Source organism: Arthrobacter sp. AL05, from assembly GCF_029960715.1.
GTDB lineage: Bacteria > Actinomycetota > Actinomycetes > Actinomycetales > Micrococcaceae > Arthrobacter.
Map to the genome: position 1 here is coordinate 113438 of NZ_JASBRC010000005.1, position 109805 is coordinate 223242.

At 65.7% G+C, this 109805-nt stretch carries 101 protein-coding genes and 1 tRNA gene (1 of these 102 cut by a window edge); 30 read left to right on the plus strand and 72 right to left on the minus strand.

Annotation, left to right across the window (positions count from 1 at the left end; all coding sequences use genetic code 11):
* From lipA to QK287_RS08695, 3 genes are all read left to right on the plus strand, one after another.
* Positions 1–825 carry the 3' portion of a lipoyl synthase gene (lipA, locus tag QK287_RS08685; protein WP_226773305.1) on the plus strand. It extends 183 nt beyond the left edge of the window, so 825 of the gene's 1008 nt are visible here — the last part of the coding sequence; its start codon lies beyond the left edge, outside the window; the stop codon is at positions 823–825.
* Between the two features lie 90 nt (positions 826–915).
* On the plus strand, positions 916–1677 hold the full coding sequence (locus QK287_RS08690; RefSeq protein WP_226773306.1) for a DUF4191 domain-containing protein: 762 nt from the start codon (positions 916–918) through the stop codon (positions 1675–1677).
* Between the two features lie 131 nt (positions 1678–1808).
* Complete coding sequence (locus QK287_RS08695; RefSeq protein ID WP_282359856.1) at positions 1809–2171, plus strand: DUF3817 domain-containing protein; 363 nt, start codon at positions 1809–1811, stop codon at positions 2169–2171.
* A gap of 190 nt (positions 2172–2361) precedes the next feature.
* On the opposite strand, the gene QK287_RS08700 is transcribed toward QK287_RS08695, so the two are convergent.
* Positions 2362–2799, minus strand: a complete 438-nt coding sequence (locus QK287_RS08700; RefSeq protein WP_282359857.1) for an RDD family protein — start codon at positions 2797–2799, stop codon at positions 2362–2364.
* Between the two features lie 297 nt (positions 2800–3096).
* Between QK287_RS08700 and glnA (QK287_RS08705) the strand changes: the two genes are divergently transcribed.
* On the plus strand, positions 3097–4521 hold the full coding sequence (gene glnA / locus QK287_RS08705; protein WP_253033132.1) for a type I glutamate--ammonia ligase: 1425 nt from the start codon (positions 3097–3099) through the stop codon (positions 4519–4521).
* 120 nt (positions 4522–4641) lie between these two features.
* On the opposite strand, the gene QK287_RS08710 is transcribed toward glnA (QK287_RS08705), so the two are convergent.
* Both QK287_RS08710 and QK287_RS08715 read right to left on the minus strand, forming a co-directional pair.
* On the minus strand, positions 4642–5712 hold the full coding sequence (locus QK287_RS08710; RefSeq protein WP_282359858.1) for a site-specific integrase: 1071 nt from the start codon (positions 5710–5712) through the stop codon (positions 4642–4644).
* A 2-nt stretch (positions 5713–5714) separates the two neighbouring features.
* Positions 5715–6206 (minus strand): helix-turn-helix transcriptional regulator, encoded by a 492-nt coding sequence (locus tag QK287_RS08715; RefSeq protein ID WP_282359859.1) that lies wholly within the window; start codon positions 6204–6206, stop codon positions 5715–5717.
* A 119-nt stretch (positions 6207–6325) separates the two neighbouring features.
* Here QK287_RS08715 and QK287_RS08720 point away from each other — a divergent pair, with 119 nt between their 5' ends.
* From QK287_RS08720 to QK287_RS08740, 5 genes are all read left to right on the plus strand, one after another.
* Complete coding sequence (locus QK287_RS08720; protein ID WP_282359860.1) at positions 6326–6550, plus strand: helix-turn-helix domain-containing protein; 225 nt, start codon at positions 6326–6328, stop codon at positions 6548–6550.
* Between the two features lie 130 nt (positions 6551–6680).
* Positions 6681–7382: a hypothetical protein gene (locus QK287_RS08725; RefSeq protein WP_282359861.1), complete on the plus strand. Its 702-nt coding sequence runs from the start codon at positions 6681–6683 to the stop codon at positions 7380–7382.
* Between the two features lie 343 nt (positions 7383–7725).
* Positions 7726–8445 carry a hypothetical protein gene (locus QK287_RS08730; protein ID WP_282359862.1) on the plus strand — a complete coding sequence of 240 codons (720 nt, stop codon included), beginning with the start codon at positions 7726–7728 and terminating at the stop codon, positions 8443–8445.
* A complete protein-coding gene (locus tag QK287_RS08735; protein WP_282359863.1) occupies positions 8442–8678 on the plus strand; it encodes a hypothetical protein in 237 nt (78 codons plus the stop codon). The genes QK287_RS08730 and QK287_RS08735 overlap by 4 nt, the downstream gene beginning before the upstream one ends.
* A gap of 354 nt (positions 8679–9032) precedes the next feature.
* Positions 9033–10208, plus strand: coding sequence for a phage major capsid protein (locus QK287_RS08740; protein ID WP_282359864.1), 1176 nt, complete (start codon positions 9033–9035; stop codon positions 10206–10208).
* Between the two features lie 184 nt (positions 10209–10392).
* Here the strand turns inward: QK287_RS08740 and QK287_RS08745 are convergent, their stop codons facing one another.
* Positions 10393–11103, minus strand: coding sequence for an HIRAN domain-containing protein (locus QK287_RS08745; protein ID WP_282359865.1), 711 nt, complete (start codon positions 11101–11103; stop codon positions 10393–10395).
* A gap of 210 nt (positions 11104–11313) precedes the next feature.
* A complete protein-coding gene (locus QK287_RS08750; RefSeq protein ID WP_282359866.1) occupies positions 11314–11556 on the minus strand; it encodes a helix-turn-helix transcriptional regulator in 243 nt (80 codons plus the stop codon).
* Positions 11557–11728: 172 nt separating this feature from the next.
* Between QK287_RS08750 and QK287_RS08755 the strand changes: the two genes are divergently transcribed.
* The gene (locus QK287_RS08755; RefSeq protein ID WP_282359867.1) at positions 11729–12616 is read left to right on the plus strand and encodes a hypothetical protein; all 888 of its coding nucleotides are present in this window, start codon (positions 11729–11731) and stop codon (positions 12614–12616) included.
* A 26-nt stretch (positions 12617–12642) separates the two neighbouring features.
* Here QK287_RS08755 and QK287_RS08760 read toward each other — a convergent pair whose 3' ends face one another.
* From QK287_RS08760 to glnA (QK287_RS08795), 8 genes are all read right to left on the minus strand, one after another.
* Positions 12643–13434 carry a hypothetical protein gene (locus tag QK287_RS08760; RefSeq protein WP_282359868.1) on the minus strand — a complete coding sequence of 264 codons (792 nt, stop codon included), beginning with the start codon at positions 13432–13434 and terminating at the stop codon, positions 12643–12645.
* A gap of 297 nt (positions 13435–13731) precedes the next feature.
* Complete coding sequence (locus QK287_RS08765) at positions 13732–13932, minus strand: AsnC family protein (protein WP_226773310.1); 201 nt, start codon at positions 13930–13932, stop codon at positions 13732–13734.
* 74 nt (positions 13933–14006) lie between these two features.
* Entirely contained in the window at positions 14007–14522 is a 516-nt protein-coding gene (locus QK287_RS08770) for a GNAT family N-acetyltransferase (protein ID WP_226773311.1), read from the minus strand.
* A gap of 51 nt (positions 14523–14573) precedes the next feature.
* Complete coding sequence (locus QK287_RS08775; protein WP_226773312.1) at positions 14574–14990, minus strand: VOC family protein; 417 nt, start codon at positions 14988–14990, stop codon at positions 14574–14576.
* 64 nt (positions 14991–15054) lie between these two features.
* A complete protein-coding gene (locus QK287_RS08780) occupies positions 15055–15804 on the minus strand; it encodes an amino acid ABC transporter ATP-binding protein (protein ID WP_226773313.1) in 750 nt (249 codons plus the stop codon).
* The gene (locus tag QK287_RS08785; protein ID WP_226773331.1) at positions 15801–17231 is read right to left on the minus strand and encodes an amino acid ABC transporter substrate-binding protein/permease; all 1431 of its coding nucleotides are present in this window, start codon (positions 17229–17231) and stop codon (positions 15801–15803) included. The genes QK287_RS08780 and QK287_RS08785 overlap by 4 nt, the downstream gene beginning before the upstream one ends.
* A 202-nt stretch (positions 17232–17433) precedes the next feature.
* Complete coding sequence (locus QK287_RS08790) at positions 17434–20445, minus strand: bifunctional [glutamine synthetase] adenylyltransferase/[glutamine synthetase]-adenylyl-L-tyrosine phosphorylase (protein WP_282359869.1); 3012 nt, start codon at positions 20443–20445, stop codon at positions 17434–17436.
* A gap of 9 nt (positions 20446–20454) precedes the next feature.
* Positions 20455–21795: a type I glutamate--ammonia ligase gene (glnA, locus tag QK287_RS08795; RefSeq protein ID WP_282359870.1), complete on the minus strand. Its 1341-nt coding sequence runs from the start codon at positions 21793–21795 to the stop codon at positions 20455–20457.
* A gap of 253 nt (positions 21796–22048) precedes the next feature.
* On the opposite strand from glnA (QK287_RS08795), the gene panB reads away from it, so the two are divergent.
* Positions 22049–22954: a 3-methyl-2-oxobutanoate hydroxymethyltransferase gene (gene panB, locus QK287_RS08800; RefSeq protein WP_226773316.1), complete on the plus strand. Its 906-nt coding sequence runs from the start codon at positions 22049–22051 to the stop codon at positions 22952–22954.
* A gap of 164 nt (positions 22955–23118) precedes the next feature.
* On the opposite strand, the gene QK287_RS08805 is transcribed toward panB, so the two are convergent.
* Positions 23119–23283 (minus strand): SPOR domain-containing protein, encoded by a 165-nt coding sequence (locus tag QK287_RS08805; RefSeq protein WP_226773317.1) that lies wholly within the window; start codon positions 23281–23283, stop codon positions 23119–23121.
* 74 nt (positions 23284–23357) lie between these two features.
* Here QK287_RS08805 and map point away from each other — a divergent pair, with 74 nt between their 5' ends.
* Together map and ppgK are read left to right on the plus strand one after the other, a co-directional pair.
* The gene (gene map, locus QK287_RS08810) at positions 23358–24236 is read left to right on the plus strand and encodes a type I methionyl aminopeptidase (protein WP_226773318.1); all 879 of its coding nucleotides are present in this window, start codon (positions 23358–23360) and stop codon (positions 24234–24236) included.
* 84 nt (positions 24237–24320) lie between these two features.
* On the plus strand, positions 24321–25124 hold the full coding sequence (gene ppgK / locus QK287_RS08815; protein ID WP_226773319.1) for a polyphosphate--glucose phosphotransferase: 804 nt from the start codon (positions 24321–24323) through the stop codon (positions 25122–25124).
* A 145-nt stretch (positions 25125–25269) separates the two neighbouring features.
* Here the strand turns inward: ppgK and nrdR are convergent, their stop codons facing one another.
* The 3 genes from nrdR to QK287_RS08830 all read right to left on the minus strand — a co-directional run bounded on the left by nrdR (position 25270) and on the right by QK287_RS08830 (position 27993).
* The gene (nrdR, locus tag QK287_RS08820; RefSeq protein WP_226773320.1) at positions 25270–25761 is read right to left on the minus strand and encodes a transcriptional regulator NrdR; all 492 of its coding nucleotides are present in this window, start codon (positions 25759–25761) and stop codon (positions 25270–25272) included.
* A 137-nt stretch (positions 25762–25898) separates the two neighbouring features.
* Positions 25899–27290, minus strand: coding sequence for a histidinol dehydrogenase (gene hisD, locus QK287_RS08825; RefSeq protein WP_226773321.1), 1392 nt, complete (start codon positions 27288–27290; stop codon positions 25899–25901).
* A 64-nt stretch (positions 27291–27354) separates the two neighbouring features.
* A complete protein-coding gene (locus tag QK287_RS08830) occupies positions 27355–27993 on the minus strand; it encodes a hypothetical protein (RefSeq protein ID WP_226773322.1) in 639 nt (212 codons plus the stop codon).
* A 209-nt stretch (positions 27994–28202) separates the two neighbouring features.
* Between QK287_RS08830 and QK287_RS08835 the strand changes: the two genes are divergently transcribed.
* The gene (locus QK287_RS08835; RefSeq protein ID WP_226773332.1) at positions 28203–28661 is read left to right on the plus strand and encodes a flavin reductase family protein; all 459 of its coding nucleotides are present in this window, start codon (positions 28203–28205) and stop codon (positions 28659–28661) included.
* A gap of 27 nt (positions 28662–28688) precedes the next feature.
* Here the strand turns inward: QK287_RS08835 and dnaE are convergent, their stop codons facing one another.
* The 23 genes from dnaE to dinB form a co-directional block, all read right to left on the minus strand.
* A complete protein-coding gene (gene dnaE, locus QK287_RS08840) occupies positions 28689–32246 on the minus strand; it encodes a DNA polymerase III subunit alpha (protein ID WP_226773323.1) in 3558 nt (1185 codons plus the stop codon).
* Between the two features lie 80 nt (positions 32247–32326).
* Complete coding sequence (locus tag QK287_RS08845; protein WP_282359871.1) at positions 32327–33415, minus strand: RluA family pseudouridine synthase; 1089 nt, start codon at positions 33413–33415, stop codon at positions 32327–32329.
* Complete coding sequence (lspA, locus tag QK287_RS08850) at positions 33405–33989, minus strand: signal peptidase II (protein WP_226773325.1); 585 nt, start codon at positions 33987–33989, stop codon at positions 33405–33407. Before lspA ends, QK287_RS08845 begins: the two co-directional genes overlap by 11 nt.
* Positions 33990–34129: 140 nt before the next feature.
* Positions 34130–34825, minus strand: a complete 696-nt coding sequence (locus QK287_RS08855) for a DivIVA domain-containing protein (RefSeq protein WP_226773326.1) — start codon at positions 34823–34825, stop codon at positions 34130–34132.
* Positions 34826–34962: 137 nt separating this feature from the next.
* Positions 34963–35271 (minus strand): YggT family protein, encoded by a 309-nt coding sequence (locus QK287_RS08860; protein WP_226773327.1) that lies wholly within the window; start codon positions 35269–35271, stop codon positions 34963–34965.
* Between the two features lie 138 nt (positions 35272–35409).
* Positions 35410–35940, minus strand: a complete 531-nt coding sequence (gene sepF, locus QK287_RS08865) for a cell division protein SepF (protein ID WP_226773328.1) — start codon at positions 35938–35940, stop codon at positions 35410–35412.
* Between the two features lie 87 nt (positions 35941–36027).
* Positions 36028–36810: a YggS family pyridoxal phosphate-dependent enzyme gene (locus tag QK287_RS08870; RefSeq protein ID WP_226773329.1), complete on the minus strand. Its 783-nt coding sequence runs from the start codon at positions 36808–36810 to the stop codon at positions 36028–36030.
* Positions 36803–37543, minus strand: a complete 741-nt coding sequence (locus QK287_RS08875; protein WP_226773333.1) for a polyphenol oxidase family protein — start codon at positions 37541–37543, stop codon at positions 36803–36805. Before QK287_RS08875 ends, QK287_RS08870 begins: the two co-directional genes overlap by 8 nt.
* Before the next feature lie 92 nt (positions 37544–37635).
* A complete protein-coding gene (gene ftsZ, locus QK287_RS08880; RefSeq protein ID WP_226773330.1) occupies positions 37636–38856 on the minus strand; it encodes a cell division protein FtsZ in 1221 nt (406 codons plus the stop codon).
* A gap of 195 nt (positions 38857–39051) precedes the next feature.
* On the minus strand, positions 39052–39768 hold the full coding sequence (locus QK287_RS08885) for an FtsQ-type POTRA domain-containing protein (RefSeq protein WP_309485665.1): 717 nt from the start codon (positions 39766–39768) through the stop codon (positions 39052–39054).
* A gap of 139 nt (positions 39769–39907) precedes the next feature.
* Complete coding sequence (murC, locus tag QK287_RS08890; protein ID WP_282359872.1) at positions 39908–41383, minus strand: UDP-N-acetylmuramate--L-alanine ligase; 1476 nt, start codon at positions 41381–41383, stop codon at positions 39908–39910.
* Between the two features lie 59 nt (positions 41384–41442).
* Positions 41443–42546, minus strand: a complete 1104-nt coding sequence (gene murG / locus QK287_RS08895) for an undecaprenyldiphospho-muramoylpentapeptide beta-N-acetylglucosaminyltransferase (RefSeq protein ID WP_226774310.1) — start codon at positions 42544–42546, stop codon at positions 41443–41445.
* Between the two features lie 6 nt (positions 42547–42552).
* Positions 42553–44100: a putative lipid II flippase FtsW gene (gene ftsW, locus QK287_RS08900; RefSeq protein ID WP_226774311.1), complete on the minus strand. Its 1548-nt coding sequence runs from the start codon at positions 44098–44100 to the stop codon at positions 42553–42555.
* Positions 44101–44102: 2 nt separating this feature from the next.
* On the minus strand, positions 44103–45689 hold the full coding sequence (gene murD / locus QK287_RS08905) for a UDP-N-acetylmuramoyl-L-alanine--D-glutamate ligase (protein WP_226774312.1): 1587 nt from the start codon (positions 45687–45689) through the stop codon (positions 44103–44105).
* Positions 45686–46795, minus strand: coding sequence for a phospho-N-acetylmuramoyl-pentapeptide-transferase (mraY, locus tag QK287_RS08910; protein ID WP_226774313.1), 1110 nt, complete (start codon positions 46793–46795; stop codon positions 45686–45688). Before mraY ends, murD begins: the two co-directional genes overlap by 4 nt.
* On the minus strand, positions 46792–48357 hold the full coding sequence (gene murF / locus QK287_RS08915) for a UDP-N-acetylmuramoyl-tripeptide--D-alanyl-D-alanine ligase (RefSeq protein ID WP_226774314.1): 1566 nt from the start codon (positions 48355–48357) through the stop codon (positions 46792–46794). The genes mraY and murF overlap by 4 nt, the downstream gene beginning before the upstream one ends.
* 6 nt (positions 48358–48363) lie before the next feature.
* Positions 48364–50022 carry a UDP-N-acetylmuramoyl-L-alanyl-D-glutamate--2,6-diaminopimelate ligase gene (locus tag QK287_RS08920; RefSeq protein ID WP_226774315.1) on the minus strand — a complete coding sequence of 553 codons (1659 nt, stop codon included), beginning with the start codon at positions 50020–50022 and terminating at the stop codon, positions 48364–48366.
* Between the two features lie 104 nt (positions 50023–50126).
* On the minus strand, positions 50127–51929 hold the full coding sequence (locus QK287_RS08925; protein ID WP_226774316.1) for a penicillin-binding protein 2: 1803 nt from the start codon (positions 51927–51929) through the stop codon (positions 50127–50129).
* Between the two features lie 41 nt (positions 51930–51970).
* On the minus strand, positions 51971–52642 hold the full coding sequence (locus QK287_RS08930; RefSeq protein WP_282359873.1) for a hypothetical protein: 672 nt from the start codon (positions 52640–52642) through the stop codon (positions 51971–51973).
* The gene (rsmH, locus tag QK287_RS08935) at positions 52639–53637 is read right to left on the minus strand and encodes a 16S rRNA (cytosine(1402)-N(4))-methyltransferase RsmH (protein WP_226774318.1); all 999 of its coding nucleotides are present in this window, start codon (positions 53635–53637) and stop codon (positions 52639–52641) included. Before rsmH ends, QK287_RS08930 begins: the two co-directional genes overlap by 4 nt.
* A 196-nt stretch (positions 53638–53833) precedes the next feature.
* Positions 53834–54262: a division/cell wall cluster transcriptional repressor MraZ gene (gene mraZ / locus QK287_RS08940; RefSeq protein WP_226774319.1), complete on the minus strand. Its 429-nt coding sequence runs from the start codon at positions 54260–54262 to the stop codon at positions 53834–53836.
* A 435-nt stretch (positions 54263–54697) separates the two neighbouring features.
* Positions 54698–55072: a DUF3040 domain-containing protein gene (locus QK287_RS08945; protein WP_226774320.1), complete on the minus strand. Its 375-nt coding sequence runs from the start codon at positions 55070–55072 to the stop codon at positions 54698–54700.
* Between the two features lie 277 nt (positions 55073–55349).
* Positions 55350–56510: a DNA polymerase IV gene (gene dinB / locus QK287_RS08950; protein ID WP_282359902.1), complete on the minus strand. Its 1161-nt coding sequence runs from the start codon at positions 56508–56510 to the stop codon at positions 55350–55352.
* Between the two features lie 176 nt (positions 56511–56686).
* Between dinB and QK287_RS08955 the strand changes: the two genes are divergently transcribed.
* Positions 56687–57220 carry a hypothetical protein gene (locus QK287_RS08955; protein WP_282359874.1) on the plus strand — a complete coding sequence of 178 codons (534 nt, stop codon included), beginning with the start codon at positions 56687–56689 and terminating at the stop codon, positions 57218–57220.
* Positions 57217–58311, plus strand: a complete 1095-nt coding sequence (locus QK287_RS08960; protein ID WP_226774322.1) for a polyprenyl synthetase family protein — start codon at positions 57217–57219, stop codon at positions 58309–58311. Before QK287_RS08955 ends, QK287_RS08960 begins: the two co-directional genes overlap by 4 nt.
* Before the next feature lie 116 nt (positions 58312–58427).
* On the opposite strand, the gene QK287_RS08965 is transcribed toward QK287_RS08960, so the two are convergent.
* The gene (locus tag QK287_RS08965) at positions 58428–58781 is read right to left on the minus strand and encodes an Rv2175c family DNA-binding protein (RefSeq protein ID WP_226774323.1); all 354 of its coding nucleotides are present in this window, start codon (positions 58779–58781) and stop codon (positions 58428–58430) included.
* A gap of 277 nt (positions 58782–59058) precedes the next feature.
* Here QK287_RS08965 and QK287_RS08970 point away from each other — a divergent pair, with 277 nt between their 5' ends.
* Together QK287_RS08970 and QK287_RS08975 are read left to right on the plus strand one after the other, a co-directional pair.
* Entirely contained in the window at positions 59059–60459 is a 1401-nt protein-coding gene (locus QK287_RS08970) for a lytic transglycosylase domain-containing protein (protein ID WP_282359875.1), read from the plus strand.
* Between the two features lie 119 nt (positions 60460–60578).
* A complete protein-coding gene (locus tag QK287_RS08975) occupies positions 60579–62690 on the plus strand; it encodes a PASTA domain-containing protein (protein WP_226776013.1) in 2112 nt (703 codons plus the stop codon).
* A gap of 129 nt (positions 62691–62819) precedes the next feature.
* On the opposite strand, the gene QK287_RS08980 is transcribed toward QK287_RS08975, so the two are convergent.
* Positions 62820–64193, minus strand: coding sequence for a 3-deoxy-7-phosphoheptulonate synthase class II (locus tag QK287_RS08980; protein ID WP_226776017.1), 1374 nt, complete (start codon positions 64191–64193; stop codon positions 62820–62822).
* 139 nt (positions 64194–64332) lie between these two features.
* Positions 64333–65076: a lysophospholipid acyltransferase family protein gene (locus QK287_RS08985; protein WP_226776012.1), complete on the minus strand. Its 744-nt coding sequence runs from the start codon at positions 65074–65076 to the stop codon at positions 64333–64335.
* A gap of 110 nt (positions 65077–65186) precedes the next feature.
* On the opposite strand from QK287_RS08985, the gene QK287_RS08990 reads away from it, so the two are divergent.
* The 3 genes from QK287_RS08990 to QK287_RS09000 are packed head-to-tail and all read left to right on the plus strand — an operon-like array spanning position 65187 to position 67403.
* Positions 65187–66011 carry an alpha/beta fold hydrolase gene (locus QK287_RS08990; protein ID WP_226776011.1) on the plus strand — a complete coding sequence of 275 codons (825 nt, stop codon included), beginning with the start codon at positions 65187–65189 and terminating at the stop codon, positions 66009–66011.
* Positions 66008–66811, plus strand: coding sequence for an alpha/beta fold hydrolase (locus tag QK287_RS08995; protein ID WP_282359876.1), 804 nt, complete (start codon positions 66008–66010; stop codon positions 66809–66811). The genes QK287_RS08990 and QK287_RS08995 overlap by 4 nt, the downstream gene beginning before the upstream one ends.
* Positions 66804–67403, plus strand: coding sequence for a hypothetical protein (locus tag QK287_RS09000; protein WP_282359878.1), 600 nt, complete (start codon positions 66804–66806; stop codon positions 67401–67403). Before QK287_RS08995 ends, QK287_RS09000 begins: the two co-directional genes overlap by 8 nt.
* Here the strand turns inward: QK287_RS09000 and QK287_RS09005 are convergent.
* Entirely contained in the window at positions 67400–68491 is a 1092-nt protein-coding gene (locus QK287_RS09005; RefSeq protein ID WP_226776008.1) for an ROK family glucokinase, read from the minus strand. The two genes, QK287_RS09000 and QK287_RS09005, sit on opposite strands and share 4 nt — an antisense overlap.
* 173 nt (positions 68492–68664) lie before the next feature.
* Here QK287_RS09005 and QK287_RS09010 point away from each other — a divergent pair, with 173 nt between their 5' ends.
* Positions 68665–70485, plus strand: coding sequence for a long-chain fatty acid--CoA ligase (locus tag QK287_RS09010; RefSeq protein ID WP_282359880.1), 1821 nt, complete (start codon positions 68665–68667; stop codon positions 70483–70485).
* A 74-nt stretch (positions 70486–70559) separates the two neighbouring features.
* Here the strand turns inward: QK287_RS09010 and QK287_RS09015 are convergent, their stop codons facing one another.
* Positions 70560–73955 carry a pyruvate carboxylase gene (locus QK287_RS09015; protein ID WP_282359881.1) on the minus strand — a complete coding sequence of 1132 codons (3396 nt, stop codon included), beginning with the start codon at positions 73953–73955 and terminating at the stop codon, positions 70560–70562.
* 336 nt (positions 73956–74291) lie between these two features.
* Here QK287_RS09015 and QK287_RS09020 point away from each other — a divergent pair, with 336 nt between their 5' ends.
* Positions 74292–75140, plus strand: a complete 849-nt coding sequence (locus QK287_RS09020) for a ParA family protein (protein ID WP_226776005.1) — start codon at positions 74292–74294, stop codon at positions 75138–75140.
* Between the two features lie 101 nt (positions 75141–75241).
* Here QK287_RS09020 and QK287_RS09025 read toward each other — a convergent pair whose 3' ends face one another.
* The 5 genes from QK287_RS09025 to gcvH all read right to left on the minus strand — a co-directional run bounded on the left by QK287_RS09025 (position 75242) and on the right by gcvH (position 78357).
* Positions 75242–75838 (minus strand): MerR family transcriptional regulator, encoded by a 597-nt coding sequence (locus QK287_RS09025; RefSeq protein WP_253033165.1) that lies wholly within the window; start codon positions 75836–75838, stop codon positions 75242–75244.
* A 261-nt stretch (positions 75839–76099) separates the two neighbouring features.
* Entirely contained in the window at positions 76100–76603 is a 504-nt protein-coding gene (locus QK287_RS09030; protein ID WP_226776003.1) for a bifunctional nuclease family protein, read from the minus strand.
* Entirely contained in the window at positions 76603–77319 is a 717-nt protein-coding gene (locus QK287_RS09035) for a MerR family transcriptional regulator (RefSeq protein WP_253033166.1), read from the minus strand. The genes QK287_RS09030 and QK287_RS09035 overlap by 1 nt, the downstream gene beginning before the upstream one ends.
* Before the next feature lie 23 nt (positions 77320–77342).
* Complete coding sequence (locus QK287_RS09040) at positions 77343–77819, minus strand: FHA domain-containing protein (protein ID WP_282359882.1); 477 nt, start codon at positions 77817–77819, stop codon at positions 77343–77345.
* A gap of 151 nt (positions 77820–77970) precedes the next feature.
* On the minus strand, positions 77971–78357 hold the full coding sequence (gcvH, locus tag QK287_RS09045; protein ID WP_253033168.1) for a glycine cleavage system protein GcvH: 387 nt from the start codon (positions 78355–78357) through the stop codon (positions 77971–77973).
* A gap of 145 nt (positions 78358–78502) precedes the next feature.
* Between gcvH and QK287_RS09050 the strand changes: the two genes are divergently transcribed.
* On the plus strand, positions 78503–79372 hold the full coding sequence (locus QK287_RS09050) for a DNA-formamidopyrimidine glycosylase family protein (protein ID WP_282359883.1): 870 nt from the start codon (positions 78503–78505) through the stop codon (positions 79370–79372).
* Positions 79373–79477: 105 nt separating this feature from the next.
* On the opposite strand, the gene QK287_RS09055 is transcribed toward QK287_RS09050, so the two are convergent.
* The 10 genes from QK287_RS09055 to QK287_RS09100 all read right to left on the minus strand — a co-directional run bounded on the left by QK287_RS09055 (position 79478) and on the right by QK287_RS09100 (position 89244).
* Positions 79478–79554 (minus strand) — tRNA-Pro (locus QK287_RS09055).
* Positions 79555–79694: 140 nt separating this feature from the next.
* Positions 79695–81245, minus strand: a complete 1551-nt coding sequence (gene der / locus QK287_RS09060) for a ribosome biogenesis GTPase Der (protein ID WP_282359884.1) — start codon at positions 81243–81245, stop codon at positions 79695–79697.
* Positions 81242–81922, minus strand: coding sequence for a lysophospholipid acyltransferase family protein (locus QK287_RS09065; protein WP_282359885.1), 681 nt, complete (start codon positions 81920–81922; stop codon positions 81242–81244). The genes der and QK287_RS09065 overlap by 4 nt, the downstream gene beginning before the upstream one ends.
* 73 nt (positions 81923–81995) lie before the next feature.
* The gene (gene cmk, locus QK287_RS09070) at positions 81996–82724 is read right to left on the minus strand and encodes a (d)CMP kinase (protein WP_282359886.1); all 729 of its coding nucleotides are present in this window, start codon (positions 82722–82724) and stop codon (positions 81996–81998) included.
* Entirely contained in the window at positions 82724–83833 is a 1110-nt protein-coding gene (locus tag QK287_RS09075) for a prephenate dehydrogenase (RefSeq protein ID WP_282359887.1), read from the minus strand. The genes cmk and QK287_RS09075 overlap by 1 nt, the downstream gene beginning before the upstream one ends.
* Position 83834: 1 nt before the next feature.
* Entirely contained in the window at positions 83835–85055 is a 1221-nt protein-coding gene (locus QK287_RS09080; RefSeq protein WP_282359888.1) for a pseudouridine synthase, read from the minus strand.
* 111 nt (positions 85056–85166) lie between these two features.
* Positions 85167–85775, minus strand: a complete 609-nt coding sequence (locus tag QK287_RS09085) for an SMC-Scp complex subunit ScpB (protein WP_226776015.1) — start codon at positions 85773–85775, stop codon at positions 85167–85169.
* A 104-nt stretch (positions 85776–85879) separates the two neighbouring features.
* Positions 85880–86728 (minus strand): ScpA family protein, encoded by an 849-nt coding sequence (locus QK287_RS09090; RefSeq protein WP_226775994.1) that lies wholly within the window; start codon positions 86726–86728, stop codon positions 85880–85882.
* Between the two features lie 8 nt (positions 86729–86736).
* On the minus strand, positions 86737–87636 hold the full coding sequence (locus QK287_RS09095) for an AAA family ATPase (protein ID WP_226775993.1): 900 nt from the start codon (positions 87634–87636) through the stop codon (positions 86737–86739).
* 252 nt (positions 87637–87888) lie between these two features.
* A complete protein-coding gene (locus QK287_RS09100) occupies positions 87889–89244 on the minus strand; it encodes a cation:dicarboxylase symporter family transporter (protein ID WP_282359889.1) in 1356 nt (451 codons plus the stop codon).
* A gap of 138 nt (positions 89245–89382) precedes the next feature.
* On the opposite strand from QK287_RS09100, the gene QK287_RS09105 reads away from it, so the two are divergent.
* Together QK287_RS09105 and QK287_RS09110 are read left to right on the plus strand one after the other, a co-directional pair.
* Positions 89383–91071: an ATP-binding protein gene (locus tag QK287_RS09105; protein WP_282359890.1), complete on the plus strand. Its 1689-nt coding sequence runs from the start codon at positions 89383–89385 to the stop codon at positions 91069–91071.
* Positions 91068–91787 carry a response regulator gene (locus QK287_RS09110; RefSeq protein ID WP_282359891.1) on the plus strand — a complete coding sequence of 240 codons (720 nt, stop codon included), beginning with the start codon at positions 91068–91070 and terminating at the stop codon, positions 91785–91787. The genes QK287_RS09105 and QK287_RS09110 overlap by 4 nt, the downstream gene beginning before the upstream one ends.
* 91 nt (positions 91788–91878) lie before the next feature.
* Here the strand turns inward: QK287_RS09110 and QK287_RS09115 are convergent, their stop codons facing one another.
* Positions 91879–93813, minus strand: a complete 1935-nt coding sequence (locus QK287_RS09115; RefSeq protein WP_282359903.1) for a propionyl-CoA synthetase — start codon at positions 93811–93813, stop codon at positions 91879–91881.
* 144 nt (positions 93814–93957) lie between these two features.
* Here QK287_RS09115 and QK287_RS09120 point away from each other — a divergent pair, with 144 nt between their 5' ends.
* From QK287_RS09120 to QK287_RS09135, 4 genes are all read left to right on the plus strand, one after another.
* Positions 93958–94599 carry a GntR family transcriptional regulator gene (locus QK287_RS09120; RefSeq protein ID WP_253033175.1) on the plus strand — a complete coding sequence of 214 codons (642 nt, stop codon included), beginning with the start codon at positions 93958–93960 and terminating at the stop codon, positions 94597–94599.
* A 12-nt stretch (positions 94600–94611) separates the two neighbouring features.
* Positions 94612–96132 carry an MmgE/PrpD family protein gene (locus tag QK287_RS09125; protein WP_253033176.1) on the plus strand — a complete coding sequence of 507 codons (1521 nt, stop codon included), beginning with the start codon at positions 94612–94614 and terminating at the stop codon, positions 96130–96132.
* On the plus strand, positions 96132–97034 hold the full coding sequence (gene prpB / locus QK287_RS09130; protein WP_253033177.1) for a methylisocitrate lyase: 903 nt from the start codon (positions 96132–96134) through the stop codon (positions 97032–97034). Before QK287_RS09125 ends, prpB begins: the two co-directional genes overlap by 1 nt.
* A 62-nt stretch (positions 97035–97096) precedes the next feature.
* Entirely contained in the window at positions 97097–98236 is a 1140-nt protein-coding gene (locus QK287_RS09135; RefSeq protein WP_282359892.1) for a bifunctional 2-methylcitrate synthase/citrate synthase, read from the plus strand.
* A gap of 65 nt (positions 98237–98301) precedes the next feature.
* On the opposite strand, the gene QK287_RS09140 is transcribed toward QK287_RS09135, so the two are convergent.
* From QK287_RS09140 to QK287_RS09190, 11 genes are all read right to left on the minus strand, one after another.
* Positions 98302–99174 carry a hypothetical protein gene (locus QK287_RS09140; protein ID WP_226775984.1) on the minus strand — a complete coding sequence of 291 codons (873 nt, stop codon included), beginning with the start codon at positions 99172–99174 and terminating at the stop codon, positions 98302–98304.
* 41 nt (positions 99175–99215) lie between these two features.
* A complete protein-coding gene (locus tag QK287_RS09145; RefSeq protein WP_226775983.1) occupies positions 99216–99734 on the minus strand; it encodes an 8-oxo-dGTP diphosphatase in 519 nt (172 codons plus the stop codon).
* A 193-nt stretch (positions 99735–99927) separates the two neighbouring features.
* Positions 99928–100860 carry a site-specific tyrosine recombinase XerD gene (xerD, locus tag QK287_RS09150; protein ID WP_282359904.1) on the minus strand — a complete coding sequence of 311 codons (933 nt, stop codon included), beginning with the start codon at positions 100858–100860 and terminating at the stop codon, positions 99928–99930.
* 131 nt (positions 100861–100991) lie between these two features.
* Complete coding sequence (locus tag QK287_RS09155; protein WP_253033183.1) at positions 100992–101654, minus strand: NUDIX hydrolase; 663 nt, start codon at positions 101652–101654, stop codon at positions 100992–100994.
* A 27-nt stretch (positions 101655–101681) separates the two neighbouring features.
* Positions 101682–103460, minus strand: coding sequence for a CTP synthase (locus tag QK287_RS09160; protein ID WP_226775976.1), 1779 nt, complete (start codon positions 103458–103460; stop codon positions 101682–101684).
* Positions 103461–103538: 78 nt separating this feature from the next.
* On the minus strand, positions 103539–105278 hold the full coding sequence (recN, locus tag QK287_RS09165) for a DNA repair protein RecN (RefSeq protein WP_282359893.1): 1740 nt from the start codon (positions 105276–105278) through the stop codon (positions 103539–103541).
* A gap of 3 nt (positions 105279–105281) precedes the next feature.
* Positions 105282–106334: an NAD kinase gene (locus QK287_RS09170; RefSeq protein ID WP_282359894.1), complete on the minus strand. Its 1053-nt coding sequence runs from the start codon at positions 106332–106334 to the stop codon at positions 105282–105284.
* Between the two features lie 22 nt (positions 106335–106356).
* Positions 106357–107169, minus strand: coding sequence for a TlyA family RNA methyltransferase (locus QK287_RS09175; protein WP_282359895.1), 813 nt, complete (start codon positions 107167–107169; stop codon positions 106357–106359).
* On the minus strand, positions 107166–107435 hold the full coding sequence (locus QK287_RS09180) for a hypothetical protein (RefSeq protein ID WP_282359896.1): 270 nt from the start codon (positions 107433–107435) through the stop codon (positions 107166–107168). Before QK287_RS09180 ends, QK287_RS09175 begins: the two co-directional genes overlap by 4 nt.
* Positions 107436–107445: 10 nt before the next feature.
* A complete protein-coding gene (locus QK287_RS09185; protein WP_282359897.1) occupies positions 107446–108435 on the minus strand; it encodes an HAD-IIA family hydrolase in 990 nt (329 codons plus the stop codon).
* A 6-nt stretch (positions 108436–108441) separates the two neighbouring features.
* Positions 108442–109805: hypothetical protein (locus QK287_RS09190; RefSeq protein WP_282359898.1), on the minus strand; the 1364-nt coding region annotated here is incomplete at its 5' end.

Sequence of the window (109805 nt, forward strand, 5' to 3'; positions counted from 1 at the left end):
AACATCTTCGAGTGCTGGGAAGACAAGGAAGCAACTTTCCTGATCGGTGGCTCCGAGTGCACCAGGCGCTGCGACTTCTGCCAGATCGACACCGGCAAGCCCTCCCCTGTGGATGTTTTCGAACCAACCAAGGTGGCCCGCTCGGTCCTGGCGATGCAGCTCCGCTACGCCACCGTCACGGGGGTGGCCCGCGATGACCTCGCCGATGAGGGCGTCTGGCTCTACGCCGAAACGGTCCGCAAGATCCACGAGCTCAACCCGGGCACCGGCGTCGAACTCCTGATCCCGGATTTCTCCGGCAAGCCCGAGCACATTGCTGCGATCTGTGACTCCAAGCCCGAGGTGTTTGCCCACAACGTCGAGACCGTCCCGCGGATTTTCAAGCGCATCCGTCCGGCTTTCCGCTACGAACGCTCGCTGGATGTCATCACGCAGGGCCGCAAGCTCGGCATGGTGACGAAGTCCAACCTGATCCTGGGCATGGGCGAGACCCGCGAGGAGATCTCCGAGGCGCTGCGTGACCTGCACGATGCCGGCTGCGACCTGATCACCATCACCCAGTACCTGCGCCCGTCAGAACGGCACCTCCCGGTGGACCGGTGGGTCAAGCCGCAGGAGTTCGTGGACCTGCAGCAGGAAGCCGACGAGATCGGTTTCCTCGGTGTGATGAGTGGACCGCTGGTGCGTTCCTCATACCGGGCCGGCCGGCTCTGGGCCACCGCGATGCGCAAAAAGGGCTGGGAAATCCCGGCCGCGCTCGCCCACATCGAGAGCTCCGGCAGCACCCGCCAGGAAGCCAGCTCGCTGCTCGCGGCGCATTCCTGAAGCCGGCGCCGACGAAGGCCGTTCAGGGCCGGCACCGGGGAAATCCGGCGTCCGGCCCTCCGGCGCAGATCACGTAGAATGTAAGGCACTATGGCGAATTCCCCTGATCCCAGCAACTCCACTCCGGCTTCCGACACCCCGAAGCGCGGCCTTTTTTCGCGTAAGCCCAAAGTGGCCAAGGTCAAGAAGCCGAGCCGCCTGAAGCAAATCGGCGAGGTCTTCCAGATGACCCGCCAGCACGATCCGATGGTCCAGTGGCTGATGCTCCTGGCGTTCCTCGGCGTCATCGCTGTCAGCTTTTTTGTCGGGTTCCTGCTGGACAACTGGATTACCGGGCTGATCATCGGCATCCCGCTGGGCGTCCTCGCGGCCACCCTCATCCTCTCGCGCCGCGCCGAACGTGCCGCGTTCGCGCGGATCGAAAACCAGCCAGGTGCCTCGGGCGCGGCCATGGGCACGCTCAAGCGCGGCTGGATCGTCGAAGAGCAGCCTGTTGCGGTTAACCCCCGCACTCAGGACGCCGTCTTCCGCGCCATCGGCCGTCCCGGTGTTGTACTCGTCAGCGAGGGCCCCAGCGCCCGCGTCAAGCCCCTGCTCGACGCCGAACGCAAGCGCCTGGGCCGCATCCTGCCCAACGTCACTATCCACGTTATTGAAAGCGGCCGCGGCGAAGGCCAGGTTCCGATCAGCCAGGTCGCCAAGAAGATGACCAAGATGAAGAGCGAACTGACGAAGCTCGAGGTCAGCACGGTCTCCAAGCGCATCTCGTCGCTGGGCAGCCGCCTGCCGATCCCCAAGGGCATTGATCCCTACAAGGCCCGCCCGGACCGCAAGGCTTCCCGCGGACGCTAAGCCACACGCCAAAGACCAGGGACGCCCCGGTAACCGCCGTTAAGGCCGGCCGCCGGGGCTTTTCCGTTTTACCAGACTTCCCTGACCAGACTTTCCCCTGTCCCGCCGGGACCGAACCTGGAGATTCCGCCGTGAAACTGCCCTCCACTCCTGCCGTGATCCGCCTCTTCCGGGCACTGGCCATCGCCGAAGCTTTTAGCTGGGCCGCACTGTTGATAGGCATGTTCCTCAAGTGGGTCACCCGGACCACTGAGCTCGGTGTGGAAATCGCGGGTCCGATCCACGGCGCCTTCTTCATCGGCTACGGAATCTCAGCGCTGACGCTATGGAAGATGCAGCGGTGGCCGTTCCGGGCGGCTCTGTTCGCCGGGTTTTCCGCGGTGTTCCCTTTCGCCACGATCGGCTTTGAGCGCTGGGCCGGACGCCAGGGTTACCTGGACGTGCCCGCCGGAAAAGGCACGCCGACGCCGGCACGCCAGACGGCCGGGACGTAGCCTTACTTCCCCGTCCGCTCCGTCCGTCGCGGGTTCGGGGCCCCGTCCGCTCCGTCCGCTCCGTCCGCTCCGTCCGCTCCGTCCGCTCGCGGGTTCGGGGCGTCGTCGCGGGTTCGGGGCGTCGTCGCGGGTTCGGGGCGTCGAGTCCGCACTGAAGCCGCGAGCCGTCAGCCGCGGCGTCCCGCAGAGGCTACATCCGGACCAGGACTGTGTTCATGGCCTTGTCGTGGAGTCCGCGGTGGTCAGGGTCAAAGATGACAGCCGGGATCACCAGGCACAGCAGGACGCTTCGGACCAGGGCGGCCAAGGGGCCTGCGGGGCCGCCGCCGAGCCGGATCACATGGATCCCCACGATGCGGTGGCCGATGCTGTAACCAAGGGTGCCCACCAGCAGCGCCTGCTCGATCGCGAAGACGGCAAGCGTGGCCCAGGAATCCCCGGCGAACGCGAAGTTGCTGATCAGCAACGCGATTCCCCAGTCAAGGCAGATGGCCAGGATGCGTCGGCCGGCGCGGGCAATCGACCCCGGTCCGGACTCGGGCAGGCCAAGTCGCTCCCCCGGGTACTTCGAAATGCCGGAGGTGTCCGGCCCGCTGAGCCATGAGCCTATGTCTTTACGATCAACCACCCTCCAAGCCTATCGGCATTGGGCGGTCGCGCCGCTCTGTTCAGAGTGTGGACGTTCCGAGGCCACACTCTGGTCACGGATAGGCCACGTTGTGGACAGCGACTACCGTTTACCTGTCAGGGCATTCTGTAACGTGCCGGAAACAAAGCGGACACCATGGGGAAATCCCGTGTCCTTAGGGTGGTAACAGTTGCCAGCGGCACAGGAGCGGGGCAGACCATTGTGTTTTCCCCGCTGTCGGACTGCGCTGGACCACGCGGCCTATGGCCGGATCTTTCACATGCATAAGGAGCATAGATGTTCAAGACTGCGGACGAAGTCCTCAAGTTCATCAAAGACGAAGACGTAAAGTTCGTCGATATTCGCTTCACCGACCTCCCCGGCGTTCAGCAGCACTTTAATGTGCCGGCCAAGAGTGTCGACGCGGACTTCTTCGTCAACGGCCAACTCTTCGACGGTTCGTCGATCCGTGGCTTCCAGGGCATCGCCGAGTCGGACATGCAGCTTATCCCGGACGTTACGACGGCGTTCCTCGACACGTTCCGCATGGAGAAGACGCTTGCGTTGAACTTCTCGATCGTCAACCCGCGCACGGGTGACCCGTACCACCGCGATCCCCGCGGCGTGGCTGAGAAAGCCGAGGCCTACCTGGCTTCCACCGGCATCGCCGACACCGCCTTCTTTGCGCCGGAGGCTGAGTTCTTCGTCTTCGACAACGTCCAGTACCAGTCCTCTCCGCAGGGCAGCTTCTACAAGATCGACTCCGAGGAAGCTCACTGGAACACCGGCCGCGAGGAAGAGGGCGGAAACCTCGGGTACAAGACCCCGATCAAGGGCGGCTACTTCCCGGTATCCCCCACCGACAAGCAGGCCGACCTCCGCGATGCCATGTGCATCGCCCTGGACGAAGCCGGCCTTGAGGTTGAGCGCAGCCACCACGAGGTCGGTTCCGCCGGCCAGGCTGAGATCAACTACAAGTTCACCACCCTGACCCACGCAGCTGATGACCTGCAGAAGTTCAAGTACGTCATCAAAAACACTGCCGATGCCTGGGGCAAGTCGGTCACCTTTATGCCGAAGCCGGTTTTTGGTGACAACGGTTCGGGCATGCACTGCCACCAGTCGCTGTGGACCGGTGGCGAGCCGCTGTTCTACGACGAAAAGGGTTACGCGGGACTCTCGGATATGGCGCGCTGGTACATCGGCGGCCTGCTGAAGCACTCCTCTGCCGTGCTCGCGTTCACGAACCCGACGGTGAACTCCTACCGCCGCCTGGTCAAGGGCTTCGAAGCCCCGGTCAACATGGTTTACTCGCAGGGCAACCGCTCCGCCGGTATCCGGATCCCGATCACGGGCTCCAACCCTAAGGCCAAGCGCATCGAGTTCCGCGCACCGGACCCCTCCTCCAACCCGTACCTGGCCTTCGCGGCCCAGCTGATGGCCGGCATCGACGGCATCCGCAACCGCATCGAGCCGCCGGCTCCGATCGACAAGGACCTTTACGAGCTCCCCGCCGAGGAAGCCAAGGACATCCCCAAGGCGCCCGGCACGCTCGAAGAGGCCTTGGATGCCCTGGCCGAGGACAACGAGTTCCTCCAGGCCGGCGGCGTCTTCACCCAGGACCTGATCGACACCTGGATCGAATACAAGTACGAGAACGAGATCCGTCCGCTCTCGCTGCGACCGAACCCCTACGAGTTCGAGCTGTACTACGGCGTCTAGCCAGATCACGCGGCAGAAGCGGGCATAGTCCGCGGAGAGTCCGCAAGAATTCGGAAACAGCAAAGGCCGGTCCCAGGTTGCACCACCCCGGGACCGGCCTTTTGTTGTGCCGGGCTCCGCTTAGCCGTGGTGCTCAGTCCGCGAGCTCAGCCGCTCCCCCAGAACTTGGGCGACTGCCGCCCTCGCTGATTCCTCCTTGTCTGGCCACATGTGCCCGTACGTGTCCAGCGTCGTCTTCGCTGATGAGTGCCTGAGGCTCTTCTGCACCACCTTCACGTCAAGGCCCTGGGCAATGAGCAGCGAGGCGAAGTAGTGCCTGAGGTCATGGAACCTGAACCCCTCCGGCAGGCCCTTGACCGTTGCCCGCGCCTCACGGAAATAGTGCTCCAGCCGGTGTGGCGAGATCCCACGCCCCCACTCGTTGGTGACGAGCGTTTCACTGCCCCACTTTGTGTGGTTCATCGACAGCTCGAGGCACATATTCTGAGGGATCGGGATCGGCGTCTTGGATTCTGCAGTCTTGAGTTCCACCCCCGGATACTGGATGGCCGGCGCGATAATGCCGCGCATGAAATCCACGTCCGAAACACGCAGCGCCACAGCTTCCGCGATCCTCAGACCAGCGAACGCCGCCAGAAGAATGGCCGGTCGCAGGCCATCAGGCATGGCGTCATGTAAGCTCCAAACCTGTTCTGTGGTGCCGACGTATGGCCTTTGCTTGCCCGCCTTCGGGGCTGTTCTACGACTTACTGGCGACTTCGCCAGCAAGCCATCATGTACGGCGTCGCTGTAGAGCTGCCCCAGTCGAGAATGAAGTGCGTAGACGGTTGAGTCCGCCAAGCCGTCAGCCCTCAGCTTGGCTGTCCATGCCTTTACCTCGGAAGGCCGCACGCCATTGAGCGCACGGCGACCGAATGCACCGTTGATTCGTTTGATATGAGTCCTCGCCTGCCGGACTGTTGAGGGGCGATTGTTCTCGTAACCGCGGAGCCACACTACAGACCATTGCTCCATGGTCATAAGCGCCGTCTTCGGATCCACATAGGTCCCACTAAGGACGGACGCGGTGACTTCATCAAGCCACTTCTGAGCATCGATCTTCCGCGGGAAGTGCCGGGCATGTTCCTTGCCCGCCCCATCGCGGTACCGTGCCCGCCAGGATCCGTTGTCACGCTTTTGGATGTTTGCCATGGCTAGTCCGTTTCGTCAAAGAAAATTTCGGGGAGTCCCAAGCCGGATTTGGCCCTCGTGACTGCAAGATCGAACGTGGATCTCTCTAGCGTGTCTTTTGCGAGCTTCGTGATCGGCGCGAGGCGATCATCATCCTTCAGGCTGGAGTCCGACGCGCGGTCCTGGAGTAGCTGATGTGAGCTGCGCAATTTCTGAAGTTGCGTCACGGCGGCGTCATGGTCACGCTTCACGTTCAGGACCAGTTCTTTGATTTCCTTCTCAATGCTGAGGATTGCCGGTTCCTGGAACAGATCCATCAGTTCAATGCCGAGAACTTCGGCCAGCTCCTTTGCCTCCCTCACCTTTAGCGGCCGGTCTCCTCGCTCGATGCTCCACATGGTCGCCTGGGACCATTTCCAGCCGCGGAGTCGCATCTCATCGGCAACGGACTTCTGGCTGCGCTCTCCCCGGAGTTGCGCGACTCGCATGCCCATGAGGCCATCTTCATCAACCATAACCAAGACCATACTAGAAAACCCGGTGATCCGTCCACTAGAAACTTGACACCTCACCAAAACCCATGCACATTGAGGAACGTAGTCATCATCCAACTAGAAAATATAGGAAGGAAACTATGCAACCAATAACTGCCGTTCAATGGCCAGATGGCCGGGCGGTGAACCTGCTCACTCTCGATGAATCAGCCGAAATCCTCAGGAAGTCCCCCGCACAGCTTCGCTGGATGATCCACAGCGGCACCGCTCCGCAGTCTGCGCGCATCGGGGGACGCCGAATGTTCCGGAGGTCTGACATCGAGGAATTCATAAGCAAGGCCTTTGACGACCAAAAATCCGCCTGATGCTTCCAATTATGGAGAGGAGGGGCGACATAAGGGCAGAAAAATGGGACCGCTCCGCTGGTAACGGCTCGGGCCCTAAGGTGAAGCATCCTGCCCTGACTCTACGCGACGGCGTGCCGGCCGTGACGGCATGACTGACGTACGGCTCCCGGAACGGTGGCTCAACGACCGTCGGATTCGGAAGCTTTCCGCTGACGAGCTCCGGACGTTCGTTTTCGGGCTGCTCTGGGTAGTAGGCAACAGGACAGATGGCGACATAGATGCCGCGGACCTGGAACTGATCCCGGACGCCGGGCCCGGCCACGCCGTTCGGCTCGTGGACCTGGAGCTCTGGTCCAAAACCAAAACCGGCTGGCGCATCGTGGATTTCGAGCTGACGCAAACGAGCCGCGGCCAACTCGAAGGGCTGGAGCTCCGGAAGCGCCAGGACGCTGACCGGCAGCGTGCCAAACGGGACCGGGACAGGGACGACGAGGACGCGGTTCCTCCTGGGCCGGACGCGGTGGGGGCGCGGGACGGTCACGCTCCGGAATCACGTGACGTCACGCCGGATCCGTCACGTGACGGATCACGTGACGAATCACGTGACGACATAGGCAAGGAAAGGACAGGCAAGGACAGGACAGGAAAGGAATCTCTAGAAGAAGAAGCTTTAAAAGCTTTGTCCGTTTCGTCTAACTTTCGTGATCCGTCGTCTATGGAGCTTTGTCACGGTTGCGGTGTGGAGCTGGACAACTGGTCCACCGGCTCGCTTGCCGGGCACTGCCAGGACTGCTCCGGTGACTGTTCCAACTGCATGGATGTTCCGGACTCCGCGGCGGTGCTGGCATGAGTGAGGACGCGGCCCGGCGGCAGGATCTCGGGCTCCCCGTTCTTCCGGCGTCTGACCAGGTGCCGGTGGCGCATATCTGCCGGGACGGGTGGCTGCAGGATAAAAACGGGCTCCCGGTGCCGTGTCTGCGGTGTAAGCCTCATTTGTCGCGGGGCCGGTCGCCGGATGGTCAGGCCACTTGGAAGGCGAAGCGGTGACGCGGGCCCGGCCCCCGCCGTGGCACCTTGTGGGGGCGTCGGGGACGGTTTGGGGGAACCGGCGGGAGACGGGCCCGGGAGGACGGCAGGACGGCGCATAGGGCGCTGACGGAAGACAAACGCAAAACACAACGAAGGGCAGATCCATGATCCAGGAATCGGAACAGACAGCACTTCAGAACGCGATCAGGGACGCAGTGGACGGGATAGACGACGCCCAAGGGCTCCTGGACCAGTCCTACCCGATCGGCTCAGCTGATGGTGAGACAAAGACCCTCCGGAACTGGACGGGGGATGACTTCCAAACATCCGTCCGGATGGCATACCGGAGATCTGCTGAGGCTGTAACGGCTGCGCGGGAACATGAGGAATGGGTGCAGGAAGCCGTCCAGTCAATGCGGTTCCGTGGTGTTGATCGGTTCGGGGGGAACCGGCGGGGGCCGGGAGGACAGCAGGACGGCGCACAGTGCGCTGACCATGGCGGAAACGCCGACGAAAACCAACGAAGGACGAACAAAATGGACAACGACAACAGGACGGCACTTGAGAACGCGATCCGGGCCGAAGTGGAACGGATAGACGAGGCCCAGGGGCGGAGCGTGAACACGGTTCTCGCCCGGACGATCCGGGGGGAAGCCGCCGATATGGACACCGTCTGCACGATCGGCGACGACCGGCGGAAGTCCTGGCGGCACATGACAGCCGATGACCTGAGCGAAATGTACGACCTCCGGGCCGAGAGCATGAACCGCGAGGACGAGGCGCTGGAACAGTTCCAGGCGGATTATCTGGCGTTCCTTCCGGTCCTCAGGGAATTCGGGACGGTCCAGGAAGCGGTCACGGCGGGCGCGGTGCCGATCAAATGATCCAGCCAGCCAGCACGAAGCAGACAGCGCGTCTCGAAGCGATCGCCGTTACTGAGCTCATCGACGGGGGCGACCTGGACGGGGCCGAGGTCATCCTCAACGGATCAGAGGATCCCCTGCAGCTCGCGGCCGCGGCGTGTGCCCTGGCCGCGTCCATGCTGATCTCGTTGCATCCGGATCGTCGGGGCCAGGTCCTGGATCACTGCCGGCGCACGGCGCTGAACGGGTTCTGACGTTCCCGGGCGCAGCGGCGGGGACGGGATCCTCGCCGCTGCGCCCGAGGGCACGCGAGGTACTCTGAAACCAACGCAGCGGGCCCGTCGCAAACGGGCCCGGCGCAGGGATCATCGGCCAGCGGTCATACCGGATTTCTTTCCGGCTCAATCCGTCCGTCGAACAACGATCCCGCCAGGACAGTGTGCCCGCCAGCCGCGGCACCGGGACCGGGTCAAGACCGAGGACGCCCTTTTGCGGGGCGTCAAGGTCGAGGGCCCAGGACCCGGGCCCGGACCGTGGAGCCCGCCCGGTGTACTCCCTCACTCACTCGTGCCGGGATCCGGCGCACACCTGCCCTGGAGGGCTGACTCATGACGACCACACGAATTGATAATCTGCGGATTTCCGCTGCCACTGAAGCGAAATCCGCCCGGGCCATTGCCGAAAAGGCCATGGCCGCGGGACGGGACCTTTCCGCCGCTGAACAGTCCACGTTCGACGGGCACATGGCGAAAGCCTACGACCACCTGGACTCCTTGAAATCGGCGAAGTCTGACCGGGATATCCTCGCTCAGGCCCGGGCCCTCGCGGACGAAATCGACGGCGGCGGATCCGGACGCCGGAAAACGGGCCGGAGCCCCTGGGCGAAGTCCACGGCTGACCTCATGGACAAGGCCCTGACCGGCGGAATCGACGGGGAAAAGTCCCTGGTCAGTGGTTCAATCGGCGTGGCCGTTCCCCTGGTCACTGACATTGTCGCGCTCTCGGAAGCGCCGCGGACCCTCCTGGACCTGATCCCGGTCAAGCCCCTGGCCGGCGGCTTCGGGACGGGCAACAGCTTTTCCTATCTGAAGCAGACCGTACGGACGAACAACGCGGCCCCCGTCGCGGACAACGCCGTGAAACCAACGTCGGTGTACACGATCGCGGAAGTCGAGGACCGCTGCCGCGTGATCGCACACCTGACCGAACCGACGCCGATCCGGTACTTCGCGGACCACGAGAACCTCGAGCGCTTCCTGGAAACGGAACTCGAGGCCGGGCTGTATCAGGCACTCGAAACGCAGATCGTCTCCGGTGACGGGCTCGGGGAGAACTTCGAGGGCATCCTGGCGACGTCCGGAATCATCACCCAGGCATTCGCCGTCGACGCGCTCACATCGATCCGCAAGGCGATCACGAGCCTGGAAGTCATCGGCGTGATCCCGACGGCGCTGGTCCTGAATCCCACGGACGCCGAGGCGCTGGACCTGCTCCGGGACTCCGGGGCAACGGGCCGGTATCTCCTCGCGGATCCGGCAGGAGACGGCGGACAGAATCTCTGGTCCATCCCGCGGGTCCGGTCGAACGCGGTGGCCGCCGGCACGGCGATCCTCGCTGACTGGACACAGTCCGAGCTGGTCGTCCGTGAGGGCGCGACTCTGGCCGTGGACCGTTCCGGCGTGCTGTTCACCAAGAACCAGGCAATCCTCCGGCTCGAAGGCAGGTTCGGGTTCGCGGCGCACCGGCCCGGGGCACTCGCCGAAATCCACCTGGCCGCAGCCTAGCCAGGGACGGCGTCAACCTCACTCCCGGGGATCAGTCCATGATCCTGGAGAAGGATGGAGAAGCGGGGCCCCCTGGCATGGAGGGCCGTGACGCTCTCCAGCGCCAACCTGATGACGGGCCGGAATGCCTCCTCAAGAAGATCCCGGCCCGTCATCCATCACCTGCGTCCTTCGCTGACAGTATCTAGGGCCGGCGGAGGTGGGCGAGAATTTCCGGCGTGGTCAGCAGAACCCGGGGTGACGCAGCTTTCGATTGAAGGACGATCCCCTCCAGTTTTTGTCCGCTGTCCAGCAGCTGTGCCACCCATTTGGCGCGCTGCTTGTTCACGTAACCGACCTTGGTGGCGGAACGGCCAATCGTGATTGCGACGGCGTTTGCATCGTGCTCGTTGTCCGCTTCACGGCACATCCCGACGCTTTGGCCGTTCCGGAACTTGAACGGTTTGTCCAGATCCTCGTAGTAGGCCATGCCGACGACGCGGAACGCGAAGATCTGGTAGTGGCGCAGCGCAAGATTCTTATAGTCCATGAGCTGTCCGTCGGGAAACGCCAGGTCCAAACCATTATTCGACGACACAAGCCTGAGGGGCGGCAGGCCGTCAGGCCCGGCCTCCAGCTGCGCTTTCGCCTCGGCGTCCGGCATGTACCCGGCGCGGTATCCCTTGACGGTCTGGCCGGCGGCCTTTGCCCGGACCCTCTCAGCGGCATAGAACCTAGCCGTTGCCTCGGACTGCCTGAAGGATTCGGCGGACGGCGCTGGCTCCGCTTCCTGCTGTCTGGCCGGTTCCGGAACCGGCTCCGCGTCGCGGCGAATGGACGGGTCCAGGACCGGCTCCCGCGACTCGGTGGACTTCGTGCTCACTAGTGCCGATTTGAACCGCTCCCATATCCCCATGGCCTGACTATAACCGGAGCACCATCTCCCGACGGGTAAGGGCGCAGGAGGGGCCACCGCTCACGATTTGCGGCCCCCTCCGCCGATAGCAGGCCATATCCCCCCGAAAGGGTAGCCGGGGTCGGGCGCGCGTGCCGGACCCTGCCTAAGTCGTCTAGTCACTATGTACGGCGCGTGACGGGCGCGAGGTGCGCCGGACGCCGTCGTTCCCTAGCCGGCTAGGCGGGCATCTGCCCGTTGCAACAGAACATGCGGAGCAACATCCAGGGATTCAGCGACCTTGAAGAAGGTCGGCAACGGAATGCTGCGGTGGCCCTTCAGATATCGGCTCAGTGTGGCGGCTTCGATGCCGACGGCGTCGGCCAGGTCTTTCTGTTCCATGCCGCGCTCGGTGAGCTCCACTCTGATCTGTCTCGAAAGTGAGGCCTCGAGGCGTTCGGCGTACGTGTTCATATGACCAAGAACAATACCGCTTTCCCGCACGAGCACCGGCTCTTGCGGGTCTGCGAGATCGCGCCGACCCTCCACTCACAATCCGCCAACGTGGGCCCGGCCAGTTGTCATGATTGGCCGGGCCTTCCCCTTAGGTCTGTCTAACACTGATGCGGCGGCTAGGATCCAAGGCATGGGGATACTCGATCGATTTAAGAAAAGTTCCAATCCGCTGGCGGAAACCGCAACCGCCATATTGGGTTGGGGTAACCAGAAACTCGTTGCTTCTACTACCGGAGGCCCACCTGTTCGCGCCACGGGAAGTAGGACTGAGGCCGTGGAGCTTCCTTACGCGCGCCCAGGAATATCATGCGCGGGGACGGCCTACTTCTTAGACACGGTGGCGAAAATGCCGCTGGGAGAAACGGAAATCACCTTCGAAGTGAGGACGAACTCGAAAGACTTTCATCCTCCGCTGACGAGCGCCCACATCTTCTGGAAGGGCAAGCCCATTGGCTACATGGGTTCGGTCGAAGACGACGCCCTGTCGAAGGTCCTCCAGTCCGCCGGCCCAGTCGGACAGGCTTTCACAGCCAAAGCCTTCGTGGGCACGAGAAAAGTCATGGAACTCAGCGCTGCCAACAGCGAGATTGAAGACCGCAAAACAGTTAGGGCCATGATCCCCGCCCCGGATCTACTACGTGAGTGGTTCAAATCCACGCCACAGCAGCGCGCGCAAATGGAACTCGACAGCCTGCAAGAAAACGTCTCGCTCAAGGAACAGCAGAAGTATCAGGCCCAATTGTCGGCGCTGTCCCGGAAGTACAGGGAAGGGACTTTTACTGCGGTGATAGATATTGAGCTCGAGCCTTCAGGTAAGTACAAGGGCCAAGAATGCCTGGTGTTCAGCGCCGAAGGTCTCCCATTTGGAAAGATTGGGGCGCGGTACACGGACCAACACGCAAACTTGTTCGACTCCGTCCTACGGCATGGCACCAAGACCTGCTTGGCGCGGGTACTGACAAGCAACTATGAACCCAACGATCTCTATGCCACGGCTTCCATCAAGGTCTTCTCCTGAGGTAGCGCTCGCCGCGTCCCCTGGAACTAAGAGGCCGCGGGGCCCGTAGCTCCTGCGCCCTGGCGTTGCGCCAGCCATGAGCCGTCTGTTGGGATCTGGAGTCGCTCAAGGAACTCGTTTGCCAGTGGGCCCTTGGTGTACACCGGCCTGTACTTGGAGCCTCCACTGACGCCCCATCGGGCCCGATCGTGTGGGGTGAGCTCTTCGTAAGGTATTTCCCGAAGCAATCCGACGGATATCAGCGTGTTCAGAAGGATATTCACTGTTGCGGATAATCCCAGGCGCCCTCGGAGCTCACTCCGGTTCCACAACCGGGCATACCCCTGTCCTGGATATTCGGGATCCATCTCAAAGAGAGCCAGTACCAAGCGGACGTGCGGCGCTTCAATTTGGGAGAACAGATCTATCCAAATGGCAGATTCGTCCACGAGCGCGTCGTCCCTGGCCAAGTCACCAACTGCCCGGCCAAGCGCCTTGATCTTTTCGTCTAGTGCTGTCCTCCGCGCCGCGTCGCATGCGGCCACAAAGCTAAGCAGGCGTTCGGGATCGTTCTCGACGGTTGCAGTGAAGTCTTCGAACTCCATACCTGAAGAAAGGCGAGCCTGACCCATCATCGTGTCGAGGTTTATTTGCTGATGGGCGTAGAGCCGCGGCCCCATAGCCTTGATGAAAGTTGCCCCGCCAGCCACCCAGGGGGCGAGGGGCGGCGCTGCTCCACCGATCGCAGCCGCTACGGTATCGATGGCAGTGTCGACGACTATTTTCGAGATGCCCGTGGTTCCTACCTGGCCGCCCGCACCGGGGTCATGTTCAGTCACCTGCCAAGGATAGCCATCCTTGGAAGACTCCATCGGGAAGCGCGACGAGCTCTGGCTTTGAGTCCGCAGAAAGTCCGCAGGAAGTCCGCAAGAGCCCAGTCTGCACCCATCGCCGACAACCACTAATTCCCCGGAATCTAGCGGATTCCAACGCTTCTCAAGCATGGCCAATAACCGTTGTTTAGTTCGAGCTGTACTACGGCGTCTAGGGCTTCCCGGCTTTCCGCAGTCCAGACGACGGCCCCCACCTTCCGGTGGGGGCCGTCGTTGTTTAATCAATTGCCGCCCGTTTGTCGGTCAGCGCTTGCCGTACTTCCTGTGCACTGCCTGCTTGCTCACGCCAAGGCAGGTTGCTATGGCTTCCCACGAGAGTCCCGCCCGGCGGGCGCGCAATACCGTTTCCGTCTCGGTGCGTGCCACCTCCTTGCGAAGTTCGGCCACAGCGTACAGCGCCTCCGCCGGACCCTTGCCGTCCATTGAACCGATCAGTGTTTCCATCAGACACCTCCTGGCGTCGAAGTTAGTTGACGAAGGCCCAAAAGTCAATGAAAGTTGACAAGAGGCTGCGACCATCAGAACGATCGGTAGAAGGTCCGCTGCGGTCCCGCGTCGCCGCCCAGATACTGGCCGTGGTCCGTGAAACCCGCGTTGCGGTAGGCGGCCCGGCCTGCGGGGTTAGCGTTGTTGACGGACAGCACCACGCCGGCCTGCGCGCCGCCGAGGGTGGCGGTGAGATGAGCTGCCGCCCGGACGGCCGCCGCAGCCGCCGCGGTGCCCAGGCCGCGGCCCTGCCGGTAGCGGTCGATCAGGAAACCGCGCAGCAGCCAAACGGAGTCGTCGTCGGCCCAGCCAGCCAGGGTCGCGGCCCCGCTCTGCAGCGTCAGGACCCCGACGGCGGCTCCGTTCCAGTCAATCGCGTACGGGTGCCGGGAGTCCTCTTCGAGCGCGATCAGCACCATCCGCAGCGGGTCACCAACGAACCTCTGCTGCTCTTCGGTGACGTTCAGTTCGGCGATTTCGCCCAATTTGATGGCGCGCGCGTCGTCGTCGAGGTTCTTCAGTGGCAGCAGCCACACAAGTTCAGGCATACCAAAAGCGTACCCACCCTGGCCGGATAGCAGCCGGGAGCCCGGATCGCCTCAGAGCGCCGCATCCTTGGGCGGCCCGGCCGGGTCCATCCAGAAGACCTCCCAGAGGTGGCCATCCGGGTCCTGGAAGCTGTGGGTGTACATAAAGCCGTAGTCCTGGGCTTCTTCGGACGGGGTTCCGCCGGCAGTCAGGGCGGTCCTGACCAGCTCGTCCACGGCCTCGCGGCTGGCCAGGGAAAAGGACATAATGGCCTCGGTGGCGCTGCGGGCATCAGCGACGGGCTTGGCGGTAAAGGTCTTGAAGTATGCCTCGACGAGCAGCATCACAAAGGCATCGTCGTTGACAATCATGCACGTGGCGTTTTCGTCGGTGAAGTCAGGGTTGAAGGAAAAACCCAGTGCGCTGAAGAATGCGACCGACTTTTCCAGGTCCCTGACGGGGAGGTTGAGGAACATTTGCTTGGCCATGGCCCAAAATTAGCACCGTCACCCGGCGCCTGCCAGCCCCAACGCTCCCCCTCAGGAGCGTGGGTCAGAGCACCTTGGAGAGGAAATCCCGGGTCCGCTGCTGCTGGGGGTTACCGAAGAGCTCCTCCGGGGCCCCCTCTTCACAAATGACACCGTCCGCCATAAAGAGGACCCGGTCCGCTACTTCGCGGGCGAAGCCCATCTCGTGGGTGACAAGCACCATTGTCATGCCCTCGGCCGCCAGGTCCTTGATGACCTGGAGCACTTCGCCGACCATCTCAGGGTCCAAGGCCGAGGTCGCCTCATCGAAGAGCATAATGTCCGGATTCATCGCCAAGGCACGGGCGATTGCCACCCGCTGCTTCTGGCCACCGGAAAGTGACACCGGCCGGGCATCCGCTTTCTCGGCCAGCCCCACACGCTTGAGCAGCTTGACTGCGTTGGCCAGGGCCTCGCCCTTGCCCTGCTTTTTGGATTCCACCGGCGCTAGCATGATGTTCTCAAGCACGGACATGTGCGGGAACAAGTTGAAATGCTGGAAGACCATACCAACGTGCCTGCGGACTTCGTTGATGTCCACCTTGGGGTCCGTGACGTCGAAGCCGTCCACCGTGACCTGGCCGGCGGTGACGTCTTCAAGCTTGTTGAGGCAGCGCAGGAAGGTTGACTTGCCCGAACCCGAGGGTCCGATGACGCAAACGACCTCGCCTTCGCCAACTTCGGCGGTGATGCCTTTGAGGACCTCGTTTGATCCGAAGGACTTCTTCAGCCCGCGGACGGAGATTTTACTGGGTGCAGTGACTGCCGTGCTCATTTGTTGAACCTCTTATCCGCGACGTTGGCCAGCTTGGTCAGCAGCATAATTACCACGAAGTACAGGACCGCCACGATCAGCAGCGTTTCGGTGATCCGGAAATTTCCTGCGTAGATCTGCTGGCCCTGATAGAGAAGTTCGGCGAAGCCGATGGCCAGCAGCAGGGAACTGTCCTTGAGCATGATGATCAGCTGGTTGATCAGTGACGGTGTCATAATCTTGAAGGCCTGCGGGACCACCACCTTTTGCATCGACTTGGCGTAGCCCAGGCCGAGGCTGCGGCTGGCTTCGAGCTGGCCAGGGTCCACGGACTGGATGGATCCCCTGACGATCTCGGTAATGTACGCGCCGGAGTTCAGGCTGAGGGTCAGCACACCGGCGACCCAGATGTCGATCGGCGCACCGGTAAGCTGCGGGATGCCGAAGTAGAAGAAGAAGGCCCAGACCAGCAGCGGCGTGCCGCGAAAAATGCTGACGTAGGTGGTGGCGATACCACGCAACACGAGGCTGGTCGAGATCTTCAGGAAGGCCATCAGCAGGCCGACGACCATGGCGACGGCGAACGAAATTCCGGTGACCAGGACTGTGTTTCCCAACCCCTTCAGCAGTGCCGGGAAGCTGTTGATCAGGAGGTCCCAGAAGCTGGACTCGACGGCCTGGGCCGGGTCCTTGAGGTACTTGTCGAGGATTTCCTGGTACTTGCCGCTCGATTTCAGGTCCGCGAGGCCGGTGTTGAAGGCCTGCAGCAGTTCAGGGTTCTGGCCCTTATTAACGGCGAATCCGTAGGAGCCGCCCTTTTCCTTCTCGGACACCGCCTTAAGGCCGTTGTTCTGGCTGATGCCATAGGCCAGGACCGGGTAGTCATCAAAGACCGCGACGGCGTTGCCGGATTTGACCAGCTCGTACATCGTGGCGGACTGGTCCAGCGACTTGACCGTAAAGCCGTACTGCCCTGCGATGGACTTGGCGAACGTCTCCCCTTCGCTGCCGGTCTTGGCCGTGACGGTCTTGTCCTTAAGGTCTCCGTAGCCCTTAATGTCCGTGTTGGCTTTCGCGACAGCCATCTGGACGCCCGACTCGAAATAGGGTTCGGAAAAGTCGTAGATCTGCTTGCGCTGATCCGTGATGGACATTCCGGCGATGACACCGTCCACCTGGTTGGAGGACAGTGCCTGCAGTGCGGCGTTAAAGCCAAGCGACTTGATCTCGACGGCAAAACCCTGGTTCCTGGCGATCTCCCGGATGATGTCCATGTCGATGCCGGTCAGCTCGCCGCCGGTGTCGCGGAATTCAAACGGGGCGAAGGTGGTGTCCGTGCCGATGACGAATGTCTTTCCGGACAGGCTCGACGGCGTCGCGCCGGCCTGTGCCGCGGCTGGTGCTGCGGAGTCCGGTGCCGCGGCTGCGCCGGCGGCACCGAAGAACATTGCTGCAACTGCGAGCAAGGCTCCGATTACAGCGGTGGTCCGCCCTCTGGCGGCCCCGTTCTGCTGTGTTCTGGGCAAGAGTAACAACCCCTTGTTGATGAGCGGATGGAGTGCACGGCCAGACACGCAAAGCCCGGCCAGACATCCCTAGAGATTACCCGCATTCACCGGTCCGGACAGCGGCTGATCCAGAACGGCGGCGTTACTGGCCGTAGAAGACCCGTTCGAAGACCCCACGCGCCCGGCGGCTCAGCCGCAGGTAGTCCTCCTCGAGGGCTGCGGCGTTCCCCTGCCCGTAGCCGCACCAGCGGGCCACGGCTTCCAAATCCCGGCGCGAGGACGGCAGCACGTCCGAGGCCCTGCCGGTCCAGACCACATTGGCCGACCGGATCCTGCTGGCCAGCCGCCAGGCCCGGAGCAGGATCACCACATCGCCCGCTTCGAGCAGTCCGACGGCGGCAGCTTCCTCGAGTGCCTCGACGGTGGAGGTCGTCCGCAAACCGGGATGTTTCCCGGCGTGCTGCAACTGCAGCAGCTGGGCCAGCCACTCGACGTCGCTGAGGCCGCCGCGGCCCAGTTTCAGGTGCCTGGCGGGGTCCGCGCCGCGGGGCAGCCGCTCAGCTTCCACCCGGGCCTTGACCCGGCGGACCTCCCGTGCATCCTGCTCGGAAAGCAGCTCCGGGTAGCGGACCGGGTCGATGAGCGCTACGAAGTCAGCGGCAAGCACGTCGTTGCCGGCCATCGGGCGGGCGCGGAGCAGCGCCTGCGCCTCCCACACCAGTGACCACCGGCGGTAATACTCCGCGTAGGACTCCAGCGACCGCACCATGGGACCGCTTTTGCCTTCGGGCCGCAAATCGGCGTCCACCAGCAGCACGCGTTCGGCGAGGATGGCAGGCTTCAGCGGCTGGGTCAGCAGGCTGGAGAGCCTGCTGACGATCTGCAGCGCCTGGTCCTGGGCCTCTGCCTCGGGGACACCCGGCAGCCCCCGGTGCACATACATCACATCCGCGTCCGAGCCGTAGCCGATCTCCCGGCCGCCCTGCCGGCCCATGGCGACCACCAGCACGTCCGTCTTGAGCGGCGCCCCGGCAGCCACCACGGACTCCGCGACGCGCAGGGCACCCAGGACCGCGGCCCGGTCGGTGTCCGCCAGCGCCGCGCCGACCTGGTCCTGGTCCAGCAGCCCGGCGCTGTCCGCGATCGCAATCCGCAGGATCTCCCGCCGCCGGATCAGCCGGATCAGCCGCATGGCGCTTTCCGGCTCCGCGTGCCGGGACATCTTCGACGCGATCTCAAGCCACTGTGCCGCGAAAGTCAGCGGGACCAGTTCCTTGTCCGAGCCAAGCCACGCCACAGATTCCGGCGACACTTCCAGCAGGTCGGCAATCAGCCGGGAGTTGGAGAGCACGTGGCAGAGCCGCTCGGCGGCCGCCGTTGAATCCCGCAGCATACCGAGGTACCAGTGGGTGGTTCCGAGCGCCTCGCTGACCCTGCGGAAGGCCAGCAGGCCGGCGTCGGGGTCCACGCCCTCCGCGAGCCAGCCGAGCAGGATCGGCAGCAGCTGCCGCTGGAGCGCAGCCCGGCGGCTCACACCGCCGGTGAGTGCCTCGATATGCCGCATGGCGCCCCTCGGATCGAGGTACCCCAAGGCGGCGAGGCGCCCCTGCGCGGCTTCCGGGCTGAGCCGGGCTTCCTCGCTGCTCAGCGCTGCGGCCGTGTTGAGCAGCGGACGGTAGAAGATGCGTTCGTGCAACTCCCGCACGGAGCGTTTGGTCTTGCGCCAGACCGCGACCAGGGCGTCTGGTTTGGGCCGTTCGCTGGAGAAAGGCCCCAGCATAGCTTTGGCGAGGGCCCGCAGCGAGGCTTCCTTGACAGGCATCAGGTGGGTACGGCGCAGCTGGAAGAGCTGGATCCGGTGTTCAAGCAGCCGGAGGTAGCGGTAGGCGCGATCAAACTCGGCGGCATCGGAGCGCCCGATGTAGCCGCCGGCTGACAAAGCGGCGATAGCCGAAGTGGTGTCCCGGCACCGGAGGGACTCATCGGATTTGCCATGCACCAGCTGCAGCAGCTGGACAGTGAATTCCACGTCCCGCAGCCCTCCCCGGCCCAGCTTGATCTGCCGCTGCTCCTCCTCGGCGGGAATGTTTTCGGTGACCCGTCGGCGCATGGAGCGGACGGACTCTACGAAACCTTCACGGCCGGCGGATGACCAGACCAGCGGGGCAATGGCTGCCTCGTACCGTGCGCCGAGCCCGGTGTCCCCGGCAATGGTCCGGGCTTTGAGCAGGGCCTGGAATTCCCAGCTCTCGGCCCAGCGTGCGTAGTAGCTCTCGTGCGAGGCAAGGGTTCTGACCAGCGGTCCGGATTTGCCCTCCGGACGCAGGTTCGCGTCCACCTCCCACAGCCCGGGTTCCCGGCCCGTGGACATAATGGCCCGGGATATACCGGCCGCCAGGGCCGTGCCGATCGTGTTGGCCCGCGAATCGTCAAGCGAGCCGGACTCGATGACGTAGATGACGTCGACGTCGGAAATGTAGTTCAGTTCCCGGGCGCCGCACTTGCCCATACCGATCACGGCCAGCCCGACGTCGGCCACTTCGGCCGCGCTGAACTGCTCGCCAGCTTCGGCCCGGGAGACCGCCAACGCTGCCTCGATTGCCGCGCCGGCGAGATCGGCGAGTTCGGCGCCGGCGGCCGGCATAAAGTCCAACGGGTCCGCGGCACGGATGTCTTTGACGGCGAGCTCCACCAGGCCGCGCCGGTACTCCGTGCGCAATGCCTCGTAGCCCTCCTGCCCGGTCACCAACGCGACTGGGCGGCTGGATTTCGGATCGGCCCGCACGGAACGCAGCAGCCGATCGCGCAGCACCGCCGTCTCTGCCTCCCGCGGTTCGGGGCCGGCCTTCACGTCGAAGGCGTTCAGGTGCTCCGGATGGCGGATGAGGAACTCGCCGAGCGCCTCGGACGCACCCAAAACCCGGTACATGGGCTCGCTGCGGTCCAGGTCCGCGACTGCCAGCCGGCGCAGATCGTGGTGTTTTTCGATCAGCCTGACCAGTGACTGCAGGGCCGTGTCAGGGTTCGCGGCAAGCTGCAGGCCGGCGAAAAGGATGTCCTGGTCCAGGCCGTCCAGCTCCGGGGCGGCCAGGAACCTTTCGCTCTTCTCCAGATCGCTGAAACCCGCGGCTATCAGGCGTCGTGCCAGACTCACCCGGGGCGCCTAGAGGATGCCGAGGTTGCGCTGCAGTTCGTAGGGCGTGACCTGAAGACGGTAGTCCTGCCACTCGGCCCGCTTGTTGCGCAGGAAGTGCTCGAATACCTGCTCGCCGAGGATCTGGGGCATCAGTTCGGAGTCCTCCATCGACCGGATGGCGTCGTGCAGGCTGGCCGGGAGCGGGTCGTGGCCCATCGCCCGGCGCTCCGCCGAACTCAGCGACCAGATGTCGTCCTCGGCCGCGGGCGGGAGCTGGTAGCCCTCCTCAATGCCCTTCAGCCCGGCACCGAGCAGCACGGCGTAGGCCAGGTAGGGGTTGGCCGCCGAGTCGATGCCGCGGTACTCAATCCGGGCGGACTGGCCCTTGCCTGGTTTGTACAGCGGAACCCGGACCAGCGCGGAGCGGTTGTTGTGTCCCCAGCTGAGGTAGCTGGGGGCTTCTCCGCCGCCCCAGAGCCGCTTGTAGGAGTTCACAAACTGGTTGGTGACAGCGGTGAACTCCGGGGCGTGCTTGAGGATGCCGGCGATGAACTGCCGGGCCGTTTCGGAGAGCTGGAATTCCGCCCCCGCCTCGTAGAACGCGTTGGTGTCGCCTTCGAAGAGCGAAAAGTGCGTGTGCATGCCCGAACCCGGGTGGGCAGTGAAGGGTTTGGGCATAAAGGTGGCGTAGGTGCTCTGCTGCAGCGCTACCTCTTTGATCACCGTGCGGAAGGTCATGATGTTGTCCGCGGTCTGCAGCGCATCCGCATAGCGCAGGTCGATTTCGTTCTGGCCCGGGCCGGCCTCGTGGTGGCTGAACTCAACCGAGATGCCGACGGATTCGAGCATGGTCACGGCGGTGCGGCGGAAGTCCTGCGCCACCCCGCCCGGAACGTGGTCGAAGTAGCCGCCCTCGTCCACGGGGACGGGGGAACCGTCCGGGCCCGGCTGCTGGGACTTGAGCAGGTAGAACTCGATCTCGGGGTGGGTGTAGCAGGTGAAGCCCATGTCCGCGGCCTTGGCCAGGTTGCGCTTGAGGACATTGCGGGGATCAGCAGCCGACGGTTCGCCGTCGGGCGTCAGGATGTCGCAGAACATCCGGGACGTTGCCTCGGTCTCGCCGCGCCACGGCAGGATCTGGAACGTGGCAGGGTCCGGCTGGGCCAGCATGTCGGATTCGAAAACCCGGGCGAGGCCCTCGATCGAGGAGCCGTCAAAGCCAAGGCCTTCCTCAAACGCGCCCTCGACTTCAGCCGGGGCCAGCGCCACCGATTTCAGCGAACCGACGACGTCGGTGAACCACAACCGCACGAACCGCACGTCACGCTCTTCGATCGTCCGCAGGACAAACTCTTGCTGGCGGTCCATAGTGGCCTCTTTCCGGTTCTTTCGTCCGTGCCCCAGGCCCGTCATGCATGGATCCCGCAGCTGCTCAGGCTTCACTTTACTAATCATTGCCACCGAATGCTGGCACGGCTGCTGCGCGTAACACAGCGTTAACACCCGGACCCCGAAATTCGCCGCCGCAAGCCGCTGCGGCGAACGCGGTGTGACGTGATTCACCCGGGCGCGGGCCGGAAGCCGGTAGCTAGGACACGCGCTATCGCACTACGCTCGTGCCATGGCCACAAGCAACAACACCGATTCCAGCATGCCCGCAGAACTAGCCGCACCCTACGGCAGCGGCCCGGCGGCGCCTGCCGCGGGCCAGGAGCCGGTCACCCGGAAGCCGGTGGCCCGGGTCCGCACCCACCACCTGCGCCAGGCGAAACTCAACGGTGAACGCTTTGCCATGCTGACCGCCTACGACCAGTACACGGCGGAAATCTTTGACCAGGCCGGCATCGAAGTCCTGCTGGTGGGCGACTCGGCGTCCAACAATGTCTTTGGCAATGAGACGTCCCTGCCCGTCACGGTCGATGAGCTGCTCCCGTTGTGCCGGGCGGTGGCCCGTTCGGCCAAGCGCGCCCTGGTGGTGGCGGATCTTCCCTTTGGCAGCTACGAGGTCTCTGCCCAGCAGGGGGTGGCCACCGGAGTCAGGTTCCTCAAGGAAGGCCTCGCCCACGCGGTCAAGATCGAGGGCGGACAGTTCTATGCCGAAACCGTCCGGGCCATGGTCCAGGCCGGCATTCCGGTGATGGCGCACATCGGTTTTACCCCGCAAAGCGAGCATGCCCTCGGTGGCTACCGGGTGCAGGGCCGCGGCGATGACGCCCAGCGCCTGATCGACGATGCCGTCGCCCTGGCCGACGCCGGGGCGTTCTGCGTGTTGATGGAAATGGTGCCCGCCGCGACAGCGGCAGCCGTGGACGCCGCCGTCGAGGTCCCCACCATCGGCATCGGCGCCGGCAACGCCACCACCGGCCAGGTACTCGTGTGGCAGGATATGGCGGGACTGCGCGGCGGCAAAATGGCCAGGTTCGTCAAGCAGTACGCTGACCTGCGGACTTCACTCAGCGACGCCGCGAAGGCCTACGGCGAGGACGTACGCACCGGCCAGTTCCCCGGCCCCGAGCACTCGTTCTAGCGGACACCCGTTCCGGCGCGCCTTTTCCGGCGCGGCCGTTCCGACGGGCGCCCGTTCCAGCGGGCGCCCGGCCAGCGGGCGCCCGGCCAGGGAGCAGGTGTCCCCGGCGGCGTGCCGGACCCCGGATGCCGGCGCGCAGGACCAGCCTGCTCAGTGTGGGCCGCCTAGTCGTCGTCGCCCTTTTCCCACGATTCGTTGCGGGCTTTGACTTTCTCGAGCGCGTGTTCTGCTTCGTCGCGCGTTGCGTACGGGCCGATCAGCTGGCTCCAGTCGGACATGGCGTCCTCTTCAACCTCGTGGGTGGTGACGTTGTACCAGTACTCGGGCATGGATTCTCCTCAGCTGGTGTGGCTTTGTTCGGATTTGTTTCTGCGCCTCCGGCCGCGCCTTATATGATCAATGTATGCCTTCCCTAGCCTCGACTGCACCCATCGGCACGCTGGTCCCGGGAGCTGTCAGTCCTCAGCTTCCCGTTCCGGCCTCGATCCCGCGCCCCGAATACGTGGGCAAACCCGCGCCGGCCAAGTTCACCGGCTCTGAGGTCAAGCAGGCGGAGACGATCGAGAAGATCCGCACCGCCTCCCGGATTGCCGCGCAGGCCATCGTGGAGGTCGGCAGGCACATCGTGCCCGGCGTCACGACCGACCAGCTGGACCGGGTGGGCCACGAATTCCTGCTGGACCACAACGCGTATCCATCGACTTTGGGCTACCGCGGCTTTCCCAAGTCGCTGTGCTCGTCCTTGAACGAAGTCATCTGCCATGGCATCCCGGACAGCACTGTGGTCAGGGACGGTGACATCGTCAACATCGACATCACCGCCTTTATCGGCGGCGTGCACGGCGACACCAACTACACCTTCCTGGCCGGCGACGTGGATGAGGAATCCCGCCTGCTGGTTGAGCGCACGCAGGAATCCCTGAACCGCGCGATTCGTGCGGTGGCCCCGGGCCGCGAAATCAATGTCATCGGCCGCACTATTGAGTCCTACGCCAAGCGCTTCGGCTACGGCGTTGTCCGCGACTTCACCGGCCACGGTGTGGGCGAGGCCTTCCACACCGGCCTGATCATCCCGCACTACGACGCTGCCCCGGCCTACAACACGGTGATTGAGGCCGGCATGGTCTTCACGATTGAACCGATGTTGACGCTGGGCACCGTGGACTGGGACATGTGGGCCGACGACTGGACCGTCGTCACCCGTGACCGCAAACGCACTGCGCAGTTCGAGCACACCCTGCTTGTGACGGAGACCGGTGCCGAAGTGCTGACCCTCCCCTGATTGCCCCACAGAAGATCCCGGTCTTCGCATCTCGGCCCTGCGCCGATCCCTGCTAGCTCCGCCCCTGCCACGAACGGAACCACATTGGCCAAGAAGGACGAGAAGTCGACCAAAAACACCACGCTGATCGGCATCGACATCGGTGGTACCGGGATCAAGGGCGGAATCGTCGACCTGAAAAAGGGCAAGCTGCTCGGGGAGCGCCTGCGTATCCCCACCCCGCAGCCCTCCACCCCCGAATCCGTTGCCGATGTCGTGGCCCAGGTCGTTGCCGATTTGACGGCCCGGCCGGACGCGCCGGCACCGGACTCGCCGGTCGGTGTGACCTTCCCCGGCATCATCCAGCACGGCGTGGTCCACTCCGCCGCCAACGTGGATAAGTCCTGGCTGGAAATGGACATCGATGCCCTGCTGACCGCCCGCCTCGGGCGGCCGGTTGAGGTCATTAACGACGCCGATGCCGCCGGGCTGGCGGAGGCACGCTTCGGCGCCGGCGAGTCCGTCAAAGGAACCGTGCTGGTCATCACGCTCGGCACCGGGATCGGTTCAGCCTTTATCTTCGATGGCAAGCTTGTGCCGAATGCCGAACTCGGCCACCTCGAAATTGACGGATTCGATGCCGAAAGCAAGGCCTCAGCCGTTGCCCGGGAACGGGACGGACTGAGCTGGGAGGAGTACAGCGTTCTGCTGCAGCGCTACTTCTCCCACGTGGAATTCCTCTTCTCCCCCGAATTGTTCATCGTCGGAGGCGGCATCTCGAAGCGCGCCGACGAATACCTGCCGCGGCTGCAGCTGCGCACACCGATTGTGCCGGCCAAGCTGAAGAATGACGCCGGAATCGTCGGGGCGGCCCTCGAAATCGCGCTGCAGCACCAACTGGCCAAGTAGCCGGATGGGCTCTCACTCCGGGTTGTCCTGCGCGCTGGCGACGACCCGGAGTGGTGGTTCTTTTCTTGATTGGTGCCGGTGGTGGCCGCGGCTTCCCCTCCGCTGCCACCACCGGAGTCTGTGAGCCGGCGCTCCTGATACGCCCCTAGAGCGGGCTCTTCTGCTGGCTCTGGCCTTCGCGGGCCTTGCTTTCGGCTTCGTGGCGGAGCAGCGAAATGGCAGCCTCGAAGTCCTCGAGGGACTCGAAGGCCTGGTAGACACTTGCGAAGCGCAGGTAGGCCACCTCATCGAGCCGCTGGAGCGGGTTGAGGATTGCGAGACCCACTTCATGGGCGTCGATTTCGGCGGCGCCGGCTGCCCGGATCGTCTCCTCGACTTCCTGGGCCAGCATGGCGAGGTCGTCCTCGGTGACGGGACGGCCCTGGCAGGCCTTGCGGACACCGTTGATGATTTTGCTGCGGCTGAACGGCTCGCCGACTCCGGAGCGCTTGATCACGCTCAGGCTGGTGGTCTCGACGGTGGTAAAACGCCGGCCGCACTCGGGGCACTGCCGGCGGCGGCGGATGGCAGAGCCATCGTCGGCTATCCGGCTGTCGACCACCCGCGAATCAGGGTTCCGGCAAAACGGGCAATACATCTCGTTCCGTCCCCTGTCGCAGGCCGATGACCAAACGCGGGCGAACACCCGTAGTTCGGCGGAGCATTTTTGTCTCCATTATCAGTTTACGACTAGATGTAGGCGAATAACAATCCTGTAATTACTACATGTAGTGGTCAGGCACCGCCGGCAAAGCGGGCGGTGACGGCTTCGCCGTGCGCCGGCAGATCCTCGGCTCCAGCCAGGCTCACGATGTGTCCGCTGACCTCTTCCAAGGCCGCGCGGGTGTAGTTAACCACCTGGATGGCCCGCAGGAAGGTGGTCACGTTCAACCCCGAGGAGAAGGCCGCGGTGCCGCTGGTCGGCAGCACATGGTTTGACCCGGCACAGTAGTCGCCCAGGCTGACCGGGCTGTAGTCGCCCACAAAGATCGCCCCGGCGCTGCGGATCCGGCCCGCGACACTGGCAGCGTCCGCCGTCATAATTTCCAGGTGTTCGGCCGCGTAGGCGTTGCACGCCGCAATGCCCTGGTCGAGGTTGTCCACCAGGACAACGCCGGACTGCGGACCGGAGAGCGCCTCGCGGACCCTGTCCCGGTGTTTGGTCAGGGCCGCCTGACGGTCCAGTTCCACCCGAACCGCGGCGGCGAGCAGCTCGGAATCCGTGACCAGAACTGACGCAGCTTTGGGGTCGTGCTCGGCCTGGCTGATCAGGTCCGCCGCGACGAGGTCCGGCCGGGCCGAGTCGTCGGCCAGGATCGCAATTTCCGTTGTGCCGGCCTCGGAATCGATGCCCACAACACCTTTGACGAGGCGTTTGGCAGTGGCGACGAAGACGTTGCCGGGGCCGGTGACAACGTCGACCGGGTCCAGTCCGGCGTTCCCCTCCGAGGCGGGGATGCCATAGGCGAACGCGGCGATCGCCTGGGCGCCGCCGATCGCGTAGACCTCGTTAATGCCCAGCAGGCATGCCGCGGCGAGGATCGTGGGGTGCGGGAGTCCGTTGAAGTCCTTTTGCGGCGGCGAAGCCAGGGCGATGGATTCGACGCCGGCCGCGAGGGCAGGAACAACGTTCATAATGACGGAGGACGGGTAGACCGCCAGCCCGCCGGGCACATAGAGTCCCACACGCGCTACCGGGACCCATTTTTGGCTGACCACCGCCCCGTCGCCGAGTTCGACATCGGTGTCGGCCGGCCGCTGGGCATCGGCAAAGCGCCGGGCACGTGAGATGGATTCTTCCAGTGCTGCCCGGACGTCGGGGTCGAGCCCGGCCAAGGCGTCCGTCAGTGCCCCGGCGGGAACCCGGGGGTGTGCTTGCTCGACGCCGTCGAACGTTCGGGCCAGTTCACTCAGCGCTTCGAAGCCCCCGGCGCGGACGGTGGCGATAATGCCCAGGACGGTCTGCTCCGCATCCGCCATGGCGCCGGCTTTTGCGCGGGGTACCGCGGCGCGGAGGCCGGCAAGTGTCAGCCGCTGGCCGCGCAGGTCAACGGTACGGAAGGTGAGTCCGGCGGGGGCCGGGGGCGCAGTAGCGGCGGGCACGGAACTGTCAGCTGAAAGGGTCACCCGTTTATTTTACGGGTCCCGCGGGCACGTGCCGCGCCGCTCGCCCCCGGGTGGTTCCGGCTGGCTACTCCAGGGCTTCGGGGTCCGCACCGTGAGCCCCGGGCCCGCTTTCCGGAGCCGGTTTACTCCCGAGGGTGCTCAAGAAGATCGCAAGGGCAGTAGCGGCCGGCCACATTGTCAGGACCGCCACGGACCGCAGCGAAAAGGCGATACTGGCGTTCGCCGACGTGTCCTCGGGCGTTCCCCACCACAGGCCGCACAGCACGCCGGTCCCCCACGCGGCGAGTGCGCCGAGTGCGCCGGCACCCACTGCCACCAGGACCTCCCGGCTGGACGGCCCGTTATGCTTGCTGCCGGAAGCGACGGCACCGGAAATGCAGCCGGCCAGCAGCATCAGGGCCGCCAGGACCAGGTCCCGGGGCAGCCACCCTTCGGTGTTTGCCCCGCTGCGCAACTGCGGATCACCCGAGAGCAGGTTAAGGCCGGACGGGGCCAGGAGCCACCACAGCAGCCCCGCCGGCACACCGGCAGCAGCGATAACGGCAGCTTTACGCCACGTCACAACGCGCACGAGCGGCGGCGGTTCCGGCGCTGCGGCGGGAATACCCTGCCGGGATTCGGGACCCGGCATCCCGGCCGGTCCCTGCAGCGGGTCCTGCCGGGCGTGCTGCGGGAGCTGGCCATTGAGTGCGGGCTGTGTCATGGAACAAACTTTAACAAGCTTTTGGCCGGGCGGGCACACCACGCCGCGCTGGGCCCGATGACCGTCCACATGACGCGTCGGGGGCAACAAGTACCGCGGCCGGGCGCTGAGAGAATACGCTGGCGGGGTAGGAATGACACAAATGTGCACCAGGGAGTGGGATTGCAGTGGCCGCAGAGGACCAAGCCTTCGAAAGTACTTTCAAGGAGATGTTCCGCCGGCACGCCGCCGGCGTGGCCATCATCACCGCCAACTTCAACGGCGTCCCCTTCGGCTTTACTGCAACATCTGTGGCCTCGCTCTCCGCGAAACCTCCCCGGTTCACCTTTAATATGGCCCGCACTTCCAGTTCCTGGCCGGCCGTCGCCAATGCGAAGTACATCGGCGTGCACATGCTGGGACTGGAGAACCAGGCGTTGGCCGACCGTTTTGCCAGGACCCGCGACCGCTTCGAGGGGGACCACTGGGTGCCAGGGCCCCATGAGGTGCCGGTCCTCAAGGACGTTGCCGGCTGGTTGATCGGCAAGGTCCAGATGCGGCTCTCCTTCGAGAACAACGCCGTTGTGGTGGTCGAGGTTGTGGGCGGCGAAGTCGGTGCCGACGGCGCCCCGCTGCTCTACCACTCCGGCTCCTACGGCCAGCCCGTGCCGCTCGACTACGAAATCTAGCCCGCCGGAGGCCCTCGCGGGCTGGCCTTAGCCGTCCAGGCAGGTCGGGCCCAGCAGCACCTTCAGATCTCCAAACAGCGACGGGCTGGGGTTTACCCGCAAGTGCACGGGCAGGCCCATAACCTCCACCCGGGCGTCACCTTGCAGGTGCAGCCTGACTTCGGATTTGCCGCGGTGGGTCCGCAGCACGTCGCCGAGCTCGGTCACAACTGCTTCGGTTGCCTTATGCGTCGGCATGGTGATCACCAGCGGGCCGTTGAGGCCCTCGCTGAGGTCCGGGACGGAGAGTTCCATGCAGTTCAATGCCACGGCGCCGTCATCGCGGCGCTGCAGCCGGCCCTTCACAACAACGATCAGGTCCTCTGCCAGCACGGAGGCGATCGGGCCATAGACCTGCCCGAAGAACATAACCTCGACGGAACCGCCGAGGTCCTCGATCTCGGCCCGGGCGTAGGCATTGCCGCTGGCCTTCGCGATCCGCCGGCTCAGCGAGGTGATCATGCCGGCAATGGTAACGATGGCGCCGTCGTGCGGGCCGTCTTCGGCGATGAGCGAGGTGATGGACTGGTCGGCATGCTGGCTGAGGACCCCTTCAAGGCCCTGCAGCGGGTGGTCCGAGACGTAGAGGCCGAGCATGTCCCGTTCGAAGGAGAGTTTGTCCTTCTTCTCCCATTCGGGGAGGTCCGGAATTTCGATGCTCAACGAGGCCTCGGACTCGGCTTCGTCGATTCCGGCGAACAGGTCGAACTGGCCGATTGCCTCGTTCCGCTTCAGGGTGATGACCGAATCGATGGCTTCTTCATGAATCATGGCCAGGGCGCGCCGGTGGTGGTTCAGCGAATCGAAGGCGCCGGCCTTGATCAGGGACTCGATGGTGCGCTTGTTGCACACCACAGCCGGTACCTTCATCAGGTAGTCCTTGAAGGAGGTGTAGGCCCCTTCTTTTTCGCGGGCCGCCACCATGGCTTCGACGGCGTTGACTCCGACGTTGCGGATGGCTCCCATGCCGAAGCGGATGTCCGTGCCCACCGGGGTGAAGTTCAGCGCCGACTCGTTGACGTCCGGCGGCAGCACCGTGATCCCCATACGGCGGCATTCGTTGAGGTAGATGGCCGACTTGTCCTTGTCATCGCCCACCGAGGTGAGCAGGGCTGCCATGTACTCCGGCGCATAGTGGGCCTTGAGGTAGGCGGTCCAGTAGGAGATCACGCCGTATGCAGCCGAGTGGGCCTTGTTGAAGGCGTAGTCGGAGAATGGCAGGAGGATGTCCCAGAGGGTCTTGACCGCGGCCATCGAGTAGCCGTTGTCCTGCATGCCCTGGGAGAAGCCGGCGAACTGCTTGTCGAGCTCGGATTTCTTCTTTTTGCCCATGGCGCGGCGCAGGATGTCGGCCTGGCCCAGGGTGTACCCGGCAAGCTTCTGCGCCACGGCCATCACCTGCTCCTGGTAGACGATCAGGCCGTAGGTGCCGCCGAGGATCTCGGCGAGCGGTTCCTCGAGCTCGGGGTGGATCGGGATGACGTCCTGGATCTTGTTCTTGCGCAGCGCGTAGTCTGTGTGCGCGTTGGCGCCCATGGGTCCGGGCCGGTAGAGGGCCAGGACGGCGGAGATGTCCTCGAAGTTGTCGGGCTTCATCAGCTTGAGCAGGGAGCGCATGGGCCCGCCGTCGAGCTGGAACACACCAAGGGTGTCGCCGCGGGCGAGCAGCTCGTAGGACGCCACGTCGTCCAGGGCCAGGGACTCCAGATCCAGCTCAATTCCGCGGTTCATCGTGATGTTTTCCAGGGCGTCGGAGATGATCGTGAGGTTCCGCAGGCCCAGGAAGTCCATCTTGATCAGGCCCAGGCCCTCGGAGGTCGGGTAGTCGAACTGGGTGATGACCTGGCCGTCCTGGAAGCGGCGCATCACCGGGATCACGTCGATGATCGGGTCCGAGGACATAATGACGCCGGCCGCGTGGACACCCCACTGACGTTTCAGGCCCTCGATGCCGAGCGCCGTTTCGAACACCTTCGCGGCTTCGGGGTCGGTGGCGATCAGCTGCCGGAAGTCGCCGGCCTCGCTATAGCGTTTGGAGTCCTTGTTCTGGATATCTGCAAGCGGAATGTCCTTGGCCATCACCGCCGGCGGCAGCGCCTTGGTCAGCTGTTCACCCATGCTGAAGGGGTAACCCAGCACCCGGGAAGAGTCCTTGAGGGCCTGCTTGGTCTTAATGGTGCCGTAGGTGACGATCATCGCGACACGTTCGTCGCCGTATTTTCGCGTGACGTAGTCGATCACTTCGGAGCGCCGCCGGTCATCGAAGTCGACGTCGAAGTCAGGCATGGAGACCCGGTCCGGGTTGAGGAAGCGCTCGAAAATCAGGCCGTGGTGCAGCGGATCAAGGTCAGTGATGCGCATGGCATAGGCCACCATGGACCCGGCGCCCGAGCCGCGTCCGGGACCCACCCGGATGCCGTTGTTCTTGGCCCAGTTGATGAAGTCCGCCACCACCAGGAAGTAGCCCGGGAAGCCCATCGAGGTGATAACACCCAGCTCGTAGTCGGCCTGGGTGCGCACCTTGTCCGGAATGCCCTGCGGATAGCGGTACTGGAGTCCCTTGTCGACTTCCTTGACCAGCCAGGACGTTTCGTCCTCCCCGTCCGGGCACGGGAACCGGGGCATGTAGTTGGCGCCGGTGTTGAAGGACACTTCGCAGCGCTCGGCGATCAGGAGCGTGTTATCGCATGCCTCGGGATGGTCGCGGAACAGCTCCCGCATTTCCTGCGGCGACTTCAGGTAGTAGCCGCTGCCGGAGAAAGCGAAGCGCGAGCCGCCGTTGTCGTACGTCGGCTCCAGAAGGGTGGAACCCGACTGGATGGCCAACAGTGCCTCGTGTGCCTTCGCGTCGTGCTCGTGTGTGTAGTGCAGGTCGTTGGTGGCCACCAGCGGAAGGTTCAGTTCCTTGGCCAGGCGCAGCAGGTCGCCGGTGACGCGGCGCTCGATGTCCAGGCCGTGGTCCATGAGTTCGCAGAAGTAGTTCTCGGCGCCGAAAATGTCGCGGAACTCGGCCGCGGCCTCGACGGCTTCCCGGTACTGGCCAAGCCGGAGCCGCGTCTGGACCTCGCCGGAGGGGCAGCCGGTGGTAGCGATCAGCCCTTCCGAGTAGGTGTTGAGCAGTTCACGGTCCAGCCGCGGCCATTTGCCGAAGACCGAGTCCAGTGAGGCGATCGAGGAGGCCCGGAAAAGGTTGCGCATGCCCACGTTGTTGTAGCTGAGCAGCGTCATGTGGGTATAGGCACCACCGCCGGAGATGTCATCCTTGCGCTGGTTCTCTTCGCCCCAGCGGACGCGGGTCTTGTCGGTGCGCGCGGTCCCGGGCGTCACGTACGCCTCGACGCCGATGATCGGCTTGATGCCCTGGTCCGTGGCCCGCTTCCAGAAGTCGAATGCCCCGAAGAGATAGCCGTGGTCGGTGGTGGCCAGGGCCGGCATGCCCAGCCGCTCGGTTTCGTCGAACAGCTCCCCCAACCGGGCCGCACCGTCCAACATGGAGTATTCGGTGTGGTTGTGGAGGTGCACGAACGAGTTGTTGCTGGAAGTCACCGGTTCATTCTAGTGCCGCGCACCGAGCTTTCGGCACGGAGCTCAGGCCGCACCGGCGGGCAGGCCAGGTGCTGCGCGGCTCAGGCCTGTCCCGACTCCAGGACTTCCAGCGCGTAGCGCAGGTCCTGCGGGTACTCACTGGTAACCGTAACCCGCTCCCCGGTCCGGGGATGATCGAAGGACAGCTGCCGGGCGTGCAGCCACTGCCGGGTCAGCCCCAGGGTGGCAGCCAGGCGCGGGTCCGCGCCGTACGTCAGGTCGCCGGCGCAGGGGTGGCGCAGGGCAGAGAAATGGACGCGGATCTGGTGCGTCCGGCCGGTCTCGAGGTGGACCTCCACAAGCGAGGCCTTTCCAAAGGCTTCAAGAACTTCGTAATGCGTGATGGAGTCCCGGCCGTCCTCGATGACCGCAAAACGCCAGTCGTGGCCTGGGTGACGGCCGATCGGCGCATCGATGGTGCCCGCCAGCGGCTCCGGAAGTCCCTGGACCACCGCGTGGTACACCTTGTCCACGGTGCGCTCCATAAAGGCCCGCTTGAGCGCCGTGTACGCACGCTCCGTCTTGGCGACCACCATCACGCCCGAGGTCCCGACGTCGAGCCGGTGCACAATGCCCTTGCGTTCCGGCGAGCCTGAGGTGGAAATCCGGTAGCCGAGACCGGCGAGGCCGCCGACCACAGTGGGTCCCACCCAGCCGGGAGAGGGATGGGCGGCTACGCCGACCGGTTTGTCGATGACGACAAATTCGTCATCGTCCAGCAGGATGTCCAGGCCGTCCACTACTTCCTCCACAATTTCCAGGGGGTCCCGGCGTTCCGGGACAACAACGTCGAGCACGGCACCGGCGGCAAGCCTGAGCGACTTCCCCACCGCTTTGCCGTTGCTGCGGACGTGGCCTTCGGCGATTAACGTGGCTGCCTGCGAGCGGGAAATAGCCATCAGGCCCGCAAGTCCGGCATCTATTCGGGCGCCGGCGACGTCCGCCGGGACCACAAAGCGAAGCGCGGACGAGGCGGCCGGCGCGTCCTGCCCGCCGGGTGCGTCGGACCGGTCGGCGTCGTCGAGGTCTTCCGGGAGGATCACTTCCGGGACATGGCCGGCCGGGGCCGGCCACTCCGGAGTCACGGTATCTGGCGTGCCGTCGCCGGGCACGGTGTGATTAGGAGTCATGTTTTACCGTGTCCTTGGTCGGGTGTGAGCCGTCCAGGGCAATCCCGCGCAGCGTCAGCAGGCAGATAATTACCACGGCCGACACAACGGCGGAGTCCGCGATGTTGAAGATCGCAAAGTTGGGGAGCTGGATAAAGTCCACGACGTGGCCCATAGCGAAGGAGGGTTCGCGGAACAGCCGGTCCGTGAGGTTGCCCAGGGCGCCGCCCAGGAGCAGCCCAAGCGCCAGCGCCCACCAGAGCGAGCCCAGCTTGCGCAACTGCAGCAGGATGGCGATCGAGACGGCCGTCATAATGAGGGTAAACACCCAGGTGACGTTCTCACCGATCGAAAAGGCAGCACCGGAGTTCCGGATGTAGTACCAGTGCAGCAGCGGCGGGAGGACGGGGATCCTTTCGCCTTCGATCATGGTGGCCGTAACCCAAAGTTTGGTCAGCTGATCGAAGACATAGGCGAACGCCGCAAGGCCGAAGAATACGGATAGCAGCAGGGCGCGCCGCGGCCGGTGGCCGGTGCGGCCTGCGTGGGCGGACGCAGCGTGCTGCGTTGCGTCAGGTGGGGGTGCGTCAGTCATAAGGCTTTCGTTCGCGAGCCAGTGCGGGCACTGGAATCCGGGTGCTTGGTCACGGCCGCGGCCGGAGCCGGCGGTTAATGCCAAAAGCCGGCGGCCGAGGAATCCTCAGCCACCGGCTTTCAGAATACTTGCTAACTGTCCTAGCTGTTGGCTTCCACCTCAGGGGCAGCCACGGAGCCGCGGGCATCGAGGTCACGCAGCTGGCCCTCAATGTAGGCCTTCAGGCGTGAACGGTAATCGCGTTCGAAGCCCCGAAGCTGCTCGACCTTGCGCTCCAGGACCGAACGCTGCTGCTCAAGGGCGCCGAGGATCTTGCGGGACTTTTCCTGCGCGTCGTTGACGAGGCTGCTGGCCTCAATCTGCGCTTCAGCGATGATTTTGTCGCGCTGCTGCTCGCCGTCGGCGACGTGCTTGTCGTGCATCTGCTGCGCCATGGCCAGCAGGCCGGCGGCGGACTCCGCAGCGGGGGTTGAGACGGTGCGGGCCGGGGCAACTGCCTGCTCGGTTTCCTTCTTCTTGGCAACTTCGGCAGCTTCGGCAGCCTTGACGGCTTCGGCGGCCTTGGCCTCGGCTTCCGCCTTCGCGCCGTCTTCTTTCTCGACCTTGACCGGTGCCGGAACCTTTTCCACGACAGGCGCCGCGGCGGAAGAACTGGCAGGCGTGCCGGCGCCCAGTTCGGCGAGCTTCTTGCGCAGCTCGTCGTTCTCCTGGTTCAGGCGTCGCAGTTCGACGACGATTTCGTCCAGGAAGTCATCAACTTCATCCTGGTCGTAGCCTTCGCGGAACTTGGTCGGCTGAAAGCGCTTGTTGACAACGTCTTCTGGCGTCAAAGCCATCTGGTCACCTCGTTGGTCTAGTTAGTCAGTAGGCCTTTCGGCCGTAAAAACTACGGTACCTAAATATGGTCTGGTTCCTCTAATTCAACACCGCAGTGTCAAACCGGAGTTTCTATCTGTTTCGGGCCACGAACGGGCTAGGCTGCGATCGGCTGGGAGAACACCAGGTACTTGGCAAACGCCATGGCAATGCTGACAGCCACGAAGATCAGCAGGAAACCGAGGTCCAGCGAGATTCCGCCCAGCCGCAACGGCGGGATGAGACGCCGCAGCAGTTTCAACGGACGGTCTGTGACCGAATACACAGCGTGAGCTGCCACAAGCGCCGCGCCGCGGGGCCGCCAGCCCCGTGCGAACATCTGCACCCAGTCGAACACCAGGCGGATGATGAGCGCCACCAGGAACAACAGCAAGGCGATATAGACAAGTCCGAAAACAATTCCCATGAGTTAGCTCATATCTCCATGTTCATTCCGGATACCGCAGTGTCCGCCTGATAGTTCCGCCTCTATTTCAACACGGATCGTGCAGCAAGGATGCCAGACGAGGTGTCCCCGCCTGGCATCCTTCAAAAGAATCCGGAACTAGCTCTGGTTGAAGAAGCTTGCCTGGGTCTCGCTGACCTTTTTGTCGTCGCCAATCACTTCGACGTACGACGGCGAGAGCAGGAAGACTTTGTTCGTCACGCGCTCGATGCTGCCGCGCAGGCCGAACACCAGTCCGGCGGAGAAGTCGACCAGGCGCTTGGCGTCCGCTTCGCCCATGTCGGTGACGTTCATGATGACGGGGATGCCATCACGGAAGCTTTCACCGATGAGTTTGGCGTCGTTGTAGGACCGCGGATGGATCGTAGTGATCTGGCGGAGTCCGGTGTGCTCTTCGCGGCTCGACGCCGCTCGCTTGATGGGTGTCACAGGTGCGCGGTATTCCTCTTCAGCGGCGTAGGGCTCGTCCCTGGGTGCCTCGCGGACGGGCGCCGGTGCACGGCGTTCCTCGCGGTCGTGCTCCATGGAATCGTCCTCATCCTTGTGCGATGTTTGGTGCTCGGACTCGTAGTGTTCGTCGCCATCAGCGAGCCCAAGATAGATCATTGTCTTGCGCAGAGCGCCGGCCATGGTCGACTCCTAATCGTGTCCGTCAGCGGGCCGATCAATGACTTAGCAGCCTTGGAATTCCCGCCGTTACCTTCCAATACGTTGAACTTACCGCAACGCCGGACGCGGACCGAGAATATCGGAGCCAACGCGAAGGTGTGTCGCCCCGAACCGGATGGCCGCCTCAAGGTCCTGGCTCATGCCTGCGGAAATACCCGTGGCCCCGGGGTGGACGGCGGTCAGCCGGGCGGAGAGCTCCGCGAGCTTTTCAAATGCCGGGACCGGATCCTCGCCGAAGGGGGCCACTGCCATTACGCCGGCCAGGTGGAGTCCCGCTGCCCCCGCCAGCTGCGCGGCCAACGCCGGGATCTCGGCCGGCAGGGCGCCACCCCGGCGTCCGCCGGCGTCGCCGTCGAGACTGACCTGGATGAAGCACTCCAGCGGCGGGCGCCCCGTCAGTTCCTTCTGTGCGGACATGGCCTTGGCCAGGGCTCCGGCCAGCTGCGGGCGGTCCACTGAGTGCACCGCGTGGGCGTACTTCACGACCGACTTGGCCTTGTTACTCTGCAGCTGGCCGATAAAGTGCCAGCGCAAGTCCAGCCCGGGCAGCGCACCGGACTTCTCCGCTGCTTCCTGGTCCCGGTTCTCCCCGACGTCGGTGATGCCGAGTGTGGCGAGCCGCCGGACATCCTCGGCGGGATGGAACTTGGTGACCACGATCAGCTGGGGCGGGCGCTCCTGCCGTCCGGCGGCCGCAACGGCAGTGTCGATGCGCTGCCGGACGGCGGTGAGCCGCTCCCTGAGCTGTTCCAGCCGGGCATCGGGCAGGCCGCCGTCGGGGTCCTGTTCCGCCAGCGGTTCATCGGCGCCGCCGCGCAGCTGATTATTCATCCGGGACCGCCGCGGCGTGGGTCCACACGAGCCCGGCGAAACGTCCGGTGTCCTGGTCACGGCGGTAGGAGAAAAGCTTTGTGTCCTCCAGGGTGCAGGCGCCGGAGTATTCAACTGTGACTCCGGCATCGCGCAACTGGCTGTGCACGGCAGCCGGCAGGTCCAGTCCAGGGGTGCCGCGGGAAGTGGTGCAACGGGCCGCGGGCACCAGGGAGGCAACGTCGTCGCGCATCCGCGCGGGCACCTCGTAGCACCGCCCGCAGACGGACGGACCGATCCAGGCCCGGAGTGCCGACGCACCCAACTCCCGCATACGTGCGACGGCCACGGGGACAATTCCGGAGGCGACGCCCGGACGGCCCGCGTGGACGACTGCCAGAACGGGGTCCGGGCCACCGGCCCGTTCCCCGACCAGGACGACCGGCACACAATCGGCCACCAGCACGGCGAGCGGGTCCCCGAGGGACACCAGGGCATCGGCCGTCGGGCCACCGGCAGCCGGAGCTCCGCCCGGGCCGCCCGCGGCCGCGCCAACGACGGCGACGTCATTGCCGTGGACCTGGTTCATGTACTGGAAACGCCGGCCGCCGAGTTCCAGCGCCGACTCGAGGGCCCGCCGACGACGGGCCACTTCGGTCGCATCATCACCGACATGGAGCGCCAGGTTGCCGGCAGCGGCGTCGGTGAAGGCCACCCAAACGCCGGGCCGGACTTCCGCCCGCCAGGAGAACACCCAGACCACCGCCCAAACTTGTTTGCAGAACTACGATCCTAAGAGAAAGCACCGTGGCACTGCCATCAGGCAGTGCCACGGTGCTTCAGGACTTACTTGAGGAAGTCAGGGACATCCAGATCATCGGAGTGACGGCCGGACATGTCCGGCTCCACAACTGAAGGAAGGTCGGCGTCGAAGCCGGAGTCGGCCGGGACCGCAGACGGACGCTGCTGCCCCCAGCCGCCGTAACCGGAAGCGCCAACCGTGGCGTGCAGCGGCTGCACGTGGGCCGAGGACGGTGCCTGGACCGGGGCCGCTGCCGGGGCCGCCGGCCGCTGCGGGGCCGACTGCGGAAGCGACTGGTCCATGGACGGTGAGGTGGCCTTGACATCGTCGAAACCGGCGGCGATGACGGTGACACGGGCCTCGTCGCCGAGCGCATCGTCGATGACCGCGCCGAAGATGATGTTCGCTTCCGGGTGGGCAACTTCCTGGACCAGGCGGGCAGCTTCGTTGATTTCGAAGAGGCCAAGATCCGAGCCGCCCTGAATGGACAGCAGGACCCCGTGCGCGCCGTCGATCGATGCTTCAAGCAGCGGCGAGGCGATGGCGAGCTCTGCAGCCTTGACCGCACGGTCTTCGCCGCGCGCCGAACCGATGCCCATCAGCGCGGATCCTGCGCCCTGCATAACGGACTTAACGTCGGCGAAGTCGAGGTTGATCAGGCCCGGGGTGGTGATCAGGTCGGTGATGCCCTGGACACCGGAAAGCAGCACCTGGTCAGCGGAGCGGAACGCGTCAAGGACGGAGACGTTGCGGTCGCTGATGGAGAGCAGGCGGTCGTTCGGGATGACGATCAGCGTGTCCACTTCGTCGCGGAGGGCGTCGATCCCGGCTTCGGCGGAGCCGGCACGGCGGCGGCCTTCGAAGGTGAAGGGCCGGGTGACAACGCCGATGGTCAGCGCGCCGAGCGAGCGGGCGATCCGGGCGACCACGGGCGCACCGCCGGTCCCGGTGCCGCCACCTTCGCCGGCGGTGACGAAGACCATGTCCGCGCCGCGGATGACCTCTTCGATCTCCTCGGCGTGGTCCTCGGCGGCCTGTCGGCCGACATCCGGGTTAGCACCGGCACCCAGGCCTCGGGTCAACTCACGCCCGATGTCGAGCTTGACGTCGGCATCGCTCATCAACAATGCCTGCGCATCGGTGTTGACCGCGATGAATTCGACGCCGCGAAGACCGACTTCGATCATGCGGTTGACTGCGTTCACGCCACCGCCGCCGATGCCGACGACCTTGATGACGGCCAAGTAGTTCTGCGGAGCTGCCACGTTACGTGTCCCTTGTTCGTGTTCTATTGCGAAAACTGGTGGAGTCGGACTTGAAGCTTATAACCTTAACCTTCGAGTTGAAGGTTATAGTTATGTCAAGTAACTCATGCTGTGACGCTATTTCCTATGTAGATGACATTCAATAACCGGCCCCGCGTGTCGCGGTATTAGCGGCGAAATAGCCTCTTTTCCCAGCTACCGGGTGACCGGGTGCCGGGGCGCACTGACGTCGTAGACCCGGACCGGGTTCTTCGGGTCGGCGGGGGCCTTCAGCAGGGCTTCGAGGACCCGCGCCTTTAGCTCCTTCTCCCCCGCATTGCCCCAGACAATCGTCTGTCCGTCCACAAGCTTAAGTTCGACGGCGTCCACGGACTTCGCCGAGGCACTGGAGAGCCGTCCGAGCACGTCGGCCGGCAGCGCCCCGAGGACACCGGTGATGGCCTGGAACAGGTCCTTGGGCAGCGTGCCGTTGCCGCCGTCGATGACAGGAAGCGGGATTGCGGCCGGGTCGGCGGTGTCGCTGAGCTTCACGCCGTCCTCGTCCACGAGCTGGTGGACCTCACCCTGCTTAACGAGGGCAACCGGTACGCGTTCGGTTACCCTGACCTGAAGCGTCGACGGCGGGCGGGCCTGGGTGCTGACGCTCTTAACCTGCACGAGGGGCTGCAGCAGGGCTGTGACGTCGCCGTCGCTGATCTGCGGCAGCGGCTTGCCTTCCAGCGGAGCGAGCGCCGTTCGGATCTGGTCCGCCGTCAGCAGTTTGGTGCCCTCGACGGTGACCGTCCGAACCGCCAGCACCGGAGAGTAGACAGCAATGGCAAGGATCCCGGCGGTCAGAACGGCCAGGATCCCAATGGTAGCCAGCAGGATGCGCAGCCGGCGTTTGGCCTTGGGTTCGGGAAAGGACAGCACGTTATCCGGAGCCGGCCGGGGGGTCGCGGCACGGATTGCTGTCCCGTCCTTAGTAGCCGAGATAGCGTCCTCCGGCGCTGAATCCCCGCGGGTCCCCGGGGCCCGTGGTCCAGCCGCCCGGTAGCCGGGCCTGCGGCTGCTAGGCACCTTGGCCACCGCCGCCCGGCAGTCCCTCGTGCGGGGTGCCCTTGTTCAGGGTGGGGTCGTGCGGGGTGGGGTCGTTCAGGGCTGCGACAATCATCGGCCCGTAGGCGGTAACGTCGCCTGCGCCGACCGTAAGCACAATGTCCCCCGGCGCCGCGGCGGCCAGCACTGACCGCACGGCCTCATCGCCCGGTCCGATGAGCCGGCCGCCGGCACCAAGGTGCGCGGCGATCAGCTGGCTGCTGACGCCCGGGATCGGATCTTCCCGGGCGGGGTAGATATCAAGTACCAGTGCGGTGTCGGCGGCGTTGAGCGCTGCCGCGAACTCTCCGGCGAATTCCCGGGTCCGGGAAAACAGGTGCGGCTGGAAGAGGACGTGGAGTTTGTGGCCGCCCGCCACGGAGCGCGCTGCGGACAGGGCTGCCCGCACTTCGGTGGGGTGGTGGGCATAGTCGTCGTAGACCCTTACACCGCGGCCCGCGCCCTTGAATTCGAAACGCCGGGACGCCCCGGTGAAGTGGGTCAGGGCGGCGGCGGCGCGACCTGGCTCCACGCCGAGTTCCAGCGCAACGGCGAACGCGGCCGCCGCGTTGAGGGCGTTGTGCCGCCCGGGAACGTGCAGATCGAGCGGAAAGCGTCCGGCGTCGGTGGTGATCGACACATCGCCCGGACCGCCGTCGTGGAGCATGATCCCGGCGTCGACGCTGGTGCCGTAAAGCACAACGCGGGTGTTGCCGCGCTCGAGGTTTCGCCGGGCCAGCGCCCGGGCGCCGGCGTCGTCAGCGCAGGCGATCAGCACCCCGTCTGCCGGGAGCAGTGCGGTGAAGCGGTCGAAGGAGGCGTAGACGGCCTCGGCGGTGCCGTAGTAGTCCAGATGGTCCGGTTCAACGTTGGTCACGACTGCGATCTGCGGACGGTAATTCAGGAAGGAACCGTCGGATTCGTCGGCTTCGGCGACGAAGATCGGTGTGCTGCCGCTGGCGGCGTTAACTCCCAGCGCCGGAACGTTCGCACCGATGGCGAAGGACGGGTCCAGGCCTGCGCCCTGCAGGAGAACGGCGATCATCGACGTCGTGGTGGACTTTCCGTGTGTCCCGGCGACGGTCACGGCGGTGTCCTGCGCCATGGCCGCGGCCAGTGCCTCGGAGCGGTGCAGCACAGGCAATCCGGCAGCCCGGGCGGCGGTCAGCTCCGGGTTATCCGGGCGGATCGCCGAGCCGGCGACGACGCTTTGAGCGTCGCCGAGGTTAGCGGCGTGATAGCCGACGCAGATCCTGGCCCCGGCCGCGGCCAGGTCCGCCATCACCGGCAGGTCTTTCGCGTCGGAGCCGCTGACCGGCAGTCCGCGGGCCACCATAATTCGGGCCACAGCCGACATTCCGACGCCGCCGATGCCGATGAAGTGGATGCGGCCAAGGGACTCCCCTGTGCTGGCGGGCCCGGGTACGTGCTGACGTTCTGGCTGGGTCATTCCTCTATCGCTTCCTGCTTTGCTGCTTCGGGATGGCATGGCGCTCCGTGGCATGTCGTTCACGCTGCGGCCGATCCCAGGACGAGATCGGCCATCCGCCGGTCAGCATCCCGAATGCCGAGCTTTTCAGCGCTGGCTGCCATCCGGGCCAGCCGGTCCCGGTCCTGGAGCAGCGGGACGATGTGATCGCGGACCCAGTCAGGGGAGAATGTGCTGTCCGCCACGAGCAGGGCGCCACCGGCGTCCACGAGCCCGGCGGCGTTAAGCGCCTGTTCCCCGTTGCCGATCGGCAGCGGAACAAAAACGGCGGGAAGCCCGACGGCGGCAGCCTCGCTCACCGTCGCGGCACCGGAGCGCGCCAGGAGTAGGTCTGCTGCCGCGTAAACCGTTTCCATGCCGTCCACGTATTCGCGCTGGTGGTACCCGGGGGCAACGAGCGGCCGGCCGTCGGCGTCGTGGACGGCCTTGCCGCGACCGGTGATGTGCAGGGTCTGAATGCCGGCCCCGGCCAGGAGCCCGAGCGAGGCGGCAATGGTGCGGTTGATACTTTGGGCCCCCGAGGAGCCGCCGGTGACAACCAGTGCCGGAAGGTCCGGCTCAAGGCCGAGGGCTACCCGGGCAGCGGTCCTGGCTGCTGACCGGTCCAGCCCGGAAATTTCCTCGCGCATCGGCATGCCAACGTGCTGCGAGGCACCCAGTTTGGTGCCGGCAAACGCCACGGCAACGTGTCCGCCCAGCCGGGCACCCACCCGGTTTGCCAGACCGGGCCGGGTGTTCGCCTCGTGGATCACGATGGGGATCTTCCGGCGCCAGGCGGCGATGTACATCGGGGTGCAGACGTAGCCCCCAACACCGACCAGGACATCGGCACCGGCCGCATCGAGGATGGCGCCGGCCTGCTTCACGGCACCCGCCAGCCGGGCGGGCAGCCGCAACAGCTCCAGTGAGGGCCTGCGCGGGAAAGGAACCCTGCTGATGGTGGCAAGGTCCAGTCCCGCGGCCGGGACCAGCGTGGCTTCCATTCCGCCGGGGGTTCCGACCGCCAGGAGCCGGACTCCGGGGCGGGCCTGCCGCAGTGCGTTGGCGATGGCCAGCAGCGGACTGATGTGCCCTGCTGTTCCGCCGCCGGCGAGGACAACGGACAATAACGACTCGGTGCTCATGGCGGCTTATTTACGCTTTCGTGCGGGATTGCTGGGTGAGGGGATCCTGGTACCGGCTTTTCCGGCGGCAGGTATTGCGGCAGGAGTCTTTCCGGCGGCAGGTATTGCGGCAGGAGTCTTTCCGGCGGCAGGTCTTGCGGCGGGAGGCTTTCCGGTCCGGGAACGATCCGGGACCGGAGTCCGGGCGGCGGGCCGGAGGGTGCGTGCGGCGCCGCCTCGCGCGGCGACCCGCTTCCGCAGGGAGGCCGCCAGCGTGGCGGGGCCGAACCGGAACAGCCGCTCCGGCTGCAGCCCGGGCGCCATCTGCGCGCGGGCCAGGGACAACACAACGCCGATCGCGCACAGTGACATCAGAAGCGCCGAACCGCCGTAGGAAATAAAGGGAAGCGGGATGCCAACGACCGGCGCCAGGCCGGTGACCACAGCCATGTTGACGGTGGCCTGGCCCAGCAGCCAAACCATGATGGTACCGGCCAGGACGCGGTGGAACATGGCCGTCTGGGCGGCAACGACGCGGTAGATGGCGGTGCCGAGAATGGCGAAGAGCACCAGCACCACCAGGGTTCCGACCAGCCCAAGCTCCTCGCCGATGATGGCGAAGATGAAGTCGTTGTGGGCCTCCGGAATCCAGCTGTACTTCTGCCGGCTTTGGCCCAGGCCCACCCCGAACCAGCCTCCGGAGGCAAGCCCGTACAGGCCGTTGGTGGACTGGTAGTTCACATTGGATCCGTCCGCGCACGTCTGCCCGGTCCAGGACAGGATGCGGCAGACACGGTTGGGGCTGGTGATCGCCAGGACAGCGGTGCCGGCGGCGAGGACAACACCGGCGATGCCGAACAGGTAGAGCCGCACTCCGGCGAAGAACAAGGCGGCAGCCGTGATCATCATCACGATCATGGCGGTGCCCAGGTCGTTACCCATCAAAATGAGCCCGATCACTCCGGCGGCGCCGGGAAGCACCACGGGGACGAGGGCGTGCCTGGCCCGGGACAGCAGCTTGGCTTTGCGGTCCAGCACCGTTGCCATCCACAGCGCCAGCGCCAGTTTGGCCGCCTCGGAGGGCTGAAAGGTGAAGGGCCCGACGTCGATCCAGTTCTGGTTACCGAGGGCGCTGCGTCCCACGAGAAGCACCAGCACCAGCAGCACGAGGGCCACAATGATGGCCATCCAGGCTCCGCGTTTGAGCCACACCACGTTTACCCGCGACAGCAGGAACATGGCGAACAGCCCAATTCCGGCGAACAGCCCCTGTTTGAGGGCCGCAGTGTAGGGCGATTCCCCGGCAGCGATCGCCTCGACGCTGGAGGCGGAGAGCACCATCAGGATGCCGATTGCCGTGAGCGCCAGGGTGGAACCGAGGATCAGGTAATACGTGGAGCCGTTGCGCGACTTCCCGGTTCCTTCCAGCGCGGACCAAAACCCCCGGTACCAGCTTCGGACCCTGCGGAGGCCTGATGGCAAGCCTGATTTCCCAGGCTTGTTCGGTGCCTTGGCGGCGGGTTGTTGTCGAGCGGCCGTTGCGGCCGCCGGGTGACGTGTGGGCGTGCTGACCATTGTTACTCCTCGCTGGTCTGAGCCTGCCCTTCCACGAGCTCGCGGACAGCTTCGAGGAAGGCGTCGCCACGGTGAGCGTAGGAAGAGAACTGATCCATGGATGCAGCTGCCGGAGCCAGGAGCACAGTGTCCCCGGAGGTGGCCAGCTGCGCCGCCGATGCTACGGCCTGTGCCATCACAGTCTCGCCGAAAATCGGTGAAGGTCCTGCTGCGGCGTCGGCCGGTCCGGCAGTCTGCACGTCTTCAGTTTCACCCTTCCCGGCGCTGATCACCGGGACATCGGGTGCGTGTCGCCGGAGCGCGGAGCGCAGATCGCTGGAGTCTGCCCCGATCAGAACCACTGCCTTGAGCCGCCTGGCGTGGGCCTGGATCAGCGGTTCATAGTTCACGCCTTTGGAAAGGCCGCCCGCTATCCAGACCACGTTATCGAACGCTGAGAGCGACGCGGCCGCGGCATGCGGGTTGGTGGCCTTAGAGTCATTGACCCAGAGAACTCCGTGGTCCCGGGCGACGAGTTGGATGCGGTGGTCCCCCGGGAGGAAGTTGCGCAGGCCTTCGCGGACGGCCGCAGGCTCGACGCCATAAGCCCGGACCAGCGCTGCCGCGGCCAGGGCATTGGCCACCATGTGCCGCGGAGCCACGGGTCCGAGGTCCGATACGGACGCCAGTTCGGCCGCGCTGTCCTTGCGCTCTGCGATGAAGGCGCGGTCCACGAGGAGTCCTTCGACCACACCGAGCATACTGACCGCCGGCGTGACGGTGGTGAAGGCCACCGCACGGCACCCTTCGACGACGTCGGCGTCCTCGACCATTCGCTCGGTTTCGATCTGCTCGGCATTGTAGATGCAGGCTTTTTGGGTGTTTTCGTAGACTTTGGCCTTGTCCGCCAGGTAGGACGCATAGGAGCCGTGCCAGTCGACGTGGTCCTCGGCGACGTTGAGGCAGACGCTTGCCAGCGGGGAGACGGAGTGGCTCCAGTGCAGCTGGAAGCTGGAAAGTTCAACGGCGAAAACGTCGTAATCGACAGGATCGCGCAGCGCATCCAGGATCGGTGTGCCGACGTTGCCGACGGCGATGGCCTTCAGCCCCGCCGCCTGGAGCATCGACTCGGTCAGCCCTACGGTGGTGGTCTTGCCGTTGGTCCCGGTGATGGTGAGCCAGTCGGCCGTCTTGCGTCCATTGCGCACGCGCAGCCGCCAGGCCAGTTCGACGTCGCCCCAGACCGGGATGTGGGCCCGCGCCGCGGCGGCGAGCAAGGCCTGGTCCGGCCGCCAGCCCGGGGAGGTGACAATCAGGTCCGGAGTGGCTCCGTCAATGCGGGGGACGGACTCAACGGCGTCCTCGCCCAGCAGGACATCGGCCGCACCAACGATCCGCAGGGTGTCCGCCTTGGCCCGTGCCGTGGGCCCGGTGGCGGCGTCGACCACCACCACACGGGCGCCGAGTTCTATCAGCGTGTCGGCGGCAGCGAAGCCGGAGACCCCGATGCCCGTGACGACTACGCGCAATCCGGCCCAGGCGGAGTCCCAGCTGACCAGGTCCTGGAGCCGGGGCGAGCTCGTGAGCGGCGCGGGGATCGGACCAGTCACAGCAGTACCACCCATTCGGCGTAGAAGATGCCCAGGCCCGCGGCGACGAAAAGCCCGCAGAGGATCCAGAAGCGGACGACGACCGTGACCTCGGCCCAGCCTTTGAGCTCAAAGTGATGCTGGAGCGGTGCCATCTTGAAGAATCTTTTACCCTTGGTGATTTTGAAGTAGCCGACCTGGATGATCACCGAAAGGGTAATCAGGACGAACAAGCCGCCGATGAAGGCGAGCAGCAGCTCGGTCCGGGACAGGATGGCGAGGCCGGCGACGGCACCGCCGATGGCCAGTGACCCCGTGTCCCCCATAAAGATCTTTGCCGGCGAGGTGTTCCACCACAGGAATCCGACCAGCGCCCCGCTGAGGATGGCGGCAAGCAGGGCCAGGTCCAGCGGGTCCCGGACGCTGTAACAGCCGGCACCGGCCTGCCGTGGCGAGCCGCAGGCCTGATTGCTTTGCCAGATCCCCATCAGCGTGTAGGCACCAAAGACCATAATGGATGCCCCAGCGGCGAGGCCGTCGAGGCCGTCCGTCAGGTTCACGCCGTTGGTGGCGGCGGTGATGATCAGGTTCGACCACAACACAAAGAGAATGGCTCCGACGATCGTACCGGCGAAGGCGAGGTCCAGCCATGGGATATCGCGGACCAGCGAGATCTGGTACGACGCCGGTGTCACGCCGTTTTCGTCCGGGAACTGCAGGGCAAGGACGGCGAAAATGATGCCCACGGCGGCCTGCAGGATGAGTTTGGCCTTGGCATTGAGGCCCAGGCTTCGCTGTTTGGAGATTTTGATGAAGTCATCCAGGAAACCGACGAGCCCCATCCCGACCATCAGGAACAGCAGCAGCAGCGACGACGCGGTGGGTCCCGGCGACGCCGGGTTCATCAGCCACATCACGAGGTGGGTGACGGCGTAGCTCGCAAGCACTGCGAGAACGACGACAGTGCCTCCCATCGTCGGGGTGCCGCGCTTGGTGTGGTGCGAGGTGGGCCCGTCATCTCGGATGAATTGTCCGTAGCTCTTCCGGACCAGGAAACGGATAAACAGCGGGGTTCCCAGGAAGGCAAACAGCAGGGCCAGTCCGGTGCCCATCAGCAGTGCAATCACGGCAGCGCACTCCCTTCAGTGGCGGTTCCGGCAGTATCTCCGGCTGCGCTCACGGCAGCCGATCCCCCAGCCGCACCGGAAACGGTACCGGGGGCCTGAAGAGGCAATGCTATCCGATCCCCCAAGTGTCTCAGGCCGATGCTGTTGGACGACTTGAACAGCACCAGGTCACCGGGCTCCAGCTCGGCCTGCAGCAATTCGTAGGCCTCGTCGGCTGTTTCGGCAAAAACGCACTCGTTGCCCCAGGACCCCTCATTGACGGCAGAAACGTAGAGCGAACGTGCTTCCCGGCCCACAACGAGCAGGCGGGAGATGTTGAGCCGGACCACCTGCGTGCCGACTGCCATGTGCTCGCGGATCGAATCCGGACCCAGCTCAAGCATGGCACCAAGGACAGCCCAGGTGCGGCGGCCCCGTCCGAGGTCAGCGAGGGTCCGCAGCGCGGCACGCATGGATTCCGGATTGGCGTTGTAGGCATCGTTAATGATGGTGACGCCGTCGGCGCGTTCGGTGCGCTCCATCCGCCAGCGGCTGGCAGCCGACTGGGAGCTGAGGGAGGCGGCGATCCGCGCGGCGGGGACTCCGGCTGCGTGGGCGGCGGCCGCCGCTGCCAGCAGGTTGCCGATGTGGTGCGCCCCGATAAGCTTCGCCGCAATATGATGCGGCGGTGTTCCGCCGGGGAAGAGCACCTCAAACTCGGGACTTCCGCCGGAATTCAACTCGATCCCCTCGGCGCGGACGCATTCTGCCCCGGCAGGCCCGGTCCCGGTTTCGCCTGACAGGCCGGCGCTGGCCGGAGCGGCAGAGAAGCCCAGCACCGCGGCCCGGGTGCGGGCGGCCATGGCGGCAACACGGGCGTCGTCCAGGTTCAGGACTGCGGTGCCGCCGGCCGGCAGGGCCTCGACAAGCTCGCCCTTGGCGATGGCGATGTTTTCCACGCCGCCGAATTCGCCCGCGTGGGCGGTGCCAACACCGAGCACCACGCCGATGTCGGGCCGGACCATCCCGGCGAGGTAGCTGATGTGTCCCACGCCCGTGGCGCCCATCTCGATGACGAGGAAGCGGGTGTCGGGACCGGCTTTGAAGACGGTCAGTGGCACCCCGACTTCGCCGTTGTAGGAACCCTGCGGGGCAACAGTGCTGCCTTCCGCGCCGAGGATACCGGCCAGCAGGTCCTTGGTCGTGGTTTTGCCGGCGGAACCGGTGATGCCAATCACGGTCAGCGGCTCGCCGTTGGCGGCACGGCCCGCACGGATCCGTCGGACGGCCTCCGCGGCGAGGGCACCCATCGCCAGGACCGAGTCCTGGACCACAACGGCGGGGTAGGTGCGCCCGGCGTCGTCCGTGACATCATGCTCGACGAGGGCCAGCACGGCGCCGCGTTCGAAAGCCGCGGCGACGAAGTCGTGGCCGTCGGCAGTCTCCCCCGGCTTGGCCACGTAGAGGGAACCCGGGGTGGCTTCGCGGGAGTCGGTTACGACCGAACCGGGAGTAACGCCCGGTTCGGCGGCTAGCCGGCCGTTGGTTATTTCGGCGATTTCCGCCGCGGTAAATGCAATCATCTCGGTTTAGGACTCTATCCGCTGGTCTTCGAGAACGGTGAATCCCCGGGCTGTCAAGGCGGAGCGGAGCTCCACCCGGTCGTCAAGGGCGAGGTTGACGCCCTTGACCTCCTGCCAAATTTCGTGGCCGCGCCCTGCGACGAGGATTGTGTCCGCCGGACCGGCGAGTTCCACGGCTTTCCGGATGGCGGCCGCGCGGGGGAACACCTCGATGATGCTGCAGCCGAGGCCCTCGTGTTTTTTGGCGTCCAGTGCGCCGGCCATAACGTCGGCGCGGATTGCGGCGGCGTCCTCATCGTGCGGGTCATCGTCGCTGACAATTACCGTGTCGGCAAGGCGTGCGGCGATGGCTCCCATGGCGGGCCGCTTGCTTTGGTCCCGTTGTCCGGTTGCGCCGAACACAACGATCACCCGGGAGCCCGGTTGCGGGGAGCGGACGGCTTCGAGTGCCCGGGCCAGGGCGTCCGGGTTGTGGGCAAAGTCGACCACCGCGGCGGGGGCGGTGGAGACGAGCTGCATGCGGCCGGGAACGGCGACGGTGAAGGGTTCCGCCGCGTCGAGGGCGGCCTGTACGGCGCTGGCACCGTGGCCGCCCGCGAGCACCATAACCGTGGCCAGCGCGGCGTTGGCGACGTTGAAGCTGCCGGGCAGCCCGGTGTGCACACGCAACTGAGTGCCGTCGCGGTGCTGCAGGGTGAAGGCGGTGCCGAGTCCGCGCGGTGCCTGGTTGTGGACGGTCCAGTCCGCTTCCGCACGGATCGGGGCCGCTGCGCTGTCGGCCTGCGTGGCCAGGGTGGTGACCGGAATGCCAGCGGTGGCTGCGAGCTTGACGCCCCAGGCGTCGTCGACGGTCACCACTGCGCTGCGGGCCCGTCCGGCCGTAAAGAGCCGGGCCTTGGTCTGGAAGTACTCGTCCATGCTCCCGTGCAGGTCAAGGTGGTCCTGCGTCAGGTTGGTGAAACCGGCCACGTCGAACACAACCCCGTCCACCCGGTGGAACGCCACAGCATGCGAGGAGACTTCCATCGAGGCCGCGTCCAGGCCGCGTTCGCGCATCAGCGCCAGCAGGGCATGGACGTCCGTGGACTCGGGCGTGGTGAGCAGGCTGGGAATCGGCGCGCCGCCGGCCAGGATCTCGATGGTGCCGATCAGTCCCGTCTTCTGTCCAAGGCCCTGCAGCAGGGCATTGAGGAAGTATGTGGTGGTGGTCTTTCCGTTGGTGCCGGTGACGCCGTAGAGGGCGGGAGCGATCGCGTCGTCGGGCCTGCTCCGGTAGATCAGGGCGGACAGTCCGCCGACGAGGCTGCGGGGTTCCTGGGCCAGCAGTACCGGCACGGCGATGTCGTGGGAGAAGGCCAGCAGGCGCGCGCCGGCGTCGTCCGTCAGAATGGCGGCCGCACCGCCCTCCACGGCCTGGGCGACAAAGCCGGCACCGTGGCGGCTCGCGCCGGGCAGTGCCACGTAGAGGTCTCCGGGCTGCACGGTGCGGGAATTCAGCGAGATCCCGGTAACCGGTACGGCCCCCGAAGCTCCGGGGACGTCGACGCCGATCGCTTCGCCAATGGCTGCCAGCGGCACTGCAGCAACCGCGGTGGGCCGGAAGCCGCGGGTGGACCCCGGGCCGGACGGCGCGGCGGAAGCGCCGGGGGCAAACTGATCTGACACGTGGATCTCCGTAGGTGGTGCTGGTGGATCTGGACCTGCTGCGCGGAGGAATCCTCCGGCCACTGGCTGCAGTCCTTGGTTCGGGTGCTGGGTGGCGCTTGGTCCTACTTGGCGTACTGCGGCAACCGGGCGGGCTCCCCGGTGGAGGGCGGAACGTTGAACGTCCGCAGCGTCTGGCTCATCACGGACCGGAACACCGGTCCGTTCGTGATTCCGTAGATGCTGCCCTTGGGCCGTTGCAGGACCACTTCAACAATAAACCGCGGATCGTCCATCGGCGCCATCCCCACCATGGAGGCGGTATAGCCGCAGAAGCCCGATTTGCCGTCGTCGCAGGGAGATTCGGATGTCCCGGTCTTCGCTCCGACCCGGTAGCCGTCAATCGCGGCGTCCTTAATCTCACCCTCGGTCACGGCGCTCTCCAGGATATCGCGGACCTGTTTGGCGGTGTCCGCACTGACGATCTGCCGGGGCGCCTGGGCCGGGACCTTCTCCTCGGTGCCGTCCGGGTTGATGAAGCTGTCGATCAGGCGCGGCTGGAGCATAACGCCGTCATTAGCGATGCTTTGGTAGGCGCGGACTGTCTGCAGGGTTGACTGCGAGACACCCTGGCCGAAAAGGACCGTGTACTGCTGGCGCCCGTCCCACTGCTCAGCGGGGGTCAGGATGCCCGTGGACTCGGCGGGCAGCCCGATGTCCGGCGCTTCGCCGATACCGAACTTTTGCAGCCAGTCGTGACGTTTCTCCTTGCTGAGCCGCTGGCCCACCATCACTGTGCCGGTGTTCATCGAATACCCGACAATGCCGGCGAGGGTCCGCTCTTCAGTACCGTGCACGAAGGAATCGGTGAAGGTCTGGCCATCGACAGTGTAGGTCGGCGGAATCGTAAAGTGGTCCAGCGGGTGGGCCGTGCCTTCTTCGATCGCGGCGGCGGCGGTGATCATCTTTTCCACCGAGCCCGGCTCATAGGCGGCCGTGACGGCACGGACGCCGCGGTCCTTGGCCGCCACCTTGCCGGGATCGTTGGGGTCGGGTGCATCAGTGTCCGCCATCGCGATGATGTTTCCGTTTTTGGCATCGGAGACGATTATCACGCCCCATTCGGCGCTGAGCTTGTCCTTCTGGCTCTGGATCGCCTGCTGGGCGAAGTACTGGAGGTCAGAGTTTAGGGTGAGCTTGATGTCCTTGCCGTTCACGGCCGGCGTCAGCTGGTCCACTCCCACCGGGATGCGCAGTCCGTCTGCACCGATCTCAAACAGCCGCTTGCCCGGGGTGCCCTTGAGGATCTCGTCCTGGGTCTGCTCGAGGCCGGCCTGGCCGGTGCTGCCGTCTTTCAGGAAGCCGACGATCCCGCCAGCCACCGAGCCGTTGGGGTAAACCCGCTTGCTGGTGCCCTCGGTGACGATGCCTGGGATCCGAAGCTTTGAGATCCGGTCCTCGACGTCGGGCTTCAGGTCTTTGGCCACAATGTAGTAGCGCTGTTCACCGGTAAGGGCGTCCTTCACCGTGTCCCTGTCCATGCCCAGCACCGCGGCAAGTTCGGAAATGCCCTGGTCCCGGGAGACTTTGACCAGTTGTTCCTTGCCGTCCATTTGCTCCAGCCGGCGGAAGGATTCGGTTTTGGTATTTACGGTCTGGTCGACCACGATGTTGTAGCGGATCACGCTGCTGGCCAGGACATTGCCGTTGGTGTCCAGAATGCTGCCGCGCTCGGCCGGCAGCTCAATGGGGGTGAGCCGGTTCTGGAGCGCGGCCTCGGCCATCCCCCCGACGTCGAGGCCCTGGACCAGGAAGAGTTTCCCGCCGACGACGAGAAGGAGTGTCAGCATCAGGCCAAGGCCCAGCCGCAGCCGCCGGGTTGTGCTCGGCGCTTTCGCTTTGCCTGCCTTGCCGGTGTTCTGAGCCACGATGTTTCCTTGCTTTTGCCTGGCGGGTGATCCGAGCTGCGTTACTGTCCCGGGATCTTCTGCGCGGGGGCGGGAACGGACCCGCCGTGGAGTTCAGCCGCCGGCGCGGCGGGGACCGGCACGGCAGCGGGCGCGGGTACAGCTGCCGCGGGCACGGCCGGCACCGGGGCGTCCTGCGAAGGCTTACGGTTCGCGAGCGGCTCATTGACTGTGGCCGGCGGGACGACGCTGAGCTGTCCTGCGACGGCCGGAGCGGCGATAACGGCTCCGGGGGCGTCGCCTTTCACCGCAGGTTTGGCCTTGCCGGTGACGGTCAGGGTGGACAGGTCGATCTGGCCCTTGGTGATGGAGGCCACCATGCCCAGCTCGGTGGCCTTGGCAGCCAGGTTCTGCGGGGCGTCAAAGTTCTGCGCCTGCTGGGTGAGGTCCTGGTTCTGCTTCGTCAGGGTGGACTGTTCACCCCGCAGCTGCACCAGCTGGTACTGGGCCGTGGAGACGGAGATGTTCAGGACCAGCACGGCCAGCAGGGCGACCGCAAGGAGGCCAAAGCACAGCACAACGAAGGGTGCGCGGCGTTTCCGCGGGGCCGAACGGACCAGTGAAAGCGGGGTGCGCTCCTTCCTGGCGGGGCCGGTGCCGGGGGAACCCGCGGGCAGTGCCCGGGCCGTTGCGCCTGCGGCAACGGGAAATCTGTTGACAGCGGCGGTGCTCATACGGCTCTCCTGGTTTTGATGCGTTCCACTGCGCGGAGCCTGGCGGACGCGGCGCGTGGGTTTTCGGCGATTTCTGCGGCGGTGGGCACTTCGGTGCCCTTCGTCAGAGTTTTCAGCTCGGCCTTGTGTTCTTCCAGTTCCACCGGGAAACCAAGAGGCGCGGACGATTTGGACCCGGCCTGGAAGAAGCCCTTGACGATTTTGTCTTCCAGCGAGTGGTAGGACATCACCACAACCCGGCCGCCGAGTGCGATCGAGGTGATCGCTGCGGGAACGGCGCGTTCGAGGACATCGAGTTCTTCATTGACCTCGATCCGGAGCGCCTGGAAGGTGCGTTTCGCAGGGTGTCCGCCCGTTTTGGCGGCGCCGGACGGTACAACGTCGCGGATCTGCTCGACGAGTTCCCCGGTCGTTGTAAACGGCTTCGTAGCCCGGACGGTCACGATGCGGTTGGCAATGCGGCCGGCAAATTTCTCCTCGCCCCATTTTCGGATGATCCGGACAAGGTCTTCTTCGCTGTAGGTGTTAACAACGTCGGCGGCGGTCTGGCCGCGGCTCAGGTCCATCCGCATGTCCAGCGGGGCGTCGAAGGAGTACGCAAAACCGCGGTCGCGTTCGTCCAGCTGGAGCGATGAGACCCCGAGGTCCATCAGGACTCCGTGGACTTCCGCGAAGCCGAGGTCTTCCAGGATTTCAGGGATTTCGTCGTAGACGGCGTGCACAAGGTCGATCCGGTCGGCGAAAGCCTTGAGGCGCTCTTCCGCGAGGGCCAGTGCTTCCTCATCGCGGTCGATGCCGATCAGGTGCAAGTCCGGAAAGCGCTGCAGCATCGCCTCGGAATGACCGCCCATGCCCAGGGTCGCGTCGATGACGACGGGGCTCTCGCCGCGGCTGCGTGCCGCGGCGAATCCCGGTGCCAACAAATTGATGCACCGGTCCTTGAGGACCGGTACATGCCGTTCGGACGTAGGCTTCGACTGGTCAGGGTCCGTCATGCCTGCGTCCTTTCGTGGTTGGGCTGATGCCTGGAGTGCGGTTGCTGGCTGTTGGCGCCGCTTCTTGATCCAGATCCCCATCCGCGCCTATCCTGCGTCCGCCTGGCTCCGGGGAAGTGAGCCAGGAAAACAGCAGGATGGGCGGCTGGAGATCTCGGTCAAGAATCGTGCAGTGCTGCTTGGTTCCTGCGGGGATTCACAGAATCCCCGGTATTGCGTCATCGGTCTCCGAGAAGGCCGTTTCCTTTTCAGCGAGGTATTCGCTCCAGGCTTGGGCGTCCCAGATCTCCGCACGGGTGCCTGCGCCGATAACGGCCAGTTCCCTGCCGAGCCCTGCATACTCCCGGAGCGCCGGCGGAATCGTCACGCGCCCCTGCTTGTCAGGCACCTCGTCAGAGGCTCCGGAGAGGAAAACACGGATGTAGTCGCGAGCTTGTTTGCTGGAGATTGGTGCCTCGCGCATTTGCTCGTGAACACGGCCGAATTCCGCCTCACTGAAGACGTAGATGCAGCGTTCCTGGCCCCTTGTGAGAACCAGTCCGCCGGCAAGTTCCTCGCGGAACTTGGCGGGAAGGATAATTCGTCCCTTTTCGTCCAGACGCGGCGAATGTGTGCCGAGAAACACGGCCCACCGCCTGTCTGTTCGTAGGAAGCCCAACGTCCCCCGTGCTGCCACTACCCTCTTACGGCCTCCATATTACTCCACATCCCTCCACAGTCAACGACACACCGCCGGTTTCGGCCGCAATTTGCGCCCGTCGTTCCTTCCGGTCCCCCGCAACTGCAGGGAACTGGGCCCCGTGGTTGGCAGTGGAGGAAAACGCGGTGCCACGGCGGCGGTCCGGGCAACACGGGCTTGGGTGGGGTCTTGCCGGGGCCCTCCCCCGCAGCCCAGCGCGCCGCTGCAACGCCTCAGTTGGGCCCGCTAGTCAGAAGTTAACGAAAAAAGACCCGCCGAAGCGGATCTTTTTTTGCGGCCGGTCCTTCCCGTGGTGGAAAGTGGAGGCAGCTACCGGAGGCTTAACAACGAGCCGACACCGGGACGGGCCCGGCGGCCCCTTCAGGGTTCGCCGCGGTGCCGCTCGTCCCAGCGTTCCTCGAGGCTGCTCATGAATGAACTCCTGGGCTTCCCCGATTTCCGGTCCGCTCCAGCGGCCCTGGCTTTGCCAACGGCGGCTCCCCGCATGGTCGCGTAGTAAACCCCAGCGCCCATAACAACGAATCCAAGGACTCCGACAACGATGACCTGAATCGTTACACCCAAGAGCAGGAGCACAATGCCGGCAAGTGTGGCCAGTACGCCGATCACAAGATGGCGGGTGGACCATGAACGCCCCGCGTCCGAGCCCATCGAGCTGGCGAACTTGGGATCGTCCTCATGCAGCTGCTTCTCTAGTTGCTCCAGCAACTTCTGTTCGTGCTCCGAGAGCGGCATCACGACCTCCTTAAGTCGGCCAACGTCCGGACTGACGCGACCAGTGTCCCTAAAACCACAACGTGCGGGCATCCCGTGTGGTTCCCATTCACCGTCGGTGGTCGAATGGGATCTTCCACGGCCCCTTCCGGGGTGTCCAGCTGGTCCTGCATTAATCCGAACGCTCGATCCAGTCGTTCCAAACCTTCGTATTAATAAGGATAGTTTGTTGTGCCCCGTTCTGAAAGATGCCGAAAGTCCCCCTGGCGTGATGAACAGGACCACGGAACTGCCGGGTTCAGCCCGGGGTATTCCCGGGATCAAGCAGACGGGCCGGAAGTACCGATTTTGTCCCGAATTTACGGGTCACCTGGTCCAGGACCTGCTCGGCGGCGCGCCAGTTATCGTCCCTGCGGTCAAGGCTCAACTGCAGGGGCGCCTGGGCCGCCTCCTCAAGCTGCTCGGCCCGGATCCCCACGAGCCGCACGGTCATGGGGCGGTCCCCGACTGACCCGAGCAACTGGACGGCGACGGCGTACAGCAATTGCGCGCTGTCGATGGGGGTGCTGACCGTCCGGCTGCGGGTGATCGTGGAGAAGTCTGCGTAGCGCAGCTTAAGCGCCACGGTTCGCGCGTGCATGCCGGCGCTGCGGAGCCGTTCCGCTGTCCGGTGCGAGAGGCGCAGCAGTTCGCGGTGCAGTAATGCCTCGTCGGCGGTGTCCACCGCGAAGGTCTCTTCCGCACCGATGCTTTTCTCCAGCCGCACCGGGGTCACCGGGCGCGGATCAATCCCCCACGACAGCCGGTGGACGTGCTCCCCCGAGGCGCCGAGCACTTTGCGCAGGGACGGCAGCGGGGAGGCCGCGACGTCGGCGACGGTTCGGATGCCCATCCGGGCGAGCACCTCCACGGTCTTGGCACCGACGCCCCAAAGAGCGCTGACCGGAAGGCTGTGCAGGTAAGGGACCGTCTCCTCCGGACCGATCAGCAGCAGTCCGTTCGGCTTGCAGCGGGTGGACGCAATCTTCGCCACGAACTTGCTGGCCGCGATCCCAACAGATGCTGTGATGCCCAGTTCGCTGCGGACCCGGGTGCGGACGAGTTCGCCGATCTCGCGGGGCGGACCAAGCCGCCGGATGGCGCCCCCGACGTCGAGAAAGGCCTCGTCCACGCTGAGCGGCTCAACGAGTTCGGTAATGGAACCAAAAATTTCCATGATCTGGCCGGAAACCTCGTAGTACAGCTTGTGCCGGGGCTCGATCACGACGGCGGATGGACACATCCGCATGGCAACCACCATCGGCATCGCGGATTTGACACCGAATCTCCGGGCTTCGTAGGAAGCGGACAGCACAACTGAACGGTCCGCAGGGTAGCCGACGATAACGGGCTTGCCCACCAGTGCGGGCCGGCTGCGAAGTTCCACGGAGACAAAGAACGCATCCATATCCACGTGCATAATGCTGCTCCGCCGGAGCTCCCGCAATTGTGCCTCGCCGGGCCGGGAGGGTACGCCACCGGAAGGCTGCTCCCGCTGCTGTTTATCCCGCTCCTGCCCCACGACTTCAATCCTATGCCCGGGGACTGACTAAACTGGAAGCTGCATCCGGCGTCAACACCAGGAGGAAAGTCCCTGTGAAGGAATTTCGAGAGCGCAGACGCGCTGCGGTAGCCGTTGCGGCGGCGGGCACGCTGTTGGCCCTGGCCGCCTGCACGCCCGCCGACCAAGGGGGCACAGCCCCGGGCTCCGCGTCGGCCTCGTCCGCGCCGACCGCCGCCCAGCCCTCCGCCACAGCCTCGACCAGCCCGCCGGCAGCACCCGGCACCTCGGCCACCGTTGGCGCCATGGTTCCCGGGTTCCCGGCGAAGCTCCTGCCGGTGATGCCCGGCGCGAAAGTCGTCTCCAGCAGCTTTGACAAGACCATAACCCCGGCCACGGTCGCCCTGGTCGGCAGCATCTCCGCTCCGTCGGCCGAAGTGCTGGCGTTTTACACAACAGTGCTGGCTGCCCAGGGCTTCCAGGCCGTTCCGGGAGAATCCGTCGGTACCGTCCCGTCGAAGGACTTCCTGCGCAATGACAGCGAAACTGTCAACATTTCGGTGATCGAAGCCGCCGGTATCTCCACGTTCACCATTGGCGCGAATGTCGCCCCCGAGTCCGTCAAGTGACCCTCATTGAACAGTTGCGCCTGGAACAGGCCGCGTATGTCGCCGCCGTTGCCGGGAAACTCACGGATTTCCTGACCACCCGGCAGTCATTGATGTCCTCGATCTCGCCGGACATAGATCCGCTGATGGGATCCATCTCGAACCTTGTCACCGGCGGAAAGCGCCTCCGGGCGCTGATGTGCTATTGGGGCTGGCGGGGTGCCGGCGGCGGCGCCGGATCCTCCGATGTGGTGACGGCCGGTGCGGCGCTGGAGCTTTTCCAGGCCGCGGCCCTGATCCACGATGACATCATTGACCGCTCGGACACCCGCAGGGGCGGTCCCAGCGTGCACCGGCGCTTCAGGGAATTACACGAGACCCAGGGCTGGGCGCTGGACAGCGAACGGTTCGGGCATGCCGCCGCTATTCTGACCGGAGACCTGTGCCTGTCCTTCAGCGAGGAATCGTTTACCGAGATCGGGCAAAGCGCGGCCGCTGGAAGCCGGGCACGGCTGATTTTCAACCTGATGCGCTCCGAGGTGATGGCGGGCCAGTACCTGGACATCCTCGAGGAAGTAGCCGGGCCCAGGCGGGACCGGGCCGGAGCGGTCAGCAGGGCGAAGTCCATCATCCGCTTCAAGTCGGCCAAGTACTCCACGGAGCATCCGCTGGCGTTGGGCGGGGCACTGGCCGGCGCTGGAGACGAACTGCTCCGTGGCTATTCGGCGTTTGCCCTCCCGCTGGGCGAGGCCTTCCAGCTTCGCGACGACGTCCTGGGAGTCTTCGGGGATCCGGTGACCACCGGAAAACCGGCCGGAGACGACCTCCGCGAAGGTAAACGGACCGTGTTGATCGCGTTTGCCCTGGATCTGGCCGGCCCGGCCGAATCTGCGTTCATCGACTCGAGGCTCGGCAGCCCCGGACTGGACGAAAACGACGTCGACGAAATCCGCCGTATTATCACGGACAGCGGCGCGCTCCAGGCCACGGAGGTGCTCATCGAGGAATTCGGGCAGGCGGCGTTTGCCGCGTTGGATGTCCTGCAGCTGGAGGAGTTGCCGAAAACTGCGCTCAGGAAACTGGCCGAGGCCGCAGTCAGCCGCGCAGCCTAAGCGCCGGGCTGTCCTGCAACAGCACCAACGACGCGGGCCTTGCACCTCATCTTCGAGGTGCAAGGCCCGCGTCGTTGCTTAACGACAATTGGTGTCCGCGCGGCAGAAACCAGCGGCTACCAGGCCAGGGACTGCGCCCGGCGCCGGATTTCCGTCTTGCGGCCCTCGCGCAGTGCATCGATGGGCCGGCCGCGCAGGGATTCGTCCGGCGTAAACAGCCAGGTAATAAGTTCCTCGTCGGAATAACCGGCGTCAGCCAGAACGACAATCGTTCCCTTAAGGCTCTCGACGGCGTGGCCGTCCTGGATGAATTCTGCAGGAACGCAGCGTATCCGGCGTTCACCGACCCGCAATGCCGCCACTGCACGTTCGTCAAGGAGCGCATGCACCTTGGTAATTGACATATTCAGAAGCTGTGCGACATCGGGCAGGGGCAGCCATTCGCCCACAAGGCTTTCTACATTGCTCACGGATCAAGATTGCCATGCCGGCGGCCTCTGCGCCTAGTCGGCGCCCGCCGGACGATCCCCCCGGCTCCGGTGGACATGTCCGCTGGAGCCGCGGGAGCCCTCACCGACACTCCACAATGACTTGTTTGCGGAATATCAAACTGTTCTTGTGCCAAATCGCAAGTCGTGAGATATTCACATAGATCACATTTGTAACAGCATTAACATGAGTCACACTGGTAACACCAGTAACGCCGGATAGACCGCAGCGGTCGCCGCTAAGAAGAGGACCTTTCCTATGACGACGTCACGTTCGCCGAAAACAACCGCGAGGCCCCGCCTGCCGATGATCGCCGCCACGACGGCTGCCCTTCCCGCCGTCGTGCTGTCTTCCCTGGCCATCGCCCAGCCGGCCGCAGCGGAGTCCCGTCCCCGTGTCATCCCGGCCACACTGGCTGCGGCCATTCAAGCCCAGGCCCAGGGACAGACCGTCCGGTCGCTGAGTTCCGCGTTGATCCCTGCCGGTTTTGTGCCGGCGGCCGTGCCCGCAGCGTTCCGGCCGGCCCAGGTTTCCGCCCCGGCGGAGTACACAATTGCCCGCGGTGACACGATCAGTGGAATCGCCGGCAAGTTCGGCCTGGATACCTACGCCATTCTGAAGCTGAACGGGCTGCAGTCGAACACCACCATCTACCCCGGCCAGAAGATCAAGCTCGGCGGTTCGGGCGAGGCTCCCGCCCCCGCAGCACCGGCGGCGCCGGCGCCGTCGGCCGCCGCCGGCAGCGCCTACACGGTGAAGTCCGGCGACACCCTCAGCGCCATTGCAGCCCGCCACGGCGTCAAGCTCTCCGAGGTCCTGGGCTGGAACGGGCTGAACATGGGCTCAATCATCTACCCGGGCCAGCAGATCAAGATCGGCGGCGGCGCTGCTGCACCGGCCCCCTCAGCCCCGGCACCGGCCGCGCCCGCCCCGGCGGCCCCTGCTCCGGCACCGGCTGCGCCCGCCTCGGCTTCGTACACCATCAAATCCGGCGACACGCTCTCCGCCATCGCGGCCCGGAACGGCGTCAAGCTCGCCGATATCCTTTCCGCCAACCGCCTGACGATGAGCAGCATCATCTACCCGGGCCAGAAGTTGGCTCTGACGGGCACGCCGAGCACGCCGTCCTCCGTCGCCCCGGCTGCCACCCCGCCAGCCGCCACCGTAACGCCCCTCGTCCCGGGCAGCTTTCTCGGCTTCACTTACCCGGCCGCCGTCGTGAGCTCCGCCAACGCAAACAAGGCCCTGCTCAACGCCTCGCCCGTCCCCAGCCGCGAACAGATGAAATCCATCGTGGCCGACACAGCACGGCGGATGGGCGTCGATCCCTCCCTGGCGCTGGCCTTCGCCTTCCAGGAATCCAGCTTCGACCACCGCTCGGTCTCCCCCGCCAATGCCATTGGCACCATGCAGGTCATTCCGTCGTCGGGCGAGTGGGCTTCGGACCTGGTGGGACGCCGGCTCAACCTGTTGGACCCTTACGACAACGCGACGGCCGGCGTCGCCATCATCCGCCAGCTGATCCGTTCGAGCCCGGACCTGGACACGGCCATCGCCGGGTATTACCAGGGCCAGTACTCTGTCAGCAAGTACGGCATGTACGACGACACCAAGCGCTACGTGGCATCCATCAAGTCGCTGCAGAAAACCTTCGGCTAGGAGCCCGGGCATGGCGGGGCCGCGGCATTCAGCCGCTTGGCCCGGCCTCGGGCGGATAACGATACGGGTCCGGATCGCATGTTGATCCGGGCCCGTTTCCGTGCAGCGATTAGGATCGTATGGTGCAGGAATACTCGTCGGACCCGCTAGTTGGCACCCTCGTGGATGGCCGGTACCTGATTCAATCCAGGCTCGCCGGCGGTGGCATGTCCACCGTGTACGTGGCCACCGACCAGCGGCTTGAGCGGGATGTGGCCCTGAAGGTGCTGCACCCCCACCTCGCCGGCGACCCGCAATTCCTCGACCGGTTGGGCCGCGAGGCCAAGGCAGCCGCCCGGCTTTCGCACCCGCACGTTGTGGGCGTCCTGGACCAGGGCGAGGATGACCGGGCGGCCTACCTGGTGATGGAGTACATCAAAGGCCACACCCTGCGCGACGTCCTCAAAACCAAGGGCGCCTTGCCACCGCGCCTCGCCCTCGCGCTGATCGACCCGGTCGTCGAGGGCCTCGGGGCAGCCCACAACGCGGGGCTTCTGCACCGGGATATCAAACCCGAGAATGTGTTGATCGCAGACGATGGCCGAATCAAACTCGGCGACTTCGGACTGGCCCGCGCTATTTCGACGTCGACAAGCACCGGTGCGCTGATCGGAACCGTGGCGTATCTGTCCCCGGAACTTGTCCTCGGCCGTCCGTCCGATGCACGCAGTGACATCTACTCGGTCGGCATCATGCTCTACGAGATGATCACCGGCCAACAACCATTCGACGGCGAGGTGCCGATCCAGGTTGCCTACCAGCACGTGAACTCCGCAGTTGGCGCCCCTTCCGAACTGGTGCCGGGACTCGCTGCCGAAATCGACGAACTGGTGCAGTGGTGCACCGCCAACGACCCCGACAAACGGCCCGTCGATGGAACCGCCCTGCTCTCCGAGCTACGCCACATCCGGCGGAACCTCAGCGACGCCGAACTCGACCTGCAACCCCCTGCGGCACGCCCTGCGATCCCCCTGATAGCAGGCCCTGCCACATCGGGACCCGGCGGCGATCAGCACCATATACCCGGCAACGGCGCCACCGAAGTCATCGGGGCCGGCCAGCACGCCACGGAATTCATCGCCGGCGGCAACCACCCCACCGCTGTAATGTCCGCCTCTCCGCGGCACCCCGGCTACGGTCCGCTCTCCGCCCCGGAGGAAGCTACTTACCCGGAGGATAACAATCCCGAACCGGAGCCACCGGTTCCGGGCAGCAAACGGGCACAGCGCAAGCAGGACCGCGTCGACGATCGGTCACGCCAGCGAGCCGCGGCAACGCCGGTCCGGAGCCTGCGAGCCGGCAACGCCAGCCGCCGCGGCCTGTTGTGGATCGTGCTGCTGGTTCTCGCTGCGCTGCTGGCGGGCGGGGCAGGCTGGTTCTTTGGCATGGGCCCGGGCTCCCCCGGAACGATTCCACAGCTCAAGAACAAGACCGTGGCCGAAGCCCAGCAACTGCTCCGCACGGCCGGCTTCCAGTCCAGCACCAGGGACGTCTTCGATGACGACGTTGCCCCCGGACTGGTGGTCGAATCCGCGCCCACCGCGGGGGAAGTCATCCGTAAGTTCCAGCCGGTTTCACTCGCAGTCTCCAAAGGCGCCGAACTGTTCGCACTGCCCCAGCTGACCGGCAAATCCCTGGAAGAGGCCAAGACCTCCCTCAACGGCGCGGGCATGGCGCTGGGACAGATCGGCGAAACGTACGATGAAACCGCGCCCGCCGGCACTGTCCTGGCACAGGCGCCGCGCAGCGGCAACCCGGTGCGCCACGGCACTCCGGTGGATCTCACCGTCTCCAAGGGGCCGCAGCCCATTCCGGTGCCGGACGTGCGCGGGCAGCAGCAGGGCGACGCGGTCAAGGCCATCGAGGCCGCCGGCCTGAAAGCCGCGGTGGCGCCCGATCCCGTCTTCGATCGGGCAGTGCCAAAGGGCGCCGTGGTGTCGCAGGACCCGCCTTCCGGCAACCTGACCAAGGGCGGGACCGTGACGCTTACCGTTTCCAAGGGCCCCAAGCTGGTCCAGGTACCCAGTTTCATCGGGAAACAGGCCGCGGAAGCCCAAAAAGCCTTGGAGCAGCTTGGCTTTAAGGTCAAGGTTGACAACATCCTCGGCGGGTTCTTCGGCACGGTCCGTGCCCAGGATCCGGTGAACACGGGGGTTCCGGAAGGCTCGACCATTACGCTTACTGTGGTGTGACCCGGGGGCTTGGCCTACGTCAGTGCCGCCGGCTGCGGCCCGAGCTGCAGAAAAGCTCCGCCCGGCTGAACCAGCCGGCGGAGCTTTTCCCACTGAGGAGCGTTCCGGATTAGTGCCGGAACTCCCGGTTTAACGCTTGGACAGGGCTCCGGCCACCAGGAAGGCCATTTCGAGCGACTGCATGTGGTTCAGGCGTGGATCGCAGACCGATTCATACCGGTCTAGGAAGGCTTCCTGGTCGACCGGGTCTGCTCCGCCGAGGCACTCAGCCACGTCGTCGCCGGTCATCTCCACATGCAGGCCGCCAGGGACCGTGCCGAGCGCGTCGTGTACCTCGAAGAAGCCGCGCACCTCATCGATAACGTCATCGAAGTTCCGGGTTTTGTAGCCGTTTGGTGAGGTGACCGTGTTGCCGTGCATCGGATCGGTCACCCAGAGGACCTGTGCGCCGGAAGCGGTGACCCGCTCCACGAGCGGCGGGAGCTTCGCCCGGATGTTGCCGGCGCCCATCCGGGTAATAAAGGTCAGGCGGCCGGGTTCACGGTCCGGGTCCAGCTTATCGATCAGGCGCAGAGCGTCGTCGCCGGAGGTGCCGGGACCAAGCTTCACACCAATCGGGTTCCGCACCCGCGAGAGGAAGTCGACGTGCGCGTTGTCCAGTTCCCGGGTGCGCTCACCGATCCAAAGGAAGTGCGCGGAGGTGTCGTACGGGAATCCGGTGCGGGAGTCGATCCGGGTCAGGGCACGTTCGTAGTCGAGCAACAGCGCTTCGTGGCTGGCGTAGAATTCCACCCGCTTAAGCGCCTCGAAATCCGCGCCGCAGGAGGCCATGAACTTGATGGCACGGTCAATGTCCCGCGCCAGCGACTCGTAGCGGGCATGGGCGGGGTTCTCGGTAAAACCCTTGTTCCACTGGTGCACCAGCCGCAGGTCCGCGAAACCGCCCTGGGTGAACGCCCGGATCAGGTTCAGGGTGGAAGCGGAGGTGTGGTAGGCCTGCAGCATCCGGCCGGCGTTGTGGGCGCGGGATTCCGGCGTGAAATCGTAGCCGTTGACGATGTCGCCCCGGTAGGCCGGCAGCGTGACGCCGTCGCGGGTCTCATCATTGGATGAGCGCGGCTTGGCGAATTGCCCGGCCATCCGGCCCATTTTGATGACCGGCATGGCGGCGCCGTAGGTGAGGACGACTGCCATCTGGAGGATGGTGCGGACGCGGGCACTGATCTTGTCAGCGGTGGCGGCCTCAAACGTTTCGGCGCAGTCGCCGCCTTGGAGCAGGAACGCCTTGCCCTGCGCCGCTGCGGCGAGGCGTTCGCGCAGGATGTCCACTTCGCCCGCGAACACTAGCGGCGGGAGGACGGAGAGTTCCTTGACTGAAGCCTCGAAGACGGCCTGATCCGACCAGCTCGGCTGTTGGGAAACGGGCAGCTCCCGCCAGTGGTCCAGGCCGGGATAGTTGGCGGCACCGCTCTGCGCGGTGCTGGTCAGGGCGGAGCCGGCCAGCGGCGAGCCACTGGCGGAACTGTTCAGGGGAAAGGCCGAAGGCGCAGATAACTCAGTCACCTTCTAAGGATAGTTGCCTCCATGGCCATCCTCGGACCCGGGGCGTCATTGACCGGACCGCTGCCGTCACACGGTCAGGCTACTCGGTCCCGGGCGCGGCCGGGCCGGCGCCGGACGCGCCGTCCTCCGGAGCCCCGGCAGCCTTCCCGGCGAGCCGGAGTTTGACGACGGCGGCGTACTCGTCCACGTATTCCTGTCCGGAGAGCCGCATCAGTTCGTACATAATCTCGTCGGTGACGGACCGCTGAATCAACCGGTCGTCCTCCAGGCCGTAGTACCGGCTGAAATCCATCGGTTCACCGAAGATCATCCCGATGCGCCGGATGTTGGGCATCCGTTTGCCGATCGGCTGGACCTTGTCCGTACCGATCATCGCGACCGGGATCACGGGGACCCGGGCCTGCAGGGCCAGGCGCGCCACTCCGACTTTGCCGCGGTACAGCCGGGAGTCCGGGCTGCGGGTGCCCTCGGGGTAGATGCCCAGGAGCGAACCGTTCTTCAGCACGTCCATGCCGGCATTCAGTGACAACGCTGACGCAGCACCGCCGGAGCGGTCCATCGGGAGCTGGTTGGTGAGCCGGAAGAAGGCAGCCGTCAGCCGGCCTTTGATCCCCTTGCCGGTGAAGTACTCGGATTTCGCCAGGAACACCACCGGGCGGGGCACCATCAGCGGCATAAAGATCGAATCCGAGAAGGACAGATGATTGGAGGCCACAATTGCTGCTCCCGCGGCGGGGACGTTGTCCAGGCCCTTGACCCAGGGCCTGAAAAGCGTCTTGAGGACCGGTCCGAGAACGAACGTTTTCATAAACCAATAAAACACGTGGTGTACCTCTCCGGAAGGCGTCTGGCAGACCCTCCGTCGGACCCGGCGGGACTTCACTGAAACCCTACTCTAGTGAGATTTGTCCGGAACAGTGACACGATGGGCTTATGACCGGAAGCAGCACTCCCCTGGCACCCGCGGCGTTCAGTTATCCCGGCCACGGAGCCAATGCGGGCATCGGCGTGGCCATCTGCCACGGCTTCACCGGGAGTCCGCTGAGCGTCCTTCCCTGGGCCCGGCACCTGGCCCGACAGGGCTTTGCTGTCTCTGTACCGCTGCTGCCCGGACATGGCACGGACTGGCGCGATTTGGCCACCCGCGACTGGCGGGACTGGTATGGGGCTTTTGAGGACGCCTATCTGGAACTCGACGCCGGAACCCGGCACTGCTTCGTTGCCGGACTGTCCATGGGCGGCACCATCGCGCTGCGGACGGCGGCGCGCCACCCCGTGGCCGGGGTCGCCGTCGTGAACCCCGGTTTGGGCTTCTATGACCGCAGGGTGCGCTACATCGGCCTGCTGAAGCACTTCCAGCGCACCACCGTCCCGGTCCAGGAAGCGAATCCCACCGCGCCAGCTACCGAGGACGGCGACTACTCCCTTACCCCACTGGCAGCCGTCCACCAGCTGAGCAGGCTTTTTAGGACAACGGCGCGCGAACTGTCCGCAGTCAGCGCCCCGGCCGTCGTCTTCAAATCCGATACCGATGCTGTGGTTCCGCCCACCTCGGTGCAACTGCTGCGGAAGCGTCTTGGCTCCCGCGAGCTGAATCTGGTCCGCCTGCCCGACAGCGGCCACGTCGCCACGCTCGACGTCGATGCCCCCCTGATTTTCGAGCAGTCCGTTCAGTTTTTCCTGCGCCATGCAGACGCCGCGCCGCAGTCAGCGCCGTCGCCTGCCCCGCCCGCCAGCACATCTCCGGAGACCCCATGAGCATCCCCTTGGACCACGCGCCGTTCAGCAGCCCGTTCACCGGGACCGGCACCCGCACCGGCATTGTGGTCTCGCATGGTTTCACCGGCAGCCCGCACGGTGTCCGGGAATGGGCCAGCTCCCTGGCCGGCGCCGGCTACGCCGTGCGGATGCCGCTGTTGCCCGGGCACGGCACCAGTTGGCAAGAGCTGGCCAGGACACGCTGGCAGGACTGGCACGCCGCTCTCGACGCCGCCTACCTTGAGCTGGCCGGTGAATGTGATCTGGTGGTCGTCGCCGGGCTGTCCATGGGCGGGGCGCTGGCGCTGCGCATTGCCGCGACGCGGCCCGTTGCCGGGGCCATCCTGGTCAACCCGGGCCTTGTCATCGACGATCCCCGGGCGCCGCTGGCGGGCATCCTGAAGTTTGTCCTGAAGAGTACGCCGGCGATTGCCAACGACATCCGCAAGGAAGACATCGATGAAGGTGCCTACTCCCGGACACCGGTCGCCGCCGCACACGAGTTGAACAAGATGTTCAAGGACACCGTCAGGCTCCTCCCCCGGATCACCGCCCCGGTGCGGGTGTACCGTTCAGCGGTTGACCATGTGGTTTCCGAATCGAGTATGGTGGCTCTTCGTCGCGGCCTCACGCACGCCCCGTTGGAGGTCATCCGGCTCCAAAACAGCTACCACGTGGCTACGATGGACAACGATGCCCCCGAGATCTTCCGCGGCTCGGCCGAATTTGTCCGGTCGCTGGCTGCGGGAGGCGTCCCGGACCCTGTCCCTACCCGCCAAAAGGACACCGCAGATGACTAGACCGGACTCCGGCTCTCCGGATTCCAGCGCCAACCAGGACAACGCCGTCTGGTTGGACCTCGTCGCGCGGCTGGAATCCCCGGACCCTGCGGAAGTCTCCGGGAGTCCGGAGGCCCGGGAAGGTCCGGGCAGCGCGGAACCATCCGATACGCCCACCGGCGCAGCCAGCGACGCGACCCCCCGGCCTTTCAGCGATTTCGACCCACTGGGGCTCTCGGCGGTGGTGCCGGTTGAACTTTCCGCCGAGGAGCGGCAGGCGCGGGGACGGCTTGAGGGGCGGGCCGCCGCTGGCCGGCCGCAGGACGCCGGGGGCCCCCGGGACTATGCCGGGGCCGCGGACGACCCGATGATGCCGGATGAGTTCGTGCCGGAAGAACCGCCAAGCCTTGCCGGAGCCGATCCGATGACGGTCCTGGCGTGGCTGGGAGCGGTCGGTGGGCCGGTAGCGCTTGTGATGTCCGCGATGTTTTGGCGCTCAGCCCCGCTGCTCGCCATCCTCGCAATGGTGGCCGCGTTTGCGGCGTCGGTGGTTTTCCTGATCATGAAGCTGCCGGGCGAAAAGGATGAACACGACGACGGCGCACGCATCTAGCTGTGCATACGGCTGCTGACCCGGGACAGGTCGGCAGCACCAATCAGGCCGGCATCCGGGCCAAGGGCGGCCAACGCGATGTCCGCCGCCGGGCGGAAGCCGCGGCCGGTGAGGTTCCGGGCGAAAGCCTTCCGTGCCGGGCCGACAAGCAATTCTCCGGCATCGCAAAGCCCGCCGCCGATCACAAACTTTCCCGGGTCCAGTGCAGCCGCCAGGTTGGCAAGTCCTAGTCCGAGCCACTCCCCGACGTCCTCGAGCAACTCCCGGGACGTCGCATCCCCGGCCTTGGCAAGTTCGGTGACAATCACCCCGGTGATGAGTTCAACGCGGCCGTCCACTGCTTTGAGCAGCTCCTGCGCCACCGGGGAGTTGGCGGCGGCCAGTTCCCTGGCTTCCCGGCCGAGCGCGTTGCCGGAAGCGTATTGTTCCCAGCAACCGCGGTTGCCGCATTCGCAGCGGTGCCCGCCGGGCATGATGATCTGGTGGCCGAATTCCCCGGCCACCCCGAAGCGCCCGCGTTCGATCCGGCCGTCCATCACCATGGCACCGCCGATTCCGGTGCCCAGCGTGATGCACACCAGGCGGTCCTGGCCCTGCCCGGCGCCGAACCGCCACTCTGCCCAGGCTGCGGCATCGGCGTCGTTGGTCAGCAGTACGGGCCGTCGGAGCAGCCGCTGCAAATTGTCCCGAAGCGGTTCGTTGCGCCAGGCAAGGTGGGGGCTGAACAGCACGGTGCCGCCGTCGAGGTCCATCCAGCCGGCCGCTCCGATTCCTACCGACCAGACCCGGTGGCCCGCGCCCAGTTCCTCGACCAGCTCCACAATCACCTGTTCAACAGCGCGGGGGTCATCGCCGGGGGTGGACCGCTTGGCCCGGGCCAGGATCCGGCCCTCCGCGTCCACCACGCCCGCGGCCACTTTGGTCCCGCCGATGTCCACGCCGATGGCGAGGCCCTTGCGACCCAGCCGCAAGTGCTCACGGAACCCCTGCGCGGCCGGTGCGGCGGCGACACCAGGCAGTGTCCTGCGCCGCCAGGCGGCCGTCCTGCGGTACGGGCCGGGCTGTTGCCCCGGTGTTGGTGTGTGCATGATTCCCTATCCTATTCGCCCCGGCACCCGGGCGCCGTCCCGCGCGGCTTGGCAACGGAGCCGCCAAACCGTAAAGTTACCCGCCAGTAGGTGTGGTGAAAAGCACACGCCGAGGGCCACATACTAGTCTTGGAAGTACCCCTCACGGGTCCATGGAAATCAAAGGAGCTACCGTGCGAGAATTCAGTGTCCCGCCCCTAGTCAACGTCCCGCCGGAAATGAACGCCACGGACCTGGTCCTGCGCCAGGCGGCGAAGGCTTCCGACCCGGCCCTCTTCTCCCGCCTTGACGCGGCCGGAGCGTGGCAGGACGTCCGGGCCACCGACTTCCTCGCCGATGTTTCGCTGCTCGCCAAGGGACTGATGGCCAGCGGCGTCGGGGCCGGCGACAGGGTTGGCATTATGTCGCGCACCCGCTACGAATGGTCCTTGATTGACTTCGCCATTTGGTTCGCGGGCGCCGTCTCCGTCCCGATCTACGAGACCTCCTCGCCCTCCCAGGTTGCGTGGAACCTCGGAGATTCCGGCGCCGTCGCAGCGTTCGGCGAGTCCGACCACCACGAAAACATCATCCGGCAGGCCGCCACGTCCGAGAACCTTACGGCGCTGGCACATGTTTGGCAGCTTGCGGGAAAGGGCCTCGATGAGGTCCGCGCGGCAGGCGCCGCGATCAGCGACGAGGACCTGGAGGCGCGGCGCAGCCTCGCTTCCCTCAAGGACCTCGCCACCATCATTTACACCTCGGGCACCACCGGGCGGCCCAAGGGCTGCGAGCTGACCCACGGCAACTTCGTCGAACTCTCCGAAAACGCGCTGGCGACCTCGTTGAACACGATCGTCCACGAACAGGCAAGGACAATTATGTTCCTGCCCCTCGCCCACGTGTTTGCTCGTTTCATCTCGGTGCTCGCCGTGGCCGCCGGCGTCACGGTGGCGCACACCCCCGACATCAAAAACCTCTTGCCGGACCTGCAGAGCTACAAGCCAACCTTCATCCTCGCGGTGCCGCGGGTCTTTGAGAAGGTCTACAACTCGGCACTGACCAAGGCAGAGGACGGCGGCAAGGGCGCCATCTTCCACCGCGCAGCGGACACCGCCATCGAATTCTCCCGCGCCCGCCAGGTCGGCAGGATCGGGCTGGGCCTCAGGGTCAAGCACGCCGTCTTCGACAAACTCGTTTACGGCAAGCTCCGCGCGGCCATGGGCGGCGAGGTGGCGCACGCCGTCTCCGGCGGCGGACCGCTGGGCGAACGGCTGGGGCACTTCTTCCAGGGCATCGGCATGCAGATCCTGGAGGGCTACGGGCTGACCGAGACCACGGCCCCGGTGACGGTCAACACTCCGAACCTGATCAAGATCGGCACGGTCGGCGCCCCGATTCCCGGGAATGCCGTGAAAATTGCCGACGACGGCGAGATCCTCGCCAAGGGCGTCTGCGTTATGAGCGGCTACTTCAAGCGCGCGGACCTGACTGCGGAGTCGTTTACGGACGGCTGGTTCCGAACCGGTGACATCGGACAGCTCGATGAGCAGGGCTTCCTGACCATCACCGGACGCAAAAAGGAAATTATCGTCACGGCCAGTGGCAAAAACGTTGTGCCCGCGCTGCTGGAGGACCAGATCCGTGCCGACGCCCTCGTCTCCCAAGTACTTGTAGTCGGTGACAACCGCCCCTTTATCGGCGCACTGGTAACCCTCGACGAAGAGGCGCTTCCCGGCTGGCTGCACCGCCACGGACTGCCTGCCGGCACCACCCTCGCCGAAGCGACCGACAACCCGGCGGTCAAAGCCGCCGTCCAGGACCTCATCAACGGTGCCAACCAGTCGGTCTCCAAGGCCGAGGCGATCAAGTCATTTCGGATTGTCGCCGCGGACTTCACTGAGGCTTCCGGGCACCTGACTCCGTCGATGAAGGTCAAGCGCGCCCAGGTGATGAAGGACTACGAGAAAGTCATCGAAGAAATGTACGGCACACCCCGTCCCAGCCAGGTCTAGCCACCACGGCAAAGGGACCCTCCACTTCGGCGGAGGGTCCCTTTGCACGTTCGGCTTGGAGCTGTTCGCTATCGCTACTCGACGACGAGCAGCAAGTCCCCGCCCTGGACCTGTTCAACCGCCCCGACGGCAAGGCGCGAGACAGTGCCGGCGACCGGCGTCGTGATGGATGCTTCCATCTTCATGGCCTCGATCGTGGCGACAGTGTCACCGGCCAGGACGGCCTCGCCGGCCTTGACTGTCAGCGTGACGGCGCCGGCGAACGGTGCGGCCACCTGTCCCGGTTGGGACGTGTCGGCGCGTTCAGCGGCCTTGACGTTGCTGACGACGGAACGGTCACGGACCACCACAGGGCGCGACTGGCCGTTGAGCGTGCACATCACGGTGCGCATGCCCTTCTCGTCAGGTTCGGAGACCGCTTCGAGCGAGGCGATCAAGCGCACACCCTTCTCCAGCTCGATTTCGTGCTCGGCGCCGCGCTGCAGCCCGAACAGGTAGTCGCGGGTGTCGAGCACCGAGAGGTTGCCGTAGGTCTCCACGCTCTTCTGGTAGTCCTTGGAGGGCCCGGCAAAGAGCAGCCGGTTGAGGGTCTGCTGCACGGTCCTGGAATCACCCTTGAGTGCTTCGCTGTCCTCGGCGCTGAGCTCGACGTCGCGGACCTTGAGGGTGCGGCCCTGCAAGGCCTTGGTGCGGAACGGTTCCGGCCAGCCGCCGGGAGGATCGCCGAGCTCACCGGACAGGAAGCCGATCACTGAATCCGGGACGTCATAATTTTGCGGGTTCTCGTTGAAGTCGGCCGGGTCGGCATTGAGCCCCACCAGGTGCAGCGCGAGGTCTCCGACGACCTTGGAGGACGGGGTGACTTTCACCAGCCGGCCAAGGATCCGGTCCGCGGCGGTGTACATGTCCTCGATCGCCTCGAACCGTTCACCGAGTCCTAGCGCAATCGCCTGCTGGCGCAGGTTGGAGAGCTGGCCACCGGGGATTTCATGCCGGTAGACCCGGCCCGTGGGGCCCGGAAGCCCGGACTCAAACGGGGCGTAGACACGGCGGACGGCCTCCCAGTACGGTTCAAGGGCACACACGTTGGCCAGGCTCAAGCCGGTATCGCGCGGCGTGTGGGCCAGCGCGGCGACCAGTGCGGAGGCGGAGGGCTGGCTGGTGGTGCCGGCCAGCGAGGCGGAAGCGACGTCGACGGCGTCCACTCCGGCGTCCACCGCGGCCAGCAGCGTGGCCAGCTGGCCGCCCGCGGTGTCGTGGGTGTGCAGGTGGACCGGGAGGTCAAACTTCTCCCGCAAGGCCGTCACGAGGCGGGCAGCGGCCGCCGGGCGCAGCAGCCCGGCCATGTCCTTGATCGCCAGGATATGCGCGCCGGCGTCGACGATCCGCTGCGCCAGCTCCAGGTAGTAGTCAAGCGTGTAGAGCGTCTCGTCCGGGTCCAGCATGTCAGCGGTGTAGCACAGCGCCACCTCCGCGACGGCAGTGCCGGTCTCGCGGACGGCACGGATGGCCGGGGCCATCTGGTTCACGTCGTTGAGCGCGTCGAAGATCCGGAAGATGTCGATGCCGGTGGCGGCGGCCTCGTTGACAAAAGCCACAGTGACCTCCTCCGGGTACGGGGTGTAGCCGACCGTGTTGCGGCCGCGAAGGAGCATCTGCAGGCAGACGTTCGGCAACGCTTTGCGCAGCGCTGCCAGCCGGTCCCAGGGATCCTCACCGAGGAACCTCAAGGCGACATCGTAGGTGGCACCGCCCCAAGCCTCGACCGAGAGCAGCTCGGGAAGGAGGCTGGACACCGCCGGTCCGGCCGCCACCAGGTCGCGGGTGCGTACGCGGGTGGCGAGCAGGGACTGGTGCGCGTCGCGGAACGTGGTGTCAGTGACGGCTACTGCATCCTGTTCGCGCAGGGCTTTGGCGAACCCTTCAGGCCCCAGCTGCAGCAGCCGCTGCCGGGAACCTTCCCGGGGTGCGGCATCGGTGAGGGCAGGAAGCTTGGCGGCCGGATCGCTGTGGACCGTGAGTTCGCCGTTGGGCTTGTTCACCGTAACTTCGGCGAGCCAGGTCAGCAGCTTCGTGCCGCGGTCCGCTGAGACGCGGGCCTTGAGCAGCTCGGGCCGTTCGTCAATAAAGGACGTGGCCACGTTGCCGGCGATGAAGTCGGGGTCGTCCAGGACGGCCTGCAGGAAAGAGATGTTGGTGGAGACGCCGCGGATGCGGAACTCGGCGAGGGCACGGCGTGCCCTGGCCACCGCTGCCGGATACTCCCGCCCGCGGCAGGTCAGTTTCACCAGCATCGAGTCAAAGTGCGGGCTGATCTCCGCGCCGGAATAGACGGTGCCGCCGTCGAGCCGAACGCCGGCGCCGCCGGCCGAACGGTAGCCGGTGATCTTGCCGACGTCGGGACGGAAACCATTGGCCGGGTCCTCGGTGGTGATGCGGCATTGCAGTGCGGCACCCTTGAGGTGGACGGTCTCCTGCGACAAACCCAGGTCCGCGAGCGTCTCACCGGCGGCGATGCGCAGCTGCGCCTGGACGAGGTCGACGTCGGTAACTTCCTCGGTGACGGTGTGCTCGACCTGGATCCGTGGGTTCATTTCGATAAAGACGTGCTGGCCTGCCCGCTCCCCCACAGTGTCGATAAGGAATTCCACGGTGCCGGCGTTGACGTAATTCAGCGCCTTGGCGAACTTCACGGCGTCGCGGTAGAGCGCCTGCCGGATGCCTTCGTCGAGGTTAGGCGCCGGGGCGATCTCGATGACCTTCTGGTGGCGGCGCTGGATGGAGCAGTCACGTTCGAAGAGGTGCATCACATTGCCCTCCGCATCGGCCAGGATCTGGACCTCGATGTGGCGGGGACGCAGGACGGCCTGCTCCAGGAACATGGTTGGGTCGCCGAAGGCCGCGTCGGCTTCGCGCATGGCGGCCTGCAGTGCTTCGGGAAGGGCATCGCGGGTGTCGACGCGGCGCATGCCGCGGCCGCCGCCGCCGGCGACGGCCTTGGCGAAAATGGGGAAGCCGATCACGTCGGCGGCTGCGATGAGTTCGTCAAGGTCTTTGGAGGGCTGGCTGGATTTCAGCACCGGCACCCCGGCCTTGCGGGCGGCTTCGAGGGCGGCGACCTTGTTGCCGGCAAGTTCCAATACGTCCGCCGGTGGACCCACAAAGGTGATACCGGCTTGCGCGGCGGCCCGGGCCAACCGCGGATTCTCGGAGAGGAATCCGTAGCCGGGGTAGATGGCGTCCGCCCCGGATTCCTTCGCCACCCGTACCACCTCGTCGACGTCGAGGTAGGCCCGGACGGGGTGGCCCTCTTCACCGATCAGATACGCCTCGTCGGCTTTCTGTCGGTGGATGGAGTTGCGGTCCTCATGGGGGAAGACGGCAACGGTCTTGGCGCCCAGCTCGTAGCTGGCGCGGAAGGCCCGGATCGCGATTTCGCCGCGGTTGGCCACAAGAATCTTCGAAAACATACTTCTCCTGCATCATCGCGGGTTTACCGGTAATTGCTCACAGTGTCCAAGACGTGGCCGGATAAACACAAATCTTTGTGGCGACCGTCACAGCGATGCGCGTCACGTATGCCGGTTTTGGCAGGCCTGGTTGGCAGGCAGATCAGGCGGGGTCAGGCGCGGGCCGCCGATTCAGCTTCGCCATGATCTGCCGCCCCGGCATCCGATGACGCAGGATTCGGGCAGCGGGCAACATATGATGAAGGAGTGGGTGGCGTATGTTCGCCCCGGCTCCGGAGAACGCGGGAGCCGGCAGGACCCCGACCCGGCAACCGGCGTTAGGTATTGGTTTTTCAAGTGCAAGTAGTCAGCATCAGCAGCCTCAAAGGCGGCGTCGGCAAAACATCGGTGACCACTGGACTGGCGTCCGCGGCATTGGCCGCCGGCATCCCCACCCTCGTCGTCGACCTTGACCCGCACGCCGATGCGAGCACGGCGCTCGGCGTCCAGCCAGGGGAACGGCTGGACATCGGCCGGATGCTCAAGTCCCCCCGGCGGGCCCGTCTGGCAGAGAACGTGGTCCCCAGCGGCTGGGTGGAACGCGCTGCCGCCGCCGGTGGCGCTCCCGCCGGCCCGGCATTACCGATTCTGGATGTGGCCGTCGGTTCCGCTTACACCGGTATCTACGACCGACCCGATTTGGGTCGACGCGACCTTCGCCGGCTCTCCGCCGTGCTTTCCGGAGCGCAGAAGTACGAACTGGTACTTGTAGACTGCCCGCCCTCGCTGAACGGCCTCACACGGATGGCATGGTCCGCCAGCGACAAAGTCACGCTCGTCGCCGAGCCCGGGCTGTTCTCGGTCGCAGGCACGGAGCGCACCATGCGTGCAATCCAGCTGTTCCGCCAGGAGTTCGCCCCAAACCTCTCCCCCGCAGGCATTGTGGCCAACCGGGTGCGGACCGGTTCCGCCGAACACACATTCCGGCTCGCCGAGATGGACTCCATGTTCGGCCCGCTGCTGCTCTCACCGCATATTCCGGAACAGGCCAACTGGCAGCAGATCCAGGGTGCTGCCCACTCCATCCACCACTGGCCCGGGGACTCGGCGAAAAACGCAGCCGCACTCTTTGATGCCCTGCTGGCGAACCTGTTAACCGCTGACGGCCGGCAAAACGCCGGGGTCCGGGACCGCCGTCAGCGCTGAGCAGAGCGGGCCCGGGCGGACGCAGGCCTCCGAACAGATACACCCACCACGGCAAAGGCCGCCTTCCCTGCGGAAGGCGGCCTTTGTTGTGCTAGCGGAACCTAACTGATCTTGCGGGTGGCCCGACGCTTGCTGAGTTCGTCGTCGGGGAACGAGAGATCACTGACGTGTTCACTGGGAAGAGCCGCGAGGCTGCCCTCAACTTCGCGCCAGACCCGGCCGACGGCGATCCCGAAAACGCCTTGTCCGCCCTGGACCAGGTCAATGACTTCGTCTGCCGAGGTGCACTCGTACACGCTGGCACCATCGCTCATGAGGGTGATCTGGGCGAGGTCCTCGACGCCGCGCTCCCGGAGATGCTCGACGGCCGAGCGAATCTGCTGGAGGGACACGCCGGTGTCCAGGAGGCGCTTGACGACTTTGAGGACCAGGATGTCCCGGAAACCGTATAGGCGCTGGGAACCCGAACCGGCGGCACCGCGGACGGCAGGCTCCACCAGCCCGGTACGCGCCCAGTAGTCCAGTTGACGGTAGGTGATGCCGGCTGCCTTGCAGGCCGTCGGGCCCCGATAGCCCGCATCCTCATCCAGCACTGGAAGATCCTCGGTGAACAGCAGGCCCTGGGCACCGCTGGCGGGCATGGCCGCACCAGCTGCCGGGGGCTGCTTGAGCTCGCCTGCTTCGCCTTTCGGACTCACGTGGATCCTCCTTGTTATGGCTCCCCTGCGGAAAATGCAGCAACAACCGGTTATTCCTACCTGAACAACACACCGATGAACAGAATCCATCCGCGTGTTTCTGCCGGGGCCGCACCTCCCAGTGTGAGCCCAGTGGCTGCCTGCGTGCAACGGGAACTTCTACTCCGACGTTAGGCCTGCCGCGGCCCAAGGTCAAAGACGTTCGGGGTATTCCGGGGGCGTGTCGAAACTTTCATCCTCAACTTTAACCTTAGCGTGACATTAGCCCGCAAAATCTTCGGGTTCCACGTCGTCCAGGAACTCCCGGAACCGGCGCAACTCACCCTCTTCGTCGACGGCTGGACCCGCCTGGGTGTCCTCACCCTCGTCGTGTTCGGCAATCCGGACACCGGCCTCTTCCATCACGGCGTCGGCGCACCAGATCCGGCACTTGGCCCGGAGGGCCAATGCCAGGGCATCGGAGGCGCGGGAGCTGACGGTGGTCCCGTTTTCGAACTGGAGCTGCCCGTAGAAGATGTTGTCTTCCACGGCCACAATGTTCACACTGACGATCGTGTGGCCGAGGGATTCGACGACGTCGATCAGCAGGTCATGTGTCATGGGCCGCGGCGGCACAACCCCCTGCTGGGCCAGGGCGATGGCGCTGGCCTCAGGGGTGCCGATCCAGATCGGCACATGCCGCTCCCCGTGGATCTCACGCAGCAGGACGAGGGGCTGGTTGGAAGGAAGCTCAATCCGCACGCCGACAATTTCGACCTCAATCATCAGCTGTCCATTCTCGAAATGCGATCCTGGACCAGGGCCCGGTGCAGCGTCAGACACAATTCGCTGATCTCGCGGGCGGCCTCGGCGGCGCGGGCTTGGGAGGCTGCATCCTTGCGGGAGGTCAAAGTGGACACCGCACGCTCCACCAGCCCGAACTCGCGTTCGGCGGCGGCCTGGAATGGGCGCAGGTGCCGCGGTTCCAGGCCGTGTCCCTCGAGCTGGACGCAGGCGCGTGCCACCTGGAGGGCGTGCTCATCGAAGTTGCCGTCGACGTGGCCGATCAGGCCAAAGCTCAGGAGCGATTCAAGCAGCGGAACACTGGCACCGGACTCGGCCCGGAGCTGCTCCGCACTGAGCCGCCGGACCCGGTTGTGCAGTTCAGAAGCGAGCTCCTCGGAGACAATCCGGGGCGAGACGGTCACCCCTGGCGGCAGATTGTCTGGCCGTTCGCCGCGGTCGATCGCATCCAGGTAATCCTTGATGACCTTCAACGGCAGGTACTGGTCCCGTTGCAGGGCCAGCACAAAGCGCAGCCTTTCGACATCGCTGTCGGCGTACTGCCGGTAACCGGCCGGGGTGCGCTGGGGGTTGATCAGCCCCTTTTCCTCAAGGAAGCGTATTTTTGACGCGGTCATGCTCGGAAAGTCGTCGCTCAACTGAGCCAGGACTTCCCCGATGTTCAGAACCTGGGGTCCGCGCCGTTCCGGTTGTGCCATGGCCACAGGCAACTACCCCGAAATCAGACGTTGCCTGCTGCGCGGGCAGGACTCAGGTAGAAGGTGAGTCGGAACTTCCCGATCTGCACTTCGTTGCCGGACTTCAGTTCGACGCTGTCGACTCGGTCGTGGTTCACGTACGTGCCGTTCAGGCTCCCGGTATCAACGACCTCGAAGCTGCGCGCCGTCCGGCGGAACTCCACATGCCGGCGGGAGACTGTGACGTCATCGAGGAAGATGTCGGCGTCCGGGTGCCGGCCCGCCGTCGTGACATCGGAATCGAGCAGGAAACGGGCGCCGGTATTGGGACCGCTGTGCGCCACCAGCAGGGCCGAGCCGTACGGCAGCGCGTCAGCGGCGGTCCGTTCCTCGACCGAGAGCTTCGGGGCGACGCTCGGTTCATCGTGGACCGGCGTGAGGTTGATCGACGTGGTATCCGACGCCTTCAGTGCACCCGTGCCGCTGCCGTCACCGGTGGTGTTGCGTTCGTTCCCAAACATTGATTCCTCCATTCGTTGCAGGTGTCCCCCCTGCAAACAACGCATGCCGTCCGGACAGGCCCTGCAAGCCCGGGATTCGGCCCCCGGCGGGCCGTTCAGGCACTGGCTTCCCAGCAACTCTTCGAACGGCCCGGCCCGAATGGCCTTGGCTTTAGCCTACCTGCTGTTCGTACTCCGATGCACTGAGCAGCGACTCGATCGCGTCGGCGTCCGCAAGCTTGATTTCCAGCAGCCAGCCCTCACCGTACGGATCCGAATTGATCAGGGCGGAATCGCTGTCCAGGGCCTCGTTGCGGGACACTACTTCCCCGGAAACCGGGGCGTAGATGTCGCTCACGCTTTTGGTGGACTCAACCTCACCGACGACCTCGTTAGCCTTGACCGTGGCGCCGGCCTCCGGCATCTGGGCATAAACAACGTCCCCCAGGGCGTCCTGGGCAAAATCAGTGATGCCGACGCGCACAACACCGTCGGCGTTCGGGGCGGAAACCCACTCGTGCTCCGCCGTGTAGGACAGCTCTTCGGGAATGTTGCTCATGATGGGCCTTTCATCGGGTCAATCACCAATGGCGGCGGCGGTCACGTGAACAGCCCGCCGCTGAAAGTATAGGCATATCCGGCCGGGACCGGCAGGTCTCTGCCATGATGGGGCAATGACGGAACACGCCGGAATCGGCTAGCAAATGCCCGAACTTCCTGAAGTGGCTGCCCTGGCGGACTTCCTGGCCGGGCGACTGCTCGGCGCGGCTGTCTCGAAGATCCAGATCGTCTCCTTCGCGGTGCTCAAAACCGCAGATCCCCCTGTTTCCGGGCTGGCTGGCCGAACCGTGACGGGGGTCGGCCGCTTCGGAAAGTTCATCAGCCTGGAGGCCGAGGGGCTGTTCTTCGTTTTTCACCTGGCACGCGCCGGCTGGGTCCGCTTCACCGATGCCCCCACCGACGCCCCGCTGAAAATGGGAAAGGGGTACATTGCGGCGCGGCTGTCCTTTTCCGGCGGCACCGGCCCGCTGGCCCTGGACTTGACCGAGGCCGGCAGCAAAAAGTCCCTGGCGGTCTACGTGGTCCGGGACCCGCACGAGGTTCCAGGGATCGCCGCGCTGGGACCGGATCCGTTCAGTCCCGGCTTCGACGTTGATTCCCTGGCGGGCATCCTCAGCTCCAGTTCCCAGCAGATCAAGGGTGTCCTGCGCAGCCAGGGCATCATTGCCGGCATCGGAAACGCCTACAGCGACGAGATTCTGCATGCGGCCCGGACGTCGCCCTTCGCCCTTGCCAGGTCGCTGGACCGGGACGCGGTCCAGCGTCTCTACGACGCCATCCACGGCGTTCTTGGCTCAGCGCTGCGGGAAGCGCGCGGCAAAGCGCCGAACGAACTCAAGGACACCAAACGGAGCCACCTGCGGGTCCATGGCCGGACCGGGGAAGCGTGCCCTGTGTGCGGGGATACCGTCCGTGAAGTGTCCTTTGCTGACACTTCCCTGCAGTACTGTCCCGGATGCCAGACGCACGGAACGGTCCTGGCTGACCGCCGGACGTCGCGTTTCCTGAAGTAGCCCCGCCGGCGGCGGCGCCGCTGCCGGCACCGCCGCCCAAAAGCCCCGCGGGAACAGAAAACCCCGCCGTTCCTTAAGCCTCAGGAACGGCGGGGTACTTTCTGTTGGTCGGGCTGACAGGATTTGAACCTGCGACCCCTTGACCCCCAGTCAAGTGCGCTACCAAGCTGCGCTACAGCCCGCTGATTCCGCCGTTCTCCGCTCTCGACGTCATCTGTGCGATGTCATCTGAGCAGTCCGGCCGAACCACCTCCAAAAGCTTACACGATTCCGGAGGGTGCCCGTGACACTTTGAGGATGTCACGGGCCGGCTGTGTCCCAATTAACGCTTCTTGCCGCGCTTTTCACGCACCCGCATGTTGACCTCGATCGGTGTGCCCTCGAACCCGAACGTTTCGCGCAGCCGGCGGGTGATAAAGCGGCGGTAGCCCGGGTCCAGGAATCCGGTGGTAAAGAGCACGAACTTCGGCGGACGGCTGGAAGCCTGGGTGCCGAACAGGATCCGGGGCTGCTTGCCGCCGCGGACCGGGTGCGGGTGTGCGGCCACCAGTTCGCCCAGGAAAGCGTTGAGCCGGCCGGTCGCGATGCGCTTGTCCCAGCTTTCCAGCGCGGTGTCCAGGGCAGGAACGAGCCTGTCCTTGTGCCAGCCGGTCTTCGCAGAGATGTTGACCCGGGGAGCCCACGCGACGTGCGCCAGGTCCTGTTCGATTTCACGCTCAAGGTAGGTGCGGCGTTCGTCGTCGAGCAGGTCCCACTTGTTGAATGCGAGGACCAGGGCCCGGCCGGACTCGATGGCCAGCTGCAGGATGCGGACATCCTGCTCGCTGAGCACTTCGTCGACGGCGAGGAGCACCACGGCGACCTCCGCTTTTTCGAGGGCGCTCTGGGTCCGCAGCGAGGCATAGAAGTCGGCGCCCTGTGCCATGTGCTGGCGGCGGCGGATACCGGCGGTATCCACAAAGCGCCAGGTGCGGTCGCCAAGTTCAATGAACTCATCGACCGGGTCCCGGGTGGTGCCTGCGGTGTTGTCCACCACAACGCGCTCGGAACCGGCCAGCTTGTTCAACAGCGAGGACTTGCCCACGTTGGGCCGGCCAATCAGGGCGATGCGGCGCGGACCGCCGGAGCGCTCCAGGCCTTCGATGGTGGAAAACTCCGGAAGAGTGTCCATCACATGGTCAAGAAGGTCGGCAACACCGCGGCCATGAAGGGCAGAGACCGGATACGGCTCACCGAAGCCCAGGCCCCACAGGGTCGCCGAGTCGGCTTCCTGGGCGAAGTCGTCCACCTTGTTGGCCACCATAATGACCGGCTTCTTGGACTTGCGCAGCATTTTCACGACTGCCTCGTCCGTAGCGGTGGCACCAACGGCGGAGTCGACGACGAACAGGACCGCGTCGGCGAGTTCCACGGCCATCTCGGCCTGCTCGGCGACGCGGGCGTGGATGCCGCGGGCGTCGTGCTCCCAGCCGCCGGTGTCGACAACAGTGAAGTTCCGGCCGTTCCAGGTCGCCGAGTACATCACCCGGTCGCGTGTAACGCCGGGGGTGTCTTCCACCACGGCTTCGCGCCGGCCGAGGATACGGTTCACCAACGTGGACTTGCCCACGTTGGGCCGGCCGATGATGGCCAGGACCGGATCAAGCTTGACCGGGCCGTCGAAGTCCTCGTCGTCGAACTCGCCGCTCAGCAGGGCGGCGTCGTCTTCGTCCAGCTCGTAATCGTCCAGGCCGGCCCGGAGTGAGGCCGCACGCAGCTCTGCTTCGTCGTCGTCCAGGGCGGCAAGGTGTTCGGCCACCTGGTCCGTGCCGGTGGGCGTGTATTCGTCTTCGCCGGCGCCAAATTGGCCGGATGTTTGAGTCGTATCGCTCATTGCACTTTCCTTATGGGGTGATCTGCCGGCGTCCCGGCTACTGCTTTATGGAATTCTTGCGGGGAGTCCGCGTCGGGCAAGGGCTGCCCGGTTCTTTGGATCGTGTCCTGGACGTGGCGCGCCAGCGCGGCGCGGATCTCGGTTCCGGCCCTGTCCATTGAAACACGGCCGGTCTCACCGGGCCTGCGGCTGACATTGAGCGCTCCGCCGAAGCTCACGTGCAGCCGGCGGCGAAACCGCGGAACGGCGTCGAGGTGTTCGCTTCCTGTCCTGGTGCCGAGGATGGCCACCGGGACTACCGTCGCACCGGAGTTCAGTGCCAGCCAGGCGACCCCCTTGTTGATGGCTGCCGCTTCTCCGCTCCCCCGGGTGCCTTCCGGAAGGATGCCGATGCACCGTCCGGCGTCCAGCACCTCTTTGGCTGCGACCAGGGCCGCACGGTCGCCCGCGCGGTCCACGGCCAGCTGGCCGGAGGCAAGGAGCACCCGGCCAAGGAAGCCGCTGAACATTTCCTGCTTGACCAGGATGTGCATGGCACGCGGGGCCGCCCCGAACATTACCGGTCCGTCCAGGAAGCTGATGTGGTTGGCGGCGAAAATCACCGGGCCCGTCGCCGGGACATTCGACCGGCCGCTGACGGAGGTCCGGTAAAGGACGTGGTCCAGGAACCAACCCACGGGCCGGCTCCAGGCCGTTGTCCAACGGGCCGGTACCGCTGTTCCGGCGCGGTCCGGCTGCCGCTGCCCGGGCTCAGTCAAGGCGGGGGGCCCGGTGGTTGATAACGCTGTCGACAATGTTGAGCGCGGCATCGACGGTCTCGGCGAAATCCAGCTCCGAGGAGTCCAGCGTCACCACACCGTCTGCGGCCCGGGTGAAGTTCACCACTGTCGAGTCCTTCTCATCGCGCCGGGTGACCTGGGCGGCGAGCTGTTCGGCGCTCTGGCTGCCGCCGAGCTGGATCCCCCGGCGGCGCAGGCGCGCCTCCTCGCTCGCGGTGAGCAGCATCCGCACTTCGGCATGCGGTGCGACGACGGTAGTAATGTCCCGGCCTTCGACCACCATGCGGCGGTGGTGGGTTTCGATCAGCTCACGCTGCCGGCGGATCAGCTCGGTGCGGGCGCCGAGGGTGGTCGCGACGGTGCTGACCGCGGCGGATATCGCCGGCTCGCGGATTGCGAGCGTAACGTCGGCACCGCCGACCCGGACGTATTCGTCCAGCGGGCCCGTGCTGATTTCCAGCGGAAGGCCCCTGGCGGCAGCCTCGACGGCCGCCCCGTCGTGCAGGTCCGTGCCGTTGTCCAGGCAGAACCAAGTCAGCGCACGGTACATGGCGCCGGTGTCCAGGTAGGCCAGCCGGAGTCGGTGTGCCACCTCTTTGCTGACGCTGGACTTGCCCGACCCGGACGGCCCGTCGATGGCGACGACAAGGCTTTTTCCGGGGCGGAGGACTTCCTCGGTGTTGATGAGTTCTTGGGTCATTACTGGAGTACCCGCCATCCGCGGTCGTTGAGGGCTTCGATGAGCAGTTCGTGTTTGTTCGGCAGAACGGAGATTTCCACCATTCCCACGTTTTGTCCCGAAGAGTGGTCCAGCCGGAGGTCCTCAAGGTTGACGCCGATCTCGCCGATCTCCGTCAGGAGCCGGGCGATCTGTCCGGGGGTGTCGTCGACGAGGACCGTCAGCCAGGAATAGGCCTGCGGGGGTCCGCCATGCTTGCCAGGGATGCGGGACTGGCCGGCGTTGCCTTCGCTGATCAATTGAGCAAGATCGAGCCGGGCGCCGGGTGCAGTCGGCTCCTCCAGCGTGCCGATGACCCGGTTGAGGTCCGCACGGACGCCGTGCAGGATCGCCACCACCTTGTCCGCGTTCGCACCGAGAATCTGCACCCACAGGGTCGGATCACTCGCCGCGATCCGGGTCACGTCCCGCAGTCCGTTGCCGGCGAGGGACAGCGCGTGCAGGGGCGTGCCCTGCAGCCGGCTGGCGACAAGCGAAGACACCACCTGCGGCACGTGCGAGACCAGGGCAACCGCCTCGTCGTGCTCATCGGCCCCGAATTCGGACACCACGGCGCCGAGGTCCGATGCCAGCGCACGCGCTGCCTCCAGCGCGTCGGGCTGTGTCTCCGCCGAGGGGCACAGGACCCATGGCATGGACGTAAAAAGCTCGCCGCGGGCAGCGACGGGACCGGACTTTTCCCGGCCCGCCATCGGGTGGGTGCCCACATAGCGGCGGAGGTCGGCTCCGCGGGCGCGGAGCTCGGACTGGATTCCGGCCTTCACGCTGGCGATGTCCACAACTGTCGCTTCGGGGTAGTCCGTGAGGGCCCGTTCCACAACATCGGCCGTGACATCCGGCGGCGCGGCGACCACCACGAGCTGGGGCTGCGCGCCGGCCAGGCGCGCCAAGGGCAGGCCGGCACCGATGTCGACGGCGACGGCCTGGTTGGTGGGCGACGGGTCGGAGAGGAAAACGGCGACGCCGCGGCCCCTCAGCCCCAGTCCGATGCTGGTGCCCAGGAGTCCGGTGCCCACGACCACCACCGGACCGTTGACGTGGCCGCGGCCGTGGGTGCGAAAGGCGGACATGCTAGAGCCCTACGGATGCCAGCAGGTGGCCGACTTCCTGCTTGCCGAGGTTGCGGATGCTGCCTTGGCGCTGGTCGCCCAAGCCAATCGGGCCAACCTTGACGCGGACCAGCCGGAGCACCGGGAAACCGACGGCGTCGAAGAGGCGCCGAACGATCCGGTTTTTGCCCGAGTGCAGCACAACCTCGATCAGCACGTGGCCCGGGGTGGAGTCCACAAGCTTAAAGGAGTCAACCGACGCGATGCCGTCTTCAAGTTCGACGCCGGCTTTAAGCTCGGCGCCGATGCCCTGCGGGAACGGCCCGCGGACCTGCACAAGGTAGGTCTTGGGGACTTCGTAGGACGGGTGTGTCAGGCGGTTGGCGAGTTCGCCGTCGTTTGTCAGCAGCAACAGGCCCTCGGTAGCCACGTCGAGACGCCCGACGTGGAAGAGCCGTTCGCCATGGTGGTTGCGGACGAAGTCGCTGACGCAGGGACGGCCGTCCGGATCTTCCATCGTGGAGACAACGCCCTTGGGCTTGTTGAACACCATGTAGACCATGTTCTCGTCCAGCTGGATGCGGAGTCCGTCGACGTGGATCACCGCGGTCTTCGGGTCAACGCGGACGCCAAGCTCGGTGACGACCTGCCCGTCGACCTCCACCCGGCCTTCGGCGATCATTTCTTCGCAGACACGCCGTGAGGCGACGCCGGCCGATGCCATAACCTTCTGGAGGCGGGTGCCGTCCTGGTCGTGCACCTCGGACTGGGGAACCTCGGCGCGGGGGCCGCGCTTGCGGGCCGGTTTGCGTACCGGACCGAGGTTCTGGCCGAAGCGTTCGCTGCCGAAAGCACGGGGGCCGGCGAACTTCGCGGCACCGGTGCGCGGCTTGGGCTTCAACGCGCCGGGGCTGCCTGGGGCTTTGCCGGACCCGGGCTTGCGGGCCGCAGCCTTGCGGGCTGCCTCCTTGCCGGACGGCGGCTTGGACTTCCAGTCTCCGGAAGCTGCCGGGCGGCTCGCCGCGGGTGTGCCGTCGGGACCTTGCAGGTCCGGATCGATGAAGGCCTCTTCGCGGGGCTTTGGTCGTTTGAAGGGGCGGTCTCCGCCGCCCTTGAAGCCGGCCCCGCCGCTGCGGCCGGCTCCGCCCTGCGCGCCGCGGCCGGAGCCCTGCGCGGAATTTTGTCCGGCGCTGTTGCGTCCCGAACTGTTACGTGGTGAACCCTGGCGTCCCGCCTGTGTCATGACCCGTCCTTCGTTTGTTGACCAACGGCCGCTGTCTCCCGACAGCACCCGCCAGCAGGGGCAAAAACCCTCTGCCCCGGTGGATACTCGTGCGCAGGAAGTTGCTCCTGCTTACATTCTTGCTGCGTCGTAAAACTCGTCGATGCCTTCCAGCCCCGGAAGATGCGGGGAAAGTTGCGGCAGTTCCGCCACCGAGCCGATTCCCATCCGCTCCAGGAAATACGACGTCGTACGGTAGAGGATGGCCCCGGATTCGGGATCGGTTCCCGAGTCCCCGATCAGCCCCCGCTGTGTCAGCGTGCGCACAACAGAGTCAACGTTAACTCCTCGAATTGCAGAGACCCGCGCCCGGGAAACAGGCTGGCGGTAAGCAATGACGGCGAGCGTTTCGAGCGCCGCCTGCGTCAGCCTGGCTGTCTGTCCTTCCAGCACAAACCCGCCCACAATGTCGGCGAACTCTGCGCGGGAATAGATCCGCCAGCCTCCGGCGACATTCCGCAATTCAAAACCCCGGGGGGTGGAAGTGAAACCGATGAAACTGGCGTCGTCCACAGCCGGGGCATTTACAGTATAACCGTTGTAGTCCCGCTGCAGCTCCGCCAGCAGTTCCTCGACGACCTCGACGCTCACGTGCAGTCCCGCGGCAAGCTCGGCCGCCGTCGCAGGCTGGTCGATGACCATCAGGATCGCTTCGAGTGCCGCGCGGGCACCGCCGGGCATGCTGCCGAGGTCGGCACCTGCCCCGTCTGCGGTGTCCTTTTCTGCCGGTGTTTCGCCTGCCCCGGCGGATGCCTGTCCGGCTGCTTGTCCCGGTCGGGTCTGGTTCACGGCTGCTCCTCATATTCGTCACTCAGGTTGGTGCTGCTCCAGGCCCCGCCGTCGGCGCTCCAGCGGACCGTCAGGTCCCCCAGCGGGAGCAGCTGTTCAAAAGCCACCGCTTTGTCCCGGAACAGCTCCAGCAACGCCAGGAACCGGGCCACCACCACAAGCGTTGATTCGGCGTCGGCGATCAAGGCCCGGAAGGTAAGCGGGGTGCCGTGTTGCAGCCGCCGGCCCAGGAGTTCGGCCTGCTCCTTGACGCTGACGGCTGTGCCGTGGAGGTGGGCGAGGCCCACGACGGAAGGTGCGGCTTCCCTCGGCTTGAACGCGGCCTCCGCAAGGCCGGCAAACTGCTGCGGGGTGTGCCGCCAGAGGAGCTCCGGGAGCAGGGCGGCGAAATGCCCCTCCAGCGCGACCTGCCGCGGATAGCGCCCGGCCTCGAGTGCCAGGGTGGCGCCCATCATTCCGGCCACCTGCTTGAACGCCTTGTACTGCAGGAGCCGGGCGAACAGCAGATCGCGGGCTTCCAGCAATGCAATGTCTTCCTCGTCCTCAACTTCGCCGGCCGGTAATAGCCTCGCCGCCTTCAGGTCGAGCAGCGTGGCGGCGATGACGAGGAATTCACTGGCTTCGTCAAGTGCCCACTCTTCGCCCAGGTTCTGCAGCCGCTTGATGTACTTGATGAACTCATCGGTGACGGTGGAAAGCGCCACCTCGGTAATGTCCAGCTGATGTTTGGAAATCAGCCCCAGGAGCAGATCGAAGGGGCCGGTGAAGTTGGCCAGCCGGACCTCGAACCCCGGCTTCTTCCCGGCCGGCGCGGGCTCCGCCGCCGGAACGCCTGTTTCCGCCACGGTCCTGGCTAGGGTGCGCCGCCGCGCGAGATGAGTTCCTTGGCCAGGTTGCGGTAAGCGTCTGCGCCGATGTGGTTTCCGGCGTAGCTGGTGATGGGCTCGGCGGCGACGGTAGCGTCCGCGAATTTGATGGACCGCTTGATAACCGTCTCGAAGACCTTGTCGCCAAAAGCCTCCACCAGGCGGGAGATCACCTCCCGGCTGTGCAGGGTGCGGGCGTCATACATGGTGGCAAGGACCCCGTCGACCTGGAGCCTGGGATTCAACCGGTCCTGGACCTTGTCGATGGTCTCCACCAGCAGGGCGACGGCACGCAGGGCAAAGAACTCGCAGATCAGCGGGATGATGACCCCGTGGGCGGCCGTCAGCGCGTTAACGGTAAGCAGGCCCAGTGACGGCTGGCAGTCGATCAGCACGATGTCGTAGTCGTCCTCGACCTTCTTCAGGGCCCGGTCCAGCACCTGCTCCCGGGCCACTTCATTAACGAGCTGCACTTCCGCGGCGGAGAGGTCGATGTTGGCCGGGAGCAGGTCCAGGTTGTCGACGCCGGTCTTGTGGATAGCGTCGCGGATGTCCACCTTGCGGTCCATCAAAACGTTGTAGACCGTGAGGTCCAGTTCATGCGGGTTGATGCCGAGACCGGCGGACAGGGCACCCTGGGGGTCGAAATCCACCACCAGCACCCGGCGGCCGAACTCCGCGAGCGCCGCAGCAAGGTTGATGGTGGAGGTGGTTTTACCCACTCCGCCCTTCTGGTTCACCATGGCGATGACCCGTGCAGGACCGTGGGAAGACAGCGGTGCGGGCTCCGGAAAGTCGCGTTGAGGGCGCCCGGTGGGGCCCATAACGGCGTCTTCCAGATCGAGTTCGGTGCCTTCCAGAGTTGCTGAACCCTGTTCGCTGCTCACGTATCTATCCACACTTTCGATGACGGTGATTGTTGTGCTTGACAATGCTGCCGCTGGACTTCCAGCGCCGGTCCTGTTCCACCCAAGGTTACAGCCACCGACACGGTATTCCGTGGACCTTGACAGCCGCCGTCTTTTGAGCCTCAACCCTCTGGTAGAAGTCGAAGGTTACCGGCGCGACGCAAAAAACCGCCCGGACACCTTGCGGCGTCCGGGCGGTTCCAGCAGCTCACTGGCGGGTTGCGGAACGGCTCAGGCGTTGGCCGGAACAGGCTGGGCCGACGCAGCGGCTTCCTGCGGGGCGCCGTGTCCGGCCAGCATGGTCTGCTCGTCGAAAGGCTCGGTTCCGGAAAGGACCCGCTCAAGCTGTCCGCCGTCGATCTCCTTCACCCAGGTGCCGATCAGCACCGTGGCGACGGCGTTGCCGGTGAAGTTGGTCAGGGCGCGGGCCTCGGACATAAAGCGGTCAATGCCCACGATCATGCCGACGCCGCCCAGCAGTTGCGGCGCATGCGCCTGGAGGCCTGCAGCCAGGGTGGCCAGGCCGGCACCGGTGACGCCGGCAGCGCCCTTGGAGGCGATGATCATAAAGACCAGCAAGGAAATCTGGGCGCCGAGGTCCAGTGGTGTGCCCATGGCGTTGGCGACGAACAGCGATGCCATCGTCAGGTAGATGGCCGTGCCGTCCAGGTTGAAGGAGTAGCCGGTCGGGACGGTGACGCCAACGACAGGCTTGGACACCCCGAGGTGTTCCATTTTGGCGATCAGGCGGGGCAGTGCGGCTTCGGAGGACGAGGTGGAGAAGATCAGCAGGTACTCGCGGCCCAGGTACCTCATCAGCCGGAAGATGTTGACGCCGGCGATCACCTGCAGCAGTCCGCCCAGGATGACGACAATGAACAGGGCACAGGTGAGGTAGAAGGCGATCATCAACGTAGCCATACCGACGATGGCCTGGACTCCGGTGGCACCGACAACGGCGGCAATCGCACCGAAGGCACCCACCGGCGCCACCCACATGATCATGATGAGGATGCGGAAGACCAGGACCTGGCCGTGGCTGATGGCCTTGAGGATCGGGACGCCCTGCGGACCCATCCGCTGGAGGGCGAAGCCAACCAGGATCGCCGCGAAGAGAGTCGGCAGCACGGGAATGTCGGACGGGATGATGCCGAGCAGGAAGTCGACAGTGCTGTCCGTAGCGGCCTTTTTGTTGGGATCGTAGGGCGCGAGCTTGAGGCCCTCTCCGGGATGGATCAGGTTGCCGACGACAAGGCCGATGGCGAGCGCAAAGGTGGACATCACCATAAAGTAGCCCAGGGCCAGTCCGCCGACTTTGCCGACGGTGGCGGCCTTGGCGATGGAGCCAATGCCCAGCACGATCGTGCAGAAGATGATCGGCGCAATCATCATCTTGATGAGTTTGATGAACCCGTCCCCCAACGGCTTCAGGGACTTGCCGACCTCGGGGAACAACAGCCCGATGAGGGCGCCGAGGACGACGGCCACAATTACCGCCATGTAAAGATAATGGGACTTGTCGAGCCTCTTGCGCTTCTTGACCGGCGTCGCGGTCAACGCCGCCGACTCTCCTCGTTGAGAGGTCATGGTGTTCTCCTTGGATAGGCTGGACGTTGGTGTGGCGCAGGCTGTGGGCCCACCGCGTCCGTTCTGCGTGTTCCACCATCATTGGGGATGCAGTGACGCGCATCACCGTTGCGTTCATATTGGTCATGGAAGGTGTTGATGATCCACCGCTGGAGCATCGCCAGACGGCTGTTTGTGGCCCACTTGCTCTTTATGCTGGCCCTGACGGCCATCGTCGGCACTGCCACCTTCGTTGACGCACGCGACCACGCCTATTACGAGGCGGGCCGGCGGATGGCCGGCGTCGCGACCGCTGTGGCTGACAACCCCCTGGTGCTGGCGGCGGCAGGGGACGCGAATCCCACCGCCCTGTTGCAGCCGTATGCCCTGCAGGTCATGGAGGATGCCCAGGCGGATTTCATCACGATCATGGCACCGGACCGCACCCGGTGGACCCACCCCCGGGCGGAAGAACTCGGGAAGCCCTACATCGGCTCCATCGATCCGGCCCTCGAGGGCCGGATCTTCACCGAAATCACTGCCGGAACCCTGGGACCGTCAGTACGCACCATCGTCCCGGTCAAGGACGCGGACGGGACCGTCCGGGCGCTGGTTGCGGCCGGTGTGACCGTCCGGACCGTGGACATCGCCGTCTCCGGCAGGCTTCCGGCGCTGCTGGCGATCGGATTGGCCCTCCTCGCTGGCGGATCGGTGGCGTCCTGGCTGCTGGGGCGGTATCTGAGGCAGGTCACCCGCGGCTGGGGACCGGAGCAGCTCGCCCAGCTCTTCGCGTACTACGAATCGGTCCTCCACTCGGTCCGGGAAGGCGTCATCCTGATCGATCCCCACGGCAAGGTCGTGATGTACAACGACCAGGCCGCGGAACTGCTTGGCCTCACCCGCCGGGCGTCCGACGACAAAGGCACGTCTGCCGACGGCGGGCGGCAGGAGGCGCCGTCGCTCGCTGAGCTCCCGCTGGCCCCGAGCCTCGGGGAGCTGTTCGAATCGGGCCGGACCGCGCTGGACGAGATCCACCTGACCGGCTCGCGGGTTCTCGTGGTGAACCAGGGGCCGGCCATCGGTCCGGTTTCTGCCCGGGGACGCACCGGCCCGCCCGTCTATGGCACCGTGGCCACCATCCGCGACCGCACCGAAATCGAATCCCTCGGCAGCGAGCTGGAAACCATGCGCACACTCTCGGATGCCCTGCGGGCCCAGACGCACGAGCACGCCAACCGGCTGCATACGATTGTTTCCCTGATGGAGCTGGGGCGCGGCACCGAAGCCCTGGAATTCGCTACCCAGGACCTCGAACTTAGCCAGCGGCTGACCGATGACGTGGTGAGCTCGATCGATGAGCCCGTGCTCGGCGCCCTCATTATGGGCAAGGCCGCCGAGGCCCATGAGCGGGGCGTCGAATTGGCCCTCACCACAGCAGGGACGGGGACGGGATCATCCGCTGCGACCGGCCTGGCCGTGCAGGACCTCGTGGCGATCCTGGGGAATCTGCTGGACAACGCCATCGATGCGGCGGCCGAGGCGCCGGCCCCGAAACTCGTGGAGCTCACTGTGGCAGCATCAACAGGGTCCCTTGAAATCACTGTGGAGGACAGTGGGCCCGGAATCGATCCGCAGGCTGTGGAAGACATTTTCCGGCACGGCTTCAGCACCAAAACACCCGGTCCGTTCGGGCGCGGCCTTGGCCTGGCCCTGGTCCGCCAGGCGGTGCTGCGGCTCGGCGGTACCATGACGATCACCAGCCCCGCCGGGGCGCTGTTCCGCGTCACGCTGCCAGCCGCACCGGCGGCAGCGACGCCGGAACCACTGACCACCGAAGGAAAGCCATGAGCGAAATCCGTGTACTCGTCGTCGAAGACGAGCCCGTCGCGGCAGCCGCCCACGGCGCATATATCGGCCGGCTGGAGGGCTTCACACTGGCCGGCTCGGCCCCGGACGGACAGTCCGCGCTCCGGCTTATGACGGACTTCGCGGCTGCGGGCACCCCGGTGGAGCTGGTGTTGCTGGACATGAACCTGCCGGACCTGCATGGCCTCGACATCGCGCGGCGCATGCGTGCCGCCGGGCTGTTCGCGGACATCATCGCCATCACCGCGGTGCGGGAACTGAGCATTGTCCGCAGCGCCGTCGCCACAGGTGTGGTCCAGTACCTGATCAAACCGTTCACCTTTGCCACCTTCGCGGACAAGCTCACCAGCTACCGCCACTTCCGGCAGCAGCTGGCCTCCCCCGCCGAGGGACAGACCGGCCCGGGCCCGTCGCAGAGCGACGTGGACCAGGCTTTCGCGAGCTTGCGTGCCCCCTCCGACCTGCCCTTGCCCAAGGGTTTGGCCGTGTCCACCCTGGATGCGGTGCAGGATTTTATGCAGCAGCAGTCCGGTGCGGTGTCTGCCAGCGAGGTAATGGACGCGCTGGGTATGTCCCGGGTGACCGCGCGGCGCTACCTGGAATACCTCGCCGACGCCGGTACGGTCTCCCGAACTGCACGCTATGGCGCACCGGGCCGGCCGGAGAACGAATACCGCTGGGCCCGGCCGGGGCGCTAGCGGGCCCGCCCGTACCTCGACGCCGCCGAGTTGGCATTTCGGGGCAATGTTTCCTCGAAACACTGCCCCGAAATGCCAACTCGGCGTCCTGCTAAGGCGAGATTGACCGGCCCGGGCGCAGGGTCCCGATCAGCTGGTCGATCACGCCGGCGTCCTCGATCGTCGAGGGCACCACGTAGTCTTCGCCGTCGGCGATTTGACGCATGGTCTTGCGCAGGATCTTTCCGGAGCGCGTCTTGGGCAGCGCATCGACGACGGTGACGTGCTTGAAGTCCGCGACGGCGCCGATGTCGCGCCGGACCAAGGCGATGAGGTCCTTGACCAGGATCTCCGCGGACACCTCAACCCCAGACTTCAGCACCACGTAGCCGCTGGGACGTTGGCCCTTCAACGGGTCCGCGAGCCCGATTACGGCACACTCGGCGACGGCCGGGTGCTGGCCGATCACCTGTTCCATGGCGCCGGTGGAGAGCCGGTGGCCCGCGACGTTGATGATGTCGTCGGTTCGGCCCATCACGAAGAGGTATCCGTCCTCGTCGCGGTAACCGGAGTCCCCGGTGGCGTAGTAGCCCTCGAACGCCTGCAGGTACGAGGAGATGTAGCGCTCGTCGTCGCCCCACAGCGTTGTCAGCGTGCCCGGCGGCAGCGGCAGCGACAGCACGATGTTGCCCTCGGTGCCCGCCTCGACGTCCGCACCCGCGCCGTCCACGATATTCAGCTTGAAGCCGGGCATTGGCACACTGGGCGAGCCTGCCTTGATCGGCAGCCCGTCGAGTCCGCGCGGGTTCGCGCAGATGGCCCAGCCGGTCTCGGTCTGCCACCAGTGGTCCACCACGGGAACGCCCAGGATCCGGGAGGCCCAGTGGAAAGTATCGGTGTCCAGCCGTTCACCGGCGGCAAACAGGGTGCGCAGACTGGAAATGTCGTACTCGGCCAGGAGCTCCGCCTCGGAATCGGCCTTCCGGATGGCCCGCAGCGCGGTGGGCGCGGTGAACAGGACGTTGACCTTGTGGTCCTGGATGACCCGCCAGAACGCGCCGGCGTCGGGTGTGCCCACGGGCTTGCCTTCGTAGAGCACCGTCGTGGCGCCGGCCAGCAGCGGGCCGTAGACGATGTAGGAATGCCCCACCACCCAACCGACGTCGGAGGCGGTCCACATCACGTCGCCGGGGCCGATGTCGTAGATGTTCTCAAGGGTCCAGCGCAGCGCCACTGCATGGCCGCCGTTGTCCCGCACCACGCCCTTTGGCGCGCCGGTGGTGCCCGAGGTGTAGAGAATGTACAGCGGATCAGTGGCCCTGACGTCCACCGGCGCGGCGGGCGCGGCGGTCGCCATCTCGGTATCCCAGTCCAGCCAGCCGGCGTGGCCGGCCACCGAGGAGGCGAAGCCTTCCCTGGCCTTGACCACGACCGGAGTGCCCGGCGACCCGGCCAGGCCGAGGGCCTCCTCGACCGCCGGGAGATACTCGATCCGGCGTGAGGGTTCGATGCCGCCGGAGGCCGTGACCACGGCGGCCGGGGCGGCATCGCGGATTCGGGCGGCGAGTTCCTTGGGGGCAAAGCCGCCGAAGACCACTGAGTGCACGGCGCCGAGCCGGGCCGTGGCGAGCATGGCGATGGCCGCCTCGGGGATCATCGGCATGTAGATCACCACACGGTCTCCCTTACCGACGCCCTGGCGGCGCAAAACGCCGGCGAACCGGGCAACGAGGTCCGTCAGTTCGCTGTAGCTGAAGCGCTGCTGCGTGCCGAGCATGGCGGAGTCGTAGATCAGGGCGTCCTGCGCGCCCCGGCCCGCCGCCACGTGACGGTCCAGCGCGTTGTAGGAGGTGTTGAGCACTCCGTCGGGGAACCAGTCGTACAGCGGGGCCCGGCTGGAATCGAGGGCACGCTGCGGCGGGACAGTCCAGGAGACTTTCGCTGCGGCTTCCAGCCAGAATGCTTCCGGTGTCGCCAGGCTGGCCTGGTAGCTGTCCTGGTAGTTCTTGGTAACCATAAGAATGTGTCCCGTCCACGACGATGTGATGGTGCTTATGGTAGTCCCGCCGGAGCGGCCCGCACAAGGCTTATGTATACACAGATGGAAACAAAGAACCGGATGACTGGCAAAAGCTGGGCAAAATTGGTCTTCCTGTATACACTGGAAGGGTCAGGCAACGAAGGAGTCAGGATGCGCGCAAGCGACAAGGCCTATGCGGCCCTGCGCGAGGACATCATCGAGTGGCGGCTGGCGCCGGGAACGGTACTCGCGGAAGTCGAACAGTCCGAGCGGCTCGGCATCTCCCGCACCCCGCTGCGGGAGGCCTTGAGCCGGCTCACCGCGGAGGGTCTGACCACGACGGCGGGCGGCCGCGGCGTTGTTGTCACCGACATCTCGCTGGAGGACATCGACGAACTTTTTGAACTGCGGGAGACCCTCGAGGGCAAGGCCGCGGCGCTGGCGGCCGAACGCGGCAACGCCGCCACCTTCGAACAGCTGCGCAACGAACTGCGCCGGGCCCCGGCCCTGGTCAGCGGCGAGAATCCCGCCCTGCACGACTACTACGGCTTGGTCGGACGGCTGGACGCAGCCATCGACGCCGCGATCCATAACTCCTACCTCGCCCAGGCAATGCGCAGCCTGCGCGTCCACCTGGTCCGGGTCCGCCGGCTGGCAGCCGACGACGCCGAGCGGCTCACCGCCGCCGCCGCCGAGCATGCCGCCATCGCCGAGGCGATCGCCGCCGGCAACCCCCGGCTGGCCGAGGCAGCCACCACGCTGCACCTGCACCGCAGTCTTACCCACGTCAAAGCCACCCACGTACCCCACTAACTAAGGAGCACCATGGTCAAGGAACACCACGTCCGCGTCTACAAGAGCGAAGAAAACCTGCCCCGCGAGGACCAGCTCGCCTTCAAGATTGCAACGGTGGCCGCGGATCCCGTCGCCGTCACCGCCGAGGTCACCGACATGGTCATCAACCGCGTCATCGACAACGCCTCGGTGGCGATTGCCTCGCTGAACCGCGCACCGATCGTCGCCGCCCGCGCCCAGGCGCTGACCCACGGCCCCACCACCGGCGGCAAGGGTTCGAAGGTCTTTGGCATCGAAGAGCGGGTGGCGCCTGAATGGGCGGCCTGGGCCAACGGGGTCGCCGTTCGTGAACTCGATTACCACGACACGTTCCTCGCCGCGGAGTACTCCCACCCGGGCGACAATATTCCGCCGATCCTCGCCGTTGCCCAGCATGTGGGCTCCAGCGGCCACGACCTGATCCGCGGCATCGCCACCGGCTACGAGATCCAGGTCAACCTGGTCAAGGCCATCTGCCTGCACAAGCACAAGATCGACCACGTCGCACACCTCGGCCCCTCTGCCGCCGCCGGTATCGGGACCCTGCTCGGGCTCGAGGTCGAAACGATTTTCCAGTCCATCGGACAGGCCCTGCACACCACCACCGCCACCCGGCAGTCCCGCAAGGGCGAGATCTCCACCTGGAAAGCCCACGCCCCGGCGTTCGCGGGCAAAATGGCCGTCGAGTCCGCGGACCGTGCCATCCGCGGCCAGACGTCGCCGGTGCCGATCTACGAAGGCGAGGACGGTGTGATCGCCTGGATGCTGGACGGCCCCGATGCCTCCTACACCGTGCCCCTGCCAACGCCCGGCGAAGCCAAACGCGCCATTATGGACACGTACACCAAAGAACACTCGGCTGAGTACCAGGCCCAGGCCTGGATCGACCTGGCACGCAAACTCCACGGTACCCACCCGCAGGTCACCGACCCGGCCAACGTTGAGTCCGTGCTGATCAAGACCAGCCACCACACGCACTATGTCATCGGCTCCGGGGCAAACGACCCGCAGAAGTACAGCCCCACGGCGAGCCGCGAAACGCTGGACCACTCGATCCCGTACATCTTCACGGTCGCCCTGCAGGACGGCTCCTGGCATCACGTCGATTCCTACGCCCCCGATCGCGCCGCGCGTCCGGACACAGTGGAACTCTGGCACAAGGTCACCACCGTGGAGGATCCGGAATGGACCCGCCGCTACCACTCCCTGGACATTGCGGAGAAGGCTTTCGGCGGCACCGTGGTCATCACGCTCAAGGACGGAACTGTCATCACTGACGAGATTGCCGTCGCCGACGCCCACCCGCTGGGCGCCCGGCCGTTCGCGCGGGAACAGTACGTGAACAAGTTCCGCACCCTCGCCGCCGGCCTCGTCGCCGATGCGGAAATCGACCGTTTCCTCGCCGCCGCCGCCCGCCTGCCGGAGCTCGCCGCCGGGGAGCTGGACCAGCTGAACATCAAGGCCGCCGACGGTGTGATCGACCTGGCCGCAGCACCGAAGGGACTCTTCTAATGCTGTACTCGAAGGTCACCCCGGAGCAGAAGCGGATCCGCTTCCGCGAGCTCCTGGCGTCGGGTACGATCCAGCAGTTCCCGGGCGCGTTCAACCCGCTCTCAGCCCGGCTGATCGAGGAGAAGGGCTTTGCCGGGGTTTACATTTCCGGCGCTGTCCTGGCCAATGACCTGGGCCTGCCGGACATCGGGCTGACCACACTCACCGAGGTGGCCACCCGCGCCGGGCAGATCGCCCGGATGACCGATCTGCCCAGCATCGTCGACGCCGACACGGGCTTCGGCGAGCCGATGAACGTCGCCCGCTCGGTCCAGGAGCTTGAGAATGCGGGCCTGGCCGGCCTGCACATCGAGGACCAGTTCAACCCGAAGCGCTGCGGCCACCTCGACGGCAAAAACGTCGTGGACCTGGACACCGCCACGAAACGCATCCGGGCCGCGGCAGATGCCAGGCGCGACCCAAACTTCCTGATCATGGCCCGGACCGATATCCGTGCCACGGACGGCCTGAAGGCAACGCAGGATCGGGCCAAGGCGCTCGTGGAGGCCGGGGCGGACGCCATCTTCCCGGAAGCCATGAAAGACCTCAGCGAATTCCAGGCGATCCGGGACGCCGTCGACGTGCCGATTTTGGCCAACATGACCGAGTTCGGCCAGAGCGCGCTGTTCACCGTGGAGCAGCTCGCCGCCGTCGGGGTCAACATGATCATTTACCCGGTGACCCTGCTCCGTAGTGCCATGGGCGCTGCGGAGCGTACGCTGGAGTCGATTAAGGCTGACGGTACCCAGGAGGCCCAGGTCGGGAACATGCTGACCCGGGCGCGTTTGTATGATCTCGTGGACTACGAGGCCTACAACAGCTTTGATACCGGCGTTTTCAACTTCCAGATCCCGGGTCGGTAGGCTCGCATCGGACTTCCGGCCACGGCCGGTTCAACAGGCGACAGGAACAAAGGAGTCTCAGCATGGCTGAACAAGAGATCAAAAAGGGCCTCGCCGGCGTCGTGGTGGATTACACCGCGGTCTCCAAGGTGAACCCGGACAGCAATTCACTGCTCTACCGCGGGTACCCCGTGCAGGAGCTGGCCGCCAAGTGCAGCTTCGAGGAAGTCGCTTACCTGCTCTGGAACGGCGAGCTGCCGACGCCGGCGCAACTGGCGGATTTCACTGCCCGGGAACGCGCCGGGCGGGCGCTGGACCCGGTCGTCAAGCAGGTCATTGACGCGCTGCCGACCAGCTCGCATCCGATGGACGTCTGCCGCACGGCGGCCTCCGTTATGGGTGCCCGGCATCCCCTCGCCGAGGACTCCTCCCGCGAGGCAAACATGGCAAAGGCCGCTGACCTCTTCGCCGCGATGCCGGCGGTGGTCTCCTACGACCAGCGCCGGCGCCACGGCCAGGAGCTGGTGGAGCCCCGCGACGACCTGGGCTACTCAGCCAACTTCCTCTGGATGGCCTTCGGTGAGGAGCCCGTCCAGGAAGTTGTTGAGGCTTTTAACGTCTCGATGATCCTGTACGCGGAGCACTCCTTTAATGCCTCGACGTTCACCGCCCGGGTGATCACCTCGACGCTTTCGGACCTGCATTCGGCTGTGACCGGTGCGATCGGGGCGCTAAAGGGCCCGCTGCACGGCGGGGCGAACGAGGCCGTAATGCACACCTTCGATGAGATCGGAATCCGCCCGGAAGAGTCCCTGGACGAGGCAGCCACCCGCGCGAAGGCGTGGATGGAGGATGCGCTGGCGCAGAAGAAGAAGGTCATGGGCTTCGGCCACCGCGTGTACAAGCACGGCGACTCCCGGGTGCCCACCATGAAGGCCGCCCTGGACAAGATGATCGCGCACTATGGCCGGCCGGAGCTGCTGGGGCTGTACAACGGTTTGGAGTCGGCGATGGACGAGGCCAAGGCAATCAAGCCGAACCTCGACTACCCGGCCGGACCCACGTACCACCTGATGGGCTTCGACACCCCGACTTTCACTCCGCTGTTCGTTGCCAGCCGGATCACCGGTTGGACGGCGCACATTATGGAGCAGCTGGCCGCGAACTCGCTGATCCGCCCGTTGAGCGAATACAACGGCGTGGAGGAACGGCACCTGAGCTAGATCCCGCAAAACAATGCGGAGCGGCCGGTCACCCCAAGGGTAACCGGCCGTTCCTTGTTGTGCTCCTAGTCCTGCATCTCCAGGCTGAGGATCATGGCCTTGAGCTTGCGGTATTCGGGTGTCGCCAGGTAGTCCCGGGCTTCGGCCATCGAGTTGAAGATGGGGTCATCGTGCCGGGGACTTTGGGCGGCCCGGTTTGCAAAGGAGAGTGTGCCCCGGGGTGCGCCGTTGACGAACGAGTACATCAGGCACCCGTCGGTCAACTCGCCGCTCGCCCTGTCGACCAGTCCAAGTTGGTAGTCGAAGGCACCGCCGTCGGCCCGCAGATCGAGGACCCGGTAGGAAAACCGCACCCCGGCCGCGGTTGCCCACTTATTGTCCAGGGCGGGCGCCGTGTCCAGCTCCGTTATGGGGTAGGGACCAGGACCGCAGGCCCCGCCAACCCCGCTGCCGGCGCCGTGGTAAAGCGCCGCGACTTGCATCCGGTCCTCGTTGAAAACAATGATGCGGGTTCCCGGATAGTCGGCGGACCCGACCGTGGACTCCTCGGCTGTCCAGCCGTCGGGCAGCTCAAAAGACGCTCCGGCCGCAGCGCTAACGTAGCGCCGGTCCGCGGGCCCGGCGACGGGCCCGCCCGTTGCCGGGGCCGTTGACTGCGCGCTCGACGGGGACGCTGAACTGGCGGAAGGGCCCGGGCCCGGTTCCGTACTCGGCGGAGCGGAAGCCGTGGGTGCGGCTACGCTTCCGGCCGTTACGGCAGGCGGCGCGGGGACCAGGTTGCCAGCTATCACCAGACCTGCGGCGACTCCGGCCGCGGCTATGGCAGCGATCGCAACCACCCAGGGCCACCGGCGGCGCGGGACCGGTTCCGCGCCGGAACCCGGCATCACTTCATCGTCGCTGAAGGCACTTCCCGTGGTGTCCTTGATTGATTCCATGTTCGTCCTCCGGTGTGTGCAAGCTGATGATTTTCCCCGGTTTAGTTACCGGTTGGCCGGCGCCGGGGCCGCGATCCCACGGGCAGTCTATCGACCGTCGCAACTGTTTCGTTGTCAGCATGGAGAACCACGACGACGTCGATGCTTTCGCCTGCCAGCGCCGGCGGCAGCCAGTGCTCCGCATCCTGCCACATACGCTGCAGCGGAAGCGCATCGACGGCGAACCATTCCGGCGCGATTTCGGTGCTCTCGGCGGGCTCCCCTTCCCAACGGCGGGTGGTGAAGAGGCGGCAGTACATGTTCCATTCCGGCCGGGCGGGGAAGATGAACTCGACGTTGCCGGCGTCGGCCAGATCCTCCTGGTGCACCATCAGGCCGGTTTCTTCCCGCACTTCCCGGACAACGGCCTGGGCATCGCTCTCCCCTGCTTCCACATGGCCGCCGATGCCCACGACCTTTCCGGCACCAAAGCCGGTGAGCTTCAGGCCCAGCAGCACCTCGGTTGAACCTGCCTCCGGCTCGCGGAGCAGAAAGCAGAGGGTGACGGGAGTCGACGGCATAGGTCCAAGGGTAGCCGCGCCGAGCCTGCCACGACGTCGGGACCCGCTGCCGGGTCCCGGTAAAGGGCTTCAAACTCCGTTTCGCGTTCCAACAGCATGGGACCGCCCCGCTACCCCGATACCCGAAATCCCTCCGGTGTACTCCATGTTTCCGGATAGCCGGCAATTCTTACAGCCGTCCGGAAAAATCCTTCTAGCCCAGCGCCCGGGGGTGCGCGGCGGCGTAGATCTCCCGAAGGGTGTCCGCCGTGACCAGCGTGTAAACCTGCGTGGTGGTCACGGATGCGTGGCCCAGCAGTTCCTGCACCACACGTACGTCGGCCCCGCCCTCGAGCAGGTGCGTGGCGAACGAGTGCCGAAGGGTGTGCGGCGAAACGGCCTTGGTGATGTGGGCTTTCTCAGCCGCGGTCTTGAGGATGGTCCAGGCGCTCTGCCGGCTGATACGTCCGCCGCGGGCGTTCAGGAACAGTGCCGGGGTGCCCTTGCCCTTGGCCGAGAGCAGCGGACGGCCTCGGACCAGGTAGGCGTCGAGTGCGCGTGCGCCGAACGAACCCAGCGGGACGAGCCGTTCTTTTGACCCCTTGCCGAACAGCCTGACAATCGCGGGCCCGGCGTCGTCCTGTTCGTTCCGCCCTGCTGTGTGCAGCGAAATATCGTCGACGTCGAGGCCCACCGCTTCGCTGATCCGGGCGCCGGTGGAATAGAGGAACTCCAGCAGCGCCCGGTCCCGCAGCCCGGTGGCGGTGTCTGTGCCGACCGCTTCCAGGATCCTGGTGACTTCGTCGACACTGATGGCCTTGGGCAGCCGTTTGCCGGGCATGGGCGGGTGGACATCGCTGGCCGGGTCGGTGGGAGTGACGCCCTCAAGGGCCCAAAACTTATGGAGTCCGCGGACCGCCACCACCGTTCGGGCCGCCGACCGGATGCCCAGTGCAGAGCCGCCGTCGGAGCCGTCGGAGAGCGCCTGGACGAAGCCGGTGACGTCCTGCCGGGTGACCTCGTCCGGACGCTGGCGGCCCGAACGGCTGAGGTGCCTGGCATAGCGGGCCAGGTCGCGCCGATAGGCGGAAAGGGTGTTGGCCGCGAGCCCCCGTTCCACGCCCATGTGCTGGAGGTAATCCGTCATGGCGCGGTCGATTGCCGTCGGCGGCCGCACCGGGGGCTGTGCCGGGACGGGTGCGGGCACTTCTGCGATCGAGGGCACCGGAGCCGGAAGGTGCGCCGGAGCCGACGGCTCGGCAGTGAGCGGTTCCATCGTCAGCGCTGGCTGGGGTGCGCCGGCCACGGCGCGTTGCCCGGGCGAAGGCCCGTGAAGTTGCCGGCCCGCGCGGCTGCGGCGGCGAGGAGTCCGACGACGGCGGACGGGTTGTGCAGGCGCCCCTCCAACACCGCCTGGACGGCGTCGTCCAGGGAAATCCAGTGGAGTTCGATTTCTGCTTCCTCGTCGGTGCGGACGTGAAGTTCGTGCCCGGGCACATCGCTCAGGTCCCGGGCGAGGTAGATGCGGATGGCTTCGCTGGAGGAGCCGGGGGAATTGAAGAAGTCCGCCAGCACATTCCACTGCCCGGCGACGAGGTCGGCCTCCTCGGCGAGTTCCCTGGCCGCCCCGGCCACGAAGTCCTCGCCTTCTACATCAAGGAGCCCGGCAGGGATTTCCCACAGATCCATCCCGACGGGGTGCCGGTACTGCTTGATCAACAGCACTTCCCCGGCGTCGTTCATCGGCAGGACCGCCACCGCCCCGGGGTGGTCGATGTAGTCGCGGACCAGCGGATCGCCGTCGTCGTTGAGCTGGAAACTGTCACTGACAACGTCCCAGATCCGGCCTTGATAGACCGTACTGGAAGACAAAAGACGGCGCGGGCTCGGCTCATCCGAAACCTGCCGTGCAGCATTGGGGGTTTCAGGCTTACCGGGCATCGCGCCGTCCTTTGATTTAGTTGGTGGTTACTTCGACGCTGCCGGGGCTGCTTTAGCTGCCGCCGGAGCCTTCACAGCAGTCCCTGCTGATACCTCCGCCGGTCCGGCGCCCTTCTGGTGTTCCAGGGCAGCCTTCACAAGTCCCGAGAACAGCGCATGCGGCCGGGTCGGGCGTGAGCTCAGTTCCGGGTGCGCCTGCGTGGCAACGTAGTACGGGTGGACTTCGCGGGGCAGCTCGACGTACTCCACCAGCTTGCCGTCGGGTGACGTTCCGGAGAACACCAGCCCCTTGGCCGCAATCTGCTCACGGTATTTGTTGTTGACCTCGTAGCGGTGGCGGTGCCGTTCACTAACCGTGGTGGTGCCGTAGGTCTCGGCGACCACGGACCCCTCGTCCAGTTTGGCCTCGTACAGGCCCAGGCGCATGGTGCCGCCCAGGTCGCCCTTGCCGTCGACGATGTCCAACTGCTCTTCCATCGTGGCGATCACCGGGTACTTTGAATCCGGCTCGAACTCGGACGAGGAAGCGCCCTCGAGGCCCACCACGTTGCGGGCGTACTCGATCACCATGCACTGCAGGCCCAGGCAGAGTCCCAGCACGGGGAGCTTGCTCTCGCGGGCGTACTTCAGCGCGCCGAGCTTGCCTTCGAGGCCCCGGATGCCGAAGCCGCCAGGGACACAGATCGCGTCGACCCCGGCCAGGGACGTGACCGCACCTTCATGGGTTTCGCATTCGTCCGAGGGGACCCAGCGGATCTTGACCTTGGTGTCGTTGGCAAAACCGCCGGCACGCAACGCCTCGGTTACGGACAGGTAGGCGTCCGGCAGGTCGATGTACTTTCCGACCAGGGCGACCTCAACCTCGTGCTTGGGGTTGTGAACCGCGTCCAGGAGTTTATCCCAGCTGGTCCAGTCAACGTCCTTAAACGGCAGGTCGAGGGCGCGGACGATGTAGGAATCCAGGCCCTGGGAGTGCAGGGTCTTCGGGATGTCGTAAATGCTCGGAGCATCGGGGCAGCCGATGACGGCGTCAAGGTCGACGTCGCACATGCGGCCGATCTTGTCGCGCATGGCCTGCGGGACTTCGCGGTCCGACCGGACCACAATTGCCTCCGGCTGGATGCCGATGGAGCGCAATGCGGCAACTGAGTGCTGCGTCGGCTTGGTCTTCAGTTCCTGCGACGGTCCAATGTAGGGCACGAGGGAGACATGCAGGAAAAACACATTTCCGCGGCCGATGTCCTGGCGGACCTGACGGGCGGATTCAAGGAACGGCTGCGACTCGATGTCGCCCACGGTGCCGCCGATTTCGGTGATGATCACGTCGGGGGCGTGCTTGCCCTCGGCCGGAAGCCGCATACGCCGCTTGATTTCATCGGTAATGTGCGGAATAACCTGGACGGTGTCGCCGAGGTACTCGCCGCGGCGCTCCTTGGCGATGACCGTGGAGTAGACCTGCCCGGTTGTGACGTTGGCCGAGCCTTCGAGGTTCTCATCGAGGAAGCGCTCGTAGTGGCCGATGTCGAGGTCCGTTTCGGCGCCGTCGTCGGTGACGAAGACTTCGCCATGCTGGAAGGGGTTCATCGTGCCCGGATCCACGTTCAGATAGGGATCGAGCTTTTGCATAGTTACAGACAAGCCGCGTGCCCGCAGGAGGTGACCGAGGCTCGAAGCCGTCAGTCCCTTACCGAGCGAGGACGCCACACCACCGGTTACGAAGATGTGTTTGGTCGTCTTGGACGAGCCCGGGAACCGGGAATTTACACGGGAATTTGATCGCTGCACCACGGAGTTCGAGCCTATCATCAATTCGGCCTTCCGAGGTCCTGTCCGCGGGATTCCGCCGTGCTGGTCATCCCGTATACGGGCCGCCGCACGGGGCGCTCAGGCTTGCTGCGGCAGGAGCCGGGCATCGTCCAGCAACTCCTGGGCGTGGGCCTGCGCGGATTCGGAATCCTCCTGCCCGGCGAGCATCCGGGCGAGTTCGCGGACGCGCTCCGCTTCGCCGAGTAGTTGGACGTCACTGGAGGTGAAACCGGCCGCCGTGGAACCGTCGGCGCCGCGCACTGAGGTCTTGGTGACCCGGATGTGCTGATCGGCGAAGGCCGCCACTTGGGGCAGGTGGGTCACAACAAGGACCTGGACGTGCCGGGCGAGCATCGCCAGCCGGCGGCCGATCTCGACGGCGGCGCGGCCGCCCACGCCGGCGTCGACCTCGTCGAAAACGAAGGTGGGGACCGGGTCGACGGCGGCCAGCACCACTTCGATGGCGAGCATCACGCGGGACAGTTCACCGCCGGATGCGCCCTTGCCCAGCGGGCGCGCGGGGGCGCCGGAGTGGGGCTGGAGCAGGAAGGAGATCTCATCCGCTCCGAACGGTCCGGGCTGCCCGGCGGATTCGACGTTGATCACCAGGGTGGCATCCGCCATCGCCAGGGCCTTGAGCTCGGCGCTGACCCGAACGGAGAGGTCTTTGGCGGCCTTTTTGCGCAGCTTGCTGAGTCCGCCGGCCTGCTTGGCCAGTTCGGTGCCTGCGCGAACCACCTCGGCCTCCAGCGCCTCGATCCGGAGGGAGTCGTCCTGCAGTTCCAGGAACCGTTTCCGGGATTCTTCAGCCCACACCAGTACTTCATCGATGCTCGGGGCGTACTTGCGCACCAGCGTCGCCAGGGCCGCCCTGCGGTCCTCAATCTCGGCAAGCCGTTCCGGGCCCTCGGTGTCCAGGGTGGCCTGGTAGCTGGCGAGTTCGGTGGCGATATCGTTCAGCAGGAAGCCGACCTCGGCCAAGCGGGCAGCCGCGGAGCCGAGTTCCCCGTCATGTTCGGCGACATGCTCGAGGGTGCGCTTGGCGGAATCCACCAGGGCCGTAGCATCGTTGCCCTCGCCGAAGTCCTCGGCGATGAGCGCCTGATGTGCGGTGGTGGCTGCGATCCGGAGTTCCTCGACGTTGGCGAGTTTGACGGCCTCGGCCTTCAGCGATTCGTCTTCGCCGGGCTGCGGGTCGACAGCATCGATCTCGGCCAGCGCAGCTTCCAGGGATTCGGCCTCCCGGAGCCGTTCCCGGGCGGCGCTGCGGAGCTCCGCCAATTCGGCTTGGCTGGACTTCCACCGGGCGTAGAGCTCCTGGTAGCTGCTGCGCGCCGCGGTCAGGCCCTCCCCCGCGAACTTGTCGAGGGCTTCGCGCTGCGCGACGGGGCTCTTGAGCCGGATCTGCCCGGACTGTCCGTGGACCACCACAAGGGTTTCGCCTATTTCGCCGAGCACCCCTACGGGCGCGGCGCGCCCGCCCAGATAGGCTCGGCTGCGGCCGTCTGCACCCACAGTGCGGGCGAGCAGCAACTCAGCACCGCCGTCGAACTCCCCAATCTCTGCCCCGGCCTCGCGGGCGCGCGCCACGGCTGGGTGGCCGGCGTCGAGCGTCACAGTTGCCTCCGCTGAGGCGCTCTTCGCGCCGCTGCGCACGGCCCCGGCGTCGGAGCGTGCGCCGAGCAGCAGCCCGACGGCGGTGACCACCATGGTCTTACCGGCGCCGGTCTCTCCGGTCACGACGCTCAGGCCCGGGCCGAGGGGAAGCGTGGCGTCGGTAATAACGCCGAGGTCGCGGATTCTCAGTTCTTCAAGCATGGTTCACTTCGCAGTCGATGGATTAGGAGTCTCGCCCGGGCCCGCGTGCGGCGGCCCAGCCTGCGGCGGAGTCGGCAGCGGAGTCGGCAGCGGGGGCATCGGCCGGGGCGTGCGGATCACCGGCACCGGGCCGGTGTTGATCGCGGAGGCTGCGGGCGTCGGACCGCGCCAGCCTTGGATGGGCAGTTCAAACTTGCGGACCAGGCGGCCGGAGAACGGCGTCTGGTGCGTTCGGGCGAGGCGGACGGGGGTGGCGGAGCGGGTCACTTCCACGCGCGCTCCGGGCGGGAGGTCCACCGAGCGCCGCCCGTCACACCACAGCACCCCCTGGGCTCCGGTCCGGTTCAGGATTTCGACGGCGAGCCGGGACCGGGGCGAGACCACCAGTGGTTTGGCGAAGAGCGCGTGCGCACTGATCGGCACGATCAGCAGCGCCTCAACCTCGGGCCACACCACCGGGCCGCCGGCGGAGAAGGCGTAAGCGGTGGAGCCGGTGGGAGTGGCCAGGACAACGCCGTCGCAGCCGAAGGAGGTCAGCGGGCGCTCATCCACCTCGGTGACTACCTCGAGCATCCGTTCCCGGTTGCCCTTCTCGATGGCTGCCTCGTTCAAGGCCCAGGTATGCCAGATCTTCTGCCCGCGGACCCAGACCTGGACGTCGATGGTCATCCGCTCTTCCACGGTGTACTCGCGGCTCGCGATCCACTCCACGGTCTGGGCGAGGTCCGCCCGCTCACTCTCGGCCAGGAATCCGACGTGGCCGAGGTTCACGCCGAGCAGCGGCACGTCGACCTCGCGCACCAGTTCCGCGGCACGAAGGATTGTCCCGTCGCCGCCGAGGACCATCACGAGCTCCACTTCCGGCAGCATCACATGGTCATGGAGGATCTCAACAGGCTGGTCGAGTCGTCCGAAGAAGCGGACCATGTCGCCAAGTTCGGATTTCAGCATCACGGGAACGATGCCGGAGTCGTGGAGCCCGGCGCACGCCTCCCAGGCAGCCTTGAGTGACTCCTCACGGCCGGTGTGGGCAAGGATGAGGACGCGCCTGCTCATCGGGTTCCGCCTTCTAGTGCTTCTAGTACTTGGGCCAGATCGTTCCGAGTAACGCAGCAACGGCTGCGTCCCGCTCTTCGATCTTAGGCAGGTCTGTCCTCATCCCGCGCTTTATCCACAGGAAGTACTCGACGTTTCCGTCCTGGCCGGGCAGCGGGCTGCTGGCAAGGCCCTTCAGTTCCAGGCCCGTGTCCACCGCTTCCGCCGCCACTTTGCCCACCGCAAGGCGGCGCTCCCGGTCCGAGGTGACAACACCGGTGCGGCCCAGCCGGTCCTTGCCGATCTCGAACTGCGGCTTCACCATCAGGACCAGGTCCCCGCCAGGCTCCGTGCACGCGGCGAGGGCTGCCAGCACGAGGGTGAGGGAAATGAATGACAGGTCGGCCACCGTCAGCGCTGCCGCCCCGCCGATCTCCTCCGGTGTTATGTAGCGGACATTCAGTCCCTCGTGGACGGAAACGCGGGGGTCATTGCGGATCGCGGGGACCAGTTGGTCGTGGCCCACATCGACGGCCACCACGTGGGCGGCACCGCGTCGCAGCAGAACCTCGGTGAACCCGCCGGTGGAGGCGCCCGCGTCCAGGCAGCGCTTGCCTTCAACCCCGACGGCCGGGAAAGCATCCAGTGCGCCGGCCAGCTTGTGCCCGGCGCGGCTGACGTAGTTGTCCTCATCCGCGGCTGCCACGTCCAGGCTTGCATCGTCCCGGACCTGGAGCGAGGCCTTCGCAAGTACGGCCCCGTTGGAACTGACTTTGCCTTCGGATATCAGTCGCGCTGCGTGGGTGCGGGACCGCGCCAGCCCACGGCCGACGAGGGCCTGGTCAAGCCTGCTCATGTCGTGGCATCCCCTGGTGACGTGGTAGTTGCGGACTCATTCAGGGCGGCCAGCAGTTCATCGTGCAGGCTGGCGTACATCTCCGCGTGCGCCGCCACCGGCAGCTCCGGCAGCTTCCTAAGGCCGCCCAGGAGGGCGGCTACCGCCGGGTCCGTTGATACGGGCTGTCCGCCGGCTTCGGGCGCATTCTCCGGACGCCTCGGCCAGCTGGCCGGCACTTGCGCCGCAGCGAAGTCCTTTTCGGTGATGTGGTTGAGCTCGGTCATGGTCCCCAGTCTAGTGATCCAGCCATTTAAGGTCCGGCGCCAAGGCAGTGGCGGCCTCAGGGTTGGCCGCCCACCAGGCCGAACAGGCGGCCCGCCATGAATCGAGGTTGCCGGGATCACCGCTGACATGCACTGTCCGTCCTTGCACTTCGGCGGAGGCCGCGCCGCAGCGGTGCTGTCCGGCGTCGACCTCAACCACCGGGTACGGGCGGTAGAGGTCGGTGAGGTCGTTAATAAGATAGTCGGGCCGTTCGAGGGTTCGGGCGGCCAGGATCGATTCGCGCGTGTCGACGCCGGTCAGGACGGCCACCGTGGCATAGCCGGCGTTGTTGCCGCCGAGGATATCGGTGTCCAGACGGTCACCGACAACCAGCGGCCGGTCGGCGGCAAGGCGTTTGGCCGCCGTGTGGAACAGCTGCGCTTCCGGCTTTCCGGCGACGAGGGGCCGCTTTCCGGTGGCGGCGGCCACGGCAGCGACCAGGGTTCCGTTCCCCGGTGCAATGCCTCGTGCCTGCGGTATCGACATGTCCGTGTTGGTGGCCACCCACAAGGCCCCACCGGCAACAACATAGGCGGCTTCCGCGAGGTCTTTCCAGCCGAGATCGGGATGAAAACCCTGAACGACGGCGACGGGGTTCTCCGCCTCGCTGCGGACGGGCACCAGCCCGGCGAGTTCAATCTCCTGCGCCAGTGAGTCGCCGCCCGTGATCAGGACGCGGGCGCCCGCCGGCAGCAGCGAAGCCAACAGCTCACCCGCGGCCTGCGAGGAGCTGACCACCTGATGATCCTCCGCCGGGGCGCCGAGTTCGCGCAGGTGCTGCGCGACCTGCGCGGGCGTCCGGGAGGCGTTGTTTGTGACGTACCCCAGCCCGACGCCGGCCACGGCCAGCCGGCGCAGGGACTCCACGGCACCGGGTATGGCCTGCGGGCCTGCATAGACGACGCCGTCAAGGTCGGCGAGTAGGGCGTCGAAGGTCGAAATCAGCTCGGCTGCAGCCATTTCGGATCAGTCCTCGGAACGTTCCGGCTCGTGCGGGTCGGCGTCGCCGCTACCGGTTTCGCCGGTGTTATCGCCGGCCAGGAGCTCGGAGCGGTCCAGCGTGTCCTTCTCCACGGAGTCCTCATCGGATTCAGCGTCGTCGGATTCCCAGAAGTCGGATTCGGCGTCGTCTGATCCGTCGTCGAGGGCGGTCACAGCCGCCTCACCGGTTTCCTCGAAGCCCGCGACGGCCTCAGCGCTGGCAGCACGCGGCACCTGCGACTGGGCCGCAGCGGCGGACCGCTCGGCAGCCTGATCGGCGAGGAGCCTGCGCTGCTGCTCTTGCTCGCGGGCGTCCTCGTCCTCATCCCAACCCAGGTCGATGATGTCGGGATCCTCCTGGACGTCGAGGCCGAGGGCATTCTCGGCCACGGCGGCCTGGCGTTCCCACTTCTGCGCTTCAGTCGTCCGGCCAACCGCTCCCAGAGCATCGGCGTAGGCACGGAAGAGGCGCGGGCTGTAAGAGAATGCACGGTTGATGTCGAGCTGGGCAATTTCCAGTTCGGAAACCGCAGCGTCGAGTTGCCCAAGGTCTGTCCGGGCACCGGCGGCCACGATGGCGAGCTCTGCCTTGCCGGGGGCGTCGAGGTCCTTGGCTTCCTCGGAGCGGGCCATTTCCAGGGCACGGTCGGCACGTCCGAGTCCACGCTCACAGTCAGCCATCACGGGCAAGTGCATGTTGGAACCGCTGATCCGACGGTAAGTGCGGAACTCGCGCAGGGCTTCACCATAGTGGCCGGCGGCATAGGCGGTCAGGCCTACTGCTTCGCGAACGGCTGCGAGGCGGCCACCGCGGCGGCTTGCTGCGAGGGCATGCTGGAATGCCAGCTCCGGCTCATCGTCGATCAGACGCCCTGCCATCACGAGGTGGCGGGCCACCCACTCGGCGCTGTTGTCCTCGAGTGTCTTGATCTGGTGCTGGGTGGCACGGTCAAGTTCCTTGCCCGTAACATCATCGTCAATCTGCGGCGAGCGTTCGCGGTCGGGGCGGTTGGCGCTGCGCAGGTCCCGGGCGTTGGGGACGCGGGCCGGGCGGTCTTCCGGGCGGTCCCGGCCGAACTGGCGGGGGCCGGAGTCACCGCGGTCAAAGCCGCGGGCCGGGCGGTCATCACGGTTGCCGAAGGGCCTGCGGTTCTCGCCGCCGCCGGCACCGAAGCTCCTGCGCTCTGCGCCGCCTTCGCGGGGAGCACGGTCACCATAGGGCTTCCGGTCACGATCTCCGCCGCCGCTGTAGGGGGGCTTCCGGTCGCCGCCGCCGCTGTAGGGGGGCTTCCGGTCGCCGCCGCCGGCACCGAAGCTCCTGCGCTCTGCGCCGCCTTCGCGGGGAGCAC

Coding starts and splice junctions, on each gene's coding strand:
- QK287_RS08690 (WP_226773306.1), top strand. CDS start 916: ATGGCGAATTCCCCTGATCCCAGCAACTCCACTCCGGCTTCCGACACC.
- glnA (WP_253033132.1), top strand. CDS start 3,097: ATGTTCAAGACTGCGGACGAAGTCCTCAAGTTCATCAAAGACGAAGAC.
- QK287_RS08710 (WP_282359858.1), bottom strand. CDS start 5,712: ATGGCAAACATCCAAAAGCGTGACAACGGATCCTGGCGGGCACGGTAC.
- QK287_RS08715 (WP_282359859.1), bottom strand. CDS start 6,206: ATGGTTGATGAAGATGGCCTCATGGGCATGCGAGTCGCGCAACTCCGG.
- QK287_RS08720 (WP_282359860.1), top strand. CDS start 6,326: ATGCAACCAATAACTGCCGTTCAATGGCCAGATGGCCGGGCGGTGAAC.
- QK287_RS08725 (WP_282359861.1), top strand. CDS start 6,681: ATGACTGACGTACGGCTCCCGGAACGGTGGCTCAACGACCGTCGGATT.
- QK287_RS08730 (WP_282359862.1), top strand. CDS start 7,726: ATGATCCAGGAATCGGAACAGACAGCACTTCAGAACGCGATCAGGGAC.
- QK287_RS08735 (WP_282359863.1), top strand. CDS start 8,442: ATGATCCAGCCAGCCAGCACGAAGCAGACAGCGCGTCTCGAAGCGATC.
- QK287_RS08740 (WP_282359864.1), top strand. CDS start 9,033: ATGACGACCACACGAATTGATAATCTGCGGATTTCCGCTGCCACTGAA.
- QK287_RS08745 (WP_282359865.1), bottom strand. CDS start 11,103: ATGGGGATATGGGAGCGGTTCAAATCGGCACTAGTGAGCACGAAGTCC.
- QK287_RS08750 (WP_282359866.1), bottom strand. CDS start 11,556: ATGAACACGTACGCCGAACGCCTCGAGGCCTCACTTTCGAGACAGATC.
- QK287_RS08755 (WP_282359867.1), top strand. CDS start 11,729: ATGGGGATACTCGATCGATTTAAGAAAAGTTCCAATCCGCTGGCGGAA.
- QK287_RS08765 (WP_226773310.1), bottom strand. CDS start 13,932: ATGGAAACACTGATCGGTTCAATGGACGGCAAGGGTCCGGCGGAGGCG.
- QK287_RS08770 (WP_226773311.1), bottom strand. CDS start 14,522: ATGCCTGAACTTGTGTGGCTGCTGCCACTGAAGAACCTCGACGACGAC.
- QK287_RS08775 (WP_226773312.1), bottom strand. CDS start 14,990: ATGGCCAAGCAAATGTTCCTCAACCTCCCCGTCAGGGACCTGGAAAAG.
- QK287_RS08780 (WP_226773313.1), bottom strand. CDS start 15,804: ATGAGCACGGCAGTCACTGCACCCAGTAAAATCTCCGTCCGCGGGCTG.
- QK287_RS08785 (WP_226773331.1), bottom strand. CDS start 17,231: ATGTTCTTCGGTGCCGCCGGCGCAGCCGCGGCACCGGACTCCGCAGCA.
- glnA (WP_282359870.1), bottom strand. CDS start 21,795: ATGGACCGCCAGCAAGAGTTTGTCCTGCGGACGATCGAAGAGCGTGAC.
- panB (WP_226773316.1), top strand. CDS start 22,049: ATGGCCACAAGCAACAACACCGATTCCAGCATGCCCGCAGAACTAGCC.
- QK287_RS08805 (WP_226773317.1), bottom strand. CDS start 23,283: ATGCCCGAGTACTGGTACAACGTCACCACCCACGAGGTTGAAGAGGAC.
- map (WP_226773318.1), top strand. CDS start 23,358: ATGCCTTCCCTAGCCTCGACTGCACCCATCGGCACGCTGGTCCCGGGA.
- nrdR (WP_226773320.1), bottom strand. CDS start 25,761: ATGTATTGCCCGTTTTGCCGGAACCCTGATTCGCGGGTGGTCGACAGC.
- QK287_RS08830 (WP_226773322.1), bottom strand. CDS start 27,993: ATGACACAGCCCGCACTCAATGGCCAGCTCCCGCAGCACGCCCGGCAG.
- QK287_RS08835 (WP_226773332.1), top strand. CDS start 28,203: ATGTTCCGCCGGCACGCCGCCGGCGTGGCCATCATCACCGCCAACTTC.
- QK287_RS08845 (WP_282359871.1), bottom strand. CDS start 33,415: ATGACTCCTAATCACACCGTGCCCGGCGACGGCACGCCAGATACCGTG.
- lspA (WP_226773325.1), bottom strand. CDS start 33,989: ATGACTGACGCACCCCCACCTGACGCAACGCAGCACGCTGCGTCCGCC.
- QK287_RS08855 (WP_226773326.1), bottom strand. CDS start 34,825: ATGGCTTTGACGCCAGAAGACGTTGTCAACAAGCGCTTTCAGCCGACC.
- QK287_RS08860 (WP_226773327.1), bottom strand. CDS start 35,271: ATGGGAATTGTTTTCGGACTTGTCTATATCGCCTTGCTGTTGTTCCTG.
- sepF (WP_226773328.1), bottom strand. CDS start 35,940: ATGGCCGGCGCTCTGCGCAAGACAATGATCTATCTTGGGCTCGCTGAT.
- QK287_RS08870 (WP_226773329.1), bottom strand. CDS start 36,810: ATGAATAATCAGCTGCGCGGCGGCGCCGATGAACCGCTGGCGGAACAG.
- murC (WP_282359872.1), bottom strand. CDS start 41,383: ATGACCCAGCCAGAACGTCAGCACGTACCCGGGCCCGCCAGCACAGGG.
- murG (WP_226774310.1), bottom strand. CDS start 42,546: ATGAGCACCGAGTCGTTATTGTCCGTTGTCCTCGCCGGCGGCGGAACA.
- ftsW (WP_226774311.1), bottom strand. CDS start 44,100: ATGGTCAGCACGCCCACACGTCACCCGGCGGCCGCAACGGCCGCTCGA.
- murF (WP_226774314.1), bottom strand. CDS start 48,357: ATGATTGCATTTACCGCGGCGGAAATCGCCGAAATAACCAACGGCCGG.
- QK287_RS08930 (WP_282359873.1), bottom strand. CDS start 52,642: ATGAGCACCGCCGCTGTCAACAGATTTCCCGTTGCCGCAGGCGCAACG.
- rsmH (WP_226774318.1), bottom strand. CDS start 53,637: ATGACGGACCCTGACCAGTCGAAGCCTACGTCCGAACGGCATGTACCG.
- QK287_RS08945 (WP_226774320.1), bottom strand. CDS start 55,072: ATGCCGCTCTCGGAGCACGAACAGAAGTTGCTGGAGCAACTAGAGAAG.
- dinB (WP_282359902.1), bottom strand. CDS start 56,510: ATGCACGTGGATATGGATGCGTTCTTTGTCTCCGTGGAACTTCGCAGC.
- QK287_RS08970 (WP_282359875.1), top strand. CDS start 59,059: ATGACGACGTCACGTTCGCCGAAAACAACCGCGAGGCCCCGCCTGCCG.
- QK287_RS08975 (WP_226776013.1), top strand. CDS start 60,579: ATGGTGCAGGAATACTCGTCGGACCCGCTAGTTGGCACCCTCGTGGAT.
- QK287_RS08990 (WP_226776011.1), top strand. CDS start 65,187: ATGACCGGAAGCAGCACTCCCCTGGCACCCGCGGCGTTCAGTTATCCC.
- QK287_RS08995 (WP_282359876.1), top strand. CDS start 66,008: ATGAGCATCCCCTTGGACCACGCGCCGTTCAGCAGCCCGTTCACCGGG.
- QK287_RS09000 (WP_282359878.1), top strand. CDS start 66,804: ATGACTAGACCGGACTCCGGCTCTCCGGATTCCAGCGCCAACCAGGAC.
- QK287_RS09005 (WP_226776008.1), bottom strand. CDS start 68,491: ATGCACACACCAACACCGGGGCAACAGCCCGGCCCGTACCGCAGGACG.
- QK287_RS09015 (WP_282359881.1), bottom strand. CDS start 73,955: ATGTTTTCGAAGATTCTTGTGGCCAACCGCGGCGAAATCGCGATCCGG.
- QK287_RS09030 (WP_226776003.1), bottom strand. CDS start 76,603: ATGATTGAGGTCGAAATTGTCGGCGTGCGGATTGAGCTTCCTTCCAAC.
- QK287_RS09035 (WP_253033166.1), bottom strand. CDS start 77,319: ATGGCACAACCGGAACGGCGCGGACCCCAGGTTCTGAACATCGGGGAA.
- QK287_RS09040 (WP_282359882.1), bottom strand. CDS start 77,819: ATGTTTGGGAACGAACGCAACACCACCGGTGACGGCAGCGGCACGGGT.
- gcvH (WP_253033168.1), bottom strand. CDS start 78,357: ATGAGCAACATTCCCGAAGAGCTGTCCTACACGGCGGAGCACGAGTGG.
- QK287_RS09050 (WP_282359883.1), top strand. CDS start 78,503: ATGCCCGAACTTCCTGAAGTGGCTGCCCTGGCGGACTTCCTGGCCGGG.
- der (WP_282359884.1), bottom strand. CDS start 81,245: ATGAGCGATACGACTCAAACATCCGGCCAATTTGGCGCCGGCGAAGAC.
- cmk (WP_282359886.1), bottom strand. CDS start 82,724: ATGACCCAAGAACTCATCAACACCGAGGAAGTCCTCCGCCCCGGAAAA.
- QK287_RS09075 (WP_282359887.1), bottom strand. CDS start 83,833: ATGTCCGCCTTTCGCACCCACGGCCGCGGCCACGTCAACGGTCCGGTG.
- QK287_RS09080 (WP_282359888.1), bottom strand. CDS start 85,055: ATGACACAGGCGGGACGCCAGGGTTCACCACGTAACAGTTCGGGACGC.
- QK287_RS09085 (WP_226776015.1), bottom strand. CDS start 85,775: ATGCCCGGCGGTGCCCGCGCGGCACTCGAAGCGATCCTGATGGTCATC.
- QK287_RS09100 (WP_282359889.1), bottom strand. CDS start 89,244: ATGACCTCTCAACGAGGAGAGTCGGCGGCGTTGACCGCGACGCCGGTC.
- QK287_RS09105 (WP_282359890.1), top strand. CDS start 89,383: ATGATCCACCGCTGGAGCATCGCCAGACGGCTGTTTGTGGCCCACTTG.
- QK287_RS09110 (WP_282359891.1), top strand. CDS start 91,068: ATGAGCGAAATCCGTGTACTCGTCGTCGAAGACGAGCCCGTCGCGGCA.
- QK287_RS09120 (WP_253033175.1), top strand. CDS start 93,958: ATGCGCGCAAGCGACAAGGCCTATGCGGCCCTGCGCGAGGACATCATC.
- QK287_RS09125 (WP_253033176.1), top strand. CDS start 94,612: ATGGTCAAGGAACACCACGTCCGCGTCTACAAGAGCGAAGAAAACCTG.
- prpB (WP_253033177.1), top strand. CDS start 96,132: ATGCTGTACTCGAAGGTCACCCCGGAGCAGAAGCGGATCCGCTTCCGC.
- QK287_RS09135 (WP_282359892.1), top strand. CDS start 97,097: ATGGCTGAACAAGAGATCAAAAAGGGCCTCGCCGGCGTCGTGGTGGAT.
- QK287_RS09140 (WP_226775984.1), bottom strand. CDS start 99,174: ATGGAATCAATCAAGGACACCACGGGAAGTGCCTTCAGCGACGATGAA.
- QK287_RS09145 (WP_226775983.1), bottom strand. CDS start 99,734: ATGCCGTCGACTCCCGTCACCCTCTGCTTTCTGCTCCGCGAGCCGGAG.
- xerD (WP_282359904.1), bottom strand. CDS start 100,860: ATGACGGATTACCTCCAGCACATGGGCGTGGAACGGGGGCTCGCGGCC.
- QK287_RS09155 (WP_253033183.1), bottom strand. CDS start 101,654: ATGCCCGGTAAGCCTGAAACCCCCAATGCTGCACGGCAGGTTTCGGAT.
- QK287_RS09160 (WP_226775976.1), bottom strand. CDS start 103,460: ATGATAGGCTCGAACTCCGTGGTGCAGCGATCAAATTCCCGTGTAAAT.
- recN (WP_282359893.1), bottom strand. CDS start 105,278: ATGCTTGAAGAACTGAGAATCCGCGACCTCGGCGTTATTACCGACGCC.
- QK287_RS09170 (WP_282359894.1), bottom strand. CDS start 106,334: ATGAGCAGGCGCGTCCTCATCCTTGCCCACACCGGCCGTGAGGAGTCA.
- QK287_RS09175 (WP_282359895.1), bottom strand. CDS start 107,169: ATGAGCAGGCTTGACCAGGCCCTCGTCGGCCGTGGGCTGGCGCGGTCC.
- QK287_RS09180 (WP_282359896.1), bottom strand. CDS start 107,435: ATGACCGAGCTCAACCACATCACCGAAAAGGACTTCGCTGCGGCGCAA.
- QK287_RS09185 (WP_282359897.1), bottom strand. CDS start 108,435: ATGGCTGCAGCCGAGCTGATTTCGACCTTCGACGCCCTACTCGCCGAC.